Source organism: Cobetia sp. Ld8 (assembly GCF_045066615.1).
Classification (GTDB): Bacteria; Pseudomonadota; Gammaproteobacteria; order Pseudomonadales; family Halomonadaceae; genus Cobetia; species Cobetia amphilecti.
Genome location: NZ_JBISHF010000006.1, coordinates 573,608 through 688,950 on the forward strand (window position 1 = coordinate 573,608; position 115,343 = coordinate 688,950).

91 protein-coding genes and 9 tRNA genes (2 of these 100 running past the window's edge) are annotated in these 115,343 nt (G+C 61.7%); 55 read left to right on the forward strand and 45 right to left on the reverse strand.

Annotation, left to right across the window (positions count from 1 at the left end; all coding sequences use genetic code 11):
- Positions 1–308 carry the 5' end (the start) of a proline--tRNA ligase gene (locus tag ACJJV2_RS04145; RefSeq protein WP_043331364.1) on the reverse strand. Its footprint begins 1,423 nt before the window's first position, so 308 of the gene's 1,731 nt are visible here — the first part of the coding sequence; the start codon lies at positions 306–308; its stop codon lies off the left edge, out of view.
- A gap of 265 nt (positions 309–573) precedes the next feature.
- On the opposite strand from ACJJV2_RS04145, the gene ACJJV2_RS04150 reads away from it, so the two are divergent.
- Entirely contained in the window at positions 574–2,007 is a 1,434-nt protein-coding gene (locus tag ACJJV2_RS04150; RefSeq protein WP_405278470.1) for a hypothetical protein, read from the forward strand.
- A gap of 44 nt (positions 2,008–2,051) precedes the next feature.
- On the opposite strand, the gene ACJJV2_RS04155 is transcribed toward ACJJV2_RS04150, so the two are convergent.
- The 7 genes from ACJJV2_RS04155 to uvrY all read right to left on the reverse strand — a co-directional run bounded on the left by ACJJV2_RS04155 (position 2,052) and on the right by uvrY (position 7,605).
- Positions 2,052–2,504, reverse strand: coding sequence for an STAS/SEC14 domain-containing protein (locus tag ACJJV2_RS04155; RefSeq protein WP_348471486.1), 453 nt, complete (start codon positions 2,502–2,504; stop codon positions 2,052–2,054).
- Between the two features lie 327 nt (positions 2,505–2,831).
- Positions 2,832–2,916 (reverse strand) — tRNA-Leu (locus tag ACJJV2_RS04160).
- 486 nt (positions 2,917–3,402) lie between these two features.
- Positions 3,403–3,476 (reverse strand) — tRNA-Cys (locus tag ACJJV2_RS04165).
- Positions 3,477–3,588: 112 nt separating this feature from the next.
- A tRNA-Gly gene (locus ACJJV2_RS04170) sits at positions 3,589–3,663 on the reverse strand.
- A 156-nt stretch (positions 3,664–3,819) separates the two neighbouring features.
- Positions 3,820–4,368: a CDP-diacylglycerol--glycerol-3-phosphate 3-phosphatidyltransferase gene (gene pgsA, locus ACJJV2_RS04175; RefSeq protein ID WP_043331361.1), complete on the reverse strand. Its 549-nt coding sequence runs from the start codon at positions 4,366–4,368 to the stop codon at positions 3,820–3,822.
- A 270-nt stretch (positions 4,369–4,638) separates the two neighbouring features.
- Positions 4,639–6,672, reverse strand: a complete 2,034-nt coding sequence (gene uvrC / locus ACJJV2_RS04180) for an excinuclease ABC subunit UvrC (RefSeq protein ID WP_283248888.1) — start codon at positions 6,670–6,672, stop codon at positions 4,639–4,641.
- Positions 6,673–6,942: 270 nt separating this feature from the next.
- A complete protein-coding gene (uvrY, locus tag ACJJV2_RS04185; protein WP_043331360.1) occupies positions 6,943–7,605 on the reverse strand; it encodes a UvrY/SirA/GacA family response regulator transcription factor in 663 nt (220 codons plus the stop codon).
- A 300-nt stretch (positions 7,606–7,905) separates the two neighbouring features.
- Between uvrY and ACJJV2_RS04190 the strand changes: the two genes are divergently transcribed.
- The 3 genes from ACJJV2_RS04190 to ACJJV2_RS04200 all read left to right on the forward strand — a co-directional run bounded on the left by ACJJV2_RS04190 (position 7,906) and on the right by ACJJV2_RS04200 (position 9,252).
- A tRNA-Ala gene (locus ACJJV2_RS04190) sits at positions 7,906–7,981 on the forward strand.
- A gap of 74 nt (positions 7,982–8,055) precedes the next feature.
- Positions 8,056–8,131 (forward strand) — tRNA-Ala (locus ACJJV2_RS04195).
- A gap of 248 nt (positions 8,132–8,379) precedes the next feature.
- Positions 8,380–9,252, forward strand: coding sequence for an AraC family transcriptional regulator (locus ACJJV2_RS04200; RefSeq protein ID WP_213114204.1), 873 nt, complete (start codon positions 8,380–8,382; stop codon positions 9,250–9,252).
- Positions 9,253–9,338: 86 nt separating this feature from the next.
- On the opposite strand, the gene ACJJV2_RS04205 is transcribed toward ACJJV2_RS04200, so the two are convergent.
- Together ACJJV2_RS04205 and argF are read right to left on the reverse strand one after the other, a co-directional pair.
- Complete coding sequence (locus tag ACJJV2_RS04205) at positions 9,339–10,418, reverse strand: ABC transporter ATP-binding protein (protein WP_405278474.1); 1,080 nt, start codon at positions 10,416–10,418, stop codon at positions 9,339–9,341.
- A 199-nt stretch (positions 10,419–10,617) separates the two neighbouring features.
- A complete protein-coding gene (gene argF / locus ACJJV2_RS04210; protein ID WP_043331358.1) occupies positions 10,618–11,535 on the reverse strand; it encodes an ornithine carbamoyltransferase in 918 nt (305 codons plus the stop codon).
- Between the two features lie 316 nt (positions 11,536–11,851).
- Between argF and grxD the strand changes: the two genes are divergently transcribed.
- The gene (grxD, locus tag ACJJV2_RS04215; RefSeq protein WP_043331357.1) at positions 11,852–12,184 is read left to right on the forward strand and encodes a Grx4 family monothiol glutaredoxin; all 333 of its coding nucleotides are present in this window, start codon (positions 11,852–11,854) and stop codon (positions 12,182–12,184) included.
- Between the two features lie 153 nt (positions 12,185–12,337).
- On the opposite strand, the gene rnt is transcribed toward grxD, so the two are convergent.
- On the reverse strand, positions 12,338–13,033 hold the full coding sequence (rnt, locus tag ACJJV2_RS04220) for a ribonuclease T (RefSeq protein WP_054555724.1): 696 nt from the start codon (positions 13,031–13,033) through the stop codon (positions 12,338–12,340).
- Positions 13,034–13,226: 193 nt separating this feature from the next.
- Between rnt and ACJJV2_RS04225 the strand changes: the two genes are divergently transcribed.
- The 5 genes from ACJJV2_RS04225 (at position 13,227) to ACJJV2_RS04245 (ending at position 19,816) form a co-directional block, all read left to right on the forward strand.
- Entirely contained in the window at positions 13,227–14,567 is a 1,341-nt protein-coding gene (locus tag ACJJV2_RS04225) for an argininosuccinate synthase (protein WP_405278477.1), read from the forward strand.
- A 350-nt stretch (positions 14,568–14,917) separates the two neighbouring features.
- Entirely contained in the window at positions 14,918–15,205 is a 288-nt protein-coding gene (locus ACJJV2_RS04230) for an HlyU family transcriptional regulator (protein ID WP_306424366.1), read from the forward strand.
- Positions 15,206–15,257: 52 nt separating this feature from the next.
- Complete coding sequence (locus tag ACJJV2_RS04235; RefSeq protein ID WP_405278479.1) at positions 15,258–15,962, forward strand: glutathione S-transferase; 705 nt, start codon at positions 15,258–15,260, stop codon at positions 15,960–15,962.
- Positions 15,963–16,361: 399 nt separating this feature from the next.
- Positions 16,362–17,564 carry a diguanylate cyclase domain-containing protein gene (locus ACJJV2_RS04240; RefSeq protein WP_405278481.1) on the forward strand — a complete coding sequence of 401 codons (1,203 nt, stop codon included), beginning with the start codon at positions 16,362–16,364 and terminating at the stop codon, positions 17,562–17,564.
- Positions 17,565–17,878: 314 nt separating this feature from the next.
- On the forward strand, positions 17,879–19,816 hold the full coding sequence (locus ACJJV2_RS04245; protein WP_405278483.1) for a dihydroxyacetone kinase subunit DhaK: 1,938 nt from the start codon (positions 17,879–17,881) through the stop codon (positions 19,814–19,816).
- 160 nt (positions 19,817–19,976) lie between these two features.
- On the opposite strand, the gene ACJJV2_RS04250 is transcribed toward ACJJV2_RS04245, so the two are convergent.
- On the reverse strand, positions 19,977–20,861 hold the full coding sequence (locus tag ACJJV2_RS04250; RefSeq protein ID WP_131432527.1) for a DMT family transporter: 885 nt from the start codon (positions 20,859–20,861) through the stop codon (positions 19,977–19,979).
- 127 nt (positions 20,862–20,988) lie between these two features.
- The gene (locus ACJJV2_RS04255) at positions 20,989–21,840 is read right to left on the reverse strand and encodes an IclR family transcriptional regulator (RefSeq protein WP_082388278.1); all 852 of its coding nucleotides are present in this window, start codon (positions 21,838–21,840) and stop codon (positions 20,989–20,991) included.
- 253 nt (positions 21,841–22,093) lie between these two features.
- Here ACJJV2_RS04255 and xsc point away from each other — a divergent pair, with 253 nt between their 5' ends.
- The 3 genes from xsc (at position 22,094) to ACJJV2_RS04270 (ending at position 27,167) form a co-directional block, all read left to right on the forward strand.
- Positions 22,094–23,914 carry a sulfoacetaldehyde acetyltransferase gene (gene xsc, locus ACJJV2_RS04260; RefSeq protein WP_225347080.1) on the forward strand — a complete coding sequence of 607 codons (1,821 nt, stop codon included), beginning with the start codon at positions 22,094–22,096 and terminating at the stop codon, positions 23,912–23,914.
- A gap of 171 nt (positions 23,915–24,085) precedes the next feature.
- Positions 24,086–25,105, forward strand: a complete 1,020-nt coding sequence (gene pta, locus ACJJV2_RS04265; protein ID WP_405278486.1) for a phosphate acetyltransferase — start codon at positions 24,086–24,088, stop codon at positions 25,103–25,105.
- Positions 25,106–25,346: 241 nt separating this feature from the next.
- On the forward strand, positions 25,347–27,167 hold the full coding sequence (locus tag ACJJV2_RS04270; protein ID WP_405278488.1) for an AAA family ATPase: 1,821 nt from the start codon (positions 25,347–25,349) through the stop codon (positions 27,165–27,167).
- 52 nt (positions 27,168–27,219) lie between these two features.
- Here the strand turns inward: ACJJV2_RS04270 and ACJJV2_RS04275 are convergent, their stop codons facing one another.
- Positions 27,220–27,561 (reverse strand): hypothetical protein, encoded by a 342-nt coding sequence (locus ACJJV2_RS04275; RefSeq protein ID WP_405278490.1) that lies wholly within the window; start codon positions 27,559–27,561, stop codon positions 27,220–27,222.
- Positions 27,562–27,706: 145 nt separating this feature from the next.
- Between ACJJV2_RS04275 and ACJJV2_RS04280 the strand changes: the two genes are divergently transcribed.
- A complete protein-coding gene (locus tag ACJJV2_RS04280; RefSeq protein WP_405278492.1) occupies positions 27,707–28,705 on the forward strand; it encodes a hypothetical protein in 999 nt (332 codons plus the stop codon).
- Here ACJJV2_RS04280 and ACJJV2_RS04285 read toward each other — a convergent pair.
- A complete protein-coding gene (locus ACJJV2_RS04285; RefSeq protein WP_405278494.1) occupies positions 28,689–29,591 on the reverse strand; it encodes a LysR family transcriptional regulator in 903 nt (300 codons plus the stop codon). The genes ACJJV2_RS04280 and ACJJV2_RS04285 overlap by 17 nt on opposite strands.
- Before the next feature lie 142 nt (positions 29,592–29,733).
- Between ACJJV2_RS04285 and aceE the strand changes: the two genes are divergently transcribed.
- Complete coding sequence (gene aceE / locus ACJJV2_RS04290; RefSeq protein WP_405278496.1) at positions 29,734–32,412, forward strand: pyruvate dehydrogenase (acetyl-transferring), homodimeric type; 2,679 nt, start codon at positions 29,734–29,736, stop codon at positions 32,410–32,412.
- 113 nt (positions 32,413–32,525) lie between these two features.
- Here the strand turns inward: aceE and ACJJV2_RS04295 are convergent, their stop codons facing one another.
- Both ACJJV2_RS04295 and ACJJV2_RS04300 read right to left on the reverse strand, forming a co-directional pair.
- Entirely contained in the window at positions 32,526–34,274 is a 1,749-nt protein-coding gene (locus tag ACJJV2_RS04295) for a cobalamin biosynthesis protein CobT (RefSeq protein WP_405278498.1), read from the reverse strand.
- Positions 34,271–35,386 (reverse strand): AAA family ATPase, encoded by a 1,116-nt coding sequence (locus ACJJV2_RS04300; protein WP_405278500.1) that lies wholly within the window; start codon positions 35,384–35,386, stop codon positions 34,271–34,273. The genes ACJJV2_RS04295 and ACJJV2_RS04300 overlap by 4 nt, the downstream gene beginning before the upstream one ends.
- Positions 35,387–35,557: 171 nt before the next feature.
- Between ACJJV2_RS04300 and thiO the strand changes: the two genes are divergently transcribed.
- The 3 genes from thiO (at position 35,558) to ACJJV2_RS04315 (ending at position 38,859) form a co-directional block, all read left to right on the forward strand.
- Positions 35,558–36,697 carry a glycine oxidase ThiO gene (thiO, locus tag ACJJV2_RS04305; RefSeq protein ID WP_405278502.1) on the forward strand — a complete coding sequence of 380 codons (1,140 nt, stop codon included), beginning with the start codon at positions 35,558–35,560 and terminating at the stop codon, positions 36,695–36,697.
- A gap of 195 nt (positions 36,698–36,892) precedes the next feature.
- Complete coding sequence (locus ACJJV2_RS04310) at positions 36,893–37,279, forward strand: nuclear transport factor 2 family protein (RefSeq protein WP_054555520.1); 387 nt, start codon at positions 36,893–36,895, stop codon at positions 37,277–37,279.
- Between the two features lie 116 nt (positions 37,280–37,395).
- The gene (locus ACJJV2_RS04315) at positions 37,396–38,859 is read left to right on the forward strand and encodes an FAD-binding oxidoreductase (RefSeq protein WP_197738684.1); all 1,464 of its coding nucleotides are present in this window, start codon (positions 37,396–37,398) and stop codon (positions 38,857–38,859) included.
- Positions 38,860–39,078: 219 nt separating this feature from the next.
- On the opposite strand, the gene ACJJV2_RS04320 is transcribed toward ACJJV2_RS04315, so the two are convergent.
- On the reverse strand, positions 39,079–40,698 hold the full coding sequence (locus tag ACJJV2_RS04320; protein WP_405278505.1) for a PLP-dependent aminotransferase family protein: 1,620 nt from the start codon (positions 40,696–40,698) through the stop codon (positions 39,079–39,081).
- Between the two features lie 487 nt (positions 40,699–41,185).
- On the opposite strand from ACJJV2_RS04320, the gene ACJJV2_RS04325 reads away from it, so the two are divergent.
- The 4 genes from ACJJV2_RS04325 to ACJJV2_RS04340 all read left to right on the forward strand — a co-directional run bounded on the left by ACJJV2_RS04325 (position 41,186) and on the right by ACJJV2_RS04340 (position 44,879).
- Entirely contained in the window at positions 41,186–42,277 is a 1,092-nt protein-coding gene (locus tag ACJJV2_RS04325; RefSeq protein WP_405278507.1) for a TRAP transporter substrate-binding protein, read from the forward strand.
- A gap of 161 nt (positions 42,278–42,438) precedes the next feature.
- Complete coding sequence (locus tag ACJJV2_RS04330; protein ID WP_405278509.1) at positions 42,439–43,017, forward strand: TRAP transporter small permease; 579 nt, start codon at positions 42,439–42,441, stop codon at positions 43,015–43,017.
- Positions 43,014–44,357 (forward strand): TRAP transporter large permease, encoded by a 1,344-nt coding sequence (locus ACJJV2_RS04335; protein ID WP_405278511.1) that lies wholly within the window; start codon positions 43,014–43,016, stop codon positions 44,355–44,357. The genes ACJJV2_RS04330 and ACJJV2_RS04335 overlap by 4 nt, the downstream gene beginning before the upstream one ends.
- Positions 44,358–44,402: 45 nt before the next feature.
- Positions 44,403–44,879 (forward strand): universal stress protein, encoded by a 477-nt coding sequence (locus ACJJV2_RS04340; RefSeq protein WP_216059931.1) that lies wholly within the window; start codon positions 44,403–44,405, stop codon positions 44,877–44,879.
- A 213-nt stretch (positions 44,880–45,092) separates the two neighbouring features.
- On the opposite strand, the gene ACJJV2_RS04345 is transcribed toward ACJJV2_RS04340, so the two are convergent.
- From ACJJV2_RS04345 to ACJJV2_RS04360, 4 genes are all read right to left on the reverse strand, one after another.
- Positions 45,093–45,851, reverse strand: a complete 759-nt coding sequence (locus tag ACJJV2_RS04345) for an IclR family transcriptional regulator (protein ID WP_405278514.1) — start codon at positions 45,849–45,851, stop codon at positions 45,093–45,095.
- Between the two features lie 171 nt (positions 45,852–46,022).
- Positions 46,023–47,300: a TRAP transporter large permease gene (locus ACJJV2_RS04350; RefSeq protein ID WP_054555518.1), complete on the reverse strand. Its 1,278-nt coding sequence runs from the start codon at positions 47,298–47,300 to the stop codon at positions 46,023–46,025.
- Between the two features lie 10 nt (positions 47,301–47,310).
- Positions 47,311–47,892, reverse strand: coding sequence for a TRAP transporter small permease (locus tag ACJJV2_RS04355; protein ID WP_284726579.1), 582 nt, complete (start codon positions 47,890–47,892; stop codon positions 47,311–47,313).
- On the reverse strand, positions 47,892–49,118 hold the full coding sequence (locus ACJJV2_RS04360; RefSeq protein ID WP_215823259.1) for a TRAP transporter substrate-binding protein: 1,227 nt from the start codon (positions 49,116–49,118) through the stop codon (positions 47,892–47,894). The genes ACJJV2_RS04355 and ACJJV2_RS04360 overlap by 1 nt, the downstream gene beginning before the upstream one ends.
- A 663-nt stretch (positions 49,119–49,781) precedes the next feature.
- Here ACJJV2_RS04360 and ACJJV2_RS04365 point away from each other — a divergent pair.
- The 3 genes from ACJJV2_RS04365 to trxC all read left to right on the forward strand — a co-directional run bounded on the left by ACJJV2_RS04365 (position 49,782) and on the right by trxC (position 53,226).
- Entirely contained in the window at positions 49,782–51,425 is a 1,644-nt protein-coding gene (locus ACJJV2_RS04365) for a GMC family oxidoreductase (RefSeq protein WP_405278517.1), read from the forward strand.
- Between the two features lie 79 nt (positions 51,426–51,504).
- On the forward strand, positions 51,505–52,572 hold the full coding sequence (locus tag ACJJV2_RS04370) for a YeiH family protein (RefSeq protein ID WP_225347067.1): 1,068 nt from the start codon (positions 51,505–51,507) through the stop codon (positions 52,570–52,572).
- Between the two features lie 216 nt (positions 52,573–52,788).
- A complete protein-coding gene (trxC, locus tag ACJJV2_RS04375; RefSeq protein ID WP_213113945.1) occupies positions 52,789–53,226 on the forward strand; it encodes a thioredoxin TrxC in 438 nt (145 codons plus the stop codon).
- Between the two features lie 213 nt (positions 53,227–53,439).
- Here the strand turns inward: trxC and ACJJV2_RS04380 are convergent, their stop codons facing one another.
- Entirely contained in the window at positions 53,440–54,294 is an 855-nt protein-coding gene (locus tag ACJJV2_RS04380) for an SDR family oxidoreductase (RefSeq protein WP_405278520.1), read from the reverse strand.
- A gap of 469 nt (positions 54,295–54,763) precedes the next feature.
- On the opposite strand from ACJJV2_RS04380, the gene ACJJV2_RS04385 reads away from it, so the two are divergent.
- Positions 54,764–55,132, forward strand: a complete 369-nt coding sequence (locus tag ACJJV2_RS04385; RefSeq protein WP_405278522.1) for a hypothetical protein — start codon at positions 54,764–54,766, stop codon at positions 55,130–55,132.
- Positions 55,133–55,319: 187 nt separating this feature from the next.
- Here ACJJV2_RS04385 and ACJJV2_RS04390 read toward each other — a convergent pair whose 3' ends face one another.
- From ACJJV2_RS04390 to ACJJV2_RS04415, 6 genes are all read right to left on the reverse strand, one after another.
- Positions 55,320–55,655, reverse strand: coding sequence for a zinc ribbon domain-containing protein YjdM (locus tag ACJJV2_RS04390; RefSeq protein ID WP_107336248.1), 336 nt, complete (start codon positions 55,653–55,655; stop codon positions 55,320–55,322).
- Positions 55,656–55,875: 220 nt separating this feature from the next.
- Positions 55,876–56,802, reverse strand: coding sequence for a hydroxymethylglutaryl-CoA lyase (locus tag ACJJV2_RS04395; protein WP_405278524.1), 927 nt, complete (start codon positions 56,800–56,802; stop codon positions 55,876–55,878).
- A 5-nt stretch (positions 56,803–56,807) separates the two neighbouring features.
- On the reverse strand, positions 56,808–59,105 hold the full coding sequence (locus tag ACJJV2_RS04400; RefSeq protein ID WP_405278526.1) for an acetyl/propionyl/methylcrotonyl-CoA carboxylase subunit alpha: 2,298 nt from the start codon (positions 59,103–59,105) through the stop codon (positions 56,808–56,810).
- Between the two features lie 153 nt (positions 59,106–59,258).
- Positions 59,259–60,098, reverse strand: coding sequence for an enoyl-CoA hydratase-related protein (locus ACJJV2_RS04405; protein ID WP_405278528.1), 840 nt, complete (start codon positions 60,096–60,098; stop codon positions 59,259–59,261).
- An 83-nt stretch (positions 60,099–60,181) separates the two neighbouring features.
- Positions 60,182–61,789, reverse strand: a complete 1,608-nt coding sequence (locus tag ACJJV2_RS04410; protein ID WP_054555514.1) for a carboxyl transferase domain-containing protein — start codon at positions 61,787–61,789, stop codon at positions 60,182–60,184.
- Positions 61,790–61,845: 56 nt separating this feature from the next.
- Positions 61,846–63,015, reverse strand: a complete 1,170-nt coding sequence (locus ACJJV2_RS04415) for an isovaleryl-CoA dehydrogenase (protein WP_043331338.1) — start codon at positions 63,013–63,015, stop codon at positions 61,846–61,848.
- 534 nt (positions 63,016–63,549) lie between these two features.
- Here ACJJV2_RS04415 and ACJJV2_RS04420 point away from each other — a divergent pair.
- From ACJJV2_RS04420 to ACJJV2_RS04430, 3 genes are all read left to right on the forward strand, one after another.
- Complete coding sequence (locus ACJJV2_RS04420; RefSeq protein WP_405278531.1) at positions 63,550–64,290, forward strand: ATP-binding cassette domain-containing protein; 741 nt, start codon at positions 63,550–63,552, stop codon at positions 64,288–64,290.
- 8 nt (positions 64,291–64,298) lie between these two features.
- Positions 64,299–65,864: a glycine betaine ABC transporter substrate-binding protein gene (locus ACJJV2_RS04425; RefSeq protein ID WP_405278533.1), complete on the forward strand. Its 1,566-nt coding sequence runs from the start codon at positions 64,299–64,301 to the stop codon at positions 65,862–65,864.
- A gap of 238 nt (positions 65,865–66,102) precedes the next feature.
- On the forward strand, positions 66,103–66,276 hold the full coding sequence (locus ACJJV2_RS04430) for a hypothetical protein (RefSeq protein ID WP_165873989.1): 174 nt from the start codon (positions 66,103–66,105) through the stop codon (positions 66,274–66,276).
- Positions 66,277–66,662: 386 nt separating this feature from the next.
- On the opposite strand, the gene ACJJV2_RS04435 is transcribed toward ACJJV2_RS04430, so the two are convergent.
- The 5 genes from ACJJV2_RS04435 to ACJJV2_RS04455 all read right to left on the reverse strand — a co-directional run bounded on the left by ACJJV2_RS04435 (position 66,663) and on the right by ACJJV2_RS04455 (position 71,515).
- The gene (locus ACJJV2_RS04435; RefSeq protein ID WP_043331336.1) at positions 66,663–67,967 is read right to left on the reverse strand and encodes a TRAP transporter large permease; all 1,305 of its coding nucleotides are present in this window, start codon (positions 67,965–67,967) and stop codon (positions 66,663–66,665) included.
- Between the two features lies 1 nt (position 67,968).
- Positions 67,969–68,526 carry a TRAP transporter small permease gene (locus ACJJV2_RS04440; protein WP_043331335.1) on the reverse strand — a complete coding sequence of 186 codons (558 nt, stop codon included), beginning with the start codon at positions 68,524–68,526 and terminating at the stop codon, positions 67,969–67,971.
- Positions 68,527–68,786: 260 nt separating this feature from the next.
- A complete protein-coding gene (locus tag ACJJV2_RS04445; RefSeq protein ID WP_405278537.1) occupies positions 68,787–69,806 on the reverse strand; it encodes a TRAP transporter substrate-binding protein in 1,020 nt (339 codons plus the stop codon).
- A 224-nt stretch (positions 69,807–70,030) separates the two neighbouring features.
- Complete coding sequence (locus ACJJV2_RS04450; RefSeq protein WP_279832505.1) at positions 70,031–70,942, reverse strand: LysR family transcriptional regulator; 912 nt, start codon at positions 70,940–70,942, stop codon at positions 70,031–70,033.
- Between the two features lie 132 nt (positions 70,943–71,074).
- Positions 71,075–71,515: a VOC family protein gene (locus ACJJV2_RS04455; RefSeq protein WP_054555510.1), complete on the reverse strand. Its 441-nt coding sequence runs from the start codon at positions 71,513–71,515 to the stop codon at positions 71,075–71,077.
- A 283-nt stretch (positions 71,516–71,798) separates the two neighbouring features.
- On the opposite strand from ACJJV2_RS04455, the gene ACJJV2_RS04460 reads away from it, so the two are divergent.
- The 3 genes from ACJJV2_RS04460 to ACJJV2_RS04470 are packed head-to-tail and all read left to right on the forward strand — an operon-like array spanning position 71,799 to position 74,271.
- Complete coding sequence (locus ACJJV2_RS04460; protein ID WP_153636297.1) at positions 71,799–72,566, forward strand: 5-oxoprolinase subunit PxpA; 768 nt, start codon at positions 71,799–71,801, stop codon at positions 72,564–72,566.
- Positions 72,566–73,312: an allophanate hydrolase subunit 1 gene (locus ACJJV2_RS04465; protein WP_054555508.1), complete on the forward strand. Its 747-nt coding sequence runs from the start codon at positions 72,566–72,568 to the stop codon at positions 73,310–73,312. The genes ACJJV2_RS04460 and ACJJV2_RS04465 overlap by 1 nt, the downstream gene beginning before the upstream one ends.
- A complete protein-coding gene (locus tag ACJJV2_RS04470) occupies positions 73,309–74,271 on the forward strand; it encodes a biotin-dependent carboxyltransferase family protein (RefSeq protein ID WP_405278541.1) in 963 nt (320 codons plus the stop codon). Before ACJJV2_RS04465 ends, ACJJV2_RS04470 begins: the two co-directional genes overlap by 4 nt.
- Positions 74,272–74,697: 426 nt before the next feature.
- On the opposite strand, the gene ACJJV2_RS04475 is transcribed toward ACJJV2_RS04470, so the two are convergent.
- The 3 genes from ACJJV2_RS04475 to ACJJV2_RS04485 form a co-directional block, all read right to left on the reverse strand.
- Positions 74,698–75,693: an SAM-dependent methyltransferase gene (locus ACJJV2_RS04475; RefSeq protein ID WP_405278543.1), complete on the reverse strand. Its 996-nt coding sequence runs from the start codon at positions 75,691–75,693 to the stop codon at positions 74,698–74,700.
- Positions 75,690–77,387: an AMP-binding protein gene (locus ACJJV2_RS04480; protein ID WP_405278663.1), complete on the reverse strand. Its 1,698-nt coding sequence runs from the start codon at positions 77,385–77,387 to the stop codon at positions 75,690–75,692. The genes ACJJV2_RS04475 and ACJJV2_RS04480 overlap by 4 nt, the downstream gene beginning before the upstream one ends.
- A gap of 355 nt (positions 77,388–77,742) precedes the next feature.
- On the reverse strand, positions 77,743–78,264 hold the full coding sequence (locus ACJJV2_RS04485) for a MerR family DNA-binding transcriptional regulator (protein WP_349496626.1): 522 nt from the start codon (positions 78,262–78,264) through the stop codon (positions 77,743–77,745).
- A 314-nt stretch (positions 78,265–78,578) separates the two neighbouring features.
- On the opposite strand from ACJJV2_RS04485, the gene ACJJV2_RS04490 reads away from it, so the two are divergent.
- The 7 genes from ACJJV2_RS04490 to ACJJV2_RS04520 all read left to right on the forward strand — a co-directional run bounded on the left by ACJJV2_RS04490 (position 78,579) and on the right by ACJJV2_RS04520 (position 86,524).
- On the forward strand, positions 78,579–80,174 hold the full coding sequence (locus tag ACJJV2_RS04490) for a CoA-acylating methylmalonate-semialdehyde dehydrogenase (protein ID WP_405278545.1): 1,596 nt from the start codon (positions 78,579–78,581) through the stop codon (positions 80,172–80,174).
- Positions 80,175–80,327: 153 nt separating this feature from the next.
- Positions 80,328–81,494 (forward strand): acyl-CoA dehydrogenase family protein, encoded by a 1,167-nt coding sequence (locus ACJJV2_RS04495; RefSeq protein ID WP_284892868.1) that lies wholly within the window; start codon positions 80,328–80,330, stop codon positions 81,492–81,494.
- A gap of 53 nt (positions 81,495–81,547) precedes the next feature.
- Entirely contained in the window at positions 81,548–82,366 is an 819-nt protein-coding gene (locus tag ACJJV2_RS04500; protein ID WP_054555504.1) for an enoyl-CoA hydratase, read from the forward strand.
- Complete coding sequence (locus ACJJV2_RS04505; RefSeq protein ID WP_405278548.1) at positions 82,363–83,547, forward strand: enoyl-CoA hydratase/isomerase family protein; 1,185 nt, start codon at positions 82,363–82,365, stop codon at positions 83,545–83,547. The genes ACJJV2_RS04500 and ACJJV2_RS04505 overlap by 4 nt, the downstream gene beginning before the upstream one ends.
- Positions 83,548–83,632: 85 nt before the next feature.
- Positions 83,633–84,547 (forward strand): 3-hydroxyisobutyrate dehydrogenase, encoded by a 915-nt coding sequence (mmsB, locus tag ACJJV2_RS04510; protein ID WP_405278550.1) that lies wholly within the window; start codon positions 83,633–83,635, stop codon positions 84,545–84,547.
- Positions 84,548–84,610: 63 nt separating this feature from the next.
- Positions 84,611–85,024 (forward strand): rhodanese-like domain-containing protein, encoded by a 414-nt coding sequence (locus tag ACJJV2_RS04515; RefSeq protein ID WP_107336265.1) that lies wholly within the window; start codon positions 84,611–84,613, stop codon positions 85,022–85,024.
- A 120-nt stretch (positions 85,025–85,144) separates the two neighbouring features.
- A complete protein-coding gene (locus tag ACJJV2_RS04520) occupies positions 85,145–86,524 on the forward strand; it encodes an MATE family efflux transporter (protein WP_405278552.1) in 1,380 nt (459 codons plus the stop codon).
- 183 nt (positions 86,525–86,707) lie between these two features.
- Here the strand turns inward: ACJJV2_RS04520 and ACJJV2_RS04525 are convergent, their stop codons facing one another.
- Both ACJJV2_RS04525 and ACJJV2_RS04530 read right to left on the reverse strand, forming a co-directional pair.
- Entirely contained in the window at positions 86,708–86,995 is a 288-nt protein-coding gene (locus tag ACJJV2_RS04525) for a pyrimidine/purine nucleoside phosphorylase (protein WP_043331318.1), read from the reverse strand.
- Positions 86,996–87,097: 102 nt separating this feature from the next.
- A complete protein-coding gene (locus ACJJV2_RS04530) occupies positions 87,098–87,931 on the reverse strand; it encodes a pyruvate, water dikinase regulatory protein (protein WP_043331317.1) in 834 nt (277 codons plus the stop codon).
- Positions 87,932–88,326: 395 nt separating this feature from the next.
- On the opposite strand from ACJJV2_RS04530, the gene ppsA reads away from it, so the two are divergent.
- On the forward strand, positions 88,327–90,714 hold the full coding sequence (ppsA, locus tag ACJJV2_RS04535; RefSeq protein WP_043331316.1) for a phosphoenolpyruvate synthase: 2,388 nt from the start codon (positions 88,327–88,329) through the stop codon (positions 90,712–90,714).
- 400 nt (positions 90,715–91,114) lie between these two features.
- Positions 91,115–92,407 carry a dicarboxylate/amino acid:cation symporter gene (locus ACJJV2_RS04540; protein ID WP_405278555.1) on the forward strand — a complete coding sequence of 431 codons (1,293 nt, stop codon included), beginning with the start codon at positions 91,115–91,117 and terminating at the stop codon, positions 92,405–92,407.
- 91 nt (positions 92,408–92,498) lie between these two features.
- Here ACJJV2_RS04540 and rraA read toward each other — a convergent pair whose 3' ends face one another.
- Positions 92,499–92,999: a ribonuclease E activity regulator RraA gene (rraA, locus tag ACJJV2_RS04545; RefSeq protein WP_043331314.1), complete on the reverse strand. Its 501-nt coding sequence runs from the start codon at positions 92,997–92,999 to the stop codon at positions 92,499–92,501.
- A gap of 347 nt (positions 93,000–93,346) precedes the next feature.
- Between rraA and ACJJV2_RS04550 the strand changes: the two genes are divergently transcribed.
- Positions 93,347–93,967, forward strand: a complete 621-nt coding sequence (locus ACJJV2_RS04550; protein WP_405278557.1) for a porin family protein — start codon at positions 93,347–93,349, stop codon at positions 93,965–93,967.
- A 159-nt stretch (positions 93,968–94,126) separates the two neighbouring features.
- Here ACJJV2_RS04550 and acnB read toward each other — a convergent pair whose 3' ends face one another.
- Positions 94,127–96,730 (reverse strand): bifunctional aconitate hydratase 2/2-methylisocitrate dehydratase, encoded by a 2,604-nt coding sequence (gene acnB, locus ACJJV2_RS04555; RefSeq protein ID WP_405278665.1) that lies wholly within the window; start codon positions 96,728–96,730, stop codon positions 94,127–94,129.
- A 420-nt stretch (positions 96,731–97,150) separates the two neighbouring features.
- On the opposite strand from acnB, the gene ACJJV2_RS04560 reads away from it, so the two are divergent.
- The 3 genes from ACJJV2_RS04560 to ACJJV2_RS04570 all read left to right on the forward strand — a co-directional run bounded on the left by ACJJV2_RS04560 (position 97,151) and on the right by ACJJV2_RS04570 (position 102,467).
- Entirely contained in the window at positions 97,151–97,645 is a 495-nt protein-coding gene (locus ACJJV2_RS04560) for a DUF1289 domain-containing protein (RefSeq protein WP_192837576.1), read from the forward strand.
- A 16-nt stretch (positions 97,646–97,661) separates the two neighbouring features.
- Complete coding sequence (locus ACJJV2_RS04565) at positions 97,662–98,474, forward strand: tRNA-(ms[2]io[6]A)-hydroxylase (protein ID WP_405278560.1); 813 nt, start codon at positions 97,662–97,664, stop codon at positions 98,472–98,474.
- Between the two features lie 78 nt (positions 98,475–98,552).
- Positions 98,553–102,467 (forward strand): AAA family ATPase, encoded by a 3,915-nt coding sequence (locus ACJJV2_RS04570; RefSeq protein WP_405278562.1) that lies wholly within the window; start codon positions 98,553–98,555, stop codon positions 102,465–102,467.
- A gap of 101 nt (positions 102,468–102,568) precedes the next feature.
- On the opposite strand, the gene ACJJV2_RS04575 is transcribed toward ACJJV2_RS04570, so the two are convergent.
- Positions 102,569–103,342 (reverse strand): UDP-2,3-diacylglucosamine diphosphatase, encoded by a 774-nt coding sequence (locus ACJJV2_RS04575; RefSeq protein WP_405278564.1) that lies wholly within the window; start codon positions 103,340–103,342, stop codon positions 102,569–102,571.
- Positions 103,343–103,494: 152 nt separating this feature from the next.
- The gene (locus tag ACJJV2_RS04580) at positions 103,495–103,989 is read right to left on the reverse strand and encodes a peptidylprolyl isomerase (protein ID WP_043331309.1); all 495 of its coding nucleotides are present in this window, start codon (positions 103,987–103,989) and stop codon (positions 103,495–103,497) included.
- Between the two features lie 238 nt (positions 103,990–104,227).
- On the opposite strand from ACJJV2_RS04580, the gene ACJJV2_RS04585 reads away from it, so the two are divergent.
- Both ACJJV2_RS04585 and cysS read left to right on the forward strand, forming a co-directional pair.
- Entirely contained in the window at positions 104,228–105,907 is a 1,680-nt protein-coding gene (locus tag ACJJV2_RS04585; protein WP_405278567.1) for a glutamine--tRNA ligase/YqeY domain fusion protein, read from the forward strand.
- A 202-nt stretch (positions 105,908–106,109) separates the two neighbouring features.
- Positions 106,110–107,492 carry a cysteine--tRNA ligase gene (gene cysS / locus ACJJV2_RS04590; RefSeq protein WP_405278667.1) on the forward strand — a complete coding sequence of 461 codons (1,383 nt, stop codon included), beginning with the start codon at positions 106,110–106,112 and terminating at the stop codon, positions 107,490–107,492.
- Between the two features lie 106 nt (positions 107,493–107,598).
- On the opposite strand, the gene mtnN is transcribed toward cysS, so the two are convergent.
- Both mtnN and folD read right to left on the reverse strand, forming a co-directional pair.
- On the reverse strand, positions 107,599–108,309 hold the full coding sequence (gene mtnN, locus ACJJV2_RS04595; protein WP_405278569.1) for a 5'-methylthioadenosine/S-adenosylhomocysteine nucleosidase: 711 nt from the start codon (positions 108,307–108,309) through the stop codon (positions 107,599–107,601).
- A gap of 85 nt (positions 108,310–108,394) precedes the next feature.
- A complete protein-coding gene (folD, locus tag ACJJV2_RS04600; protein WP_054555494.1) occupies positions 108,395–109,264 on the reverse strand; it encodes a bifunctional methylenetetrahydrofolate dehydrogenase/methenyltetrahydrofolate cyclohydrolase FolD in 870 nt (289 codons plus the stop codon).
- 605 nt (positions 109,265–109,869) lie between these two features.
- Here folD and ACJJV2_RS04605 point away from each other — a divergent pair.
- The 8 genes from ACJJV2_RS04605 to lon all read left to right on the forward strand — a co-directional run.
- A tRNA-Pro gene (locus ACJJV2_RS04605) sits at positions 109,870–109,946 on the forward strand.
- 86 nt (positions 109,947–110,032) lie between these two features.
- A tRNA-Arg gene (locus tag ACJJV2_RS04610) sits at positions 110,033–110,109 on the forward strand.
- Between the two features lie 93 nt (positions 110,110–110,202).
- Positions 110,203–110,277 (forward strand) — tRNA-His (locus ACJJV2_RS04615).
- A gap of 68 nt (positions 110,278–110,345) precedes the next feature.
- A tRNA-His gene (locus tag ACJJV2_RS04620) sits at positions 110,346–110,420 on the forward strand.
- Positions 110,421–110,735: 315 nt separating this feature from the next.
- A complete protein-coding gene (gene tig / locus ACJJV2_RS04625) occupies positions 110,736–112,088 on the forward strand; it encodes a trigger factor (RefSeq protein WP_043331301.1) in 1,353 nt (450 codons plus the stop codon).
- 122 nt (positions 112,089–112,210) lie between these two features.
- On the forward strand, positions 112,211–112,831 hold the full coding sequence (gene clpP, locus ACJJV2_RS04630) for an ATP-dependent Clp endopeptidase proteolytic subunit ClpP (RefSeq protein WP_043331300.1): 621 nt from the start codon (positions 112,211–112,213) through the stop codon (positions 112,829–112,831).
- 84 nt (positions 112,832–112,915) lie between these two features.
- On the forward strand, positions 112,916–114,205 hold the full coding sequence (gene clpX / locus ACJJV2_RS04635; RefSeq protein WP_043331299.1) for an ATP-dependent Clp protease ATP-binding subunit ClpX: 1,290 nt from the start codon (positions 112,916–112,918) through the stop codon (positions 114,203–114,205).
- 232 nt (positions 114,206–114,437) lie between these two features.
- Positions 114,438–115,343 carry the start of an endopeptidase La gene (lon, locus tag ACJJV2_RS04640; RefSeq protein WP_043331298.1) on the forward strand. Its footprint extends 1,503 nt past the window's final position, so only the first 906 of its 2,409 coding nucleotides appear in the window; its start codon is at positions 114,438–114,440; its stop codon lies beyond the right edge, outside the window.

Consider the following 115,343-nt stretch of genomic DNA (forward strand, 5'->3'; position numbering starts at 1 on the left):
TCGCGCTGGTGACGGTCAACCACGCGCAGCAGCTCGGGGCCGTACTGCTCCCAGCGACCGGATTCCTGCCACAGCTCGGCTGGCTGCACGGCTGGCATCAGCAGTTCCTGGGCGCCGGAGCGGTCCATCTCTTCACGCACGATGCGCTCGACCTTGCGCAGTGTGCGCAGGCCCAGTGGCATCCAGGTGTAGAGGCCGGAGGTCAGGCGACGGATGAAACCGGCCCGCAGCATCAGCTGGTGGCTGACGACTTCGGCGTCGGACGGGGTTTCCTTGAGAGTGGAAATCAGCAGTTGACTGGCACGCATGGGCTCAGCGATCCCTCGACTTGTCGCTTTGATCGGTACGCTTCGCAGTCGCGAAGCATGAACAGGCAGGTCTTCGGCACGCCTTTTACAGGCGTATCAGCGAAGCAGACTGAGCGCATTGTACTGCCGCGAGCCTTGGAGGGGCAAAGTGCATGGCCAGACTGGAAAAATCCGCGCCGGCCTGCCGATACTGGTGACACGGGATTTCCCTTTGGAGAGGGCCGTGAACGGCTTTCTCGGGGAGGTCTGACAAGGAGACAAGGATATGTCGTCACTCGATCAGCGCATGGGATATGCGCGCGGCAGACATCACTGGCCCTTGAAGGTGGGGCTTGTGTTGCTCGCACTGGGGGCGTGCCTGAGCGTCTCTCTGTGGCTGGTGAGCCTTCGCCTGCCGATCCCTTTCGTCGATGAGGGAGTGCATTTCGCGCAGATTCGCCAGTTTCTCGCCGGTGACTGGAGCCAGCACCCCAAGCTGACCACCCTGACGCTGTATCACGCCACCATGGCGGTGGTGCTTATGACGCTTCAGACGTTGGGGGAGTGGCTCAATCTTCCTCTCGCGGCTGACACCCTGGCCGGGCGTTGGCCTGAAATGCCCTCGGTGAACTGGGTGCGGGGCCTGTCGCTGCTCGGCTTCAGTGTCATGGCGTGCATGGTCTGGCGGGCGCTGCCGAGCGTCTATCGGCGCCTGGACCCCATGCTCGATGAGAGCGGCGCCCAGCAACAGGCGAATCGTCAGAGCTGGCAGTGGCTATGGCTGCCGATCATCTTCCCCTATCTGGCGCTGGTGTATACCGACCCGTGGATCATCGTGCTGGTCGCGCTGCAGCTCGTCGCGCTCGTGCGTGAGCGGCGTCTGCTGTTGCTGGTGCTGATCCTGGCCGGTCTCGGCTTGCGACAGGACAGCATCGTGCTGCTCGGGTTATGGGGCGGTCTGTTGCTGTTCATGACGCATGCGCAGGCAGGGGCTCGGTCGCTGGCTGTCGGCATGGCACCACCGCTGAGCTCGCCGCTATCCCAGCTTTCCGTCTGGTGGGGGCTGATCGTGCGCTGGTGGTGGATGGCCGTGATTCCGGTGGCCGCCTTCATCGGATTTGTCGTCTGGAACGACGGCATTGCCATGGGCGATACCACGCGTCATCAGGCCGGTTGGCACACCGGCAATCTCGGCTATTACCTGGGCGTGATCGGCGTGGTGTTTCTGCCGTTGTGGTTGGCCGACTTGCCGCGTCAGTGGCATCTGCTGTGGCGTCTGTGCACCCGGGGTACCTGGCCATGGCGGGGTATTCTGCTGCTGGGGGCGCTGGCGGGTGTGTGGGTCATGCTGGTGATGAGCTTTGAGGTGACGCATGACTACAATTTCCAGCGCTGGACGATCCGCAATAGCTGGCTGTTATGGCTCAATGAGCACCCGGTGGGGCTGTGGGTGACCATGCTGTTGACCACCAGCATGGCGCTCTGGTGGCTGAGGGCACCGCTGCGGCTGGGGCATGGTGGTTTGCTGTTGGTGATGCTCGCCTTGATGATCTGCACGCGGGAGCTGATCGAGACGCGCTACATGCTGCCCTTGATCACGGTCTTCCAGCTGCTGCGCTGTGCAGAGCGAGCGGAAGTGGAGCGCGCAATGACGCTCTGGGCGGTGGCAATGGGGGCGCTGCTGCTGGCGGGATTGGTGCTGACGCGCACCCTGCCATGAGGCGGTGGCAGGGCGCTTTGGAGGCTCATTCGATGGCGGGTGCTTCAGGCCTGTTGGCGTTTCGCCGCTGGGGTCTGGGCATCACGGCCGGCGGGGGCTTTGTCGGCGCCAGCACCGAGACCAGAACCGCCACGCGGTGGCTCGGCGACCCAGGCATAGGCAGCCTCGCGCTCGTCGGGCGAGAAGTGGCGCACCTCGATGGAACGCACCAGATGCTTGCTGAACTCGGTGACATGGCGCAGCCAGTCGGCCTTGCTGATGATGGCTTCGCGCTCGAAGTCTCCCAGGTGGCGCAGGGCATAGCCGATGTCATTGAGCAGGGCGGCGGGTGTGATCAGGCCAAAGCGCTCGATTTCCACCAGCAACGAGATTCGCTCATGGCGGGCCAGGCGTTCGTCGCATTCCTTGATGATGGGGGCGAGCGAGGCCTGATCGATATGTCCTGCGAGATGCAGGGCGACAACGTGATCGGCGGGACTCTTGAGCAGTGTCAGCATGTTTGGCTCCTGCACTGATGCATGTTGGCTGGGCGAGCCGTGCTGGAAGCCAGCGCTGGCGTCGCTACCTCTTCAGTGTAGTCGCATGTAAGCAGCTTGCTGGCGTCTGGCCAGGTGATTGTCGGTACTGTTCCTGTCGAGGAGCTGCCAGCAACGGTTACCTCTCTCGACGTCTGGCCGCGCGAGGCATGACGAGCGGAGTAGTGTTCAGGTTTGAAAAGTGACAGGCTCGAAATTTATCAGACATGAAAAGTGACAGGCATGAAAAAGCGCCGCCCCTCGTGAGAGGAGCGGCGCTCTTGAATTCAGTATGGCTCTTGCTTGATCTGGTACGGCCAGCCGGACTCGAACCGGCACGCCCGAAGGCAGGAGATTTTAAGTCTCCGGTGTCTACCGATTCCACCATGGCCGCGCAGACTGGCGCATAACTTATCATATTTCAGATCAAGGTCAACTTTAATGGCGGCGACACCTTGCTGAATGTGTGATTTAACTGACTGTTATGCAATGAAATTGCGAGGCTAAATGACCATCGTGAGCGGTGACATTGATACAGGAAAGCAAAACGCTTTTCGCCCGGCATGATCGCGGCAAGCGACGCGAAATGGCGCGCGGTGGAGAAGGGCAAGTAAACAGATAGCCAGTGCCAGGCGCGAAGATGTAAAGGGGAAGTCACTGACGGGGCCGGAACACTGTCAGAATCACTGGACAGATGAAAACAGAGAAATGATGTGGCAAGGCAGTGACTTGGCAAGGCGTAGAGCAGACGATAGCCAAGCGAAAAAGCATCAGGGTTGCAGCAATGTAAAGCGAAACAAGCAAGGGAGTGTGACGACCCGAAGGGGATGGGTGTCATATCCATTCCAGAAGGAAACAGGGGATGTTTCGGTATCTGAAATGGAGGCTGGAGTCGGAATCGAACCGGCGTACACGGAGTTGCAGTCCGCTGCATGACCACTCTGCCATCCAGCCTCAATGATCGAGATGTCAGTCGAAACTGATGTCTGATCCGAGGAGTATCTACTGATGCTGCTGCAGATACATGAGTCAGTAAATCAGGTGAATGTTGCGCTACCTGTGTTACTGGAGCGGGAAACGAGATTCGAACTCGCGACCCCAACCTTGGCAAGGTTGTGCTCTACCACTGAGCTATTCCCGCTGAACTCGAGGTCGAATTATACGGATAATTCCCATGCTGTCAAACAGTTAATGAAAAATTGTCTCGCGAGTCAGGTCACTGGAAACGAAAACGCCCACCGGCCATAGGGGCGGTGGGCGTTGAGGCATTCGCAGCATCTCGTGGCTGAACGGGGTGTCAGACCGAGCGCACCAGTTCCGGCCAGGCGGCACGCAGGTAGCTGATCATCGACCACAGCGTCAGCGCTGCCGAGATATACAGCAGGGCCAGGCCGGCATCCCCCCCGACACTGCCCGGAGCGAAGAACAGCAGCATGAACAGGGCCAGCATCTGGGCAGCCGTCTTTAGCTTGCCGACCCAGGACACCGCGACGCTGCCGCGCTTGCCGATCTCGGCCATCCACTCACGCAGCGCCGAGATGACGATCTCGCGACCGATGATGACCAGGCTCGGGATGGTCATCCACAGGCTGTCGTAGCGTTCGATCAGCAGGCCCAGTGCCACCGCGACCATCAGCTTGTCGGCGACGGGGTCCAGGAAGGCGCCGAAGGGCGTGGTCTGATTCCACAGGCGGGCCAGATAGCCATCGAACCAGTCGGTGATGGCGGCCAGTGCGAAGAGCAGCGCCGTCAGCGGCAGGCTCCATGCATAAGGCAGATAGAAACATACCACCAGCAGCGGAATGAACAGGATGCGGATCAGAGTCAGGATATTGGGGATGCTCATCGTGACGGCACGAGTCCTTGCATGAAGCGTAGGTGGCTGGGCGCAATCGAGGGCGAGTCGAGACCCTGAAGAAAGCCGATCGATTGGCGCCGCACAAGTCGTCTATTCTAGCCTGCCGGCGGCGCATTCAGCCATGCCAAACGGCAGGTTATTCAAGCCAACGCTCTGTCACTCTTCCTTGAGCGTTGAGTCGATGGTGCCAGAGGCAGCCATGTCGTGCACGGTGGCAGCCATGTCGTGCACGGGGGCAGCCATGCAGCGTCTGGTGGATCAGCCATGCAGCGCCTGATGGATCAGCTCGGCGAGCGATTCGCTGATGCCGGGCACGCGCGCCAGTTCCGGCTTGGAGGCCTGCTTCACCCCCTGCAGGCCGCCGAAGAACTTGAGCAGCTCGCGGCGCCGCTTGGGGCCGACTCCCGCGATGCCCTCCAGGCTTGAGGTGCGCCGCGCCTTGTCACGCTTGGCGCGGTGACCGGCGATGGCGAAGCGGTGCGATTCATCGCGCACATGCTGGATCAAGTGCAGCGCCGGCGAGTGGCTGTCGAGGTCCAGGGTGTCATGCACCGTCTCGATGAACAGCGTCTCGAGCCCTGCCTTGCGCGTGGTGCCCTTGGCCACCCCGAGCAGGATGATGTCGGTCACGCCGAGTGACTCGAACACCCCGCGCGCCATGTTGAGCTGCCCCTTGCCGCCATCGACCAGCAGGATGTCCGGGCGCTTGCCTTCGCCTTCCTGCAGGCGCTTGAAGCGCCGCGTCAGTGCCTGTTGCATGGCGGCGTAGTCATCGCCCGCCGTCACGCCTTCGATATTGAAGCGCCGGTAATCCGACTTGATCGGCCCGTCATGATCGAAGACCACGCAGCTGGCCACGGTCGCCTCGCCATGACTGTGGGAAATGTCGAAGCATTCCAGGCGCTTGGGCACCTCATCGAGTCCCAGCGCATCGCGAAGCGACAGGAAGCGGTTGGACAGCTGCTGGCGGCTGGCCAGCTGGGTGGCCAGATGTTGCTCGGCGTTGGTCTGCGCCAGTGTCAGCCACTGGGCGCGATGGCCACGCACCTGATGCGCGACCCGTACCCGACGTTCGGCCTTCTCGCTCAGGGCGCCTTCCAGCAGGTTGGCGTCATCGAGGGCCAGCGAGGTCAGCACCTCATCGGGCATCTCCCTGTCCTGGCCGAGATAGTACTGGCTGACGAAGCTGGTCAGCAGCTCGCTACTGGTCAGGTCCAGGCCATTGCCGGGCGAGAAGTGGCGCGCACCGAGCATGCGACCCTGACGGACCGAGACCACGCTGATGCAGAGCCCGCCGGGGCGCTCGGCCAGCGCCAGGATGTCGGCGTTGCCGGTGCCGGTGTCGACGTATTGCTTCTCCTGCATGCGGCGCAGCTGGGCGACCTGATCACGCAGGCGAGCCGCTTCCTCGAATTCCAGCCGCATGGCCGCGTCTTCCATCGCCTGGCTGAGCTCGTCGGTGACCTTGTCACTCTGGCCGTTCAGGCACATCACCGCATGTTCCATGTCGCGGCGATAATCCTGCTTGCTGATGTAGTCGACACACGGCGCGGTGCAGCGGTTGATCTGATATTGCAGGCACGGGCGCTCGCGGTGGGCGAACACCGAATCCTCGCAATTGCGCAGGCGGAAGATCTTCTGCATCAGGGTCAGTGATTCGCGTACCGCGACGCTGCTCGGGTAGGGGCCGAAGTAGCGTCCATCGTTGCGCTTGTGGCGCACGCGCTTGAACTCCAGCGCCGGATAGTCGTGATGCTGGCTGATGAAGACGTAAGGGTAGGATTTGTCGTCGCGCAGCAGGATGTTGTAGGGCGGGCGCAGCTCCTTGATCAGGGTCTGCTCCAGCAGCAGGGCCTCGGTCTCGCTGCGCGTGATGGTGACCTGCACATCGGCGATGCGCCCGACCAGCGCCTGGGTCTTGGCATTCAGGCCGGTATTGCGAAAATAGCTGGAGAGGCGCGCCTTGAGGCGCTTGGCCTTGCCCACGTACAGCACGTCACCGGCGCTATCCAGCATGCGATAGATGCCGGGCGCGTCGCTGACATGCTTGAGGAAATGGCGGGCGTCGAAGCCGGTCGCCTCGCTGCCCTGCAGCAGATCACTGCTCGCGTCGCTGGTGATCAGGCGGCTGGAGACACGCGCGGCGTCACTGCGTGCGCGGCTGTCAGCCTGCGCACTCGCTGAGGAGGCTTGCTGGGCATCAGGCTGGCTGGCGGTGTCTGCCGGCTCCTCATTCTCGGGCGACTGAGAAGTGGTGTCCGTCATCGTGGGATCAGTGTGCTGCTTGGCCATGAGGTTCCTCGTCCAGAGATGCCTCGAGTCTATCAAACAAGGGCGATTGCTCGCAGGCATGGGGGCAACAGGGCCATGCTGCAATGCCTGCTGTCATGACCGGCGCCTGTCAGGACGTGCCATTCACGAACGTCTCAGACAGAAACGCCTCATACAACAACGCCACCCGGGGAAGGTGGCGTTGTTGTATGAGGCGTTGTCGGCGCTGCTCGGGAGTGTCACGAGCAGCGCGGGCCTGCAGTGTGTGACGGGCTGGCAAGGTGTGCTTGTTCAGGCCTCGTCAGGACGGTCCAGCACGTAGTCATCCAGCAATTGGTGACGCATGGCCAGATGCGTCATCTCCACGTCGCTGGTCACGCCAAGCTTGTCGAAGATGCGGTAACGGTAGGTGTTGACCGTCTTCGGGCTCAGGTGCAGGCGGTCCGAGATCTCGCTGACGCGATGGCAATTGACGATCATCGTCGCCACCTGCAGTTCTCGGCTCGACAGCTGGTCGAAGGGATTGCTGCGCTGGGTGTCCATGCCCGAGAACACCAGGCGCTGGGCGATTTCCGGGGACAGATAGCGTTCGCCAGCGGCCACCTGATGGATGGCGCGAATCATCTCGTCAAAGGGCGTGCCCTTGGAAATGAAGCCGAAGGCTCCCGCTTCCAGCAGGCGTTTGGCGAAGGACTCTTCCAGATAGGCGGTCAGCACGATGACTCTGACGTCGGGCAGGCTGCGCACGATCTTCTGTGTGGCTTCCAGGCCATCGACGCCGGGCATGCGAATGTCCATGAGCACGATATCCGGGCTGTGCTCACGGCAGAGTTTGATCGCGGTTTCGCCATCCGAGGCTTCTGCAATCACCTTGAGCCCATCCTCTAGCTCAATGGTACGGACGATGCTGGTACGCACCAGGTGGTGGTCGTCAGCGACAAGAACCTTGATCAAGGCGGCTCCAGTAAAGATGTCAATAAGCAGTGAAGTGAATGCGGGATCCAATGTACCCATTGGACAAGGGCTTGTCGATGCCCTGTTATCCAGTGCGTCGCGTTCAGGATAACCACTACTGATATAGTGCTAGCGTGATTCCTGCTCTTTGTCGTCGGCCGTGGGTCCGTGAGCGAGCCCCTGCGGGAAACCGTGCCTCGCGATGCGACCCGCAGACTTCGCGCACTCCACAAAGCGCAGCAAAAATAAGAGGTTGACGACGTATTCGTCGCTCTGTAACATGCGCTCCATCGTGAAGACGGGGCCTTAGCTCAGCTGGGAGAGCGCAACACTGGCAGTGTTGAGGTCAGCGGTTCGATCCCGCTAGGCTCCACCATGATTCACGACAAGTCTGTCCAGATTTCATGTGCCTCTTGCCTGCAAGTGACATGCGAAATGACAGTCTGATTCGGGGCCTTAGCTCAGCTGGGAGAGCGCAACACTGGCAGTGTTGAGGTCAGCGGTTCGATCCCGCTAGGCTCCACCAGAATTCTTGAAAAAGCGGTCATCCTTCGGGGTGGCCGCTTTTTTTGTGCCCGGCTTTCAGCTCGCCCCTGTCAGCAGCTCGACCCTGTCTGCTTCACATATATAGCCGCCAGTGCCCGGGTCTGCCAATACTGAGAGGGATGGACGATAAATCTCACTCAGGCTCGAGATCGGCTGAAATTGCCGTCAATCGTTGCCTGATCGTCTCAAGTTGTTGATGAGAGGCAGGCATGGCGCTAGATTGGCGACATGAGCAGACAAGAGATCACACGACTCGTGGCGAGCCTCGCCCATGAGGAAGGCATTCGAGAGACCGCAGTGAAGGGTGTGCAGCTCTTTCGCATGACGGAGCCCGTGCGTTGCGCGCCGGCTATCTATGAACCCGCCGTGGTGGTGATCGTCAGCGGTGCCAAGGAGGCGATACTGGACGGCGAGCGGCATGTCTATGACAGCCGTCAGTATCTGTGCTGTCCCATCTCGATGCCGGTCGAGGCGGGCGCCCCCACGGCCTCGCCAGAGACACCGCTGCTGGGCGTCTACCTCTCGCTGGATACCCGGGTGATGACGGAGCTTGCCATCGAGATGGAAAGCGCCGCGGGGCTCGTGCGCAAGCCGGGCAGCGGCCCGCTGCCGCCGGGGCTTGCCCTGGCACATTGGGACGCCGCCTTCAGCGATGCCTTGTTGCGACTGCTGCAGGTGGCACAGAGCCCCGCCGATGCGGCGATATTGGGAGAAGGGCGGCTGCGGGAGCTTTATTACGCCGTCCTGAAGGGCGAGGCGGGGGAGTCGGCGCGACGTGCCTTCGGTGTGGGCAATGAGATCGCGCGGACAATCGATTACCTCTCCAGCCGACTGGATGAGCCGGTCAGCATTGAAGACATGGCCGGGCGGGTCGGCATGAGTCGCGCCGTCTTCCACCGCAAGTTCAAGCAGGCGACCACGATGTCGCCGATCCAGTTCGTGAAGTCCATGCGCCTCAACACCGCCGCCATGCAGATCGCCAATGGCAAGACCGTCAGCGAGGCGGCCATGGCCGTGGGCTATGTCAGCTCCTCGCAATTCAGTCGCGAATTCAAGCGTCTGTACGGGCAGTCGCCCAAGCAATGGAGTCAGTTCAAATAGCGACACGCCACCAGCGGGGCAAGAAAAAACGGCCATCCGAAAGGAGGCCGTTTTTTCATGGTTGGCGATCATCCTGCGCGTAGGCGCTAGAGCACCGCTTCACTCTCCTCGACACGCTCGAAGAGGATCAGGTGATCGGCCTGGATACGCAGCATGACCTGCTCACCGGGCTGGTAGTCGTGATGACTGTTGAAGGCCGCCTCGACTTCCCGCCCGGAAGGTAGCGCCAGCCGGTAGAGGGTGCTGGTGCCGGCGAAGGTCGCGCTGAGCACGCGCGCCTTGAGGTCGGTGGCTTCCGAATCCCCTTCGGCCAGCACCAGGTCATCCGGGCGCAGCAGCACATCCACCGGCGTGCCGGGTGCATACGGATAGGCACGGTTGCCGCGAATCACGCCCAGCTCCGTGCTCACGCATTCGTTGTCCTTCAGCGTGCCGGGGATGAAATAGCCCTGGCCGATGAAGTTGGCGACGAAGCGCGTGGCGGGTTCGTGATACAGGTTGAACGGCGTGTCCCACTGCTGCAGATGGCCGCCGTGGATCACGCCGATCTGGTCGGCCATCGCGAAGGCCTCATTCTGATCATGCGTGACCAGTACCGCGCTGATGCCGAGGTGCTTGAGAATCCGCCGCACCTCCTGACTCAGCTGACGACGCAGCTCCACGTCCAGATTCGAGAACGGCTCATCGAGCAGCAGAATGCGCGGCTCCGGCGCCAGCGCGCGGGCCAGGGCCACGCGCTGCTGCTGGCCACCGGACAGCTCATGCGGGAAACGCTCACCGAGATGGGCGAGGCCGACCAGCGTCAGCAGCTCCGTCACCTTGTCATTGCGCGCTTCACGCGTCATGCGGCGCACGCCGAAGGCCACGTTGTCCGCCACGCTCAGGTGGGGGAACAGTGCGTAATCCTGAAAGACCATGCCGACATGGCGCTGCTCCGGCGCAGTCAGATGAGTCGCGCTGGACAGCACCTCGCCTTCGAGACGAATCTCGCCCACCGCTACCGGTTCGAAGCCGGCAATCGCGCGCAGCAGCGTGGTCTTGCCGCAGCCGGAGGGGCCGAGCAGGCAGGCAATGTCACCCTTGTTGAGGGAGAAATTGATGTCACGGGTCACGACGGTGGTGTCGTAGCGACATTCCAGCGAATCGATCTGAAGGAGCGGTTGCATGATGGCAGGTCAGTCCGGATGGCGATGAAGGCAGCGGAGCAGGGGAGTGTCCGTCTCGCTTGAGCATACGCGAGCGCCGCCTGCGTGGATGCAGGCGGCGGCAGGGCACCCCTTCGGCTTGCTGGGCGGCGGCTTAGCCTTGAGGCTCAGTCCTGAAAGACAGTTCTGAAAGACAGTCCTGAGCTTCCGTGCTGATGGCTCAGTCCTGGCGACCCAGCATCAGGAACTCGAGCAGTGCCTTCTGGGCGTGTAGGCGATTACCCGCTTCCTGCCAGACGACGGCGCGCGGGTCATCCAGCAGACCCATGCTGATCTCTTCGCCGCGGTGTGCCGGCAGGCAGTGCAGGAAGATGACGTCGTCGGCGGCCTTGTCGAGCATGGCTTCATCGACCTGGAAACCGGCGAAGTCGGCTTCACGCTTGAGCTGCTCTTCTTCCTGGCCCATGGAGGCCCAGACATCGGTGGTCACCAGGTCCGCGCCCTGCACGGCTTGCTGCGGATCACGATGGATGCTGACGCGCTGGCCAGCCGCCGCGACGATCTCGCTGTCCGGCTCGTAGCCTTCCGGGCAGCAGATGCGCAGATTGAAATCGAACTGACGCGCGGCGTTGATCCAGGAATGGCACATGTTGTTGCCATCGCCGATCCAGACCGCTGTCTTGCCCTTCACGGAGCCACGGCATTCGGTCCAGGTCATCACGTCGGCCAGCAGCTGGCACGGATGATAGTCGTCGGTCAGCGCATTGATGACCGGCACGCTGGAGGCGTCGGCGAAGGCTTCGATGTCGGAGTGGGCGAAGGTGCGGATCATCACGCCATCGACCATCTCGGACAGCACGCGGGCGGTGTCGCCGATCGGCTCGCCACGGCCCAGCTGGGTGTCGCGCGGCGACAGGAACAGCGCATGGCCACCGAATTGCGCCATGGCCGTCTCGAAGGACACGCGGGTACGCGTGGAGGACTTCTCGAAGATCATCGCCAGGGTGCGGTTGGCGAACGGCGTATAGACCGGACCTTCCTTCTTCAGCCCATCCTTGATGGTGATGGCGCGCTGGATGAGGTAGTCGAGTTCTTCCGGAGAAAGGTCAAGCAGGGTCAGAAAGTGCCGGGTGGCCATCGAGCGGGCTCCTGTCAGGGTCTCGGGCAGCACCATCGAAAAGGGCGCCATGCGTCGGAGGGAAGGAAGTCGCCGACGATCACGGCGCCCGGATGGCGCTGCCTGTCAAAAGAGCCATCCTAGCCAGCTCGGCTCGAGCGTGCAACGCTCACGCCGTTATCAGCGCGGTCATGACGCGCGCTGCAGGGCTGATGCGCGCTGCTGCAGACAGCAATCCACAACTCGGGCACTATCGGGGGCTGAATTCATGGCTTACCCCCAGTAGAATGAGGGAATGACACTCACGGGCCTTGCGCCCACCGTCCGAGGATTGCACATGAGCACTACCATCGAATCGATCGAAAAGCAGATTGGCGAGAACCCGATCCTCCTGTACATGAAGGGCACCCCGCAGCTGCCGCAGTGTGGTTTCTCTGCGCAGACCGTGCAGGCCGTCATGTCCTGCGGCGAGCGTTTCGCCTTCGTCAACATTCTCGACAACCCGGACATCCGCGCCGAGCTGCCGAAATACGCCAACTGGCCGACCTTCCCGCAGCTGTGGGTCAACGGCGAGTTGGTCGGCGGTTGCGACATCGTGGTCGAGATGTATCAGAGCGGCGAACTGGAGCCGCTGATCAAGCAGGCCGCTCAGGAAGCGTCTGCCGAGTGATCGGCATCTTCTGATAGGACTCGCTCTGATCGGGCTCGCCTTGACCCGAGCAGTGCCGAGCAGAAAAAACGCCCCCGCAGCCTGGCTGCGGGGGCGTTTTCATGTCTGGCTCTCAGAGAGTCTGTCAGCCGGAGGGGGCAAAAGCTCTGCCAGTCAGGGCGCGGGCGCGTCGAGCGAGGCCGGCACCTCGTCATTCATGCCCTGTTCCTTCATCGCCAGGTCCCAGCCGCCCAGGTCCTTGAAGCGGTTGACCATCGCGCAGAACAGCTCCGCGGTGCGTTCGGTGTCATAACGCGCCGAGTGGGCGGAGGCGTTGTCGAACTCGATGCCGGCGGCGCGGCAGGCGCGCGCCAGTACCGTCTGGCCATAGACCAGACCCGCAAGCGAAGCGGTATCGAAGCACGAGAACGGGTGGAACGGATTGCGCTTGATACCGCAACGCTCGACCGCCGCGTTCAGGAAGCCCTGATCGAAGGCCGCATTGTGGCCGACCAGCACCGCACGCGTGCAGCCGTGCGCCTTGATGGCCTTGCGCACCGGGCTGAAGATCTCGCCCAGCGCCTGATTCTCGGCCACCGCGACTTGCTTGCGCACCGGGTTGTCGAGATCGATACCGGTGAAATCCAGTGCCGACTGTTCGATGTTGGCGCCCTCGAAGGGGGCCACGTGGAAGGCATAGGTCGCATCCGGCACCATATTGCCATCGTCGTCCATGGTCAGCGTGACGGCAGCGATCTCGAGCAGTGCATCACCGGCGGCATTGAAACCACCCGTCTCGAGGTCGACCACCACTGGCAGAAAGCCACGGAAGCGCTGTGCCATCTGCGTGCGCTCGCTCGCCTGGGTCATCAAGATCTCCAATCCCGTCATAGCATCTCGTGCTGCGTCGTGCGTATTGCCGACGCTCAAGGTGGCCAATTGTAGCAGGGCGAAAAGGGCGCGTCGCGGCGCTGGCCGCGTGCCGGGGTGTCTCTGGCCCTCCTGGCAGTATCGGTGAGGTGCCAGCCTCGCTATAATCGGCGTCACATCGTGATTCGGGTAGATGAGCGGCAGCGCTTGCGCGGCCTTCGCTCGTCTGGACCGGGCGATCCAACCCCCACCTGCGGCCACGGCGTTCATCAGTGGTACGCGGGAACTACAAGCATCAACTCAGGAGTCAAGCATGTCCGACGTGCAAAAGGTCGTTCTCGCCTACTCCGGCGGCCTGGACACTTCAGTCATCGTCAAGTGGCTGCAGGAAACCTACAACTGTGAAGTCGTGACTTTCACAGCTGACCTCGGTCAGGGCGAGGAAGTCGAGCCGGCGCGTGCCAAGGCAGAAGCCCTCGGCGTGAAGGAGATCTACATCGAAGACCTGCGCGAGACCTTCGTCCGCGACTACGTCTTCCCGATGTTCCGTGCCAACGCCATCTATGAAGGCGAGTACCTGCTGGGCACCTCCATCGCACGTCCGCTGATCGCGCGTCGTCTGGTCGAGATCGCCAACGAGACCGGCGCCGACGCCATCTCTCACGGTGCGACCGGCAAGGGCAACGACCAGGTGCGTTTCGAGCTGGGCGCCTACGCGCTGAAGCCGGGCATCCAGGTCATCGCGCCGTGGCGTGAGTGGGACCTGAACTCCCGCGAGAAGTTGATGGAATACTGCGAGCAGCACGGTATCGAAGTCGACTACGCCAAGAACAAGAAGAAGTCTCCGTACTCCATGGACGCGAACCTTCTGCACATCTCCTATGAAGGTGGCGTGCTGGAAGACCCGTGGACCGAGTGCGAAGAAGAGATGTGGCGCTGGAGCGTCAGCCCGGAGCAGGCGCCGAATGACGCGACCTACATCGATCTGACCTACACCAAGGGCGACATCACTGCCATCGACGGCAAGGAAATGGCCGCTCACGAAGTGCTCGAGTACCTGAACAAGGTCGGCGGCGCCAACGGCATCGGCCGTCTCGACATCGTCGAGAACCGTTACGTCGGCATGAAGTCGCGTGGCTGCTACGAAACACCGGGCGGCACCATCATGATGCGTGCTCACCGTGCCATCGAATCCATCACTCTGGACCGCGAAGCGGCCCACCTGAAGGATGAGATGATGCCCAAGTACGCCGAGCTGGTGTACAACGGCTACTGGTGGAGCCCGGAGCGTCGCATGCTGCAGGCGGCCATCGATGAGTCCCAGAAGGTCGTCAACGGCGTCGTGCGTCTCAAGCTCTACAAGGGCAACGTGATCGTCGTCGGTCGTCAGTCCGAAGACTCGCTGTTCGATGCGTCCATCGCGACCTTCGAAGACGATGCTGGCGCCTACGACCAGAAAGATGCTGCCGGCTTCATCAAGCTGAACTCCCTGCGCCTGCGTATCGCGGCCAGCAAGGGACGTGGCATCGAGTAATCTCTGATCCGATAGCCTGATCTCGGAACACCATGACGCCGGCCCCTGCTGCAGCCATTCGCTGCCATAGGGGTCGGCGTCGTGCTATCCGGCTGTCAGTGCCACGTTATCCGGCTGTCGTATCGCGCTTTAGGCGGCTAGAGTCAGTCGCGCTGTCGGCTACCAGAGCAGGGCGCGCTTTCGCCTGATGAGGTGCTGCTCATCCAGGGCACGCATGGCGCTCAGGGGCGTTGCTGAGCGCTTTTCTCCCCCGTGGGTGCATGCGATGCTGACAGAAGCCTCTTTTCATTGTCATTTCTGCACGTAGATTGCCGGCGACCGTCATGGCGGCCGGCCAAGGAAGATATCTCATGCTGGGTATGCTGAAGAAACTGTTTGCCGCAGGCGAGCCTGCGCCGGTCAAGGAACCGGAAGCCACCGAATACAAGGGCTATCTGATCGTGGCGATGCCGCAGAAGCACGATGGTCAATACCGGGTGTCGGGCGTGATCCGCAAGCCGGTGGAAGGCGGCGAGATGCTGGAGCACCGTTTCGAGCGCTCCGACACCGTGCCGGGCGAAGAGGGCGCCGTGGAGCTGACCCTGCTCAAGGCGAAGCGCACCATCGATGACCTGGGTGACAGCATCTTCGAGCGCTGATCGCCCCGGAGCTGACCGCTGCGCACTCGCCCCCACCTTCAGGAGCACGCCCATGATCACGGTTCACCATCTGGAAAACTCGCGCTCGCAGCGCATCCTGTGGCTGCTGGAAGAGTTGAATCTTGAATACCGCCTGCAGACCTATGCCCGCGACAGCAACAGCATGCGTGCGCCCAAGGCGCTGAAGGAGATTCACCCGCTGGGCAAGGCGCCGATCATCACCGACACCACGCTGGCGGGGGAGAATGCCGAGCCGGTGGTGGTCGCCGAGTCCGGCGCGATCATCGAATACCTGATCGATCTGTACGCTGGCCAGGGCAGCGGCAGCGCTGCCCATCTGCGCCCGCCCGCCGGCAGCCAGGCCGAGCGTGACTACCGCTTCTGGCTGCACTTCGCCGAGGGTTCGGCGATGCTGCCGCTGATGCTCAGATTGGTGTTCTCGCGCCTCGACAAGCCGCCGGTGCCGTGGCTGGTGCGCCCGATCGCGCGCAAGCTGGCCAAGGGTGTGAATGACAGCTTCATCAGCCCGGAGATCAAGGCGCATCTCGCCTACATGGATACCTGTCTCGAGCATCGCCAGTGGCTTGCCGGCGACTCGCTGACCGGTGCCGATATCCAGATGAGCTTCCCGATCCAGGCGCTCGATGCGCGCCAGGGGCTCAAGAATCACCCGAATATCCAGGAATGGCTGGCCCGCATCCGTCAGCGCGAAGCCTTTCAGCGTGCCGTGGCCAAGGGCGGCGAGCTGGCGCTCTGAGGTGCTGATGTCCTGATGCCTGGGTGCTATGCGCAAACATCATATGGCTTGCGCATTTTTGCGCTATTGATGTGATTGAGACTTTCGTCGGGATTCTTTCGGCATTCGGGCTGTCACATCTGGACGTTATATCGATAGGTTCTGTTTTAGGTATCTAAGCTACAGTTAGTGCTTATTTACCTCGCGCGGGTGACAGCCGCCCAGCCACCAGGCTGGGCAGCGAAGAGTCATAGACGCCAGGCACAACAGGCGAAAAAGCACCGCAAGACAGAGCGTCAAGACAGAGCGACAAGACAGAACACAAGACCGTGAGCGATGCATCGGCAAGCGAGTGGGGAGTCCGCCGTGGCGCCGATGGATAAACAGGATGCAGGACAAGGAGTCGACCGGGGGCCTGGCATGGCACGCAAGAGTCTGCGTGAACAATCACTGGAACAAGCACTCCAGCAGATGGAACGCGACAAGGCTCGCCTTGAACGCCGACTAGCGGGGCTGGAAGAGAAACTGTCGACGACGCTCGACGGTACCGGCCTGCGCCTCTGGCAGCTCGAAGTGCCCAGCGGCAAGCTCACCATCTTCAACTATCGCTGGGGGCGCATGCTGGGCTATCAGCCCGGCGAGCTGAACGCCCATTTCGATGTCTGGCGTGAGCACCTGCACCCGGAAGACCGCGACGAAGTGCTCGCCAATCTCAATGATCATCTTGAGGGGCGCACCGAGGTCTATCAGGTCGTGCATCGCATGCTGGCCCGCGACGGCAGCATCACCTGGGTCGCCGACCGCGGGCGGGTGGTCGAACGCGATGAGCACGGCAATGCCCTGCGCCTGCTGGGCACGCATACCGACATCAGTCATGAGAAGGACTACGAATCGCGCCTCAATGCGCTGGCCAGCACCGATGCCCTGACCGGGCTTGCCAATCGCCAGGCCATCAACAGCTGGCATCAGCGACCGCTGGCCGATGACAGTGCCTTGATCTTCATCGACCTCGACGGCTTCAAGCAGGTCAATGACCAGTTCGGCCATCGTGCCGGCGACGAAGTGCTGGTGCTGGTCGCGCATGGCCTGAACGATGAGCTGCATCGGCTGGGCATCCACCATCATCTCTCGGCGCGTTTCGGCGGCGATGAATTCCTCTTTCAGCTGCCCCGCATGTCACTGCCGCGTGTCGAACATGTCGCCCGTCGCTGGCTGGAGCGCTTCGCGCACCCCCTCGAGATCAGCGGTGGCCTCGGCCGCATCGGTCTGAGCATCGGCATCTGTTTCGGGTGCGATGCCGACAATCGCTTCGGGCTGGCGCTGGAACGGGCCGATCAGGCGATGTACCGGGTCAAGCACCACGGCAAGCACGGCTTCAGGGTGCACACGCCGGTGGAGTACTCTTCCTGCGAATACCAGGCCGGCGATTTACAGGGCTCGAATCTGGAAGCCTCGGCCAGTCGCCTGCCTTCCTGGCTGCACCCACAGTCCGCGCCGGTATCACAGCAGGCAGCTTCTGCCGGTACTGAGTCTGCTGGTACCGATCCTGTCGATACCGAGCGTGGCGATAGCGTGTCTGCTGATTCCGAGTCTGCCGATGCCAGGGCCAAGGAGGAAAGGTGACTCGCATGACAAGCAAGCCCGCTCCCCGCTGGCTCCCGACATTCCAAGCCCCCCGCACGCGCAGGCGTCGGGGGGCTTTTGTCTTTCAGACCACTCGACTGATGGGCGTGGCGCAACGCTGCAGCGCGAATGCCATCATTTTCTGATATGACTATTGCATCCGGCAAAGTCGCGAACGACGCTGGGGGGAACGGCAAGGCAGGATGAGTCGAGGCCCCCGGGCGTCAGGGAAGCGTCGTGGCACGAGACAGGCATGAACGGCGGCCTCAAGTGCCGCCTTTATCAGCAGGGCGAGTGTCCTCAAGGAGAGAAGGATGAGTAGCAGCGAGTCTGGCCGACAGTTCATCAATCAGCCACGCCAGGTCGTCGGTGAGGCGCTGGAAGGCTGCGCACGACTGCGCCACCCGGATGGCAGTGGCGTGCGGCTGTCAGACCCCGCCAGTGGCATGCGCCTGGTGGTACGCGATGACTGGGCGCGTGATCAGGTCGCGCTGATTTCCGGTGGTGGCTCCGGGCATGAGCCCGCGCATGCAGGTTTCGTCGGCGCGGGCATGCTGACGGCTGCCGTGTGTGGTGAGCTGTTTGCCTCGCCGACGGTGGACGCCGTGCTGGCGGCGATCCGCGAAGTGACCGGTGAGGCCGGGGCCTTGCTGATCGTCAAGAACTACACCGGGGATCGCCTCAACTTCGGGCTGGCCGCCGAGCGGGCGCGTCAGGAAGGCTTCAAGGTCGAGATGGTCATCGTCGCCGATGATGTGGCGCTGCCCGACAACCCGCAGCCGCGCGGGCTGGCCGGCACACTGCTGGTGCACAAGGTCACCGGTGCGCTGGCGGCACGCGGGGCGGGCCTCAAGGAAATCACCGCCGTCGCACGGCGCGTCGCCGACAGCTGTTCGACCCTGGGCGTGGCCTTCAATGTCGGCCGCCATCCCGGCAAGCCGCGTGAGCAGCGCGCACCGGAACTGGGGCTGGGCATTCACGGCGAGCCGGGCGCCATGGCGCTGGAGCTTGGCAGCGACTCGGACACCCACGGCGTGCATGCGGTCATGGATACCGTGGTCACGGCGCTGGTGCAGGGTCATGCGCGCAAGGATGTCGGCGGCGACCTGCCGGCCAGCGGCCATCTGCTGTTGATCAATGATCTGGGCGGTTGCTCGGCGCTGGAGCGCAGCCTGCTGCTGGAAGAAGCGCTGACACATCCGTCGCTGCAGGCGCTGGGCATCCATGCCGTGGTCGGCCCGCAACCGCTGATGACCTCGCTGGACATGCACGGCTTCTCGCTGACGCTACTGCCGCTGGATAGCCTGCTGGAAGAGGCGCTGAGTGCCAGCTGCGCGCCGGTGGCCTGGCCGGGCGTGCAGCCGGTGACGCCACTGGCGCACTTCTCGCCGAGTCAGGACGCCGTCAGAACGGCCAGTGATGAGGCCTCGGATGCCAGACGTGCCCAGGCCAAGGCCGACTGCCAGGAGCGTGCCGCCCGTGGCGTGAAATCGCGTGCCGGCCTGCCGGGCGATCCGCAGGTCGAGCAACGCCTGCGCGCGGCACTGGAAATCCTGCTCGCCAGCGAGGCGGATCTTGACCGTCTTGATGCCATCAGCGGTGACGGCGATACCGGCAGCACCTTCGCCAGCGGTGCGCGCGCGGTGATCGAGGCGCTGGAAGACTGCGAGCTGGCGTGTGGCGATTCCGGTGAGCTGATGATCACCATCGGCAAGCAGCTGGCCCACGGCATGGGCGGCTCCAGTGGTGTGCTGCTCTCGACGCTGTTTACCGCCGCCGCCACCCGCTGGAAGGAGCAGTCGGACGCGCATGGTCAGGCACCGCTGGGCCAGCGCTGGCACGACGCCCTGAGTCATGGCGTCGCCCGCATGCAGCACTACGGTGGCGCCTCACGCGGCGACCGCAGCCTGCTGGATGCGCTGCTGCCGGCATTGGAGGCACTGCAGGAATCGGTGCAGTCTGAAAAGAAAGCGTCGGTGCAGTCTGAAAAGCAGGAATCGGTGCAGGGTGATCAGTCAGCCTCGCCGGTCGAGAGCAAGCAGGAGATGCGCGCCGGGCGGGTCGACTGGGCCGCGATGGCACGCGCCGCCCGTCAGGGTGCGGATGCCACCGCCGAGATGGCCAAGGCACGGGCCGGACGCTCCGCCTACGTGCCTTCCGCCCATCTGGTCGGCAACAGCGACCCGGGTGCGGAAGCCGTGGCGCGTGTCTTCGAAGCGCTGGCCGATGCCGCCGAGGAAGCGGCGGGTTGATTCATGCTTCGATTGACCGGCTGAGCTGGTTGACCCGAATGACTGGCGCCTGAGCGCTCAAGCCCCAAAAAGCTCTAAAACCAAAGCCCCATAAAGCAAAAGGCCCGCCCCATGAACCTCGTGTTCAGGGGCGGGCCTTTTTGCATCATGCGGCAAGCGGTCAGGCGACTTTCTGACGTGTCGGCAGGCGAATCAGACGGGTGGCGATGGCGGTGCCCAGCAGGGTGATGCCCATGCCGGTGAGGATGCGCGCATCGATCACCTCATCGAGCAGCATGTTGCCCCAAAGCAACGCGCTGACCGGTACCAGGAAGGTCACCGAGGTGGTCGCGGTGGCGCCGGCACTGGCCAGCAGGCGGAAGAAGATCAGGAAGGCGAGGCTGGTGCTGAGCACCGCCAGCGCGATCGCGCTGCCCCAGGCTTCCAGGCTGACGCTGGTCGTCGGCCACATCCACAGGCCCGGAATCAGCAACAGCAGGGACGACATCAGCGAGCTGCCCGCGGCCAGCACCGGCGCGGGCAGGTGATTCAGGCGCTGGCGCGAGAAGTTGGAGGCGAAGCCGTAGCAGAAGGTCGCGCCGAGGGCGGCGAGGATGAACCAGCCGTCGCCGCCGAGCTGGAAGTCGAGACGATCACTCGACAGCACATAGACGCCGCTGAAGGCCACGGCCAGGCCGAGATACTGCTGCTTCTGGATCGGCGTGGCGAACAGCGCCATGCCCAGCAGCGCGGTGAACAGCGGCGTGGTGGCATTGATCAGCGAGGTGAAACCGGCCTCCAGCTGGGTGGTGGCCAGCGCCAGCAGGCAGAAGGGCAGCGCCTGACTGGTCAGCCCCAGCACCGCAAGCGGGCCCTTGTGCTCCCACAGCATCCTCAGGCGTCCCGCGCCCAGCAGCAGCGGGGCGAGTACCAGCGCACCGATGCCCATGCGCAGCAGTATCAGCGTGGTCGGGCCGAATTCCGGCGCGGCCACGCGCATGAAGATGAAAGACATGCCCCACAGGGTGGACAGCAGGACAAGACGCAAGGCATCGCTGGCGGACATGGTGTTCTCGACGTGGCGTGTGAAAGGCAGTCCGCTAGGCTAGCCCCTCATGCGCGTCACGGGAAGCACGACCTTGTGCCTGTCGCTCTGCTTTCCCAGATCCAGATCCAGCTCCAGCTCGCTGGCCTCAGGCGGAGGGTATCGCGCCGCGCTGGATGGCGGCGATATCGCGGGCGGCGCGCTCGAGTGCCGGCAGATGCTTGAGCATGTCCTCTCGCGACTGGCGCATCACCGGTGCCTGGATCGCCACGCCGATGTTGGAAGGCCCATCGGGATTGGGTGCCAGCACCGCGATGCACACCAGGCCGGGCAGGAATTCCTCATCATCCAGCGCGAAGCCCTGCTGGCGGACCTGCTCGATCTCGGCCTCGACGGACTCGATGTCGGTCAGGGTATTGCGCGTCATCGCGTTCAGCGGCGTGCCGGTCAGCAGGCGGCGGCGCTGGGCGGGCGGCATCTGGGCCAGAAACAACTTGCCGCTGGCGGAGCAATGCACCGGCACCCGTGAACCGGGGTGCAGATAGAAGCGCAGCGGGGCCTGGGTCTCGACGCGGTCCAGATACAGCACCTCGCTGCCGGACAGCGCCGTGATGTTGCAGCTCTCGCCGACCTCTTCCATCAGCCGGTTGAGCACGCCGTGGCGAGCACCCTGCACGGTGTCGTTGAGCAGCAGGTTTTCCGCCAGACGGCGCAGGCGGCTGCCCTTGCTGTAATGGCGGTTGTCCGCCTCGCGCTGCAGCATGCCGCTGCCTTCCAGCTGCTGCAGCATGCGGTGCAGCGTCGGCTTGGGCAGACCGGTCTCTTCCACCAGTCCCTGCAGGGTGAAGAACTGGTCCTTGGCGGCGATCACTTCCAGCAGCGCCAGCAGGCGCTGGGCGGGCGTATCGCCTTCTATCTTGCTGCCTTCCTTGCTGGTGTCCCTGTCAGCGTCCTTGCGATCACGCGGCAGGCTCGCCTGGGGCTGGGTGGCACTGTTCATGGGCTATTCCCTCCTTCAATCCGTGCGCTGGGCAGTGTGGCGCCGAAACGCTCGGCCCGTCAGTGCCTTGCGTTGCTGTGCCTACTTTAACAGTACTCCATTTATCGGAAGAAGTTTCTAAAAAAGGAGTGTTTTTGATCATTTTCCGAAATCGGGCTTGACGGACCGCGCGGCGAGGGCTAATTTTGGTAACATGTTTCGGTAATCGGAACTAAATGTATCAATAAACATAAAATTTAGAGTTGGAGACGCCATGAGCACTCAAGACAGCGCAGACAATCGCAAGGTCGTGCAGGGCAAGCAGAAGATGACCCCTTCCGAGGCCTTCGTGGAAACCATGGTCGCCAATGGCGTCACCGACATGTTCGGCATCATGGGCTCCGCCTTCATGGATGCGATGGACATCTTCGCCCCGGCCGGCATTCGCCTCATTCCGGTGGTGCATGAGCAGGGCGCTGCCCACATGGCCGATGGCTATGCTCGCGTCTCCGGCCGTCACGGCATGGTCATCGGCCAGAACGGCCCGGGCATCTCCAACTGCGTCACCGGCATCGCGGCCGCTTACTGGGCGCACAGCCCGGTGGTCATCGTCACGCCGGAAGCCGGCACCACCGGCATCGGCCTGGGCGGCTTCCAGGAATGCAAGCAGCTGCCGATGTTCCAGGAATTCACCAAGTACCAGGGTCACGTGACGCACCCGTCGCGCATGGCGGAATACACCGGTCGCTGCTTCGACCGCGCCATGTCCGAAATGGGCCCGACTCAGCTCAACATTCCACGTGACTACTTCTACGGCGAGATCGAGTGCGAGATTCCGCTGCCGGCACGTGTCGACCGCGGCCCTGGTGGCAGCAAGAGTCTGGATGAGGCAGCCGAGCTGCTGGCCAGCGCCAAGTTCCCGGTCATCGTTTCCGGTGGCGGTGTGGTGATGGCCGATGGCGTCGAGGAGTGCAAGGCACTGGCAGAGCGTCTCGGCGCGCCGGTGGTCAACAGCTACCAGCACAACGATTCCTTCCCGGCCAGCCACCCGCTGTGGTGTGGTCCGCTCGGTTATCAGGGCTCCAAGGCGGGCATGAAGCTGATCTCCCAGGCCGATGTCGTCATCGCGCTGGGCACGCGCCTCGGGCCGTTCGGTACCCTGCCGCAGCACGGCATGGACTACTGGCCGAAGGACGCGAAGATCATCCAGATCGACGCCGACCACAAGATGCTGGGTCTGGTGAAGAAGATCTCCGTCGGCATCTGCGGCGATGCGCGTGAAGCGGCCATCGCCCTGACCGAGCGTCTGTCCGGTCGCAATCTGGAATGCGATGCCTCCAAGGATTCGCGTCTGACCCAGATTCGTGAAGAGAAGGCCGCCTGGGAAGCCGAGCTGGATGCCTGGACCCACGAGAAGGACGCCTTCAGTCTCGACGCCATCGACGAAGCCAAGGACGAGAAGCCGTTCTCCGGCGGCGAATACCTGCACCCGCGTCAGGTACTGCGCGAGCTGGAAAAGGCCATGCCGGAAGATGTCATGGTCTCCACCGACATCGGCAACATCAATTCCGTGGCCCACAGCTACCTGCGTTTCGATCGTCCGCGCAGCTTCTTCGCCCCGATGAGCTTCGGCAACTGCGGCTACGCGCTACCGACCATCATGGGTGCCAAGACTGCCGCACCGGAACGTCCGGCCATCGCCTACGCCGGTGACGGCGCCTGGGGCATGAGTCTGATGGAAATCATGACCGCCGTGCGTCACGACATTCCGGTCACGGCCGTCGTCTTCCACAACCGTCAGTGGGGCGCCGAGAAGAAGAACCAGGTCGAGTTCTACAACCGTCGCTTCGTCGCCGGTGAGCTGGACAACGAGAGCTTCGCCGAGATCGCGCGCTCCATGGGTGCCGAAGGCATCACCGTCGACCGTCTGGAAGACGTGGGCCCGGCCCTCAAGAAGGCCATCGACATGCAGATGAACGAAGGCAAGACCTGCGTCATCGAGGTGATGTGTACTCGCGAACTGGGCGACCCGTTCCGCCGCGATGCCCTCAAGAAGCCGGTGCGTCTGCTCGAGAAGTATCAGGATTACGTGTAACGCCCATCGCCCATCGCTGATCGCGCTGTGCAGGTCATGGATGGCAGCGCGATGAAGCGGGTGTAGCGCGACGCGCAAGCAGGACTGGAACTCTCCCTTGCCTCGGCCATTTCAGATGTCCGGGGCTTTTTGGATGTGTCGGCTGCCTGCAAGGGCAGCGAGGAGACAGACATGAAGGCACTCAACAACATTCTGGCGCGGGCCAAGGCAGACCCGCGCCGTATCGTGCTCTGCGAAGGGCAGGACATGCGGGTGGTGCAGGCGGCGGTGAGCGCGGCGGAGCAGGGCCTGGCGCAGGTGATGGTGGTGGGCGACCCCATCATCATCGCCGCCACCGCCAGAGAAGCCGGGCTCGAGGATCAGGCGCTGGCACGGCTCGAGCTGATCGATCCCGCCACCTCCGAGCACACCGCCAGGCTTGCCGAGGCGCTGCACGCGCATCGCGCGGCCAAGGGCATGACGGCGGAGCAGGCCGCCGAGAAGATTCGTGATCCGCTGACATTCGCCAACATGCTGGTGCGCGAAGGGCTGGCGGATGGCTCGGTGGCCGGTGCCGTGCTCACCACTGCCGATGTGGTGCGCACCGCCATTCAACTGCTGGGGCTGGCGCCGGGCAGCAAGCTGGTCTCCAGCTTCTTTCTGATGATGCTGTGCAAGCCGTTCCACAACCTGAAGGGCGGCATGATCTTCTCGGACTGCGGGCTGGTGATCGACCCCAACGCCGAGGAGCTGTCGCAGATCGCGCTGGCCGCCGCCGACAGCGCCCAGGCCCTGCTCGGGGAAGACCCGCGGGTGGCGATGCTGTCGTTCTCCACCAATGGCAGCGCGCATCACGCCTCGGTGGACAAGGTGGTACAGGCCGCGCATCGGGTACGCGAGCAGCGCCCGGATATCGCCATCGATGAAGACGTGCAGCTCGACGCCGCCATCGTGGCGGAAATCGCCGAGCGCAAGCTGCCCGCCTCACGCGTCAAAGGCACCTCCAACGTGCTGGTGTTCCCCAATCTGGAAGCCGGCAACATCGGCTACAAGCTCGCCGAGCGCATCGGTGGCGCAGAAGCCATCGGCCCGCTGCTCCAGGGCCTCGCCAAACCCGCCAACGACCTCTCACGCGGCTGCTCCACCGCCGACATCCTCAATGTCATTGCGGTCACTGTCGTTCAGGCGCAGCAGCGCACCCCGCAAGACTGATTTCTCCTTCTTTTCCTTCTGTTAGCCGCCCACGGCGGATAGGGCAGGCGAAAGCCTGCCTGACTTTTTAAAAAAATTACGTGTACAGACAATAGGGGATATATCACTTTAGATTGCCTAATAATAAAGTGCTACCTGCCTAATTTTCGTGGGTTTCACGTTGATTGTTATATTTGATTGTTCTTCATGACAAATCTCGAATTTTGTATTACGTTAAAATTTCATTGGAACAGGGGGATTTATGAGATTACATGAAGTGCATATTAAAAATTTCAGAAAACTTAAAGACTGTAAAATAAAATTTAGAGATACTACCTTTCTGATAGGTCCTAACAATGCTGGAAAGTCTAGTGTTTTTTGCGCCATTGATTATTTACATAAGAACGTTAATTTAGATCGCGAGGACTATTCTAAAAAGTATGATCAAGACAATGATCAAGAAATATACGAGCAAGAGGTTGAAATAATAGCTAAATATTACAATCTTCCTGATGAAGCTAAGAGTTGGACAGGATTTAAAGGTAGAGTGATTCAAGTTGATGACCCACTAGATGGCGAAACACAAAATTCTATATGTTATAAAAAAGTATGGCGCTTAGATAGTAGTAAACCGAAGTTTTATATGATGGAGCACCCTAGGTCTGTAAAGGCACTATACTCGCATTGTCAAAAGGTAAGTGATCTAGTAGGTGCTGATTACTCAGAACAGTATTTAATAGATTTTTTTGGAGCATCAAACTTTAATAAAAGTATTAACACTGCACCTATAAAAAGTAAACTTTTGGATTTATCTGAATACTGGGATGTGGATATAACTGCAGAGCCTAAATGGATCGAAAATCCAGGCGGTATCCCGGGGATTGTTTTAAAGAAACTACCAAAAGTTGTTGTTATACCAGCTGAATCATGCATTTCAGTGCTGACGAGCACTAATGGGGCTCTTCTATCATTACTAAATGAGCTATTCGACAAGGTGAGAAGCGGGTCTGATAATTATGTTCAAGCTCAAGGCTTTCTAAGTAAGCTTGCACAAGAGTTGGATCCTAACGATTTAGATACAGATTTTGGTAAATTAATAAGCGATCTCAATGGTGTCGTCGATAATTTATTCCCTGATTCATCAGTACATGTAAATGCTGATCTAGACGTTCCTGAGAAATCAATAAAGCCACAGTTTAATGTTGAAATGCGCAGCAATGTTAAAACTGCGGTGGGCTATCAAGGCCATGGCATGATAAGAGCAACGGCTTTTCAGTTGCTTAGATTTGTTCAGGACTTTGTCAATAGAGGGCAAGAAATTCCTCGAGCAACCATGTTCTGCTTTGAAGAGCCAGAAATATATCTTCATCCATCTGCTGCAAATCAGATGAGAGACTTGCTTTATGATTTAGCAGGCCCTAACTGCCAAATTGTTGCTACTACTCATTCACCCTATATGGTTAATTTAGGGTCTGAAAAGAGCATGAGTTTAACCAAGTTCTTTTATACTGGAAAAGAATTCTCAACCACTAGCTCCTTTAATTTAGAAGACGCGTTTATCGATCTTACTCAAGATGAGAAGCATAATTTAAAAATGCTTCTTAAAGTTGATGACTATATAGCACGTATGTTCTTCTCAAAAAAATCTATTTTTGTAGAAGGTGATACAGAAGAAGTAGTAGTCCGAGAAACTATTAAAAGACTCTCTAAAGAGGATAGGTCAAAGGTTATAGGAAATTGCGAGTTCCTAAGAGCTAGAGGGAAAGCTGTATTAATATCTATAGCGAAGTATCTGAATGCGCTAGATATTAACTATATTTTCATGCATGACAAAGATACTGGTACCGAAAGAGCAGCAGCTATGAATGCTCCGATACTGGCGCAGACAGGCGAACAACGTAGAATCATGATAGAAGAGTGTATAGAGGATGTATTAGGGTATGAAGCTCCATCGAGTGAAAAACCGTATAGAGCTCACAAGCATATCCAAGAAAACTGGGGTGATGAATTTTTAGAGATACCCGAATGCTGGAGAAATATCTTCATTGATTTATGTGCGCCCTACTTGAATCATTTGAGATGAATTAATGGTACAGGTAGAGCCGGCTAATCGGATAAATGAAATTTATCCGATTTCACATCCCCTGATGCCGACACGCCAGCGCCATGTGATAGACGATTTCATCGGCGAGGGCGTTGTCGAGGGTGCGTTCGAGGTCGATGATCAGCTGGTTGGGGTAGTAGGCGCTGAGGTCCAGCCCGACGCCGAGGCCGAGGATGGCCTGGCGGCCGGAGCGGGTCTGTTGCGCGACCACCTGCTTGAGGTGGCTGTCGAGGTACTGTTCGTCATTGGCCATGTTGGTGGCGCTGTCACAGGCGCTGTCACAGGGGCTGCCATCGGAGATGACGACGAGCAGACGGCGCGCGCCTTCGTCGGCAGTAGTGTTATCGGCGAGTCGTGAGCAGGCCCATTGCACGGTTTGACGGTAAGCAGGACACCACTCCAGTGACGGGAAAATAAATAAAAATATATGCATAAATGGGAAACATATTCTCATTACATGTAATGCAAGAGTGTTGACTAATGCTTTATAATGTCTGATTATTTGATGAAATTCTTTAGTGAGTAATATTGAAATGTTTAGTCTAGATAAGATGAGTAGCGATAAAAATCCATCGGACACTGTCGATTCAATTGTTGGAGAATTAAATCATTTGAAAGAATCGCCACCGTTTATAGTAATTTCAGAGACTGTAGATAAATATAGCAAGTTTGTAATGCCTACGTTATGGAGCAATTACTTTTCTAGCGATAGTGTCCAATATGACATCATATATGAAGCAAGATTCGATGATTTAATAAAAATAGAGAGTGCTAAAGATACCTTACATAATATTTCCGTAGTGATTAACAAGGGCCCTATCCAGAAAAATAGGAAAACAGAAATCCTGAGACATTATCTACCAATAGAAATTTCTTCCAATGCTCGTATTCTACCTTATGATCCAGCAAATTCTTTTGAGTTGCTTACTATAATTAGCATGGCTTTAAAAGTCAATAATAATAGTTGTATAATATATGCAAGTGCTCACGACGATATTGAAAAGATTCCCAAGTCAAATGTTGTAGTTTGTGAAGATGATGTAATGAATGGATTATACCTATATAGAAGGGCAGAAAGTAATATGAAAACTGGGCGGATTCTGGCAGGTGGGAGATCACTATTATTCGCTATAAAAATGTCTGAATGGCTTAAAGATAATATAGGACTATTATTTGAAGTATGGAGTTGCCCAAGCTATACGATAGTATCAAGAGAAGTAGAGATGACTGAACAGAAAAATATCTATAGCGAGGGAGGAGAGGTAGGGAATCCACATGTCATTAAATCATTGAACGATGGATTAATTACTATAGCCATGACTCAATATGATTCACTAATTAGTGAACAGATATCAAAAAATTTCTACAATGGATTCTTAGCACTTGGGTTCGTAAAGTCATGGGAAGGAAAAGAAAAGAATGAGGTGATAAGTAGAATATTATATCACCTCATGAGAAATGAATTCTTGTCTAAAGAAGCCTTTAGAAAAGCAATGATTTCTATTGAAATAAAATAGTGCTTTCAAGGGTTTCTTTTATTTCATCAACTAGTTTTCTTGTTCTAGTGCTTATGATTCGATTGGGGAAAATAGCCGCTAAATGAAGTGGCGCAGGTTCCATATCAAGCTCTATTTTAACCAACTTTCCTTGATCAATTAATTTTTGGCAGAAGGGCTGTGGAATAATGGCAAAGCCGACACCCTCAGCGGCTGCTGAGATGAGTAGATTGCTACTATCTACTCGGTAGTTACAATCGACTTTTTGAGAGTGATGATTTTTATGATGATCGATAAAATGCCAAGGATTTGCTCTTAAAGCATATAATGTCGAAATACAAGGAACACTGCTCATATCTGAAACCTGAGTCGGCAGACCATATTTTTGTATTAATTCTTTTGATCCCACTACAACACTAGGAATGCTCACCAAGTTCTTCATTATGAGGGAGCTATCGTCTGGAATTCCACGGTGGTAGATAATAGAAACATCCATATCTTCTCGCATAGGGTTCACCGATACCATCGATGTACTGCAGTCGAGAGAAATCATTGGATGTCGTTTTGCAAATTTGGCGATGCAGCTTGATAGCCAGATAGTACCAAACTCATTGGGAATCGAAATATTTATCTTACCACTCAGGCCATTTTTTCGATAGAGAGTATCGTTCTCTATTTCATTTATATGATCTATTAAATGTGCAGTTTTCTCGAATAGCTCTTTGCCATCCTCTGTCAGACTCAAGTGTCGTGTATTACGAGAAATCAAACGTACGTCTAATTCTTTTTCTAACTGAGAAAGTTGTCGACCAATTGTTGAATTAGGAATGCCCAAGGACCTTGAAGCACCTAGCATTGAACCTTGTCTAGCAATCTCAATAAAAACCTTAAGATAATTTAAGTTCATATTCTCATATCTGGGTAAGTGTTTCTAATTGATAACCCTTGTACAGGGTTAATGTCAATACTAGCCTAGTGGGAAATAAAAATTACGTAATTGCAACCGTGTATTTGAAATAATCGCCACTGTTAATTTCTAAAGGTGCTATATGAATGATATCGTGAATGAAGTAGATTCAATAGAGACTAAAGAATGGCTAGATGCTCTTGAGTCGATGGTTCGTGTTGAAGGTGTATCAAGAGCAGAATTTATTTTAAGACAGCTTTTAGAAAGCGAGAGTGCAAATAAAATAAATAAAGCAGTTTTGATAAATAGCCCTCACACAAACACAATTAAGAAAAATGAAGAGCCAGGATATCCAGGCGATCTATATATTGAGAAGAAATTACGATCAGCTATCCGTTGGAATGGAATTGCAATGGTAGTGCGAGCAAATGCTATAGATAAAAGCCTTGGAGGGCACTTAGCTAGCTATATGTCGAGTGCTACCCTATACGAGGTAGGGTTTAACCACTATTTTAAAGCTCCATCGGAATCAGATCACGGAGATTTAATATTCTTTCAAGGACATATATCGCCAGGAATATATGCACGTTCATTCTTGGAAGGCAGATTGACTGAAAAACAACTAAATAATTTTCGGCAGGAAGTAGGGAGGCAGGGTATACCATCATATCCACATCCCTATCTTATGCCCGAATATTGGCAGTTCTCTACCGTCTCTATGGGATTGGGCCCAATTCAAGCAATTTATCAGGCTCGACTGATGAAGTATTTAGAGAATCGTGAGCTAATCGAGAACAGCAAAAGAAATGTTTGGGCTTTTCTTGGTGATGGTGAATGCGATGAAGTTGAAGCTCTCGGTGCTTTGAATTTAGCAAGTCGAGAAAAGTTAGATAATCTCATTTTTGTGATTAATTGTAATCTTCAGAGGTTAGATGGTCCAGTGAGAGGTAATTCACGTATTATGGATGAATTGGAATCTAGTTTTGTAGGTGCGGGTTGGAACGTTATTAAAGTGGTATGGGGAAGTGGTTGGGATCGTTTGTTTGAGAAAGATAAATCAGAGTTGCTTCAGAAATGTATGAACGAAACAGTTGATGGAGAATATCAAAATTTCAAATCACAAGGTGGAAAGTATACAAGAGAGAATTTCTTTGGTAAATATCCGGAGTTGCTTGATCTAGTATCAGATATGAGTGATGAAGAAATATATGCTTTGAGAAGGGGGGGGCATGATCCTTTAAAGATTAATAGTGCGTACTCTCATGCAGTCAATAAAAAGAATGGCTATCCCACTGTTATATTGGCACACAGTGTCAAGGGATATGCAATGGGGAGTGATCATGGTGAAGCTGATATGGAAGCACATAATATAAAAACAATGAATCATGAGGCACTGAAACAGCTTAGAGATCGTCTTGACTTACCGATACAAGATGAACATCTTGAAAATAGTATGCCTTATTATCGCTTTGAAAAAGACTCCAGTGAACTCCGTTATCTTCACGAAAAAAGAGGCTATCTTGGAGGCTATCTTCCTCAGCGGAAGATTGTGGACGAATCTATAGTTATCCCGGAACTGGATGACAAGGCGTTTAAGTCTCAGATGAAAGGGAGTGGTGGTAGATCCATGTCTAGCACCATGGCATTCGTTAGGATTTTAAGTGGTTTGGCAAAAAACAAGGAATTAGGCAAGAAAATTGTTCCTATCGTTCCAGATGAGGCTCGTACTTTCGGAATGGAGGGTATGTTCAGACAGTTAGGTATTTATGCAGCCGACGGGCAAAAATATGAGCCTACGGATGCTGGGCAAATCATGTACTACAAAGAGGATAAGAAAGGGCAAATACTGGAAGAGGGAATTACAGAAGCAGGCGCCATGTCTTCCTGGATTGCAGCTGGTACCTCTTATGCAAATCATGGAATTACGCTTATTCCATTCTATGTCTTTTATGCTATGTTTGGATTGCAGAGAGTAGGAGATCTTGTATGGGCAGCAGGTGATATGCTTGCTAAAGGGTTTCTTATTGCAGGTACCGCTGGGCGAACGACAATTAATGGTGAAGGCCTTCAACACCAAGATGGAAGTAGTCATATCCAGGCGGCTCAAATACCAAACTGTACGTCTTATGATCCTTCTTTTGGATATGAGTTGGCTGTTATAATCCAACATGGCTTGAAAGAGATGTATGAGAAAAATATAAATAAATTCTACTATATTACAGTAATGAATGAAGGGTATGAGCATCCGAATATGCCCGTGGGCTGTGAGCAGGGAATTATTAGAGGGATGTATCGCCTTGTCGATAATAAAATTAGTGGTTCTGAATTAAAAGCTAATTTACTTAGCAGTGGGGCCATTATTAATGAAGCTATAGCAGCATCAAAGATTTTGAAAGACGATTTTAATGTCAATGCAGATGTCTGGAGTGTGACAAGTTTTAATGAGTTACGTCGTGAGGCTCAAGAATACGAAAGAAGTATCATCCGTAACCCGAAAAACGAATCAAAAGAGCCTTGGTTGATTCATTCTTTCAAAGATAGCTCTGGTCCATTTGTTGCTGCTACTGACTACACGAAAATGTATGTCGATCAGATAAGAAAGTGGGTGCCAGATGATTACTATATCCTCGGGACAGATGGATTTGGTCGGTCAGATCGCCGAGAAATGCTGAGAAGCTTTTTCGAGGTAGATCGTTATCATATCGCTGCGACTGCTCTTTATGGACTTTATAAGAAAGATAAGATAACTAGAGATAGACTTTTAGATGCATATCATTTATTAGGCATTGATATTGAGAAAGAGTCTCCTGTCAATTCTTGACTTTGTTTAGTATACAAGCCGGATATAGAAGGTAGAGATCTTTCTCTACCTTCTAATCGTAAGGATGATTTATATATAATGAGGCTAATTATTATTGTACAGTTAGCACCTCATCACATTCCCTGTTGTCGACACGCCAGCGCCATGTGATAGACGATTTCATCGGCGAGGGCGTTGTCGAGGGTGCGTTCAAGATCGATGATCAGCTGGTTGGGGTAGTAGGCACTGAGGTCCAGCCCGACGCCGAGGCCGAGGATGGCCTGGCGGCCGGAGCGGGTCTGTTGTGCGACGACCTGCTTGAGGTGGCTGTCGAGGTACTGTTCGTCATTGGCCATGTTGGTGGCGCTGTCACAGGGGCTGCCATCGGAGATGACGACCAGCAGACGGCGCGCGCCTTCGTCGGCAGGAGTGTTGTCCGCGAGCCGTGAGCAGGCCCATTGCACGGCTTCGCCATCCACGCCTTCGCGGTAGAGATCGGCCTTGAGCAGGGCGCCGAAGTTGCGGCGCGCACGGCGCCACGCCAGTGAGGCGGGCTTGAAGACCAGATACTGCACTTCATTCAGGCGGCCCGGACGTGCGGGCTTGCCGGCACGTCGCCAGTCCTTCAGGGCGCGGCCGCCATTCCAGGCGCCAGTGGTAAAGCCGAGCACCTCGGTGGGCACACCGGCCATGTCGAGCGCGCGGGTGAGTATCTCGATCAGCATCGCCACCGCCTCGCCATGCACCTTCATCGAACCGGAGCAGTCGATCAGGAAACTGACCTGCGCACTGGCCTCGGGCACCCAGCGCTCGCGCTGGAAGACCCGCCGCTCGGCTGGCGAGGAAATCACCTGGCTCAGCCGCCGCCCATCGATGATTCCTTCCTCCTCCCCGAAGTGCCATCCCTCACGCTGCGGCGAGCTGAAATGGCGCGCCAGCTGACGTGCCAGGCGCCGCACGTTGATCTTCTGCTCCGCCAGACGCGTATCCAGCGCCTGACGATACTCATCGAGCAGGGCTGCGCGCATGCGCCTGGCCGGTTCCAGCTCGCGATCATAGGCAGTGGTGAACACCTGATAGGGCAGCAATTCCTCCGGCGCACCACGCCGATGACTCGGCAGCTGCGATGCCGCCTGCTCCTCGAGCAGACTCGCTTCCTCATCCTCGTTTTCCAGAAACAGCGCGAAGCGCTGGCTGGCCTCTGACTCGTCATTTTCCTCGCCGTCCTGCTCCTCCAGTGATTCGGCCAGTTCCTGCTCCAACCATAGGCTGATGCTCAGCGCATGCTGCTGATAGGCCGCCTGATCGAAACGCGTGCGTCTCAGTCCCGCCATGTCAGCGCCCAGCGCCTGATAGAAGGAGGCGCGCGTCGTCTCGATGTAATCCTCCGTCTCGTGGATCACCGCACAGGCCATCAGGCGCGACCAGCACGACTGGATGACGCTGTAGATGAGGATGCCGCTGCTCGTCTCGGTCAGGCCCGCGTGATAGAAGGCCAGGCACCAGTCGGTGAAGCGCCGCGCCAGATTCTCCTTCACGCCGGGCATGTCAGGGTCGACCAGCGCCTCGACGCGCAGCTGCTCCAGCAGGTCATAGATCAGGCGGGTTTCCGGCAACGCCGGACGCGCCGCCAGATGCAGCGCCTCGTCGGTGTGGATCAAGCGCAGCGCGATGGCATCGCTGACCGCGCGATAGTTGTCGAGCGTGCAGTCATCTTCCTCAAGGCGCAGATGCGGGGTGCGCAATGGCAGCGCCCGAGCATGCCGACTCAGACGCCGCCCCCGATAGGCCCAGCCGGCCTGACCGCTGAGTGCCCCGAGACTCGCAGCCGAGAGCTCCTCGAGATACTGCTGACGACGGCGTACCTGCTGGGCCGCACTCATGCCCGGGCTCCCTTGTCGCTGTCCTGTTCATGCATCAGGTCGCTCTCCATCAGCGCCGCGGATTCCTCCAGTTCCTTGGCGAAACAACGCTGATAGAACTCGGCGACCAGCGGGCGCTCATGCTCATCGCACTTGTTGAGGTAGGAGAGGCGGAAGGCCAGCGCCGGATTGCGGAAGATCTCGCAGTTCTCCGCCCAGGTGATCACGGTGCGCGGCGACATCAGGCTCGACAGGTCGCCATTGGCGAAGCCCTTGCGGGTGAGGTCGGCCACCGCGACCATCGCGCGAATCAGGGCACGGCCACGCTCGTTGTCCTTGGCGGGCACACGCGCCAGCACGATCTTCACCTCTTCTTCACGCGGCAGGTAATCCAGCTTGGCGACGATGTTCCAGCGGTCGATCTGCGCATGGTTGAGCAGCTGGGTGCCGTGATAGAGCCCATCCTGATTGCCAAGCCCGACGGTGTTGGCGGTGGCGAACAGCCGGAACTGCGGATGCGGGCGAATCACGCGGTTCTGATCGAGCAGCGTGAAGTGGCCGTCGCGTTCCAGAATGCGCTGGATGACGAACATCACGTCCGGACGGCCGGCATCGTACTCATCGAAGATCAGCGCGATGGGGCGGGTCAACGACCAGGGCACGATGCCTTCCTGGAACTCGGTGACCTGCACGCCGTCGCGAATCACGATGGCGTCCTTGCCGACCAGATCCAGCCGGCTGACATGGCCATCGAGATTGACGCGCAGGCACGGCCAGTTGAGGCGTGCGGCGATCTGCTCGATATGGGTCGATTTGCCGGTACCGTGCAGGCCCTGAACCATCACGCGGCGGTTGTTGGTGAAGCCGGCGAGGATGGCGAGGGTGACATCGGGATTGAAGCGATAGGCGTGGTCGATTTCCGGCACGTGGGCGTCTCGCTCCAGAAATACCGGCACCTTGAGATCACTGTCGATGCCGAACAGCTCGCGCACGCCGCGCAGCTCAGTGGGCTGCAACTGGCCGGCGGGCAGCGGCTGCTCGGCAGAGGCGGCGGGGCCTGCATCGCTGACAGGGCTTGCATCATTGGCAGAGCTTTCATCACTGCTGGAAGGCGTCAAGGTGGCGTCGCTCACGGGGTGTCTCCCTCGTCATTCTTGTTGGTGGCTGCCCGGTGGACCTGTCTCGGGGAGACAGGCAAAACGGGCGGCGGCAATGCTATGAATATAGCTTTGTTTCTAAAAATAATGCAAATCGTATCGAAATATGAGATTTGTGATTATTCATTCCCCGCAGGAGCAAGGCAGATGAGCGATACCCTGATCATTGGTGGCGGCGTGATGGGCATGATGATGGCGTGGCAGCTGGCCGAGGCCGGCCAGACGGTCACGCTGCTGGAGCGCGGCCAGTGCGGACGCGAGGCATCGTGGGCCGGTGGCGGCATCGTCTCGCCGCTGTATCCGTGGCGCTATTCGAGCGCCATCTCGTCACTGTCACGCTGGTCAGAAGGCGAATACCCCAGACTTGCCGAGGCGCTCAAGGACGCCACCGGCATCGACCCCGAATACCGTCAGAAGGGCCTGATCTACCTGCGGGTCGAGGACGAGGCGCTGGCGCTGGATTGGGCGCGCACCCAGCACAAGCCGCTGGAGGTGATCGAGCGTGAGGGGCTCTACGCGCGCGAGCCGCATCTGGCCAGTGGCCATCAGCAGGCGCTGTGGATGCCGACGCTCGGCAGCATCCGCAATCCGCGACTCGGTCAGGCGCTGCGTGCGCGTCTGCTGGCGCATCCGCGTATCCGGGTGCGTGAAGAATGCGAGGTCACCCAGCTGGTGTTTGCCACGCCATCGCGTGTCACGGGCGTCCGGCTTGTTGATGAGACCGTCAGCGCAGACAACGTCGTGGTATGTGGCGGCGCCTGGAGTGGCAAGCTGCTCGCCGCCGCCGGCGTACTGCTGCCGGTGCGCCCGGTGAAGGGTCAGATGATGGTATTCAATCCGGTGACGGCGGGGCTTTGCAGTGAGGATGCGCCGCTGCTGTCGCGGGTGGTGCTGTGCGATGGCCGCTACGTGATTCCGCGCGCCGATGGGCGGATTCTGATCGGTTCGACCCTGGAGCATCAGGATTTCGACAAGTCCACCACCGCGCAGGCACGTGAGTCGCTGCATGCCAGCGCCGCGAGCATTCTGCCGGCGTTGGGTGAGCTGGCGCCGGAGCATCACTGGGCCGGCCTGCGTCCGGGCACGCCGGATGGCACGCCCTTCATCGGCGCGGTGCCGGGGCTTGATGGCCTCTACGTGAATGCCGGTCACTACCGCAATGGCCTGGTGCTGGCGCCCGCCGCCACGCGCCTGCTAAGTGACATCCTGCTCGGGCGCGAGAGCTTCATGTCAGCGGAGGCCTTCACGCCACCTGGCGTGGCAGCGCCTGAGGCCCTTGCAGGTTGAGTCGTCCCAAGGCGGCGCGATGGGACCAGTTGGCGCCAGGGCAGCCCCGCTGGTGCCAACTGGCCCAATCGGTGGCATCCAACTGGTGCTAAAGGGCGGTGCAAGTGTCGGCGTAGTCTCGGGTCATGGCGCAGCGCTTGCTGCCGCTCATCTGCTTAACAACAAGCCCAACAACAAGACTGCGGAGCCCGACCCATGACTCACCAAGCCACCATCGAACTGCTGACCGCCTTCTGTGATGCCCTCAACCGTCACGACATCGACGACTGCCTGTCGATGATGACCGATGACTGCGAATTCCTCGCCATCGCCGGGCCGGAACTCGAAGGCAAGACCTTCGCCGGTCAGGACGCCGTGCGTGCAGGCCTCTCCGCTGCCTGGCAGAACGCGCCGGATGCCCAGTGGATCGACGCGGAAATCTTCGCCGATGGCGAGCGAGGCTTCGTCATCAGCACCTACACCGGCACCACCGCCGATGGCGCGCGCAGCGAAGCGCGCATGATCGACGCCTTCACGCTGCGTGACGGCAAGATCGCGATCAAGAACGCCTTCCGCAAGAACCGTCCGCCCGTCAACGTCTGAGCGCCAGCGGCGCACCGATCAGGGAAGAGGTTTCTGAAGCTGTCTTTGCCTCGGGGGAAGCACGTCATGGCGTCAGGTCATGGCGTGCGCCCCGTGGGTGAGAGGAGGTGTTCGAGATGGAAACTATCGTGCAGCACGGCGCCCGGCCGTCGGACATGGGCAACGAATCAGAGCAGCGCCCGGCCACTCAGGCCTCGCGGCCCTATGACCCGGCCTACGACCCGCTGGTGAGCGCCACCCCCGGCGAAGGGCGTGACTACGCGCCGACCTACTGGGTCGCCACCGCCGGCGAGCCGCCGGCAGACGACGGCCCGGTGATGGGTGATATCGACGCCGATGTGGTGATCGTCGGCTCCGGCTTCACGGGGCTGACCGCCGCCATCGTGCTGGCCGAGAAGTACGGCATCAAGGCCACCGTGCTGGAGGCCAACCGGGTCAGCTGGGGCTGTTCGACCCGCAATGGCGGTCAGGCGCAGTGCGCCACCGGCCGCCTCAAGCGCTCGCAGTGGATCGAGCGTTACGGCCTCGAGGCCGCCCACGGCCTGCACCGCGAGTGCGTCGAGGGCATGGAGAATTTCAAGGAGCTGATCAAGGACATCGACTGCGATCCGCAGCCGGGCGGCCATCTGTATATCGCCCACCGCGAGCGCATGATGCCGGGGCTGGAGAAGGAAGCGCGCCTGTTGCGCGAGACCTTCAATTACGATGCCCGCATCATCGATGGCGCCACGGTGCGCAATGAGTGGGTCGGTGATGAAGAGGCCTGCGGCGCGATGCACGAGCCGGAAGGCATCGGCGTGCACCCGGGCAAGTTGGCCTTCGGCTATCTGCGCAAGGCGCGCCGCCTGGGCGTCAAGGTGCACCCGGCAAGCCCGGTGGAGAGCTGGGAGACCCGCGATGGCGTGCACTATCTGACGACGCCGGGTGGCGTGGTCAAGGCGCGCTCGGTGGGCATGGCCACCGGCGGCTACACCTCCGGTAAGCTGCATCCGGAGCTCGACAAGCGTCTGATGCCGGTGCTCTCCAATTCGCTGGTGACGCGCCCGCTGACGGCTCAGGAAATCGAGGCGACCCGCTTCCATACCCATCAGGTGCTCACCGACACCCGCGTGCTGCGCCACTACTATCGCCTGCTGCCGGACAACCGCCTGCAGATCGGCAGCCGCAGTGCCGTCTCGGGGCGTGACGCGCCCAAGGCGCAGTACGAGCAGCTGCTGATCGCCGACATGCACCGCAAGTTCCCCGCGCTGAGCGGCATCGAGGTCGATTACTCCTGGTGGGGCTGGGTGGATGTCAGCCACGACATGATGCCGCGCATCCATCAGCCGGACCCCAAGCAGAGCATCTATTACGCCATGGGCTATGGCGGCAACGGCGTGATGTATTCCGCCCAGGCGGGCAAGCGCCTCGCTCAGTGGATCGCCAGGGACGCGGCGGATCTGGTGCTGCCGATCTTCCAGTCACGCCTGCCGTATCCCAATGTGCTCAACAAGGTCGAATCCCCGCTGTTTGCGCCGTTCCGTCGCACCGGTCAGCGTTGCCTGTATCGCTGGTACGCGATGAAGGATGAAGCGCAATAGGTGTGACTCGCCCCTGATGCCACGATGACCCGAATGCTCCCGCATTGATCGATTTTATGATCAGTGCGGGAGCATCTTTGTTATCTAGAAGATAATGATCAGGGTATTTGTTGCTTGGGGGATGAGTAGGGTTTGCCTCAGCCATGGTCGATACGGCGGCTCGCCTTTCATCTCCTCACCTTTCATCTCCTTGCCTTTCATCTCCTCGCAAGGATCAGGCTAGCTGGCGCGCTGCCGACGTGATGCGCCGTGGGGAGTGGGCAGGGCGGGCTGAGGGGGTAACGGCTGTGCTTGTGTTTCCGGTGCGTCCGTCTTCGTTGCGTCCATCTCTGTTGCTTCTGTCTCTGCGCCCGCAACTGACGGCGCCTCGTCCATCGCCAGCGGCACCAGCGCGGCCAGCTTGAGGATGCCGGCTTCGATGCGTGCTTCCGGAATCGCCGAGAAGCCAAGGCGGAAGTAGTGGCGATGGCTGCCGCGATCACAGAAGAAGTGCAGGTCACCGACCTCGATCAGGATGCTCTGCTCGCGGGCGAGGGCGGCCAGGCGGTGGGCATTCAGGCTCTTCGGGCCGTGCATCCAGAAGCAGGAGCCGCCGTAGGTGGCCGGCGTGCTCATCATCGGCAGATGGCGCTGGATGGCGTCACGCATCAGCAGGAAGCGACGCTGCATCACCTGGTGCATCTGATTGATCAGGCTGTCGTGATAGCCACGCGCGATGAAAAGCCCCACCGCACGCTGATTGTTGGTCGGCGGATGGCGCAGCATCAGGCGGCGCAGGGCGCGGGCCTCTCGAATCAGGGTCGGGTGCGCGACCATGTAGCCCAGGCGCAGACCGGGAGCGAGGGTCTTGGAGAGGCTGCCGACATAGATGACGCGCTTGTGGCGGTCGAGGCTCTTGAGCGCGGGTGTCGGGTTGTCGGCGTAGTTGCTCTCGCTCTCGTAGTCGTCCTCGATGATCAGGAAGTTGCCGGTCTCGGCCATGTCCAGCAGCTGGCGGCGGCGCTCCAGCGGCAGGGTGATGGTCGTCGGCGACTGATGGCTGGGCGTGACATACACCAGGCGGCAGTCCTTGAGCGATTCCAGCGGCTGCATGCCCTTGTCGTCGATGGGCAGCAGCTGGATGTCATCGGTGAAGGTGCTGGCGATGTTGTACATGTCGACGTAGCCGGGGTTCTCCATCGCGAAGCGCTGGCCCTGCTTGAGCAGCAGCATGCAGCTGATCCACAGCGCCTGCTGCGTGCCCACCGTGATCAGGATTTCCTCCGGGCTTGCCCAGACACCGCGACGCGGCAGCAGCCGCTGGTGGATCTGCTCGATCAGCAGCGGGTCGTCATTGTTGAGGTGGTCCACCGACCAGCTGCGAATCGACGGCACGCTCATCGAGTCGCGGCTGCATTCGCGCCAGTGCTGGGTGGGGAAGAATTCCGGGTCCAGCTGGCCATAGAGGAAGGGGTAGTCGTATTGGTGCCAGTCGCCGGGCTTCTCGATGGCGCGCTGCACAGAAGGCTTGAAGGCCAGCCGCTCGTCCCAGTCGAGGCTGTCGGCCTCGATGTCATTGAGGCGCACCGGCGTGTCGGCGCGACCCTTGAGAATCTCGGGATTGATGAAGTAACCGCTGCGCTCGCGGGCGATCAGAAAGCCGTCTTCCAGCAGCTGTTCGTAGGCCAGCATCACGGTATTGCGCGCGACATTCAGCTCGCGGGCCAGCTTGCGACTGGAGGGCAGCGCGACATCACGTGGCAGATGGCCTTCGAGAATCGCCTGGGAAATCTGCTCGCGAATCTGGAATTGCAGGCTTTCCTTGCGCGAGGAATCGAGGTGAAACAGCGGATGGCTCATGCGTGTTCTCTATTGTTTTCGCGAGCGTGTCGTCACGAGGACTTTCCAGCGGAAGTGCCCGTTTTATATGCATTTTCTGTACCTGATTGCCCTGCGGTGCGCCGTCAGTGAGTGGCGCGCGGGGCGCTGCCTGCCCTGAGGTGGCAGCCACCGGTATGGCTTCATTGAGGCAGACCCCTGTCGGGAGAGCAATAGCCAGCCGGGACTGGCCCCATCGATGCCGACGGACTGGTTCTATCGAGGAATGGCGCACGGGGAGAAAGTGATCTGGCAGGTACAACGAAAGCACAGTTCAAGCACGACGCGACTTCACACTCCCTTTCCTGGGGCTGTAGATGAGCAGGTGATGGCAATCGTGAATGACATGAGGCGCTGCAAGATAGTGGTGCAGACGCGAAGTCATTGGCGATATGAGGTGCAGTACCCCGCTCGCTATCACGCGCAGCCGTCAGGAGCCCGCAACAACAATAACGACGGGACAGACAAGATGATCGACTCGACACAGACCCTTTCAGACCTCCGCTTGCTGACTCGCACTGGCGTATCTCGCACCAGCGTATCTCGCACCAGCGCCTTCAAGTCCTCGCTGGCCATCGCGGTGACTGCCGCGAGCCTGGGCATGGCCGCTGGCGCCAATGCCGCGACCTGGAAGATGGCCCTCGGCGATGCCGCCGGCGGCACCCAGTATGAACTGGGCAAGACCTTCGCAAGCCTGGTGGAAGAGAAATCCGGCGGCGACATCAAGGTGGACCTGTTCCCCAACGGCCAGCTGGGCAGCGAGCAGGATACCGTCAACAACGCCAGCATGGGCCTCGTTGACCTGTCCGTGGTGGCGATCAACAACCTGACGCCATTCTCGCCGACCGTCGGCGTGCTGACCCTGCCGTATGTCATCCACGGCCCGGACGATGCCAAGGCGCTGACGCAAGGCAAGATCGGCGATGAGCTGCGCGAGAACACCCTGCGCGATTCCGGTATCCGCATTCTGGGCTGGGCCTATTCCGGCTGCCGCCGTCTGACCAATTCCAAGCAGGCGGTCGCCTCACCGGAAGACCTGGAAGGCATGGTCATTCGCGTGCCCAAGAACGAGATCATGATCTCCTCCTACCAGTCCTGGGGCGTCAACCCCAACCCGCTGGCGTGGTCCGAGACCTTCACTGCCCTGCAACAGGGTGTCGTCGATGGCCAGGACAATCCCTACATCACCATCGATGCCATGAAGTTCTATGAGGTGCAGAACCACGTCACCGACAGCTGTTACGTGTTCTCGATGGAACCGCTGATCATGGGCGAAGGCACCTTCCAGAGCCTCAGCGAAGAGAACCAGCAACTGGTGCTGGCGGCCGGTGAAGAGGCGACGTCGCACAGCTACGACTACCTGCTGGCCACCGAGGATTCCATCAAGAAATCACTGGTGGAAGAGCACGGCATGACCATCACCCAGCCCGCCAATGACGAGAAGGAATGGATCGCCAAGGCCTCCAGCATCTGGCCGGACTTCTATGACAGCATCGGCGGCCGCGACAAGCTGGTCGAGGTGCTCGAGACCCTCGGACATGATCCGTCCACGGCGCCCTGAAGACCTCCTGAACGGCTGAGGCTTTCAAGGCCCGCCCGGATTCCCCTGCCTGCCGGCAGCTGTCATGAGCATGCCAAGAGCATGTCGTCGACATGTGATCGCTGGCAGGGGAGACGTGGCGTCAAGTGGTCATCGCTGGCGATGTCGGGGGATGTGTATCCATGCGGGTATTGTTGAAGTTTCTGGATAATATCGAGAACTATCTCTGCCAGTTACTGCTGGTGGTGTTCGTCATCATTCTCTTTACGCAGATCATGCTGCGTAACCTTTTCAGCTACTCGATTCCCTGGGGAGACGAGTTGGCGACCTATGCCTTCGTGTGGTTTGCCTATCTAGGCGCCGTCTACGCCACACGCATGTCGGCGCATAACCGCGTGACCTTCCAGTTTCGATTCCTGCCGCGTTGGGTGGAAACCCTCTGCGGTGTTCTGACCGATATCATCTGGATCGCCTTCAATGCGGTGTTCATCTATTACAGCTACGACTTCGTGTTCAACAAGATGAATCTGTTCTGGAAGTCACAGACGCTGGGTGTGCCGATGAAGTACTTCTATCTGATTCTGCCGCTGGCCTTTACCGCCATGACGGTGCGCATCATCCAGACCAATTATCTCAAGTTCGTGCGCAAGGAAGACATCGTGGACCCGGATTCCCAGGCAATGGAGGAATTGAAGCAGGGCGGTGACGGCCAGGCCACTGATCCACAGCCCAGTGACAGACAGGAGGGCGGCAAGTCATGATCGATTCCATCATCATCTACATCCTGTTTGGCGTCTTCTTCCTGCTGCTGGTACTGGGTGCACCGATCACCGTCTCGCTGGGTGTCGCGGCGCTGGCGACCTATCTGAGCATCGATGAAAACCCGATGGCGTTCGTGCAGATCGCCTTTACCTCGGTGGGTTCCTTCCCGCTGATGGCCTTGCCGGCCTTCATTCTGGCCGGGGCGCTGATGGAGGCCGCCGGCATCTCGCGACGGCTGGTCGATATCGCCGAGGCCTTCGCCGGGCCGGTGACGGGCGGACTTGCCGCCGCTACGGTATTTGCCTGCATGTTCTTCGGTGCGATTTCCGGCTCGGGACCGGCCACCACGGCGGCGGTCGGCATGCTGATGATTCCGGCGATGGCCAAGCGCGGCTATGATCGTGGCTATGCCTCGGCCATCACGGCCTCTTCCGGTGGGCTGGGGGTGGTGATTCCGCCGTCGATCCCGATGGTGATCTTCGGGATTTCCGGCATGGGCCTGCAGCCGCCGCCCGAAGCGGTGGCCATGCACGGTGACTTCCAGACACTGTCGATCCCGAAACTGTTCATCGCTGGCGTCATGCCCGGCGTGGTGATCGCCGGCTTCCTGCTGCTGATCAACTACGTGATCTCGAAGAAACGCGGCTATCGCGGGCTGACCAACAGCTGGTCGTGGCCCCATATTCGCGCCACCTTGAAGAAGGGCGTCTGGTCGATGCTGGCGCCCTTCATCATCCTGGGCGGCATCTACAGCGGCCTCTTCACGCCGACCGAATCCGCCATCGTCGCCATCGTCTACACCCTGATCGTCGGCATCTTCCTGCACAAGGAACTCAAGTGGAAGCCGACGCTGCGCACCCTGGAGACCACCACCTGGATCACCGGTCGCGTGCTGCTGATCCTGTTCACGGCGACGGTCTTCGGGCGGCTGCTGGTCGAGCAACGCGTGCCGGCCCATATCGCCGAAGGCATGCTGGCGATGACCGACAACCTCTACCTCATCTGGGCGATGATCATCTTCTTCCTGCTGTTCGTCGGCATGTTCATGGAGACGCTGGCCGCGATCATGATTCTCACCCCGGTGCTGCTGCCGATCATGTACATGCTGGGGATGGACCCGGTGCACGTCGGCATCGTGGTGGTCTGTGCACTGGCCATCGGCTTCCAGACGCCGCCATTGGGGGAGAACCTCTTCGTGGCCTCGGGGATAGGCGGGGCCTCCATCGAGGAGATTTCCCTGAAGGCATTGCCGTTCGCGGCGGGCTCGGTGGCGGCCATCTTCCTGATCGCCTATGTGCCTGAAATCTCGCTGTGGCTACCCAGGGTGATGGGTTACTGAAGCGCCATCTGAACGCTAGCCCTGCAATGAACGAGGAGAAGGACGATGCCGGCAGTCAAACGAATTCTGTGTTGTGTAGGCCTGCGCGGAGACTGTGAGCGGGTACTGGCGCGCTCGGTGTGGTTGGCGGGCGCGACCGGCGCCGAGCTGCATGTGCTGCATACCGTCAAGTCATTGTCGGATGACGTGATGAACACCCTCAAGGTCAACATCCGCCACAAGCCGACGCTGGAGGGCCTGATGCAGCAGCGGCTCGATCAGGCGAAAGAGAGCCTGGAAAAGATGCTGGAGGACTTCTGGAGCACCCATGACGACGGCGACCCGCGCCCGGTGATCGCCGGACTGAATGTGGTGGAGGGCTATCCGGCCTCGGAGATCATCCGCTACGCCACGCGCCATGACTGCGACATGATCATCATGGCCACCAACAAGCGCGGCTTCGTGGCCTCCTATGCGGGCAAGGTCACCAAGGGGGTGATCAAGCGCGCCAGCATTCCGGTGGTGGTGGTACCGACGCCCTGAGCTCCTGAGCTGCAGGAGAGAGATGCCTCGGGATAGGCGGAGTCAGCAAGGGGGCAGATGAAAAAAGCTCGCTGAAAAACGCTCGCCCCCGCAGACAATCACTGTCTGCGGGGGCGAGCGTTTTGGATCATGGCCCATCGTCAGCGTGGCTCAGGTGTCACTCGGGGCTGGATGGGATCACTTCATGAGTCATGTGCGCACAAGGTGCACGCATCAAAGTGTGCCTTCCAGCTCAGTGGCGATCTGGCGCATCAACGGCGCCCACTCCAATAGGGAGTCGATGGAGTGGCGCAGGCGCGGCGCGTGGATCGCCAATGTCGCCTGGATCTGGCCGACCTCATCGAAGACCGGCACCGCGATGGCGACCATGCCCTGGATGAACTCCTCATCATCGGTGCTCAGCTGATTGCGCGCCACGGTGTCGAGTGCCTCTTCCAGCGTGGCCCGCGAGGTCAGGGTGCAGGGCGTGTGCGCTTCCAGCGCCAGATGGGCGAGCAGGGCGCGGCGGCGATGCAGCGGCATCAGCGCCAGAAACAGCTTGCCGCTCGCGGTGCAGTGCAGCGGCAGGCGTGAGCCGGGCGCCAGCTGGATGCGCACCGGCCAGTTGGTTTCCACGCGGTCGTAATACATTACCTCGTGGCCATCGAGCAGCGTCAGGTTGCAGGTCTCGCCGACTTCATTCGCCAGCCGTTCCAGCAGGACACGGCGCGGCACCTTGAGGCCCTCATTGGCCAGAGCGCCCAGCGACATGCGCCGAAAGCGCGGGCCGGGCAGCAGGTGACGGCCATCCAGATCACGACTGATCAGCTGCTGTTCTTCCAGCTGCTTGAGCAGGCGATGGACAGTCGGCTTGGGGATGTCGAAGCGCTTCTCGAGGTCGGCAGCGCTGACGGCGTGCTGGGTGGTGACGATTTCTTCCAGCAGGCCGAGTGCGCGAAAGAGCGTCGAATTGGTGGGCGTGTCTTTGCTCATCTAGTGTCCTCATCCTGCTGTCGGGCACATGTCACTCGGGGTGACCGGGGCCGACAGGGGCAGGGTGGCAAGGCGTCAGTGCATCGATTCATCACGGCAGTGGGCCCCTTGGCGAAGGCTGCCCTGATGAGACGAAGACAGCCCCTCGCGGGGCTGTCGATGAGGCTAGTGTTACAGGTTTACCAGGAACAGGGAAAGGGAAGGCACCAGGCAGATGGCCAGCCAGCAGGCGATCAGCGCGATGAAGTAGGGAATCACGTACTTGACCAGTCTGACGTAGGAAATGCCGGTGATGCTGCTGGCCACGTACAGGTTGAGCCCGAAGGGTGGCGTGACGAAGCCGATGGCGGCACCGACCAGGAAGATGACCGAGAAGTGGATCGGGTCGACCCCGGCCTGCTGGGCGATGGGCGCGAGAATCGGCGCCAGGATGATCGTCACCGGCAGGCTTTCCAGAATCATGCCCGCCAGCAGGATGATCAGCATGCAGGTGCCCAGCGTCAGGTAGTAGTTGTCGATGCCGCTGAGCATCTCACTCAGCGCCTGACCGGCACCCAACACCGACAGCAGCTGCTGCATGACCACCGAGATGGCGATCAGCGGCGCCAGCATGCCGGCGATCTGACCTGAGCGCAGCATGATGGTCGGCAGCTTCCTGAGGCTGATCTCGCGGGTGATCAACAGCCCCGCGATCATGGTGAAGCCCACGGTGATGGCGGCGGCTTCTGTTGGCGAGAACTTGCCCGAGTAGATGCCGTAGACCACCACGCCGATGGTCGCGAAGCCCAGATAGGCCTTGCGCGCCAGCCTGGCGCTGACACCGGCCTTGAAGGGCTGCAGCTGGCCCCAGCCATTCTTGCGCGCCACCAGATAGCAGGCCCCCATCATCGCGACCACCATCAGCGCGCCCGGCACCATGCCGGCGATGAACAGGTCACTGATCGACAGGTTCATCATGAAGCCGTAGACGATGAAGATGATGCTGGGCGGAATGATGATGCCCACGGTGCCGCCGGAGGCCGCCGTGGCGGCGGCGAAGCGTTCGTCATAGCCGTTCTTGACCATCTCGGGCTGCATGATCGAACCGATGGTGGCGGTGGTACCGGCGTTGGAGCCGGAAATCGCCGCGAACAGCCCGCAGGCGCCGAGGGTCGACATGCCCATCCCGCCGCGCATCCAGCTCAGCGTCGAGTAGGCGAAGTCGGAGAGTCGCTTGGCGATGCCCGCCGCGTTGATCAGGTCCCCCGTGAGGATGAACAGCGGCAACGCCAGCAGGCCGAAGAAGCTCAGACCCTGGAAGAGGGTGACGCCGACATTGGCCAGCGTGAAGTCGATCACCAGGCTGGTGCCGACCACCCACAGGCCGATGACGAGGAAGATGGGCACGCCGAGCAGGAAGAAGGCGGTCACGCCCGCCGTGATCAGGGAGATCCAGATACCGTCTGTCATGCTGACCTCCTCAGTCCATGATGGACGGTTGCAGGTTGAAGGAATCGCCGCGGCGATAGCGCGCCCAGTCGGCGTAGAGGTTCTGCAGTACGCGATAGATGATCATCACCCACGCCAGCGGCGTGGCGAGGTAGAACCACCACTGCATGACGTTGTCGGTGCCCGGCACGATGGCGTAGTTGTCATAGGCCAGCGTCACCTGGGTGGTGGTGAAGTAGATCACCATCAGCCCGAAGCCGATCCACAGCACGGCATCGAGGATCAGACAGGCGAACTGGCCGCCGCGCGGCAGCTTCATGCGTATCTCGTTGAGGCTCAGATGGGTGCGCTTCTTGACGTTGAGAGAGGCGCCGAACCAAGTCAGCCACAGAAACAGCAGCACGGGAATGCTGGTGCTCCAGGGGGCCTGCAGGCCGAAGAAGAAGCGCCGGATGACTTCGACGAAGATGATGCCGGCCATGCCGGAATAGGCGATCAGGATGACGACCTGTTCCAGATGGGCGTCCAGCCACAGGAAGGGACGCGCCCAGGGCGCGACCTTCTTGAGGGCAGGTTTCTTGGTCGGTTGGCTGAAGATGGTGGTATCGCCCATTACCCCCTCCACCAGCGCTGCGGCTTGACATTGACGGCGGCGACATCACGCGGAATCTCGCGCGCGACATCATGGATTTCCTGATAGATATCGAGACCGCCGGACCACTTGTTGAGGCGTTCGCGCCACTGCTCCCACGGTTCGGGATTGAATTCCGGCGAGCACATCTGCTCGGCGCGTGAGCGTTCGGCGTCCGACAGCGGCGCCACGCGCACGTTGTTCTCGGCGAAGACGGTGCCGGCGGCGGGGTGCTCGGTGGCACCGACGATCTCGAAGCGCCCGGCCTCGTTCATGCCCTGGGTGAAGATCTGCGCGCAGTAGGCGGACTCCATCACCTGGTCCTGCAGCTCGGAACCGAGGCTGTCGAACTTGGGCAGGCTCATGCCTGTGTGTTCGGTGCCGGCGAAGAAGCGCAGATCGACCGCCTGGGACACCACCGGTGCCATGCCGGCGTAGGCCACGGCGCTCATCCAGGTCTCGGCGCCATCCAGCAGGCCCTGACGCAGGCCATCGAGGGTCTCTTCCCAGGCGACCGGCACCGGGTTCAGGCCCAGCTGCTCCATCGCGATGCGGCCCATCTGGGTGCCGGTGACGCGGTTCTTGGTGCCCTTGAGATCATCGATGCTGGTGACTAGCGGTTTGTCCTGCCACTTGAGGCCGAGCATGATGCCGCGCAGGTCACAGTGGGTGAACAGGAACTGCAGGTTGTGGCGCTGGCGCAGCGGTTCGCGCAGCAGCTGCTCACTCTTCTTGTGATAGAAGAAGTGGAACATCGAGGCGACGGTGGGGAACATGTAGGCGAAATCGAGCACGTTCAGATACGGCGCGCTGCCCGAGGAATTCTGGGTGGAGGCCGAGTAGATATCGACGATGCCCTGCTGGGTCTTGCCGACGCAGTCCAGCTGGTTGCAGACCTCGTTGCTGCCCATGAACTCGACGCGAATCGCGCCGTTGGTGCGCTCTTCCAGGTCACGCGCGAAGAACAGCTGGCCGGATTTCTGGATATCGAGATTGCGCTCATTGAAGCCCGAGGCACCGAAGCGCAGCTGGAACTTGGGCGCTGTCTTGTAGCGTTTCTGCTGCTCCTGGTCGGCGGCGCGCGCCAGCGTGGACGCGGTGAGACCTGCGCCGAGGCCGGTGGCGGCCAGCAGGGTCGAGGTCAGACCGAAGCGACCCGAGATGTCGAGGAAGTCACGGCGTGACAGCTTGCTGAGTGGCGATGGCATGGTAGTGCTCCCGGTATTGTGTTTGCTTTTGTGGTGGGATGCAGGCCTGGCGGCCGGGAAGTGATGTCGTATCACTCGCCCTGTGTTGGCGTTGTTATGGATCTTGCGGTGCGGGGCTTGCTTCCGCTGTTTGTCTGGCAAGCCGTTCGTTGATCACTTCTTTAGCCAAGTGCTTGTTTATCCGTCCTTATTTGCTGTCCTGATTTGCCCGTCTTTATTTGCCCGTCTTTATTTGCCCGTCTTTATTTGTCAGGCGTTTTCGCAGTGTCTGTTCAGAGCGTGTCTCTTCAGAGAGTGCTGGAGAGCTTGTCAGACATATCTGCTATTTCTTCAAAGCCTCTCCAAACCACTCCAAAGTCTCTTCAGAGTCTCCTCAAGCCCTCTTCAGGCTCTCCTCAAGCATGTCTCCAGAGCCCATGAGCCCTGCTTCTGGCCTCTCTGGTGACTGCCATTGATGGCGGTCTGTGTCGTTCTCGCTAGTTCGTCTTACATAGTTGGTCGTATAACGAGACGAAAAGTACCGTTACCGGCGTTTCAAATCTCAATGTAGGGCACTTTTTCAGCTTTGGCAAAGATATTGAGACAATACGTTTCGTATTTGACGAATCCCAATTTTGATACCATGATTATGAGACAATATGTCTCGATATGGTATATAAAATAATGAAAACAACACGTTACGCCAATGCCGACGCATCAGCCGCCTATGACTACATCGTGATCGGAGCGGGGTCAGCCGGTTGCGTGCTAGCTAATCGTCTAACCGAAGACCCTTCCATCAAGGTCTTGCTGCTGGAAGCCGGCGGCTCGGACTGGAATCCGTGGATTCATGTGCCGGTGGGCTATTTCAAGACGATGCATAACCCGGCCACCGACTGGTGCTATCTCACCGACCCTGACAAGGGCATCAATGGTCGTCGGCTGCAGTGGCCGCGGGGCAAGGTGCTGGGCGGTTCCAGCTCGCTCAATGGGCTGCTGTATATCCGTGGCCAGCACGAGGACTACGACGACTGGGCGGCCGCGGGCAATCAGGGCTGGGACTACGCGTCAGTGCTGCCGTACTTCCGCAAGTCGGAGTGTCAGGCGCGTGGCGCCAACCAATGGCACGGCACCGATGGGCCGCTGTATGTCTCTGACCTGCGCCTCAAGCGCGAGATCGCGGAGCGCTTCATCGAGGCGGCGGTGGAGGCGGGGATTCCGCTCAACCAGGACGTCAATGGCGAGCGCCAGGAAGGGGTCGGCTATTTCCAGCAGACCACCTACAAGGGCCTGCGCTGCAGCACGGCCAGGGCTTTCCTGCGTCCGGCGCTCACGCGCAGCAATCTGACACTGGTCAAGCATGCGCACTGTCGCCGCGTGTTGCTGGAAGGCAAGCGTGCGGTAGGAGTGGAATACGAGGTGAAGGGCACGATCCACACGGCGCGCGCCGAGCGCGAGGTGCTGCTGTCCAGCGGCGCCATCGGCAGCCCGCAGATTCTGCAGTGCTCCGGTATCGGTGAGCCCGAGCATCTGGCCAGTGTCGGCGTCGAATGCCTGCACGCGCTGCCGGGAGTCGGGGAAAACCTGCAGGACCACCTGCAGGTACGGCTGGTCTTCAAGACCCAGTGCCGCACCCTCAATGACGAGGTACGTCATCCGCTCAAGAAGCTGGCGGTCGGCACCCAGTACCTCTTCACGCGTACCGGCCCGCTGACGCTGGCGGCCAGTCAGGTGTGCGCCTTTACCCAGTCGCGCGAGGGGCTGACGCGCCCCGATATCCAGTTCCACATGCAGCCGTTGAGTGCCGACAAGCCCGCCGATGGCGTGCATCCGTTCTCGGCGTTCACGTCCTCGGTGTGTCAGCTGCGCCCGCACAGTCGCGGCCAGGTGCGCATCACCAGCGCCGACGCCAGCATCTATCCTTCCATCCAGCCCAACTATCTGAGCGCCGAGGAAGACCGCCGCGTGGTGGTCGATGCCATCAAGGTGGCGCGGCGTATCGCCCAGGCAGCGCCGCTGGCTTCGGTGATCAGCGAGGAGTACGTGCCGGGCGCGCACTACCAGAGTGATGAGGAGTTGCTGGAAGCCGCGCGTCAGTTCAGCCAGACCATCTATCACCCGGCGGGCACCTGCAAGATGGGCCACGATGCGCTGGCGGTGGTGGATGACGAGCTGCGTGTCCATGGCTTACACGGCTTGCGCGTGGTGGATGCCTCGATCATGCCGGTGATCGTGTCCGGCAATACCAATGCGCCGACCATCATGATCGCCGAGAAGGCCGCCGACATGATCAAGGCCGCCCAGGTGAACATGGCCCAGGCCAGCTAGCAGGCCTTCGTGCCTGAACGACACATCGCGGCGGGGCAGCTTGCCCGTCACAGCTTGCTGGTCTTCAAGAGGAATCCGCGTGGCCACTGACAACAGTTCATCACTGCACGACACACCCACCCCGCCCACCAGCCTGTGGCGGACCCTGGAAGGGCGCGTGCGCACCATCATGCCGGGCCTGTTGATCTGCATCATCATCGCGCTGGCGACCACCTTCATCGCCGATCACTACGGCGGCCCGACGCTGCTCTATGCGCTGCTGTTCGGCATGTCGCTGCACTTTCTCTCCGAGGAGGGGCCGTGCAAGGCGGGCATCGAGTTCGCCTCCAAGACAGTATTGCGCCTCGGCGTGGCTCTGCTGGGCGTGCGCATCACGCTGGAGCAGGTCGCGAGTCTCGGTCTCGGCCCGGTGATCACGGTGGTGCTCGGGGTGGTGGCGACCATCCTGTTCGGCGCGCTGCTGGCCCGCGTGATGGGGCTGGACCGCGACATGGGGCTGCTGACAGGTGGCTCGGTGGCCATCTGCGGTGCCTCGGCGGCTCTGGCGCTGTCGGCGGTGATGCCGCGCAACGCCACCAGCGAGCGTCACACCATCATGACCGTGGTCGGGGTGACGACCCTCTCGACCGTGGCGATGATCACCTATCCGCTGATCGTCAGGCTGCTAGGGCTGGATGATGCCGAGGCCGGCATCTTCCTCGGCGGCACCATCCATGACGTGGCTCAGGTGGTGGGCGCGGGCTACATCATTTCCGAGCACACCGGGGATGTCTCGACCTTCGTCAAGCTGCTGCGGGTGGCGATGCTGGTGCCGGCGGTGATGGTCTTCATGCTGCTGTTCCGCAGTGCGCGCCAGGCCAATGGCGATGAGGGCGGCAAGGTGCCGATGTTCCCCACCTTCCTGATCGCCTTCGTGGCACTGGTGTTGATCAACAGCCTCGGCTGGGTGCCGAGTGTCGCCGTGGAAGGCTTCACCGACCTGTCGCGCTGGTGTCTGGTGGCGGCGATTGCCGCGCTGGGCGTCAAGACGTCATTCCAGAAGCTGGCGGTGGTGGGCTGGAAGCCGGTGATCCTGATGGTGGTGGAAACCCTCTTCCTGCTGGTGCTGGTGACGCTGTGCATCAAGTTCGGGCTGGCCAGCATCTGACCGACGCTTGGGTGTGCTCAACCTGAAGGGCAGGGGGGGCGTTCATTTCGTTCAGTTCGTTCAGATCAGGCGGGCTCATACAGCCAGCCAATCAGGGCGATAAGGTGGCTCAATTGCTTCCTGGCCCACGAGTCGTATGATCTGCGCTTATCGGTACGCACCTGACGGTTGACCGTCACGTGGCGCGCCGCATCCCCATTTCTCTGGAGTCCGATCATGTCTGAATCCCTCGTGCTGGCCTGTCCGCAATGTCTCGCTCTCAATCGTGTGGCCACCGCGCGTCTGGATGACAACCCCAGCTGCGGCAAGTGCAGCGCCGCCGTACTGCCCCAGGAGCCGCTGGAACTGACCAGCGACAACTTCGAGGCTCTGGTGGTGCGCAGTGAAATGCCGGTGGTCATCGACTTCTGGGCCAGCTGGTGTGGCCCGTGCAAGATGATGGGGCCGATCTTCAATGAAGTCGCCGCGCAGATGGGCACCCGTGTGCGTTTCGCCAAGATCGACACCGAAGCCCAGCAGGCGCTGGCCGGTCGTTTCGGCATCCGCAGCATTCCGACGCTGCTGGTGATGAAGCAGGGCAAGGAGCTGGCGCGCGAATCAGGCGTGATGCAGGCCGGTCAGCTCAAGCAGTGGCTGGCACCGCACGCGGTGTGACCACGGCCCGCTCAAGACAAGCCCGCAGTTGAGCGTTCAGGGAAACCCGGACGCAGCTCAAGAACTGACAACGCCTGACGTGCAATCGCGTCAGGCGTTGTCGTCTCAGTTGGCCATGTCGTCTCAGTCGGCGTTGTCGTCTCAGTTGGCCATGTCGTCTCAGTCGGCGTTGTCGTATCAGTCGGCCTTGTCGTCTCGGTCGGCGTTGTCGTATCAGTCGACGTAAACCATCTTGCGCGTCATCCCGCCATCGACGACATGATTCTGGCCGGTGATGAAGCCGGCCTTGTCCGAGATCAGGAAGGCCACCAGCGCGGCGATGTCATCGACATGGCCGACGCGCCCGACGGGGTGCTGGGCGTGGTCTTCGTCACTCAGCGACTCGGCCTCGCCGCTTTTCTGCAGAGCGCTGACGTCGATCCAGCCCGGGCTGACCGCATTGACGCGAATCTCCGGCCCGAGGCTCATCGCCATGGCGTGGGTGAGGGCGACGATGCCGCCCTTGCTGGCGGCGTAGGCTTCGCTGTGCGGCTCGGACTGCAGCGCGCGGCTGGAGGCCAGATTGACGATGCTGCCGCCAGTCTCGCGCAGATGACGCGCCGCATGCTTGGCGGTCAGGAAGCTGCTGGTCAGGCTGGTGTCGAGTACCTGATGCCAGCGCTCGAGTGACAGCTCCTCAAGCTTGCCCTGGAAGGGATCGGCGATCGCGGCATTGTTGATCACCGCGTCCAGCCGCCCGAAGGCCTCGCAGGTAGCCGCGAGGCTGGCGGCCACGGATTTCTCGTCACGCACATCCAGCGTGAAGACGCGCAGGCGCTCGCCGATGTCCTCTGCGGGCTGCTCACCAGGCGGCGCTGCCGAGCGTTGTGCAAGTTCCCCCGACGGCGCTGCAGACTCCTCAGCGAGCCCGCGCGCCTGTCGCTTCTTCATCTCTCGATATTGCTGGCCTGCCTCGGCATCGATATCCGCCACGGCCACGCGCCAGCCGTGGGCGAGCAGGTAGTCGCTGATGCCGCGGCCGATGCCTTGAGCACCGCCGGTGATATAGGCCACCTTGGCTGTCTTCATGTGATTCTCCTGATGAGGTGCCGGCAGGGCGATATGACGAAGCGTTTCATTCACGTCTCGTCGATGGCGCGGTGTGCCCCTGTGGGGCAATGATATAGGTGCGGCGGGCGCGCGAGACAAGGGCGGTACCCGCAGACACCGCTGACGGCGACCATGCCTCAGCATGACAGGCCTCAGAGTCGTGATGGGGCCGGCGGGTAGCGCGGCGCCTCACGGCCTGCGTTGAGGACTGATCCTGATGGCTGATTCTATTGGTCAGGGAGTTATCGCCTCGCGTGGCAGCTGTCAGACTGTGCATGAGTCCACGTCAGGCGTCAGGTGCGTCTGGGTGACCACGAGATATCGCCATTCGACGCGAGGGGCGAGGAACTCGACTGCCGGGCCGTTGCCCGAGTCCCCTCAAGCCGCAAGCGAGTGAATGAGCGAGCGGGTAGCCCCCGATGAAGTATCAGTCGCGCGAGGAATGAAGATGAACAAGGGGATGCAACACTGGCTGGCGATGGTGGCCGTGGCGGTGATGCTGATAGCCACAACGGGATGCGATGGTGTCAATGGCCCACGCCCTACCAGCGTGGCGACGCTGCTGGAACACTCCGAGGCCTGGCAGGGCGAGCAGGTGGCCGTGCAGGGCAGGGTGCGCAGCGAAGACGTGCCCAACCGCTACTGGCTGGAAGGCGAAGGACAGCAGCGCCTGGAACTGCTGCCACCGGAGCGCATCGGTGCCTATATCGGGCGCGAGGTCCAGGTGAGTGGCCGCTTTGAATTCGAGGTCGGCGGTCAGCGCCGCATACGCCTGTCCAAGGTCACGCCGCTCGACAAGACGTCGCCTGAGGAGTGAGTGAGCACTTGCTGGGGTGGTGGGCTGGAGCGGGCCAGGGCTGGCCAGCCCGGGCTGAGCAAGGCGCCTCGGCAAGCCGGAAATGACGGGCTGGAAACGACAGTCCACAAACGACAGTCCACAAACGACGATGCCCCGTCGCGCACAGAGCGCAGGCGGGGCATCGTCGTGTCAGGCGGCAGAGCGATCAGGCTTTCTTGACGAAGATCGATTTCAGCTTCATCGGGCCGACGCCATCGATCTTGCAGTCGATGTCGTGATCGCCTTCCACCAGGCGGATGTTCTTGACCTTGGTGCCGACCTTGACGACGGAGGAGGTGCCCTTGATCTTCAGGTCCTTGATGACGGTGACGGTATCGCCATCGACCAGCTCGTTGCCGTTGGCATCGCGGAATACCGGGCCGGCTTCCTCGACGGCGGCTTCCTTGGACCACTCATGGGCACATTCAGGGCAGACGTACTGCATGCCGTCGTCGTAGGTGAATTCGGAATTGCAGGCCGGGCAGTTCGGGAGGGCGCTCATCACGGTGTCCTGAAAGCTGTCTCGCGCTTCACCCGTTAAGAAGTCGGGCGAAGATTCAGGCCGAGACATGGTGTTGGAAGGCGCGCATCGGGCTCAAGCGGTGCGCGAACGGCGGCAAGCCTACACCGATTCCATGACAGCGACCATCCAGTGCGGCCCTTGGTCGCAATCAGAGCGCGCCACTGCGGCCTCTCTTGGCAGCGCCTCAAGCCACTCGCCCTCAGCCGCTGGCCATCAGCGCCTGACCGACGCGTGAACTATTCGGCCGCCCAAGCGTGCGGCTGATCCAGTCGCCGGTGCGGGCCAGTGCTGCCAGATCCACCCCCGTCTCGATGCCCATGCCCTCAAGCAGATAGAGCACGTCTTCACTGGCGACATTGCCCGAGGCGCCCTTGGCGTAGGGGCAGCCGCCCAGACCCGCCACCGAACTGTCGATCACCGCGATGCCCTCTTCCAGCACGGCGTAGAGATTGGCGAGCGCCTGGCCGTAGGTGTCGTGGAAGTGGGCGGCGAGCTGCGTGATCGGCACCTCGCGACTGACCTGCTCCAGCATGTGCTTGGCCTTGAGCGGCGTGCCGACGCCGATGGTGTCGCCAAGCGAGACTTCGTAGCAGCCCATGGCCTTGAGTTCGCGAGCGACGGCAGCCACCTCGGCGGGGGCTATCTGGCCTTCATAGGGGCAGCCGAGCACGCAGGACACATAGCCGCGCACACGCACACCGGCCTTGAGGGCGTGTTCCATCACCGGCGCAAAGCGCTCAAGCGATTCGGCGATCGAGCAGTTGATGTTGCGCTGCGAGAAGGACTCGCTGGCCGAGCCGAACACGGCCACCTCACGCACACCGCACTCAAGCGCCGCCTCAAGCCCCTTCATGTTGGGGGTGAGAGCGGAGTAAGTGGTCGCTGACTTGGCAGTTGTTGAATTGGCGTGGCCGTCGCGCAGCGCCAGCATGATCTCGCGGTGATCGGCCATCTGCGGCACCCACCTGGGCGAGACGAAACTGGCGGCCTCGACATGCGCAAGACCGCTGTCGCTCAGACGCCGGATCAACTCAAGCTTGGTGGCAGTCGCGACGGGCACCGACTCGTTCTGCAGTCCGTCGCGTGCCCCCACCTCGACGATGCGTACCTTGCGGGGAAAGTGCATGCTGACTACTCCTTGTCCGTCTCGTCCTTGCTCGACTCGTTGTTGTCCGCCTCGGCCTGCGCGGCCGTGAACTCGAGCAGCACATCGCCCTGGATCACGCTGTCACCGGCCGAGAAGTGGAACTGGGCGACCTCGCCATCGGCGGGGGCATTGAGGGTGTGCTCCATCTTCATCGCCTCCATCACCATCAAGGGCGTGCCCTGCGGGACATGGCTGCCCGGCGCGACCAGCTGGGCGACCACGGTGCCATTCATCGGCGCATTCAGGGTCGCCTGGGTCTCGTGGCGCGCGTGGTCCACGGCATCGGCACGCCGCCACAGCAGGCGTGATTCCCCCTGTGGAGTGCTGCCGGACTGGCTGTGCTGCGCTGACGACAGCACCAGCACTTCACCGCCGCGGGCCGACGCGTGACTGGCCTGGAAGCGGCGACGATAGCCATCCAGCGTCACGGCGATGGCGTTACCTTCAAGGCGGGTGAGTCGGCCGAGATGGATTGTGGTCTGTCTTTTATCGCCGCAGTGAGTGGTCACTTCAAGCTGCCAGTCGCCGCGCGAATCGCTCATCGATGACGTATTTGAGGTGTGCGTATTCACCAGGGAGGCATGCGTTACGGGGCGGCGCGCGATGATATGCGCCACCTTGTCGCTGCGCTCATCGGCATCGGCGTCAGCGGGCAGACACAGCGCCAGGCGTACCTGGTGTGGCAGGCCATTGCGCCAGCCATCGCGGCGCTCCCACGGGCTGGCGCAGGGCTGGCGTGAATGTGATGTGCGGCTCGAATGTGATGCGTGGCTGGCTTGCTCATTCAGGCGCGAGAGCGCCAGCAAGGCACTGGCCGCGAGGCTGTCATGATCCAGTGTCGCGCTGGGGAACAGGCTGTCGTGATGGCGCTCGATGAAACGGGTATCCAGCTCGGCGGCGCGGAAGTCAGCATGGCCCGCCAGACGGGACAGGAAGGCGCGATTGGTAGTGACGCCGCGCACTTCCAGCGCTGCCAGCGCGCGCAGCAGCGTTTCGAGCGCCTGTTCGCGTGTCGGCCCGTAGCTGATCAGCTTGGCCAGCATCGGGTCGTAATGCATCGAGACTTCATCGCCCTCGGCGACGCCGCTGTCCAGGCGTACCTGCCGGGTGGTCAGCCCGCCCCCTGCCAGATCCAGCCGGAAGCGTTCCAGCACACCGGTGGCGGGCAGGAAGTCGTTGTCCGGGTCTTCGGCGTAGAGACGCGCCTCGAAGCTGTGGCCGGTCAACGTCAGCTCATCCTGCTGGCGCGGCAGGCGTTCGCCCCGCGCGATGCGCAGTTGCCATTCTACGAGGTCTTCGCCGGTGATCATCTCGGTGACCGGGTGCTCGACCTGCAGGCGAGTATTCATCTCCATGAAGTAGAAGGCGCCGTGGCTTTCGCTGCCCGGTTGCGGTGCGTCGAGCAGAAACTCGATGGTGCCGGCGCCGACATAACCGATCTCGCGCGCTGCCCGCACGGCGGCCTCGCCCATCTCACGGCGCAGCGACGGCGTCAGCCCCGGCGCGGGCGCCTCTTCCAGCACCTTCTGGTGGCGACGCTGGACACTGCAATCGCGCTCGAACAGATAGACACCGCTGCCGTAGCTGTCGCAGAACACCTGGACTTCGACATGGCGCGGCTGGGTCAGGTATTTCTCGATCAGCATGCGCTCATCGCCGAAGGCGGCGCGGGATTCACGGCGACAGCTGGCCAGTGCCGCCGCAAATTCCCGCGCGCTCTCGACCACGCGCATGCCCTTGCCGCCACCGCCGGCGCAGGCCTTGATCAGCACCGGATAGCCCATGCGGTCCGCTTCGGCCTGCAGCAGCTCATCTTGCTGATCATCGCCATGGTAGCCGGGCACCAGCGGCACATTGGCCGCCTGCATGCGCATCTTGGCGGCGGACTTGTCGCCCATGTCGGCGATCGCGCTCTGGGGCGGGCCGACGAAGATGATGCCGGCCTCGGCCAGCGCGCTGACGAAGGCGGCGTTCTCGGACAGGAAGCCATAGCCGGGATGCACGGCATCGGCACCGCTTTTGCGTGCGGCAGCGATCACCTTTTTGATATCCAGATAGCTTTCGCGGGCGCTGGCGGGGCCGAGACGCACGGCCTCGTCGGCCTCGCGCACATGCAGGGCATCGGCGTCGGCATCGGAGTAGACCGCCACTGTCTGGATGCCCATCGCGCGAGCGGTGCGCATCACGCGTACGGCGATCTCACCCCGGTTGGCGACCAGCAGCTTGCGGATCTCGCCGCAACCGGCGGGGAGGGTCTGGTCTGTCTCGCGGTTGGCGTTCATGGCAAGCGTCCTGTGGCGAAGGTGGCTAGGGAAATCAGGAAGAGAAAAGCTCGTAAGAAAAAATCCGGCAGGCATGGCCGAGGTGGATGGCCGAGAGTGATGATCAGCGCCGAGAGGGTCGACATGCCGTCAGCGGCTTCAGGCCTCTGGTGTTCACGAGGACTTCGACGTCTGGGGTGTTTGGTTCTCGGTCGGCACCCAGGGCGCTGGCGTGCCGGCGAAGAAGGCGGCCAGACCGGCCTGGCCCTGTTCGCTGACGCGCAGTTGGCTGATCACCTCGCAGCAGCGTTCACGGGTCGCGGCGCTGGCAGGTGCCTGAGCCACCTCGCTGAGCAGCGCCTTGGTGGCGCGACTGGCGGCAGGCGAGGTGGCCAGCAGGGTCTGCACCATCTCCGTGACGCGCGCCTCCAGCAGCTCATCGGGGCAGGTCTCGTGGACCAGGCCGATGCGCTGCGCGGTGGCGCTGTCGATCACCTCGGCGCTGAGGGCATAACGGCGCATCTGGCGTGAGCCGATGGCGCGCTGCACGTAGGGACTGATGGCAGCCGGCGCCAGGCCGATGCGCACTTCGGAGAGACAGAAGCGCGCCCGCTCGGCGGCAATCACGATGTCGCAGCAGGCCGCCAGGCCGACGGCACCGCCGAAGGTGGCGCCCTGGACACGACACACGCTGGGGCAGGGCAGCTCATCGAGCAGCTGCATCAGTCGCGCAAGCTCGCGTGAATCGGCGAGGTTATCCTCCAGCGAATACTCGACCATGCGCTGCATCCACTTGAGATCGGCGCCGGCCGAGAAGCTCTTGCCCTCGGAGGCCAGCACCACCACACGCACCTCGTCGCGGCTCGCCCTGGCGTGCAGGCTCTCCAGGTGCTGATTCAGCTCTGCAATCAGCAGGTCATCGAAGGCGTTGTGCACCTCGGGGCGCAGCAGAGTGAGGCGGGCGACGCCGTGTTGATCTATCTCGAGTCGACTCGATTGGCGCGGCTCTGTCATCGTGATTTCTTCCATTCTGTTAGCTTGAAGATGACTATCGGTATTCGATGCAGGCCACAAGGATTGTTGTGGCGCTTGACGGGTTACATGCGCAGCACACCGAAGCGACTGTCCTCGATCTCGGCATTCATGGCCGCGGCCAGTGACAGACCCAGGATGTCGCGGGTCTGCAGCGGGTCGATCACACCGTCATCCCACAGGCGCGCACTGGCGTAGGTCGGATGGCCCTGACGCTCATACTGCTCGCGCACCGGCGCCTTGAAGGCCTCCTCTTCCTCGGCGGGCCACTCGCGCCCCTCGCGGGCATGCTGGTCGCGCTTGACCTGTGCCAGTACGTTGGCGGCCTGCTCGCCGCCCATCACCGAGATGCGTGAGTTGGGCCACATGAACAGCAGGTTGGGGTCATAGGCGCGCCCGCACATGCCGTAGTTGCCCGCACCGAAACTGCCACCGATCAGCACCGTGAACTTGGGTACCCTGGCGCAGGCCACCGCCGCCACCAGCTTGGCGCCATGCTTGGCGATGCCTTCGTGCTCGTAGCGCGAGCCGACCATGAAGCCGGTGATGTTCTGCAGAAAGATCAGCGGAATCCGGCGCTGGGTGCACAGCTCGATGAAGTGCGCGCCCTTGAGGGCGCTTTCCGAGAACAGCACGCCATTGTTGGCGAGGATGCCGACCGGATGGCCATGCAGATGCGCGAAGCCGGTGACCAGCGTCTCGCCGTATTCGCGCTTGAACTCGTCGAAGTCCGAGTCATCCACCAGGCGGCCGATCACCTCGCGCACGTCGTAGGGTTTCTTGAGATCGGTGCCGACGATGCCGTAGAGCTCCTGCGGGTCCAGGCGTGGCGGACGCGATTCGCGCAGCGCGAGCTGGCCCTTGCGTTGCCAGTTGAGGCGCGACACGGCGCGGCGAGCCAGCTGCAGGGCATGGGCGTCGTTGTCGGCCAGATGGTCGGCCACGCCGCTGATCTTGCAGTGCACCTCGGCGCCGCCCAGCGCCTCGGCGCTGATGTCCTCGCCGGTGGCGGCCTTCACCAGCGGCGGCCCCGCCAAGAAGATGGTGCCTTGCTCGCGCACGATGATGGATTCGTCCGCCATCGCCGGCACGTAGGCGCCGCCTGCGGTGCATGACCCCATCACCACGGCGATCTGCGGGATACCCTCGGCAGACAGCGTGGCCTGGTTGTAGAAGATGCGGCCGAAGTGGTCGCGGTCCGGGAAGACCTCGTCCTGGTGGGGCAGATGCGCGCCACCGGAATCGACCAGATAGAGACAAGGCAGGCGATGCTTGCGGGCGATTTCCTGGGCGCGCAGATGCTTCTTGGCCGTCATCGGGAAGTAGGTGCCGCCCTTGACGGTGGCGTCGTTGGCGACGATGACGCACTCCACGCCGCTGACGCGGCCGATGCCGGTGACCAGGCCTGCGCCGGGGACGGGGCTGTCGTAGACGTCGTGGGCCGCCAGCGCAGAAAGTTCGAGGAAGGGCGAGCCTTCATCGATCAGGTGGTCGATGCGTTCGCGCACGAACAGCTTGCCGCGCGACTCGTGACGTTCACGCGCCTTGTCGCCGCCACCGGCCGCGACGGTCTCCAGCAGCTGGTGCAGGCGATCGACCTCGGCCTGCATCGCCGCTTCATTGGCGCGGAACTGGTCACTGCGCGGGTTGATCAGGGAGGTCAGTATGGCCATCGAGCAAGCTCCAGCGGCGAAGGGATACGAAAAAGAGTAGGGGATGACGAGAGGTATCAGGCGCTCTCGTTGAACAGTTCACGCCCGATCAGCATGCGGCGAATCTCGCTGGTACCGGCGCCGATCTCGTAAAGCTTGGCGTCACGCAACAGGCGCCCGGTGGCGTACTCGTTGATGTAGCCGTTGCCGCCAAGCAGCTGGATGGCATCCAGCGCCATCTGGGTGGCCTTCTCGGCGCAGTAGAGAATGACGCCCGCGGCGTCCTTGCGTGAGGTCTGGCCGCGATCACAGGCATTGGCGACCGCATACAGATAGGCGCGACAGGCATTGAGCGTGGTGTACATGTCGGCGACCTTGCCCTGCACCAGCTGGAATTCACCGATGGCCTGGCCGAACTGACGACGCTCATGCAGGTAGGGCACCACGATATCCATGCAGGCCTGCATGATGCCGATGGGGCCGGCGGCCAGGACGGTGCGCTCGAAATCGAGCCCGCGCATCAGCACCTTGACGCCACGATTGACCTCACCCAGCACGTTCTCCACCGGTACCTGGCAATCCTGGAAGACCAGCTCGCAGGTGTTGGAGCCGCGCATGCCGAGCTTGTCGAGCTTCTGGGCGGTGGAGAAACCGGGGAAGTCACGCTCGATGATGAAGGCGGTGATGCCCTTGGAGCCGGCGTCCGGGTCGGTCTTCGCGTACACCACCAGGGTGTGGGCATCCGGGCCGTTGGTGATCCACATCTTGTTGCCGTTGAGCACGTAGTGATCGCCGCGCAGCTCGGCCTTGAGCTGCATCGAGACCACGTCAGAGCCGGCGCCGGGTTCGGACATCGCCAGCGCGCCGACATGCTCGCCGCTCATCAGTTTCGGCAGATAACGTGCCTTCTGCTCGGCAGTGCCGTTGAGCTTGATCTGGTTCACGCACAGGTTGGAATGCGCACCGTAGGAGAGTGCCACCGAGGCGCTGGCACGCGAGATCTCTTCCATCGCGATGCAGTGCGCCAGATAGCCCATGCCGCTGCCGCCGTCCTCGTCGGGCACGGTGATGCCGAGCAGGCCCATGTCGCCGAATTTCTGCCACAGGTCATCGGGGAAGGCATTGCTGGCATCGATCTCGGCGGCGCGCGGGGCGATCTCGTCGCGGGCAAAGGCGTTGACCTGCTCACGCAGCAGGGTGTGTGTCTCGTCGAGTCCGAAATCCAGCGGTGAATAGAGGCTGTGCATGATCTGGCATCCTGTAGATCGGTGAAGCGCGATGAGCAAGGCCCGCCAGGGGCTGTGATGACCTGATGGCGGACGGTCTGTCGCAAACGGACTGTCGCGAACGGTCTGTCGCGAAGGGTCTTTCACGTAGGGCTTATCAAGTGCGCGCGCCATGGGCCGCCTTGGCGTGTGATGGAAATTACTCTAGGTCAAAGTTGACGTTAACGTAAAGGTCATTATGCGGCGCTTTGACCAAGGTCGCAGGGCTTGCGGTAGACGGTCAGCAGGGAGACTCGGGAAGGGGAGTGTCAGGTAGAGAAACTCAAGTCGAGAAAATCAGCTCAGGAAACGAAATTCCTCCGGCATCGCCGGGCTGACTTGATAAGCTGAGACGCTGTAGTCACTGTTGATTGAGGAAGTCGTGAGGGCGTCAGTGGGGAGCATTCCCGTCCCCTGTCTGGTGTCACCGGCACTCTTTAGTGTGCAAGTGCGCTGACTCGCCAGCGCTTTCCACCATTCCAGACTCATGCTCACCTGCCTAGAAGGACCTACTCGATGAGTGATGACGCCGCCCCGGCAGTCCGCTTCAGCGGCCTGCACAAGGGCTTTGCCGGTCAGCGCCTGTTTGAAGGCATTGATCTTGAACTGCCGCGTGACCGTATCACCGCCCTGGTCGGTGCCAGCGGCTGTGGCAAATCGACCCTGCTGCAGCTGATCAACGGCTTGATCCGCCCGGATGAAGGCGAGGTGAAGGTGTTCGGCGCCGCCGTCGATTACGCCAACCTGCCAGTCATGCGTCGCCGCATCGGCTATGCCGTCCAGCAGATCGGCCTCTTTCCCCATCTCAGCGTACGCGACAACGTCGCCATTCTCGCTGACCGCGAAGGCTGGAACGCCGAGCGCGTCAAGGCACGCATCGCGCGCTTGTTCCAGATGATGGATCTCGACATGGCGCTGCTGACCCGCTATCCCCACGAGATTTCCGGCGGTCAGGCCCAGCGCGTCGGGCTGTGTCGCGCCATGATGCTGGAACCACCGTTGCTGCTGCTCGATGAGGCCTTCTCGGCCGTCGACCCGATCACGCGCATCGAGGTGCACGCCCAGTTCCAGCGCATGCAGCAGGAGGAGCCGCGCAGCGTGGTGATGGTCACCCACGACATGAACGAGGCGCTGAGCCTGTCTGATCACATGGTGGTGATGGCGCCCGGTGTGGTGCTGCAGGCCGCCAGCCCCGACACCATCACCACGGCGCCAGCGGATGAGCGCGTGGCCCGACTGCTGGAGGCACGCGCATGAAGACGCTGATGACGACTCCCGTCCTGCAACGCTCGCGCCGCAGGCTGTCTGGCGCGTTGATGGTCGCCGGCCTGGCGCTTGCCAGTCTGGGGGCGCTGGTGTCCAGCCCGCTTGCCAGCGCGGAAGAGCAAGCCGCGGCGTGGCCCGAGGACAAGGCGATCGTGGTCGGCTCCAAGGCTGACCGCGAAGGGCATCTGCTGGGCGAGATCTTCGCGCAGGTGCTGGAGGACGCCGGCTTCACGGTCGAGCGCCGTCTGGGGCTGGGACAGACCATCATCACCTATCAGGGACTGGCGGAAGGCGAGCTGGATGTCTATCCCGAATACACCGGCACCCTGGCCCACGCCATTCTCAAGCTGGATGACGTGCCTCCGCTTGAGAAGCTCGATGAGCTGAGTCGCGAGCAGGGCCTGCGCGTGCTCGAGCCGCTGGGCTTCAACAATACCTACGCCGTCAGCATGCGCCGCGATCAGGCCGAGTCGCTGGGCATCAGTACCATCGGCGATATGGCCGATCACCCGGATCTGTCCGTCGCGATGTCGCATGAGTTCATCAAGCGTCCGGATGGCTGGCCGGGACTGGCCGCGGAATACGGGCTTTCCCAGGTGCCGCGTGGCATCGAGCACGGCATCGCCTATCAGGCGCTGCGCGAGAGCAAGATCGACGCCACCGATGCCTATTCCACCGAGGGCGACATCAAGCGCTTCGACTTCGTGCTGCTCGACGATGACAAGGGCTACTTCCCCGAGTATCTGGCGGTGCCCTTCGTGAATGCCGCCTTGCCGGAAGATGCCGTCGCGGCGCTCAACCAGCTGGCGGGCAGCCTCGATGAAGACAGCATGCAGGCGCTCAACGCCCGCGTCTCCACCGACGAGCAGAGCTTCGCCCAGGTCGCCAGTCGCTTCATTCAGGAGCAGGGCATCACCACCGAGCAGCGTGAAGTCAGCGGCGCCAAGTGGGACAAGCTGGGCACCAATCTGATCGAGCACCTGCAGTTGACGCTGTCCGCGCTGCTGCTGGCGTGTCTGGTCGGCCTGCCGCTGTCACTGCTTGTCTATCGCAATCCGAAGGTCTCGCGGGTGGTGCTCTATGTCACCGGCCTGCTGCAGACCATCCCCTCCATCGCGCTGCTGGCGCTGATGATTCCGCTGTTCGGCATCGGGGTGGTACCGGCGGTGATCGCGCTGTTCGTCTATTCCTTGCTGCCGATCATCCGCGCGGCGATCACCGCGCTGCTGACGGTGGACCCGCTGCTGGTCAAGGTGGCACGTGGCATGGGCCTGACGCGTCGCGAGCAGTTGCGTCACGTCATCCTGCCGCTGGCGACGCCAAATCTGCTCACCGGCATCAAGACCGCTGCCATCATCAATATCGGCACCGCGACGCTGGCAGCCTTCATCGGCGCCGGTGGTCTGGGCGAGCCGATCGTCACCGGGCTTTCGCTCAATGACTATGATCTGGTGCTTTACGGGGCGATTCCCGCGGCATTGCTGGCCATCTGCGCCGAGCTGCTGTTCGAGCTGTTCGAGCGCCTGGTGATACCGGCGCATATGCGGGGCTTGAAGTCGCGCTGAGCCGGAAAAAACGGCGTAGTACATTACACGACAATCATGTCGCAACTCTTGTACAAGGCGTGCAGTAAAAAAGGAAGGCTACTGCGAAGGTTTAACGTTGGTCGTCGATCAGAGTAATGTGAAGGGGAAAGTAAGGGCTTGCTGACAGGGCTTGCAGATAGGGTTTGCAGACAGCGCCGGGCAATCTTGTACGGCTCGGTCCTGCAGCAGCCTCTACCCCCCTTTGAAGGAGAGATTCATGCGTATCAAAAATCTGTTTCCGATTGCACTGGTCGCGGCGACTCTGGCCCTGAGTGGTTGTGGTCTGTTCGGTCATGGCCACGGCCATGGTGGTCACGGCGGTGGCGGTGGTGGCAAAGGTCACGCGATGATCGATACCCCGGCCAGTGCACCGGCGGATCATCTGTCCTGATCTAGCCTCGCCTGTCGGTTGACGAAAAAGCCGCCCCTTTCTGCCTCACGGCAAGGAAGGGGCGGCTTTTTTGTGTCCGTGTCCATGTTCGTGTTCGTGTGCCGATCTGAGCTGGGCTGTGTGGGGCTGGGCCGTGTGTGTGCGAGGACGGTGCTTTCCGTCGCGATGCTTTGAATCGCGATGCTCTGCAAGCGGCGAGCGGCAAGCGCCGGGCAGGTGGCATAAAAAAGACCTCCCCGAGGGGAGGTCTGCAAGCACGTCACCGTATGTCTGCCGTGACGCTCGGTGCCCTTGAGGCAAGGGTCGACCGATAGAGGTGCCGACAGCTGCGGTTCCTGAGTCTGGAAGCGCTACCAGCTGCCATCCATGGCATCGGGGTCAGATGATCAGTTGTTCATGGCCTGCGGAAGATAGAGCACGATCTCCGGGAAGACGTGCATCAGCACGATGGAGAAGATCATCAGCAGGAAGAACGGCAGCGTCGCCTTGGTGATGGTGATGATGTCCTTGCCGGTCAGGCTCTGGATCACGAACAGGTTGAAGCCGACCGGCGGGGTGATCTGCGACATCTCGACCACGATGATCAGGTAGATACCGAACCAGATCAGGTCGAAACCGGCGGCTTCGATGACCGGCATGATGATGGAGGTCACCAGCAGGATCAGCGAGATGCCGTCGAGGAAGCAGCCCAGGATCAACAGGAACAGCGTCAGCACCACCAGCAGCATGGTCGGCGACAGACCCAGGGTGGCGATGCCTTCGGCCAGCTGCATCGGAATCTGGGTGAAGCTCATCGCGGAGGACAGGAAGGAGGCACCGGCGATGATGAAGGCGATCATGCACGAGGTGCGCAGCGCCGCGAACAGCGATTCCTTGAAGGTGGCGGCGGTCATGTGGCCGTTGAGGCGCGCGATGATCAGCGACAGTACCACGCCGACCGCGGCCGCTTCGGTGGGTGACGCCAGGCCACCGTAGATGCTGCCGAGGATGCCGCCGATCAGTGCCAGCAGCGGAATCAGCTGGGCGCTGTTGCGCAGCTTGGCCATGAAGCCCATGTGCGGCTCGTCATGGCCGGCGCGGCCCTGCGGCTCACCGACGACCTTCGACCAGATCGCCAGGTAGCCCATGAACAGGGCCAGCAGCAGCATGCCCGGCAGGACACCGGCGATGAACAGACGCGAGATGGACTGCTCCGTGACCACGCCATAGACGATCATCATGATCGACGGCGGAATCAGCAGGCCGAGGGTCGAGGCACTGGCGAGGGTACCGATGGCCAGGTTGCTGTCGTAGCCGCGACGTTCAAGCTCTGGCAGCGTCATCTTGCCGACGGTGGCACAGGTGGCGGCGGAGGAGCCGCACACGGCGGCGAACAGACCGCTGCCGATGATGTTGGAGTGCAGCAGACGGCCCGGCAGGCGATTGAGCCACGGTGCCAGCGCGCGGAACATGTTGTCGGCCAGCCCGGAGCGGAACAGGATCTCGCCCATCCACACGAACATCGGCAGGGCGGTCAGGTCCCAGCCGTAGCTGGCACCCCAGAAATCGGAGGCCAGGATCGGGCCGGTCTCGAAGGTGGAGAAGAAGGTCAGCACGATCCAGCCGGTGCCGATCAGCGAGAAGGCGACCCACACGCCGCTGCCGAGCAGCAAGGCGAGGGCCAGCAGAGTGACGAGGATGAGTGTCAGCATGTCATTCGGCTCCGTCTTCGGGCTCGGGCGCCACGTAGCTTGAGGGCGCGGTGAAGGCGGTGCGCAGCGTGGCGATCAGGGTCTCGAGAATCGCCAGGCACAGCAGGCCGGTACCGGCGACCAGCACGCTCTGCGGAATCCACAGCGGCAGCGCCAGCAGGCCGGAGGAGATGTCGTGGTACTCGAGGCTCTCGCCGACCAGCAGTACCAGTTCATGGGTGATCAATACGCTCAGGCCGAGTGCGATCAGCAGCGCGAGGCTTTCGATCCATACGCGCACGGCGGCCGGCAGGCGGTTGATGACCAGCGTCACGCGGATATGGGCGTGATGCGTGAAGGTGTAGGCGAGGCTCAGGAAGGTGGCGCCGACCAGCAGGAAGGCAGCCATTTCCGACACGCCGGAGATCTCGAAGCCGAGACGCTCGGCACCGAACATCACCATGATGGCGTCGATCAGGCGCAGGAAGACTTGCAGGCTGACGAGGGTGCAGATCAGCAGCATGCAGGCCGCCGCACCCCACGCACCGAGGCGATAGAGTCTGTCGAAGAAATAGGTCATGACGGGCGCTCACAGGGAAGGTGAGGGTGGCCACGCGATGCTGCGCACAGGCTTTTCCGTGGGTCACCTGCCGGCGGACGGCAGGTGTCGGAGTCTCGAGTGGCATATCGCGTGGCGGGATAGCAACGCTGCAGCTGGGGTCAGTCAGGACATCTGCAGCGCTCAGGCAATGCTCAGACGTTGCTCAGGCAGTGCACGGTCGATGCGCTCAGCCACGTGACCCGCGTTCAGCGCCGGGCAGTCGGGCTTGCGAGCGGATCTCAGGCATCCAGGTCTGCGCGGTAGCGCTCGAGCAGCTGCTGGCCTTCTTCACCGGCACGCGATTTCCAGTCCTGGAACAGCTTGTCACCGGCGGCCTTCAGATCTTCCGCCAGCTTGGCGTCAGGCTCGCTGATGGTGAAGCCATTCTCGGTCAGCACCTTGGCGCTCTCGTCGGCATCGGCCTTGCTGGCTTCCCAGCCGCGGGTTTCGGCGGCCTTGGCGGCATCGAGCACGGCTTGCTGGGTGCTCTCGTCGAGACGATCGAAGGCACGCTTGTTGACGAAGACGATGTTCTTCGGCAGCCACAGCTTGGCGTCGTTGTAGTGCTTGACGTAATCCCAGGCCGACATGGACTTGCCGGTGGAGCTGGAGGTGATCATCGCGTCGACACGGCCGGTGCTGAAGGCGGTGGGGATGTCGGCTTCTTCGGTCTCGGTGGGCTTGCCGCCGACGTTCTCGACGAAGCGCTGGGTGTTGATGTTGGGCGCGCGGATACGCAGCCCCTTGAGCTGGGAGACGTCGGTCAGATCGAAGTCGGTGTAGATGCCCTGGGCCGGCCAGGCGACCGCGTACAGCGGCATCAGACCTTCCTTGGCGAACAGCTCGGTGATGTCCGGCTTGGAGGCCTGCCAGAGGGCGAAGGCTTCTTCGTAGCTGGAGGCGACGCCCGGCAGGGTGTCCAGCTCGTAGACCGGCGATTCGTTGGAGAGAATCGACAGGAAGATCTCACCAGCCTGGACGGTGCCGCGACGCACGGAAGGCTTGATCTCGCCGTGGGAGATCAGGGAACCGCCGCTGTGCACGGTCACGGTCAGCTCGCTATCGGTGGCCTCGGTGACGTCCTCGGCGAACTGCTTGGTGTTCTTGGTGTGGAAGCTGGCATCGCCATACGGAGTGGCGAGGTTCCACTGTGCCGCGAGCGCCGAGCCACTGAAGGCCAGGGCACCCACTGTCGCCAGCCAGGCGAAGGACTTGACTGTCGGGGTCTTGCGAGTGAGGGAATCGTTGGGCTTACGCATGTCTTGTTCCTCATTATTATTGAATGTTGTCGGCAGACAATTTCATTCTTCAAGCGACGGGCCATCCCGTCCAATCGTTAATTCTGATGCGTAGTATCGATGAAATCTTTCACAGTGTCGTCGCATGAAAGCCTTTGACGATATTGTTAGACCTTGGTCTGACGCTGATCTGATGCAGGGCAGGGCGCGATCAACCCTGACTCAGCGCATGGCAGGCGGCCTGATCAGGGATCGGAATGCGCGTGTTGCTGCGAGTAGGTCTCGGCACACTGGCGGCCGAGGCGTGCCACGCTGGCACAGAAATCGGGATAGTTGGCATTGCGCCAGATGGCTTCATAGACCATTGGCGGCAATGGGGTCTTCAGTGGCAGGCGCACCAGTTCGCCGTGGCTGATGACATCCTCCACCGTGGCGACCGGCAGTACGCCGATGCCGAGCCCTTCGCTGCTCATGCGCAGGATGGTCATCAGGGTGCTGGTGCAGTGCACCTTGGGCTGGGTGATGCCCTGTTCCGACAGATAGCTGACCAGCTCGGTATAGGGGCGCGCCTGCTTGCTGAAGGAGATGAATGGCGTGGTGGCGAAGCGCTCGCCATCCTCGGCCAGCTGCCCGGCGAGGGTCGGCGAGGCGAACATGCCCATCTCGAAGGTGCACAGCGGAGTCTGGGTGGCGTAGGGCCCCATGGCGGCGCTGTCCATCGCGAACAGCATGTCGAGATCGTTGTCGGCCAGACGCTGATGCAGGGAGGGCGAGATATCGACGGTCATTTCCAGCGTCAGCTTGGGATAGCGTTCGGCCAGCTGGCGCATGAAGGCAGGGAACCAGCTGTTGGCGATGGTCTCGATCACGCCCAGACGCAGGGTGCCTGAGAAGGCGCCTTCTTCCTGAAACAGGCGCATGGCTTCGTCGCGGCCACTGAGCAGGCGCTCGGCGTGGGCGAAGAACTCTCGCCCGCGCAGGGTGGGCTGGATGGGGCGGGTGGCGCGTTCCAGCAGGGATTCGCCAACGGTGGCTTCCAGGCGGTTGATGCGGTCCGAGATGGAGGGCTGGGTCAGGTGAAGCTTGGTCGCGCCCTTGCGGAACGAGCCAAGCCGGACCACCCAGACGAAGGCCTCGAGTTCCTTGAAGTCGAACATGGCAGATGCCCCGTGATGAATCGTGAAGACCGCCCATCTTGCCGCATGCGGCGCGGGGCGTCAGCTTTCATCTCGGGGCATGGCCCGCGTCAGGCCGGGCGCGGGCTCATTCGCTTGCGCGGGTCGCTCACGTCATTTGCGAAACAGCTGGCTCTCGCGGTCCTTGAAGGCCTTGAATTCCAGTGCATTGCCGGTGGGGTCGAGGAAGAACATCGTTGCCTGTTCGCCGGGTTCGCCCTTGAAGCGGATATGGGGTTCGATCTCGAAGGTGACGCCCTCGGCGATGAGGCGGTCCGCCAGTGCCTGCCAGGCGTCCATCTCCAGCACCACGCCGAAGTGCGGCACCGGCACGCCATGGCCATCGACCGGATTGCGGTGCTGAGCGACGGCGCTTGCCGGGTCGGCCAGCGCCGGGTTCAGGTGGCAGACGAACTGGTGGCCATAGAGGTCGAAATCGACCCAGCTGTCGGACGAGCGGCCCTCGGGGCAGCCCAGAAACTCGCCATAGAAGCGGCGTGCCTCGGCGATATCGCGGACCTGGATGGCGAGGTGGAACGGGTCGCTGACGGCCATGGTGAAACTCCTGTTGTTGTTGGGGGATTCGGCTGAGCAAGGAATGACTTCAGACCAGCGGTGGGCGGGGTGACAGGCCCTGAAGTCACCGCTCGGCTCGCACAAGACAGAAGCATGACGCGCGCTGTCGGGCAAGCGATACACGGCCGGTGCTTTCATGGCGCAAGATGATGAAAGATTTCACCGATATGACGAATCATAAAATACGATTGGATACCAAGGCGGCCCCTTACATAGAGTGGAGGCATAACAACACACAAGATCTGACCTGTGAGGTTCCGCTATGTCCCGCTCTGCTCCCTCCCTCCCCCTGCTCAACTGCGATATGGGCGAAAGCTTCGGCAACTGGAAGATCGGTCTGGATGAAGAGGTCATGCCCTTCGTCGACTGCGCCAATATCGCCTGTGGTTTCCACGCCTCCGACCCCAGCATCATGCGCCGCACCGTGCGTCTGGCGGTCAAGCATGACGTGCGCATCGGTGCGCACCCGGCCTATCCGGACCTGCAAGGCTTCGGCCGTCGCTCGATGGCGTGTTCGCCTGCCGAGGTCGAGGACATGCTGCTCTACCAGATCGGCGCGCTCGATGGTATCTGTCGCGCCGAGGGCACTCGCGTCCAGTACGTGAAGCCGCATGGCGCGCTCTACAACGACATGGCCGCCGACCCGACGCTGCTGCGCGCCGTCATGCAGGCCGTGGTGCGCTATGACGCCAGCCTGCCGCTGATGGTGATGGCGACCGCCAACCCCGCGCCGATGCAGGCGCTGGCCGACGAGATGGGCATCACGCTGTGGTTCGAGGCCTTCGCCGACCGTGCCTATGACTCACGCGGCCACCTGGTGTCGCGCCGTGAGCCGGGTGCCGTGCATCACGACAGCGAGGTGATCATCGCCCAGTCCGTGACATTGGCGCGTGGTGAAGCACTGACCGACAGCAGCGGCGGTGACCTGGTGCTGTCCGCCGATACGCTGTGCGTGCACGGTGACAACGCCGAGTCCGTGGCCGCGGTGCGCGCTATCCGTGAAGCCTTCGATACGTTGGCGGGTGCCTGATGGCGGGGGCTGACAGCCACGGCCGTGGCACGTCACCGCAACTGCGCCTCGAGACCGTCGGCATGGACTCGCTGATCATCCGGCTGTTCGATCGCATCGAGGAATCCAACATGGCCTGGGTGCTGGCCGCCGACAGTGCGCTGCGTGAGGCCTTCGGCGCGGCGCTGGTCGATCTGGTGCCGTCCTACACCACGCTGCTGCTGCACTACGATGTGGCCGCGCTGGAAGAAGGCGAGGCGCGTGCCCGCATTCAGGCCGCGCTGGCGGACCTCGCCCCGGGCAGTGGCCAGCAGGGCCAGCTGCATGAAGTGCCCGTCTGGTATGACGACAGTGTCGGGCCGGAGCTGGCGCCGATCGCCGCGCGGCTGGGCATCAGCGTCGAGGCACTGATCGAGCGTCACGGGGCGCATGACTATTGCGTGTTCGCCCTCGGCTTCGCGCCCGGTTTCGCCTTCATGGGCGTGCTGGAAGAGGCGCTGACCACACCGCGCCTCAAGACGCCGCGCCAGAAGATCGCCCCCGGCAGCGTCGGCATCGCCGACCGTCAGGCCGCCATCTACCCGTCACGCTCACCCGGCGGCTGGAACATTCTGGGCCGTACGCCCATCACGCTGTTCGGGCGCAATGAGGCCGGTGAACCGTCCAGTCGTTTCATGCCCGGTGATCGTGTGCGCTTTGTCTCCGTGAGCCGAGAGGAATTCGTTCGCCTGGGCGGCGATGTCACCCCGCTGGAGGAACGCGCATGAGCGACGTGAAGACGAAGACGACGCTGCGCGTCGAACGCAGTGGTGCCCTGGCACTGGTACAGGACGCTGGCCGTCTGGGCGTGCGTCATCTGGGCGTGACCCAGGGCGGCGCGGCGGACTGGGTGTCGCTGGGTTGGGCCAACTGGCTGCTGGGCAACGCCCATGATGCGCCGGGGCTCGAGATCACCATGGGCGGTGGCTTGCTGCTCAAGGTCGAACAGGCCGGCACCCTGGCGCTGTGCGGCGCGGACCTGGCCGCGACCCTCGACGGCGAGGCGCTCGCGCCGGGTCAGGCCTTCGAGGTGACCAGCGGACAGCAGCTCAAGTTCGAGCGTCCCGTCGCCGGGCTGCGCGCCTATCTGGCCTTCCCCGGTGGCCTGGATGTCGCCCCGGTGCTGGGCAGTGCCGCCAGCACGGTGCGCGACGGCCTCGGCGGGCTGGATGGCGAAGGGCGAGCATTGGCCAGCGGTGATGTGCTGGCGGCTGCCAGCAATGAGCTGTCGCTGCGCGAGCTGCCGGTGTCGGCACAGGCATGGCAGCAGTCGCTGACCCCCTGGGAAGGCGAGGCGCTCGAGTTGCCGCTGGTCGTGGGAGCGCAGATCGCCGAGTTCAGTGGCGACAGCCTCTATCGCGCCTTCAACAGCGAATGGGCGGTGGATGGTCGCGCCGATCGCATGGGCGTGCGCCTGACCGGCCCGCGTCTCGAGCGTGAAGGAGCGGGCATGGTGTCCGAAGGCATCCCGCTGGGCGCCGTGCAGGTGCCGGCCGATGGCCAGCCCATCATATTGCTCAATGATCGCCAGACCATCGGCGGCTACCCGCGCCTTGGCGCGCTGACGCCACTGGCCTGCGCACAGCTCGGGCAATGTGTGCCGGGTACCCGGGTGCGACTGGCCGCCGTGACACCGGGCCAGGCACGTCGTGATCATCTCGAGGTGCTGGCCGGCTGGCAGTCGTGATGCGCCGCAGCGGAGCTGTCAGCTCGACGCCTGCAGGCCAGAGTGACTAGACCAAAGCGCGCAGACAAAAAAAGGGCCTCCAAGTGGAGGCCCTTTCGGTTTTCCCGTGAGGGAATCTTTGATGCTGTTGGGAGTGATTGATCAGATCACACCCTTGATGAACAGATTCCCGGAGAAACGTTGCGCGAGCATCGGGAAACGTTGCACTGACTCGTGGGTATCGATGAAACACGAAGCAATGCGGTCATCATGTCGGGCACATTACCCTCACATGCTGACGGGTAACGAACGGCTTATCCCCCGAACGGGACTGTACTGGCAAGAATAACGGTTGAGGCAGGCGGATGCCAGTCATTTGCGAGCGCTGTTTCCTAATTTTTTTCTCGCCGCATCCCTGCGGTGAGTTCTACTGATTCATCGCGCCCTTCACTGTTTGGCAGGACGCTTGCGCAGGCGCCACAGGTGAACCTCCAGCCAGCCGGCTTCCAGGGCCAGCATCAGGTTGCGTTGCATCTGGGAAAAGGCCGGGCCGAACACCAGTTCCGGCGTCAGGCCGCGAGCGGCCAGCATGGCCGGCGAGGGCGCAGGTGCGTCCTCGCGGTAGGCACTGGGCTGCTCGCTGGTGCTCTCGCGCATGCGGCGCGCCTGCCAGCTCAGCACCTGATCGGTCAGCTCGACATGGGCATCGACCTCGAAGCCACTGCTGGCCATCGCCTCATGCAACTCCTCGCAACTGGCCAGCTGATCGCCACGCGGTGACAGCGCCCACGGCAGTGGCAGGGCAGGGCGCTCGCCAAACGCCTGCGCCTGCACGCTGAGCACCGGCTCGTGCAGCAGGAGATAGCCATCCTGCTCGAGACAGTCATGCCACTGGGTGAGCGTGCTGACCTTGTCGCTCAGATGCACCAGCAGGTGCTGGCTGAAGAGGCGATCAAAGCGGCGGCCCGACAGTGCCGGGTGCAGCTCGGGGTAGCAGGCATCGCCCTCCAGCACGCGAATCGACTCGCGCAGTCCGGTGGCCCGGTTGAGGGCGATCGCCAGCTCGCAGAGGCTGCTCGAGAGATCCAGCGTGGTGATGTGGTGGTCCGCGCCGGTGTCGCGCGACTGGCTGGCAATATGGCGCGCCAGCCCGCCGAGGCCGGCGCCGAGTTCGAGCATCGCCAGCCCCCGCGACTGGGGTTCCAGCCGGGCGAGGGCCAGCAGCTCGCGGGTGCCTGTCACGCCACCCAGATGCAGTTGGTCCAGCCCGGCCAGTGCCATGATCGGCAGTTCGCCGCTCGGGTGGGCATTGATCAGCGTCTCGAGCGCCTCGTCGAGGGCCGCATGATGGTGGCTCGCCGCATAGTGGGCGACCTGCTGACGAGCGCTGCTCAGGTGGCGTGTGGCGGGGGCGTCATCCTCCTCCTCACGTGACGTGCTCACCTGGCCAGTCCCAGTTCTTGCGTCGCGGCCTCGCGCATCTTGAACTTCTGGATCTTGCCGGTCACGGTCATCGGGAATTCCTCCACGAACTTGATGTAGCGCGGCACCTTGAAGTGAGCGATACGTCCCTGGCAGAACGCCTTGAGCGCCGGTTCATCGAGCTGCTCGCCTTCCTTGAGCTTGACCCATGCCATCACTTCCTCGCCATACCGCTCATCGGGCACGCCGATCACCTGCACGTCCGACACCGCCGGGTGGGTGTAGAGGAAGTCCTCGATCTCGCGCGGATAGATGTTCTCGCCCCCGCGGATGATCATGTCCTTGATACGTCCCACGATCGTCACGTAGCCGTCTTCATCCAGCGTAGCGAGGTCGCCGGTATGCATCCAGCGGCCGGCATCGATGGCCTTGGCGGTGGCCTCCGGGTTGTTCCAGTAGCCCAGCATCACGCTGTAACCCCGCGTGCACAGCTCGCCCTTCTCGCCGAGCGGCACCACGCGTCCGCTGTCAGGGTCGATGATCTTGATCTCCAGATGCGGGTGCAGGGTGCCGACGGTGGAGACACGCTTGTCCAGCGGCGCCTCACGGGTGGTCTGCAGGCTGACCGGGCTGGTCTCGGTCATGCCGTAGGCGATGGTGACCTCGCGCATGTGCATGCGCTCGATGACCTGGCGCATCACCTCGATGGGGCAGATGGAGCCGGCCATGGTGCCGGTACGCAGGCTGGTGAGGTCGAATTCGGCGAAGCGCGGGTGTTCGAGTTCGGCGATGAACATCGTCGGCACGCCGAACATCGCGGTGGCGCTCTCCTCGCTGACCGCCTGCAGGGTGGCCAGCGGATCGAAGCCCGCTTCCGGATAGACGATGGCGGCGCCGTGGGTCAGGCAGCCCAGATTGCCCATCACCATGCCGAAGCAGTGATAGAGCGGTACCGGCATCACCAGTTTGTCGTGCTCGCTGAGATTCATGCGCTCGGCGACGAAGAAGCCGTTGTTGAGGATGTTGTGGTGCGAGAGGGTCGCGCCCTTGGGCGCACCGGTGGTGCCGGAGGTGTACTGGATATTGATCGGGTCATCGAAGGTCAGACTGGCCTGCAGCTCGCCGAGTGTCTCGACGGGGACGCTATCGGCACCGCTGAGCACATCCTGCCAGTTGAGCATGCCGGGCAGGGCATCTTCGGCCTCGAAGCAGATCAGGCGTCTGAGGTTCGGCAGCGCGGCATTGTGAATGCCATCACGGCCGCGGGCCTCCCTGGCCTCAGGGAACAGCTCCTCGAGGATCGCCACATAGTCGGACGCCTTGAAGCGAGACTGGAAGATCAGCGTCGCCGCGCCGGACTGCTTGAGGGCGTAGGCCAGTTCATGGCCACGATAGCTCGGGTTGAGATTGACCAGCACCACGCCGATCTTGGCGGTGGCGTACTGGATCAGCGTCCATTCGGCGCGATTGGGCGCCCAGATCCCGACGCGGTCGCCGCGCTCGATGCCCATCGCCAGCAGGCCGCGCGCCACGCGCTCGACCTCTGCGTGCAGTTCGGCCCAGGTGTAGCGCAGTCCCTGATGGCGACTGATCAGGGCGTCGCGCTCGGGCCAGCGCGCGCAGATGCGATCAAGGCAATCCCCGATGGTTTCTCCCATCAGTGGGGTGTCGGAGGTAGCGCTGAGATAGCTGGCTGACTGGCTTGCGTGTGCCATTTCGCTGGCAGGCTGGCGTGTGGCGATGGCGTCCTGTGACATGGTGCTTTCCTGTGTCCTTGGTTGTTATTGGTGAGGCAAGGCTTGTCAGGGGGAGCCGCCTCAGGGAGGCGGTGACGCAGTGTTGTCGTTCTTTTCGTTTTTGTCGTCTGGTCGTGCTGTCGTCTTGTCATGAGTCGCGTGATCAGCGGGCGACGCGCTGCTCTCCGGCAGTCTGCTGTCGCCCGCACTCGCGAGGCGCTGGTCAGTTTTCTACTGACGATTCTCTATAGACAGTCTAGTCGCTGTCACTTGTGTAGCCGGCAGTTATATAGCTGCTGCTGGCGCGAGTGGGTTCTGGTGTTGTGGACTCCAATCAGCCCTCGCTGTCGCCGGCCAGGCGGGCGAGGGCTTCGCGGGCACGTGTCTCGACGTCATCCAGCTCGCGTTGCATGGCGGTGAGATCGCGCAGCTGCCGTTCAAGGCCCTCGCGCTTTTCGCTCAGGATGCCAAGCAGGCGGGTGAGCTGCTTCTCGCCACCGCCGTCGGCGGCGTCGTAGAGGTCGACCACTTCACGAATCTCGGCCAGCGAGAAGCCCAGTCGCTTGCCGCGCAGGGTCAGTTTGAGACGCACGCGGTCCTTGTCGCGATAGACGCGCGTCTGACCGCGCCGCTCCGGGTGCAGCAGACCTTCCTGCTCGTAGAAGCGGATGGTGCGCGTGGTCACGTCGAAATGGCGTGCCAGCTCGCCGATGCTCCAGGTGCGCTGGGTCGGACGGATGGCGTCGCTGGTGCTGGTGGTGCTCAGCAGGGACTCCACACCGGCATCGTGCGTCGTGCCATCAGGCGTTGCCCGGGATTTGGGGTCAGGACTTGGGGTCATCATCGTATCTGTCATGGGCGCTGCCGCTCCGGATGCTGTGCGCGCCAAGGAGAGGGGAATGCTCCTTGGCGCAGTGGGTGCCAGCGGCGTCTGGCCGTGAATTTTCTACAGACTAGCATTGTTTACGTTAACGTAAAGGGTAATAGTATTTGCAGCCAACCAAGCAGATGCTAGGTTGAATCAGATCACAGTCTCGGCTTGCCGTTTTCTGCAGGACGGCCTGGTTCTGCAGGTCGTCTTCAGCTCTGCAAGGCGGCTCGCCTGACGACTTCGGCTCTGTTGACACACTGTCTTCCTTCCAATAACAACAGCCACAGGAATGCCACGCCATGTCTTCGACGTCTCTCACGCCCTCTACTGCCGCGTCCTCTACCGGTTCACTGGAGCTGCTGTCACGCCTGCGCGCCGTGGTCGCCGGTGACAGCGCGCCGCTGGTGCTGCCTCAGCTGATCAATGGTCAGTTTGTCGAAAGTCGCGCCGATCAGCACCTGAGCGTCACCAACCCGGCCACCAACGGCGAGATCGCTCGCGTGCCCCTGTCACCGCTGAGTGAGCTGGATGAAGCGCTGGACCACGCCGAACAGGCCTTCCAGCGCTGGCGCAACACGCCGGTGCCGACCCGCGCCCGCCTGATGCTCAGTTATCAGCATCTGCTCAAGCAGCATCATGACGAGCTGGCCGAGATCATCTCCCACGAGCTGGGCAAGACCTTCGAGGACGCCAAGGGCGATGTGTGGCGCGGCATCGAGGTGGTCGAGCACGCCGCCAACATTCCCAGCCTGCTGATGGGCGAGACGGTGGAGAACGTCGCCACCGGCATCGACAGCTATTCCGTGACCCAGTCGCTGGGTGTCTGCCTGGGCATCACGCCGTTCAACTTCCCCGCCATGATACCGCTGTGGATGTTCCCGCTGTCCATCGCCTGTGGCAATGCCTTCGTGATCAAGCCGTCCGAGCAGGTGCCGCTGACCACGCTGCGGCTGGCGGAGCTGTTCATGGAAGCAGGTGCCCCCGAGGGCATCCTGACCGTGATGCAGGGTGGGCGCGATCAGGTCAATCATCTGCTCGCCCACGAGATTCCGCGCACCGTCAGCTTCGTCGGCTCGGTACCGGTGGGTCAGCACATCTATCGCACCGCCACCGACAACCTCAAGCGCGCCCAGTGCTTCGCCGGCGCCAAGAACCACATGGTGATCATGCCGGACGCTCCGGCCGACCAGGTCGTCAACGCGCTGGTCGGTGCCAGTGTCGGCGCGGCGGGTCAGCGCTGCATGGCGATCTCGGTGGCGGTCTTCGTCGGTGATTCGAAGGCCTTGATCGAGCGGGTGCGCGATGCGCTGGCCGAGGTGCGCCCGGGCGCCTGGGATGACAAGGGCGCCAGCTACGGGCCGCTGATCTCGCCGCAGGCGCTGGAGCGCGTGACCGGCTGGATCCAGCAGGGCGAGCAGGAAGGCGCCGAGCTGCTGCTGGATGGTCGCGGCGTCTCGGTGGCGGGCTATCCCGACGGCAACTGGCTGGGGCCGTGCCTGTTCTCCAGGGTGACGCCGGAGATGGTGCTCTATCGCGAGGAAATCTTCGGGCCGGTGCTGTGCTGCATGGAGGCGGCGGACCTGTCCGAAGCCATCGAGCTGATCAACAACAACCCCTACGGCAACGGCACCTCCATCTTCACGCGCTCCGGCGGCGCGGCACGGCGCTTCCAGAACGAGATCGCGGTCGGTCAGGTCGGCATCAACGTGCCGATTCCGGTGCCGCTGCCGTTCTTCTCCTTCACCGGCTGGCGCGGCAGCTTCTTCGGTGATCTGCATGCCTATGGCAAGCAGGCGGTGCGCTTCTATACCGAGACCAAGACGGTGACGGCGCGCTGGTTCGACGATGCGCCGGCCGAGGGCAATCAGCCCAACTTCTCGATCCAGATGCGCTGAGGGCTCTCTTTACAACACCGCCGAGGGCTCTCTTCACAAGACCGCTGAGGGCTCTTCAGATGCGCTGATGGCTCCTCAGATGCGTTGAGCCGCTTTGACAGGCCCGAGCGATAGGCCCGGGCCGACAGAACAAGGACAACAGGAGGCAGCTGCATGAACTTTTCGCTGACCGATGACCAGCGTGCCCTCCAGGAGGGGGCGCGTGCCTTCGCGGATGCCGAGCTTGCCCCGCATGCCGCCGAGTGGGACGCCACGGCCCACTTCCCCATCGAGACACTTCGCAAGGCGGGCGAGGCCGGCTTCATGGGGCTTTACGTCCCCGAGGAGCACGGCGGCCTTGGCCTGCCGCGCCTCGACAGCTCCATCATTCTCGAGCAGCTGGCGACCGGCTGCATCTCGACCACTGCCTACATCACCATCCACAACATGGTGGGCTGGATGATCGCCAGTTTCGCCACGGGCAGCTGCCGCGAGCAGTGGGTGCCGGCGATGGTGGCGGGCGACAAGCTCGGTTCCTACTGCCTGACCGAGCCGGGCAGCGGCAGTGATGCTGCCAGTCTGCGTACCCGCGCCGAGCGCGAGGGCGATGACTACTATCTGAGTGGCTCCAAGATGTTCATCTCCGGTGCCGGCGCCACGGACGTGCTGGTGGTGATGGCGCGCACCGGCGAGCCGGACAGCGGCGCGGCGGGTATCTCGGCCTTCGTGGTGCCGGCTGACGCCGAGGGCATCAGCTACGGCAAGAAGGAAGACAAGATGGGCTGGAACAGCCAGCCGACCCGGCTGGTGAGCTTCGATCGCGTGCGGGTTGCGGCGGCCAATCGTCTGGGCGAGGAGGGCGAGGGCTTCCGCTTCGCGATGAAGGCGCTGGATGGCGGTCGCATCAACATCGCCACCTGCTCACTGGGCGCGGCCCAGAAGGCGCTGGAGCTGTCGCGGGATTATCTCGGCGAGCGCAAGCAGTTCGGGCGTGAGCTGGCCCAGTTCCAGGCCCTGCAGTTCAAGCTGGCCGACATGGCCACCGAACTGACCGCGGCGCGCACCCTGGTGCGGCTGGCGGCCTTCAAGCTCGATGAGGGTGACGCCGAGGCCAGCGCCCACTGTGCGATGGCCAAGCGCTTCGCCACCGACATGGGCTTCGAGGTCTGCAATCAGGCACTCCAGCTGCATGGCGGCTACGGTTATATCCGCGAGTACCCATTGGAGCGGCTGGTGCGTGACACCCGTGTGCACCAGATTCTGGAAGGCACCAACGAGATCATGCGTCTGATCATTGCGCGGCGTCTTCTGACGCCGGGCATGATCGAGTCGCTGGCGTAACGCCGCCTCCACTTCAATTCGTCATTGGTTACCATCTTTCAGGGAGTTACATGATGTCATCCAGTCAAGGGCCATGCCTCGTTCTCGAGAAGGATCGTCATATCGCCCGGGTCACCATCAATAACCCGCCGGCCAACACCTGGACGGAAGCGTCCTTGATCGAGCTGGAGCAGCTGCTCGACGAGCTGGAGGGCGATGGCAGCGTGAGTGCGGTGGTGATCACCGGTGAGGGCGACAAGTTCTTCTCCGCCGGCGCCGATCTCAAGACCTTCGCCGATGGTGACAAGGGCGTCGCCGCCACCATGGCGCGCCGCTTCGGGCTGGCCTTCGAGCGGCTGGCCAACTTCCCGGGCGTGACGATCGCCGCCGTCAACGGCTACGCGATGGGCGGCGGGCTCGAGTGCGCGCTGGCCTGTGACATGCGTATCGTCGAGCGGCAGGCCAGGCTGGCACTGCCGGAGGCCAAGGTGGGGCTGCTGCCGTGTGCGGGCGGCACCCAGCACCTGCCGTGGCTGGTCGGCGAAGGCTGGGCCAAGCGCATGATCCTGTGTGGTGAACAGGTAGACGCGGAGACCGCCGGTCGCATCGGGCTGGCGGAAGAGGTGGTCGAGACCGGCCAGAGCTTCGAGCGCGCGCTGGCGATCGCCGAGAGCGTCGCCAACCAGAGCCCGAGCGCGGTGGCGCGCTGCAAGGCGTTGATCATGTCGTCACGCCATCGCGGCATGAGCGATGGCCTGCGCATGGAGCGCGAGCTGTTCGTCGAGCTGTTCGATGACCCCAACCAGAAGGAAGGCGTGAGCGCCTTCCTCGAGAAGCGCGCCCCGCAGTGGGTCTCGCGTCAGGAAGAGGTGAAGGGAGGAGGGCGCTCATGAGCCAGATAGAAGGTGTCACCGCCAAGGCCGCGACCGATGTCGAGGCGCCCGTGGTGTTCGAGACGCGTCGCGCCCGCGACGGCAAGCAGCTGGGAATCGTGCGCCTGAACGCGCCGCGTTCGCTGAATGCGCTGTCGCTGGCCATGATCGAGCGCATCGAGGCGCAGCTGGATGCCTGGGAACTGGACAGCAGCATCGCCATGGTGTGGCTGGAAGGCGCCGGCGAGCGTGCGCTGTGTGCCGGTGGCGATATCGTGGCGCTCTATCAGGCGATGACCACGGCGCCTGCCAGCGAAGGCGCAGACCCCCTCGAGGCGCTGGATGATTTCTTCGCCACCCGCTACTTCACCGCCGAATACCGGCTCGATCACCGCCTGCATACCTTCCCCAAGCCGCTGCTGGTGTGGGGTGGCGGCATCGTGATGGGCGGCGGCATGGGGCTGTTCGCCGGCGGCTGTGAGCGTGTGGTCACCGAGAGTTCGCGACTGGCGATGCCGGAAGTCAGCATCGGTCTGTACCCGGATGTCGGTGCCAGCTGGTTGCTCAATCGCCTGCCGCGTGGCATCGGAGAATATCTCGGCGCGACCGGTGCGCAGCTGAATGCCCGCGATGCGCTGGATCTTGGCCTTGCGACACGCCTGATTCCCGATGAGCAGCGCGAATCGCTCAAGCAGGCGCTGTGCGAGGGTGAATTCGGCCGTCACCCGTCGCGTCATCTGAGCCAGGTGCTGAGCGAGTTCGAGCGCCGTGAACTGGCGCCGCCGGGGCAGGTGCTGCCGCTCTTCGATCATCTTCAGCAGCTGGTCGCCGGGCGCGAAGTGCAGCAGGCCTGCCAGCGGATCATCGATGACCCCCAGGCGCGCAGTGACTGCAATGCGTGGCTGAACGCCAACCGCGAGCGACTGCTGGCCGGCTGCCCCAGTTCACCGCATCTGGTATTTCGCATGCTGGGGCGCCATCGCCACTCCTCGCTGGCGGAGGCCTTCCGCGACGAGCTGACCCTGTCGGTGCGCTGCTGCATGGGTACCGAACTTGCCGAAGGGGTGCGCGCCCTGCTGATCGACAAGGACAAGCAGCCGCAGTGGGCCTATGCCTCGATCGCCCAGGTCTCCGAGGAATACATCGACGGCTTCTTCGCACCGCTGTGGGAAGAGAATGAGCATCCGCTGATGGACCTCTGAGCGCGCTTTTCAGCACCGGCGGCAGGCGCGGCCATGCCACCGGACGCCAATGACAACAAGAATCTGTTCACAAGGAAGCATTGCCATGACATCCATCGGTTTCATCGGACTCGGCAACATGGGCGGGCCCATGGCGCTCAATCTGGTCAAGGCTGGCCATGCGGTAAGGGTCTTCGATCTGGTCGAGTCGGCCATGAGCGAGCTGGTCGAGGCGGGCGCCACCCGCGCGGCATCTCCCGGAGAGGTCGTCGAGGGTGTCGAGGTGTTGATCAGCATGCTGCCGGCCGGTCAGCACGTGCGAAAGCTCTATCTCGGTGACAAGGAAGACGGTGCGGGTGGCCTCCTGGCCACGCTCGACCCCTCGGTACTGGTGATCGACGCCTCGACCATCGCGCCAGATGATGCCCGTCTGGTCGCGCGCCACGCCGCCGAGCGTGGCATCACCTTCATGGATGCCCCGGTGTCCGGCGGGGTCGGTGGTGCACGTGCCGGTACGCTGAGTTTCATCGTCGGCGGCGAGGCCGACGGCTATGCGCGTGCCGTGCCGCTGCTGGAAGTGATGGGCAAGAATCTGTTCCATGCCGGCCCGGCCGGCAGCGGTCAGGTCGCCAAGATCTGCAACAACATGCTGCTGGGCATCCTGATGAGCGGCACCGCCGAGGCGCTGGCGCTGGGGGTCAAGAACGGGCTGGACCCAGCCGTGCTCTCGGAGGTGATGAAGCAGTCATCCGGCGGCAACTGGGCGCTCAACGTCTACAATCCCTGGCCCGGCGTGATGGAAGCCGCGCCGGCCTCCAATGACTATCAGGGCGGTTTCCTGGTCGATCTGATGACCAAGGATCTTGGCCTTGCCTGGGAGATGGCGCTGGGCTCGAAATCGGCGGTGCCAATGGGCTCCCAGGCGCGTAATCTGTTCGTCCAGCATGCAGCCCAAGGCGCAGGACGCCTCGATTTTTCGAGCATCCAGCGCTTCTATCGCTGTGGCGAGGCGGATGCGTGAGCTGTCACGCAGTCAGCCGCTGACATGCACCCCGAGGACAACATCATCTGCAAGGAGCACCCCATGATTCGACCGGTCAGTGAGCTGGTGGCCGCCGCCGAGACGGAGATCGAGACCCTGTCGCCCCGCGAGCTACGCGAGGCGCTGGAAGAGGCCCGCGCCGGCGGCACGCCGCTGACGCTGGTGGATATCCGCGATGTGCGTGAGCTGGAGCGAGAAGGGCGTATTCCCGGCGCCATCCACGCGCCGCGCGGCATGCTGGAGTTCTGGGTCGACCCGGCCTCGCCCTATCACCGCGCCGACTTCGCGCGCGAAGGGCGCTATGTGCTGTTCTGTGCCGGCGGGCTGCGCTCGGCGCTGGCCACCAAGTCGCTCAAGGACATGGGGTTCGGGCCGGTGGCCCATCTGGGTGGCGGCTTCGCGGCCTGGCGTGAGGCGGGGGGAGAGGTCGTCTCGCCCTTCATGCAGGGCAACTGACGCAGCGCGGGATTGCTCGGCGCGATCCAGCGTTGCCCCTCACCTGACACGCTGATGCTTTACACTGTTCGGCCCCGCTGGCGCCTCGCCGGTCGGGGTCGTTTTCTGTCCGGAGCCTGTATGTCTGACCCTGATACCCCTGCCACCCCCAAACGTGCCTCGTCTCGGCGTGGCACGCGCGATCTGGTGCGTGACCCGATCGCCTCGACGCTGGCGCGCATGACGGGGCCGGTGATCGGCGGCATCGTCACCATGATGCTGTTCAACCTGGTGGATGCCTGGTTCATCGCCCAGCTGGGCACGCCGGAGCTGGCGGCGGTGACCATGACCTTCCCGGTCACCTTCGGCGTGATCAGCATCGCCATCGGGCTGTCCATCGGCACCACCGCCGTGGTGGGGCGCCGGCTGGGGCGAGGCGAGCTCGAGACCGTCAAGGCGCGTACTACGGATTCCAGTCTGCTGGGGCTGCTGCTGGGGCTGGTGATGCTGGTGCTGGGGCTTGCCAGCATCGAGCCGCTGTTCGGGCTGCTGGGAGCCGATGACACCCTGATGCCGCATATCCGCGACTACATGCAGGTGTGGTATTTCGGCGCGCCCTTCGTGTTGCTGCCGCGTGTGCTGGGCAGCGTGCTGCGCGCCGAGGGCAATACGCTGGTGCCCTCGCTGGTGATGGCGGCGGCGGGGGTGCTCAATGCGTTGCTCGACCCGCTGCTGATCTTCGGCATCGGTGACTGGCAGGGCATGGGCGTGGCGGGCGCGGCGCTGGCCACGGTGCTGTCATGGCTGGCGATGACGCTGGGCTTGCTGGCATTGCCACTGCTGCGCGCGCGGCTTGATTTTCGTCACCTGAGCGTGACGCGGTTGGTAACGTCATGGCGCGAGGTCGGGGCGATCGGCCTGCCTGCCGCGCTGACCAGCGTGATGACGCCGATTGCCACCGCGCTGGTCACGCGTATCGTCAGTCAGCATGGGCACGCGGCGGTGGCGGCTTACGGCATCGGCTCGCGCATCGAGTCGCTGGCGCTGATTCTGGTGCTGGCGCTGTCCATGACGCTGTCGCCCTTCATCAGCCAGAACGACGGTGCCGGGCAGCAGAAGCGTGTATGGCGCGCCATACACGGCGTGCTGGCCTTCATTCTCGTCTGGCAGCTGGTGGTCTGGTTGGGGCTCGGGCTGGGGGGAGAGTGGATCGCGGCGCGTTTCGCCGAGAGCCAGGAGGTCGCGGGGCTGGTCAGCACCTATCTGTGGCTGATACCCGCCGCCCTCGGGGCACAGGGCGTGATCATTCTCGCCAATTCCAGCCTCAATGCGCTGCACAAGCCGCGCCGCGCGATGATGCTCTCGCTGGTGCGTCTGTTCGCCTTGCTGGTGCCGCTGGCCTGGCTTGGCGGCGCCCTGTATGGCGTGATCGGTATTTTTGCCGGGGTGGCGACAAGTTATCTGTTGATGGGCGGCATCAGTTATCTGGCGCTGCGTTCGGTCCTTAGGCAGCGCGCCTGAGCCTGGTAGAGAGAGACCGCTGTCGTGACGAAAAAAAGCCGCCGTGACCCGAGAGGGGGCGGCGGCTTTTTCATGTCTGGCTTTCAGTGCCTTGGGCGGCTTATTCCCAGTGCCTTAGGCGGTTGTTTACCAGTGCCTCAGGCGGCTGTTTTTCAGTGCCTTAGGCGGCTGTTGCCCAGTGCCTTAGGCGTCTTCGTACTTGCACAGATAGGCGGATTCGACCGTGGTGCGCACCTCGAAGCTCTGGTTGGCTTCGACGATGAAGCTTTCACCGGCGGCGAGCTGATACCACTCTTCCGCGCCCGGCAGCAGTACCTGCATGTCGCCGCTGATCAGGGTCATGTATTCGCGTTGGCTGGTGGCGAACACGAATTCGCCGATGGCCATCACGCCGACCGTGGCAGGAAGGTCTGCACTCTGGAAGGCGATGGAGGCCACCTGGCCGTCGAAGTAGTGGTTGGTGTTGAACATGGGAGGATTTCCTGGGTGAGTAGCGCTGTTGTTGTGGTCGATGTCTGTCGTCGTGGTCGACGTGTGTTGTTGTGTTCGACTTGTGATGATCTGGCGTCGGGGTCAGCGCGGTGAGAAGCGGCGTGCCAGGCCGGTCTCGGCGATCATGCGTGTCGAGATCTCTTCGATCGAGAAACGCGTGGTATCGATGTAGGGCACCTTGGAGCGGCGGAAGAGTGCCTCGGTCTGCTCGACTTCCTGCAGACACTGGTCGATCGAGCAGTAGCGGCTGTTGGGGCGACGCTCGGTGCGGATGGCGGCCAGACGGCGCGGGTCGATGGTCAGCCCGAACAGCTTGTGACGATATTGCGCCAGTGAGGCGGGCATCTTGAGGGTGCCGGACTCGTCCAGATCATCCTCGGTCAGCGGGTAGTTGGCCGCGCGGATGCCGAACTGCAGCGCCAGATACAGCGAGGTCGGCGTCTTTCCGCAGCGTGAGACGCCGATGAGGATGACGTCGGCCTTGTCGTATTGATGCGTGCGCGCGCCATCATCGTTGTCGAGGGCGAAATGCACCGAATCGATGCGATTCATGTAGACGTCGTCCTGCCCGATGGAGTGGGTCTTGCCGACGCTGTAGGACGAGTGGGTGTCCAGTTCCTCTTCCAGCGGCTTGAGGAAGGTCGAGAAGATGTCGACCTTGAAGCCGGAGGATTCGGAGATGATGTCGCGGATGTTCTGGTCGACGATGGTGTCGATGATGATCGGGCGCTCGCCGTCATTGGCATGCGCGCTCTCGATGGCCTTGACCAGTGCCGTCGCCTTTTCAGCCGAATCGATGTAGGGCTTGGTCACCATGCGGATGTCGGTATTCTCGAACTGGGCGAGCAGACTGCGTCCCAGTGTCTCGGCGGTGATGCCGGTGCCATCGGAAATGAAGAAGGCGGTTCGGGTCATGACGGGCACTCGTGAAGAACGAATCGAAGACACCAGCCCGCTCAGGCTGTTGCCCCGTGAAGACCCCAAGTGTCGGTGTTCCCTGTCGAGCTTGCAATATCCGGTACAGGGCCAGTGGCGCGATATGAGAAATCCCGTGTTCCCGTCCTTTAAAAAAGCGCCTCATGACTACATTCCTGTAGCGGCCGTTCCTGGCTTGTCGACATGTTCGCCGACGATGGCGACATAACGTCTGAAACAGGCTCAGGGTTGTAGTCCTCCTCCACTGACTAGCCGGTTAGACCAATGGCTAATACTAGAGAGAGCTTGTTAGGGTGGCGTCATTGCTGAACGGAAGGCGGTTCATCGTCCTCCATCGATCATTCGTTTCCATCCATTGGTACCAGGGGGTTCCCTTGTCACAGCAAGCCACATCCGAATACGTCGTCGATTTCGATCAGCTCGGCATGAACGATGTTGATCGCGTTGGCGGCAAGAACGCCTCGCTCGGTGAGATGATCTCCAATCTGGCCGATGCCGGTGTCACCGTGCCCGGCGGCTTTGCGACTACCTCCTATGCCTATCGCGAGTTTCTGGCCCACGAAGGCCTCGACAAGCGTATCAATGCCGCCCTCGATGCCCTCGATGTGGACGACGTGGTCGAACTGGCGCGCGTCGGTGCCGAGATTCGTCAGTGGATCATCGACACGCCGCTGCCGCCGGCCTTCGAGGCCGAGATGGAACGTGCCTATGCCGAGCTTCAGGCCAGGCACCCGAACCTGAAGGTCGCCGTGCGCTCCTCCGCCACCGCGGAAGATCTGCCGGATGCCTCCTTCGCCGGTCAGCAGGAAACCTTCCTCAACATCGAAGGCTTCGACAACATCAAGCGTGCGGTTCACGAGGTGTTCGCGTCACTGTTCAACGACCGCGCCATTTCCTACCGCGTGCACAAGGGCTTCGATCACTCACTGGTCGCGCTGTCTGCCGGCGTACAGAAGATGGTGCGTTCCGAGACGGCCGCTTCTGGCGTGATGTTCACCCTGGACACCGAATCCGGCTACCGCGACGCCGTCTTCGTCACCGGCTCCTGGGGCCTGGGCGAGACCGTGGTGCAGGGCGCGGTCAATCCTGACGAGTTCTACGTCCACAAGACCACGCTGGCCGCTGGCCGCCCGGCGGTACTGCGCCGCAACCTGGGCTCCAAGCTGATCAAGATGGTCTACACCGACGACACCAGTGCGGGTCGCTCCGTCGAGACCGTCGACGTGCCGGTGCCGGACCGCCACCGTTTCTGCATCAGCGATGCCGATGTCGAGGCCCTGGCGCGCCAGGCCATGATCATCGAGAAGCACTACCAGCGTCCGATGGATATCGAATGGGCGCGTGATGGTGACGACGGCAAGCTCTACATCGTCCAGGCGCGTCCGGAAACGGTCGTCAGCCAGGAAGAGGGTGGCAACCTCGAGCGCTTCCAGCTGCGCGAGAAGGGCCGCACCCTGGTCACCGGGCGTGCCATCGGTCAGCGTATCGGCCAGGGCGCGGTGCGCGTGATCGACAACCCGGAACAGATGGACAAGGTGCAGGTCGGCGACGTGCTGGTCACCGACATGACCGATCCGGACTGGGAGCCAGTCATGAAGCGCGCCTCCGCCATCGTCACCAACCGTGGCGGACGTACCTGCCACGCGGCGATCATCGCGCGTGAGCTGGGAATTCCGGCCGTGGTCGGCTGTGGCGACGCGACCTCGGTGCTCGCCGAAGGCCGCGAAGTGACGGTCTCCTGCGCCGAAGGCGATACCGGTCATGTCTATGACGGTATCCTCAACTTCGATCGCACCGTCACCAGCGTCAACGAGATGCCGGAGATTCCGTTCAAGATCATGATGAACGTCGGCAACCCGGACCGCGCCTTCAGCTTCTCGCGTCTGCCGAATGCCGGTGTGGGCCTGGCGCGTCTCGAGTTCATCATCAACCGCATGATCGGCGTGCACCCCAAGGCGCTGCTCGACTACGCCACCCTGCCCATCGATCTGCAGCAGACCATCGATGCGCGCACCGCCGGCTACGCAAGCCCGGTCGACTTCTACGTCGACAAGCTGGTCGAGGGCATCTCCACCCTGGCGGCCGCCTTCCACCCGCAGAAGGTCATCGTGCGCATGTCGGACTTCAAGTCCAACGAGTACGAGAACCTGATCGGCGGCAAGATGTACGAGCCGGGCGAAGAGAACCCGATGCTGGGCTTCCGTGGTGCCTCGCGCTACGTGTCTGACACCTTCCGCGACTGCTTCGATCTGGAATGCCGTGCCCTCAAGCGCGTGCGTGACGAGATGGGGCTGACCAACGTCGAGATCATGGTGCCCTTCGTGCGTACCACCGGCGAGGCGGAGCAGGTCATCAAGCTGCTGGGCGAGAATGGTCTGGTACGTGGCGAGAACGGCCTGCGCGTCATCATGATGTGCGAGCTGCCGACCAACGCGCTGCTGGCGGATCAGTTCCTCGAGCACTTCGATGGCTTCTCCATCGGCTCCAACGACCTGACCCAGCTGACCCTGGGGCTGGATCGCGACTCCGGCATCGTCGCTCACCTCTTCGATGAGCGTAACCCGGCGGTCAAGCAGCTGATGTCGATGGCGATCCGTGCCTGCAAGGCGCAGGGCAAGTACGTCGGCATCTGTGGTCAGGGCCCGTCGGACCATCCGGAGCTGGCCAAGTGGCTGATGGAAGAGGGCATCGACAGCGTCTCCCTCAACCCGGATTCCGTGCTGGAAACCTGGTTCATGCTGGCGGACAAGGAGCTGGTGTAACCCAGGCTTCCCAGGATGGTGACCTGACGCGCTGAGGCGCAGACGGTCGTTGTCACCCAGGGCGCCCATCGCACTCAATGTGCGGTGGGCGTTTTTCGTTTCGTGCCTGAAACCTGAATGATTGGTCAGTTCAGGCATTAGACCAATGGGGGAGAAAGCAGCACAAAGACGTCAGTTAGTAACAAATAGCAACAAAATGATCTCGATTGCGCGACTAAATGATTATCTTTCTACCTTATGTAAAAAAGGCAGTCATTTATAATCCCAGTCACCCCGCTGACCACAATATCCATGGTGGCAATTAATCCATGGTGACTATGACGGCAGGCCTCACCGGTAGCCAGCACTGCGGTGGCACGCAACAACCGACCTTTCAGACACAATCCAAGGTAGTCGTAACGTGAAACAGTCTTTATGGAAAAACATCGGCGTCCAGGTAGTCATCGCCATGATCCTGGGTGCAGGTGTCGGGGCGTACATGGGCGAAGACGCCTCGATGTTCGCGCCACTGGGTGAGCTGTTCATTCACCTGATCAAGATGCTGGTCGTGCCGCTGATCGCGGTCTCCATCGTGTCGGGAGCCGCCAATCTGGGCGACAGTCCTTCTGCCGGCAAGATCGGCATCTCCACCTTCGCCTTCTTCATGCTGACCTCTGCCGTGGCCGTGATGCTGGCGCTGGTAATGGGGCATGTCTTCCAGCCGGGCAGCGGAGTGGACCTGGAAAGCGCCAAGGGCATGTTCTCCAATGCCTACGCTGACAAGGGCAGCGTGCCGGGCGTGATGGACACCATTCTGGGCATGGTGCCGACCAATATCTTCGGTGCACTCACCGATGCCAATATCCTGCAGATTCTGGTGTTCTGCCTGTTCCTCGGCATTGGCCTGTCCAAGACCGGCGAGCGTGGCAAGCCGCTGATCGAAGGCCTCAACACCATCATCGAAGCCTTCGTGTGGATGATCAACGTGGTGATGCTGATCGCGCCGATCGGCGTCTTCGGCCTGATGGCGGACGCCGTCGGCACCTTCGGCTTCGATGTACTGACGCTGGTGATGAAGCTGTTCCTCGTCTACATGGGCGCCATCCTCATCTACGGCTTCGTGTTCTACCCGCTGGTGGTCAAGTTCGGCTCTGACGTGCCGCTGGGTCGCTTCATGTCCGCGATGAAGAAGCCGCAGGCCGTCGCGCTGTCCACGGCGTCCTCCATGGCGACCCTGCCGGTCAACATGGAAGTCTGCGAGAAGGAGCTGGGCCTCAAGAACGCCACCTCTGCCTTTGTGCTGCCGCTGGGCGCGACCATCAACATGAGCGGCAATGCCATCTATTACGGGCTGGTGGCGATGTTCTTCGCCCAGGTCTTCAATGTCGACCTCGGCTTCTCCGCCTACGCCGCCATCGTGTTCACCGCGACTCTGGGTGCCATCGGTCAGGCCGGTGTGCCGGGGCCGTCGTTCCTGGTGGTCGCCGTGCTGCTGGCTGCCGGTATTCCCATCGAAGGTCTGCCGCTGCTGTTCGCGCTGGATCGTATCTTCGACATGACGCGCACCGCGCTCAATATCACCGGTGACGCTGCCTGCGCCGCCGTGGTGGACCGCTACGCGCGTGCCGATGATGCGGCTGCGGCCTCTCAGGCCAGTGCTCAAGCCGGTTCACAGACCGACTCATCCAACGCAGAGCCCGCCAGCACTCGCTGAGTCCGCGATTCTGAACGCGAAACGCCCCCGCAACCTGCCTGGTTGCGGGGGCGTTTTCATTGCGGCGTGCACCGCGGCGCGAGACGGCGACTCAGGGAGTCGGCTGGGTACGGATCAGCGCTTCCTTGGCGGTGATGACGCCATTGTTGTCGGCGTAGAGATAGTCGCCCGGCACGATGGTGACGCCGGCGAAGGTGACCGGGATATCGCGCTGGCCTTCGCCGCGCTTGATGCTGGGGCGCGGGTAGCAGCCCAATGCCTGCACGCCGAGATTGGTGGCGTGGATCTCATCCACATCGCGGATGCAGCCATACATGATCACGCCGGCCCAGCCGCTCTTGGCGGCCTGCTCGGCGAGCATGTCGCCCAGCATGGCGCAGCGCATCGAGCCGCCGGCATCGACGACCAGGACGCGGCCTGCGCCGGGTTCCGCGACGGCTTCCTTGACCAGCGAGTTGTCCTCGAAGCACTTGATGGTCACGACTTCGCCGCCGAAGGACTCGACGCCGCCGTAGTTGATGAACAGTGGCTCGAGCACCTGCACGTCGGGGAACTCATCGCAGAGGTCGGGGGTGGAGATGGGATGCGTCATGTCGGATTCCTTGTGCTGGGCGGCCGGGGCAGGCCGCTTGAGGGACGGAGCGCTTTGATTGCTGCAATGCCACAACTCCGAGAATGCCCGATACGCCAAGGCTTTGCATCTCTGCGAAGGGCTAAGCGGGCCTCGGGCACGCGCAAGCGGGGGGAGCGGGAAGGTCACGAGGACATGTTGCCGGCTTGCGACGTGACAAGTAGTCAAAACGCCACTCTTGAAACACTGTTCTATATCTACCACGATGCTCCTGCAACCCATGACAGGCGGGGTCTTGCCGTCAGTACCTGGCCGTCAGTACCTGGCCGGCAGCTGCCTGTGCCGCCCATTGGATCAAGGAGCAATACATGAGCAAGTCACGTCTTCTGGCCGCCCCGTTGGCTACCGTTTCCTTCGCCGCTCTCGCTCTGGCGCTCAGTGGTCATGCTCAGGCGGCTGGCAATGCCAGCGAAGGGCTCTACATCGGTGCCGGTACCGGCTTCTCCAGCCTTGAGAACGATGATTCCGATGAGGCCGGTGACTTCATCGAATCCGGCAGTGATGACTTCGATGTGGATGATGACGACAACGTCTACAAGGCCTTCGTGGGCTATCAGTACAATCCGTACTTCGCCACTGAGGCCTTCTACACCGACCTGGGGACTGTCCAGCTCAAGGGCAATGACTTCAGCAATACCGATCTCGAGTCCAAGGCCTACGGTGTCAACGTGGTGGGTATCCTGCCCATCGGTCAGTACTTCTCGCTGTTCGCCAAGGCGGGGGTGGCCAAGTGGGAAACCGATGTCGATGGCAATCTGGGCAATTCCAGCGTCGATCTGAAGGACAACGACGGCTTTGATCCGGTCTATGGTGCCGGTGCGCAGGTCAATCTGGACCCGTTCCTGATCCGTGCCGAGTACGAGCGCTATGACTTCGACAGCGATTATCAGGTAGATGCCTTCACCGCCTCGGTCGGCTACAAGTTCTGAGGCAGGGCGCTTGCGCCCACTGAGCTTGTCGCAGGCATGAAAAAACGGGCCGTCCCTTGAGGGGCGGCCCGTTTCGTTGTCTGGCATGACGCCAGTTGGCATGACGCCAATGCTGCTGTCAGAGGGGAGTCATGCAGTGGCGCATGACTCCCCGCCTGATCAGGCTTCCTGGGTGACCGGAATCACGTTGGAAGCGGCGTTCTGGAACTCTTCGATCTCATGGAAGTTCAGGTAGCGATAGATCTCGCCCGCCATGGCATCGAATTCGCCCATGTAGCCCTGATATTCCTCGACGGTCGGCAGACGACCGACCACGGCCGCGATGGCTGCAAGCTCGGCAGACGCCAGGAAGACGTTGGCGCCATCGCCCAGACGGTTCGGGAAGTTGCGCGTGGAGGTGGACACCACGGTGGACTTGGCAGCCACACGTGCCTGGTTACCCATGCACAGTGAGCAGCCCGGCATTTCCATGCGCGCGCCGGCACGGCCGTAGATGCCGTAGTAGCCTTCCTCGGTCAGCTGGTGCTGGTCCATCTTGGTCGGCGGTGCCAGCCACAGCTTGGTCTTCAGGCTACCGGCCGGCTGCTTCTCGAGCAGCTTGCCTGCGGCGCGGAAGTGACCGATGTTGGTCATGCACGAGCCGATGAAGACTTCGTCGATCTTCTGACCGGCGACGTCGGACAGCAGACGGGCATCGTCCGGGTCGTTCGGCGCACACAGTACCGGCTGGTCGATCTCGGCGAGGTCGATCTCGATGATCTCGGCGTATTCCGCGTCCTTGTCGGCACGCATCTGGCTCGGGTTGGCCAACCACTCTTCCATGCCCGCGATACGACGCTCGATGGTACGGGCATCGCCGTAACCGTTGGCGATCATCCACTTGAGCAGGGTGATGTTGGACTTCAGGTACTCGGTCACGCTCTCGTCGGACAGCGTGATGGTACAACCGGCGGCGGAACGCTCGGCAGAGGCGTCGGAGAGCTCGAATGCCTGTTCGGCCGTCAGATCTTCCAGACCTTCGATTTCCAGAATGCGGCCAGAGAAGGCGTTCTTCTTGTTGGCCTTGTCGACGGTCAGCAGGCCCTGCTTGATGGCGTACAGCGGGATGGCGTGGACCAGGTCACGCAGGGTGATGCCCGGACGACGTTCGCCCTTGAAGCGCACCAGGATGGATTCCGGCATGTCCAGCGGCATCACGCCAGTGGCGGCGGCGAAGGCCACCAGGCCAGAACCCGCCGGGAAGGAGATGCCCATCGGGAAGCGGGTGTGGGAATCACCACCGGTGCCGACGGTGTCCGGCAGCAGCATGCGGTTCAGCCACGAGTGGATGATGCCGTCGCCCGGACGCAGGGAGACGCCGCCGCGGTTCATGATGAAGTCGGGCAGGGTGTGGTGAGTCTCGACGTCGACCGGCTTCGGGTAGGCAGCGGTGTGGCAGAAGGACTGCATCACCAGGTCGGCCTGGAAGCCCAGACATGCCAGATCCTTCAGCTCGTCGCGGGTCATCGGGCCAGTGGTGTCCTGGGAGCCGACGGTGGTCATCTTCGGCTCGCAGTACATGCCCGGACGCACGCCTTCCAGGTTGCAGGCCTTGCCGACCATCTTCTGTGCGAGGGTGAAGCCCTTGCCGGTGTCCTTCGGCTGTTCCGGCAGGCGGAAGACGTCAGATGCCTCCAGACCCAGCTCGGTACGCGCCTTGTCGGTCAGACCGCGACCGATGATCAGCGGGATACGGCCGCCAGCACGCACTTCGTCCAGCAGGACCTGAGTCTTGAGGGAGAAGGTGGAGATGACTTCGTCGGTGTCGTGACGGCAGACCTTGCCTTCGTACGGGTAGATGTCGATGACATCGCCCATGGCCATCTTCTCGACGTCCATCTCGATGGGCAGGGCGCCGGCATCTTCCATGGTGTTGAAGAAGATCGGCGCGATCTTGTTGCCGATGCAGAAACCGCCGGCGCGCTTGTTGGGCACGAACGGGATGTCGTCGCCGAAGAACCACAGCACGGAGTTGGTGGCGGACTTGCGTGAGGAACCGGTACCGACCACGTCACCGACGTAGGCGACCGGGAAGCCCTTGGCCTTCACTTCCTCGATCTGGGCCAGCGGGCCGACGACGCCATCTTCCTGCGGGTTGATGCCTTCACGCGGGTTCTTGAGCATCGCGTTGGCGTGCAGCGGGATGTCCGGACGTGACCAGGCGTCAGGCGCCGGAGACAGGTCATCGGTGTTGGTCTCGCCCGGCACCTTGAAGACGGCCAGCGAGATCTTCTCGGCCAGCGCCGGCTTGGACAGGAACCATTCGGCGTCGGCCCAGGACTGCAGCACGGCCTGGGCGACGGCGTTGCCGGCCTTGGCGCGGTCAGCGACATCGTGGAAGGCGTCGAACATCAGCAGGGTGTGCTTGAGCTGTTCGCCGGCTTCCTTGGCCAGGCTTTCGTCGTCCAGCAGCTCGACCAGCGTGGCGATGTTGTAGCCGCCCTGCATGGTGCCGAGCAGCTTGACGGCATGAGTCTTGTCGATCAGCGGAGAAGCGGCTTCGCCACGTACGATGGCGGTCAGGAAGCCAGCCTTGACGTAAGCGGCTTCATCAACGCCCGGGGGAATGCGATTGGTGAACAGATCGAGGATGAACTCTTCTTCACCGGCCAGCGGATTCTTGAGCAGTTCGACCAGCTCGGCGGTCTGCTCGGCAGTCAGCGGCTTTGCCGGGATGCCCTGCTGGGCGCGTTCTTCAACCTGTTGACGGTAGGCTTCAAGCACGTGGGAGACCCTCATCTGTAATCGTGTCGAAATGCGCGGGCCAGTCGTCTTGAAGACGCAGGGCGGGGCACCTCGAGGCTTCTTGCGGGTAATTCAAGCGTCTTATTGCGAGCGAATCAGGCGCTACGGGGCGAATGCGAGTCTACTCAACTTTGTCGACAATGTTAAGGAGCGCCCAGTGGCGGGGGCTGAGACTTTGGTCGCCTATTGCGGCATAACATTCTGATATTTCATCTGATTGTCAGGAAATCACGCTGAGCAAACACTATGCGGCAACCCTGATGACGCGCTGATGACGCCCAGCGCGGTGCTGACGAGAGGCCCTTTGGGCACCGACGGCGCGATGCTGTCGGCTCTCAGGTACGCGCGGTATGATGGGGGTTACCCCGAATCACACTTTCCGCCTCCCCCGAGGGCAACATGAGCCGTATTCTTTCTCCTTGCGTAGGTGTCTGCTCCACTACGGTCGGCGATAGCGTCTGTCGCGGCTGCCAGCGTCATGATCATGAGATCCTGGCCTGGTTCGGCTATGACAGTGACCAGCGCGCCCAGCGCATGCTGGCACTGGACGAGCTGCGCAGTCAGGTCGCCGCCCGCTGGCTGCGCGTCGCCGATGACGCCATGCTGGCCGAGCAGCTGACCCGCCATCGCATCCGTTTTCGTGCCGATCAGTCGGCGCTGTCACGCGCCGTTGAGCTGCTGCGCGTCGGGCGCACCCGCATCAAGGACTTGTCGGCGTATGGCATCGCGCCACTGGCCCATGCGCGAGAACTTGAGCCCGAACAGCTTTTTGCCCATATAAACGATGAAATCATGGTGGAAGCGGCAAAGCGTGCCGATAATGATATGAACTCCGTCGTTGAGGTGTCTCCTGTCAGTCAGCAGCAGACGCAAGCGAGCGAGACAAAAGACTGACGTGATGATGAATTCAATGACCGACGTGACCGAGCGCAATGTGATTGCGCCTGAGCAGAGCAAGCAGCATGATGATACTCATGCTGGCCAGTATGGCGAGAGTGAGGCTGGGGCGCGCGTGATCGCAGCGTCGCAGGGGCCAAGCGATGAAGATACCGATGCCTTGCTGCCGGCGTCGCTGCTGGCCTTTCTGCCCTGCAGGACGCCCCTGAGCTGGGTCGAGGCGGCGCTTGAGAATCCGGAGCTGTTGCTGATCGACCATGCGCAGTGCGAGAAGAAAGCCGCCTCCACCGCCATGAGCCTGATGTACCGCTACGTGAACCGGCCACTGCTGTTGACCAAGATGTCACAGCTGGCGCGCGAAGAGCTGCTGCACTTCGAGCAGGTGGTCGGGCTGATGGAGAAGCGGGGCATCGTCTATCGGCATATCAAGGCCTCGCGCTATGCCGAAGCCCTGCGCCAGCAGGTCAGGGACGAAGACCCGCAACGCCTGGTGGACATCCTGCTGATCGGCGCCCTGATAGAGGCAAGGTCGTGTGAGCGCTTCGCGCGCCTCATCCCGTATCTGGAACCAGAGCTTGCAAAGTTCTATCGCACTTTGGTTAAGTCAGAAGGACGTCACTATGAGGATTACCTCATGTTGGCGGAGCAATACACCAATGAACCACTGGAACCCCGTCTCGCGGTGCTACGTGAAGTGGAACGAGAGCTGATCGAAACCCCCGACGCTGTCTTCCGCTTCCACAGTGGTCAGCCGAGCGCACGACGGGCAGCGCGCGCCTCGGCCAGGGTGGGTCGGGACGCGATGGATCAAGGCACGAGAGACTAAGGCAAGGATCAAGGACAGGGGATCACCGGCGCCGTGGCAGGGCTGGCGTTTCGTTCGCGACTTTGAAATGGATGACACATGACGCAGGAAACATCTGGTCAAGCTCAACTGGCACTGCTGGGACATTTCCAGCTGACGTTGGGTGATGACACGCTGACTCAGTTCAGCTACGACAAGGTCAAGGCGCTACTTCTGCATCTGCTGCTGCATGATCAGGCCGTCTCCCGTGCCGGGTTGGCGGAGTTGCTCTGGCCGGATCAGGGACTGTCCTCCGGACGGACCAACCTTCGCCACGCCTTGCACTGTCTGCGTCAGAGTCTCGGCGAAGAGGCCGACAACCTGTTGACGGTGTCGCGCCAGACCATCGCGCTCTCGCTGCCGGAACACTGGGAGCTTGATCTCGACGAGCTCAACGGCCTGCTGCTGGCACCGCCCTCCGTCGCCACCCTGGGGGAGATCCTCACCCTGTATCGTGGCGACCTGGTCGAGGAGCTCTCCTTGACTCAGTGCCCTGACTTCCAGCGCTGGATGATCAAGGTGCGTGGCGAGTGGCGTCAGCGCGTCATCCAGTTCGCCGAGCGGGTGCTGGCCACGGACGAGCCGCTGCCCGATGACGTGCTGCGCACGCTGGTCAGCCGCTTCTCCGGTTACGGCCCCTTCCATGAGCGTCTCGTGCGTCAGCTGGCCGAAGGCGGCCAGTCGGCCGCGGCCCATGAGCAGTTCAATGCCTTCCTGCAGCAGCTGGCGCTCTCCGGCCAGCAGCCGGACCCCGGCTTCCTGCAGCTGGCGCGCTACTGGTCCGATGGCAAGAGCGAGACCATGAGCGCCATGACGCCCCAGGGCGCCATCTCACGGACCCTGTCGCTGGACAGCGCGCCGCTGCGCGAAGAGGAAATCGATCACCGTCAGCTGTCGGTCATGGCCATTCGCCTGAGCGTCAAGGACAGTCATCGTGACCGCGTCTGGGCGCGTGCCTGCCTGACGCTGCAGATCGAACTGTTGCGCTGGCTGGAGCAGCAGTGTCATCACCTGGGCGGCTTCTGGCTGCCGGGCGCCACGGGTGGCGTGGGCCTGGCATGTTTCGGCACCCACGGCCCGGCGCATCAGCTCGCCGAGCTGGTCGCGCTCTATGAGCACTGCAGCAAGGCGATCCTCGACGAGATCGCCAAGCTGTGGGATGGCGAAGGCAAGCCGCCGGCCTTCTCGCTGTCGGCGGGCCTGCACTCCGGTCAGGTCATCTACCTGCCGGAGCGTCAGCTGGCCGACCCGCTGGGTCAGGTCACGCAATATTCCCTCGAGTTGATGACCGCCGCCGAAGGCAGCGAGCTGGTGATCTCCCAGGAAGCCAGTCAGCACATGCCGCCGGCACTGGACCTGCAGCCCCGCTTGACCTCGCGCCTGTTGGCCGCTGATGGTCGCGTGCGTCTGCGTGCGCTGGTGCTGGGCAGCAGTGTCGCCACTCGTGAATCCTCGCTGCCGACCTTGATCGGTCGCGAGGGCGAGCTGCGTCGTCTGCGCGATGCGCTGGCCCGCGCCAGCATCGGCCTGCGCCAGAGCGTGCTGGTCAGTGGCAACTCCGGCATGGGCAAGTCGGCCTTGATGGTCAATTTCCGTCAGCTGGAGCAGAGCCAGGATGTCGGGCTGTGCTGGATGCCGACCACGCGTCTCTCGCAGCTTGAGCCCTACAGTGTCGTGACGGCGCTGATTCGCTGGCGTCTGGACGGCAATATCGATCGCGAAAGCGTCGAGCAGCTGTTCGAGTCTTCCGAGGCGTTGCAGAGCATCAGCGAGGAAGTGCGTCGCTCCTTCCACGCGGTGCTCGGCACGGCGGAAGATACTGCCGAAGATGAAGTGCTGATCCAGTCCAGCGAGACGGTCGAACGCGTCGTGCGCGTGCTGCATCTGGTGATCGAGAAGTCAGCCAGCCTGCGTCCGTTGGTGATGATGATCGATGACCTGCAGTGGCTCGACGAGCCGTCGCTCAAGGTGCTGGCTGGCCTGCAGGCGCGTCTGCCGATCAACATCGGCTTCATGCTGGCCGCGAGCCACAACGGTCGCGACAGCCTGGCGGTCAAGCTCAACTGGGACCAGCACATCGCGTTGGGTCGCCTCGACCCGATGCAGGTCTCGCGCCTGCTGTCGCACCTGTCACGTCGCTATCGCCTGCACCTGAGTCCGCGCATGCGCAGCCAGCTCATCGAGCGCTGCGATGGCGTGCCGCTCTACCTGCAGGAAATCTGCCGTCGTCTCGACATGGACCGCCGCGAAGGGCGTCCGGTGCAGCTCGACGAGTTGCCCAAGGGCCTGATCGGTCTGCTCTCCAGTCGTATCGATCAGCTGGAAGAAGGGCGCGATGTCGCCCACGCCGCCGCCGTATTGGGGCGTGTCTTCAAGCTGAGCTTCGTGCGCCAGAGCTGTGAGTTCGAGGAGGGCCGCCTCAAGCGCGCCATCGAGAACATGCAGCGTCTGGAGATCATCGAGGCCTGCAGCAGCGACAGTGAATTCGACTACCAGTTTACCCATCAGCTGATCCAGGAAGCGGCCTACCTGTCGTGTCCGCGGGATGTGCGGCGCCGGATTCACCATCAGGTGGTCGCGCTGATCGAGGACAAGTATCCCGCCTGGATCAGTCGTCACCCCGGCTACTTCGCCGTTCACCTGCGCAAGTCGCAGAACTTCAGCCGTGCCGCGCGTTACTTCGAGCTCTCGGCGCGCGAGGCGCTCAAGATCAGCGCCAACCGCACCGCGCTCAAGATGGCGGACAACGGCCTGGCCTGCCTCAAGCATGTCGATGGTCAGGAAGAGCGCGAAGTCAGCCTGCTGACGGTACGTGGCCAGTCCGGCTTCGCGCTGGAAGGCCATGGCTCACGCATCGCCCACGAGAGCTTCGTGCAGGCACGCAACCTGCTCAGCAGCCCTGCGCTGGTCGAGGACGACGAGCCGGACCTCGAGCAGGCCTTCATCGTCAAATGGGGCCTGTGGGTCGGCTGCAGCGAGCGTCATGCCCACGCCGATGCCTTCGCGCTGGCCTCGGGCCTCAGCGAGCTGGCGGAAGAGCTTTCCGATGATCGCTATCGTCGCCTGGCTGACTATGCGCGTGCCCACTGCGAGTTCTGGGCCGGCCGCGTGCGTGTGGCGGGCGAGCACCTGGATGAGATCGATCCGGTCAACCATCCGATGGTGCTCGAATGGCTGCCGTTCAGCGATCACCCGCAGGTGGCGGCCTCCTGTCTGCAGAGCTGGACATCGTGCCTGCGCTGCGACTACGTGAAGGCCGAGCAGCAGGCCGAGGCGGCGATTCGCATGGCCGAGCAGATCGGTCAGCCCGGTTCGCTGGCGATGGCGTTGATGTTCTCCACCTCCCTGTATCGCCAGCTGGGCCACACCCATCTGGCGACCCAGCGCGCCGAGCGGGCCCTGGAAGTGACGCGTTCAGCGGACCTTCACCTGTGGCACATGGCCGCGCATGGTGTGCTGGGCTGGGCGCGAGCGATGAACGGCGACCGCGATGGCCTGTCCATGCTGCAGTCGAGCATGAACGAGTTCGCCGAGCTGACCGGACGCGAGCGTCATCAGCGCCCCAACCTGTGGTACATGGACGCCGTGATGGCGCTGGGCGAGCACGCTGCCGCTGAGGAATACATGGAGAAAGTGCTGCTGGTCGCCCAGGAGCGCAATTCCTTCTACCTGTCAGAAGTCAGCTATCTGGTCGCGAGCCTGCGCAGTGCTCAGGGCCTGCCGCTGGAGAAGGTGCGCTCCCTGATCGAGCAGGGGCTGTCCTACTCCATCGAGCAGGAAAATACCCATCATGAGGCCATGGGGCTTGCCACCTGGCTGCGTCTGGTCGATGCCCATGATGCCGAGCGGTGTCAGCGTCTGAAGGTGTTGCTGGAAGAGCTGCCGAGCGCCGATGCCCCTGCGGTGCTGGGCTGGCATCAGCTGGTGGAGATTGCCGAGGGGCGTGCGCGCCGCAAGGCGTCGTCACCGGCCTGAGCGAAGCGCCTGGCGCAGCGAAGCGCCTGATACTGTGAGAGCGTAAGAAAAAAGCCCCGCTGCCGTGATCGGCAGCGGGGCTTTTTGGTGTGTGCAAGCAATCAGCCGTGGGTGATCGCATCGACCAGCGGCAGCGCAAATTCACGCAGCTCCGGCCCCTGGCCACGGGCGATGATGTCGAAGGCCTGAGTCGGGCGCCAGTCGCCGAGCACGATGCGGCGCGCCGGCTGGCCATCGATCTCGAGTTCATGCACCGCCGGGCGATGCGTATGGCCATGGATCAGCGTGCGCACGTCGTGCTCACGCATCTCGCGCACCACTTCCTCGGGCGTGACGTCCATGATCGCCTCGTCCTTCTCGCTGTTGGTCTCGCCGGACTGCATGCGCAGTGACTGGGCCAGCGCCAGACGCTGCTCCAGCGGCATGGCCAGAATCTGCGCCTGCCACTGAGGGTCGCGGGTCATGGCGCGGAACTTCATGTAGGCCTCGTCGCGGGTGCACATGCTGTCGCCGTGCATCAGCAGCACGCGCTCGCCGTCCAGCTCGATCACGCTCGGGTCGGGCAGCAGCGTCACGCCGGCCTCGGCCGCGAAGGTCTCGCCGACCAGGAAGTCGCGATTGCCGTGCATGAAGAAGATCGCGGTGCCGCGCTCGGCGATGCGCTTGAGCGCAGCGCTCATGCTGTCGGTGAAGTCGTTGCGATAGTCATCGCCGACCCAGACCTCGAAGATGTCACCCAGCAGGAACAGACGCTCGACGGCAGGCTGGCAGATAGCCAGGCGTGCCAGATAGTCGAGGAAGCCCTGGGCGATCTCGGGCGTGTCGGGTTGCAGGTGCAGGTCGGAGATGAAGAGGGTGGTGGCAGTCGTGTTCATGGTCGGGGTCCGCGAAGGTGGGCGGTCAGCAGGGCATCGCAAGGGCGCACTGCCGTAGGAGTTCATAACGCAAACCGCCCAGCCTGACACTCGCGATCACGAGGCAAGGCCGGGCGGCAGGCACGCCTTGCGGCGTGATCAGGCGAAATCGCTTATTCGGTGATTTCAGCGCTGGTGATGATCACGTCTTCTGCCGGCACGTCGGCGTGGCCGTCGCGACGGGTGGTCTTGACCGCTTCGATCTTCTCGACCACGTCCATGCCTTCGACGACCTTGCCGAACACGCAGTAACCCCAGCCCTGGCTGGTCTTGCTGGTGAAGTTCAGGAAGTCGTTGTCATTAACGTTGATGAAGAACTGGGCGCTGGCGGAGTGCGGGTCCATGGTGCGAGCCATGGCCACGGTGCCGCGGTCGTTCTTGAGGCCGTTGTCGGCTTCGTTCTCGATCACGCCATTGGTCGGCTTCTGGTTGAAGTCGGTGTCAAAGCCACCGCCCTGAACCATGAAACCCGGAATGACGCGGTGGAAAAGGACGTTGCTGTAGTGGCCTTCACGCACGTACTGCTCGAAGTTGGCCGCGGTCTTCGGGGCCTTCTCGTGGTTGAGTTCGAGGGTGATATCGCCGTAGTTGGTGTGAAGAACGATCATTCGGGCTTCCCGGTCATCTGTCTTGCTCAAGTGTCAGGCAGGCGCGGCTTCATGGCATCGCCTGCGGGCGTCGCGCTATAATAGCGGCTTTGCATCCAGACACGAAAGCCTGAGCGGGCGGCAGGCGCGTGGATGCAGTCCCGATCATCCGTCTTGTTGTCCTTGCGCACGTTCGTTCAACCACATGACGACCCGCAATACGACGCCCAGGAACCACACAGAGGTGCAGCGAAACTTCATGAGTACCGAGACCCAGAGCGCCCCGAACTTCGTGCTTAACCAGATCCGCGAAGAACTCGAGGCCGGCCGTGCCGATAAGGTTGTCACGCGTTTCCCGCCGGAGCCCAATGGCTTCCTGCATATCGGGCACGCCAAGTCGATCTGTCTGAACTTCGGTCTGGCGCAGCAGCTCGGTGGCGATTGTCACCTGCGCTTCGATGACACCAACCCGGCCAAGGAAGAGCAGGCCTATATCGACGCCATCAAGGAAGACGTCGAATGGTTGGGCTTCGAGTGGGCCGGCAAGGTGCGCTTCGCTTCCGATTATTTCGACCAGCTCTATGCCTGGGCCCAGCACCTGGTGCGTGAAGGCAAGGCCTATGTCGATGACCTGTCGCCGGACGAGATTCGTGAATATCGTGGCACGTTGAAGGAGCCGGGTCGCCCGAGCCCTTACCGTGAGCGTAGCCCCGAGGAAAACCTCGATCTGCTCGAGCGCATGAAGAAGGGCGAATTCGGCGAGAGCGAGAAGGTGCTGCGTGCCCGCATCGACATGGCGGCGCCCAACATCAATCTGCGTGATCCGATTCTCTATCGTATCCGCCATGCCAGCCATCACCAGACCGGCGACAAGTGGAAGATCTACCCGTCCTACGATTTCACGCATGGTCAGTCCGATGCGCTGGAAGGCGTGACGCATTCCATCTGTACGCTGGAATTCGAGGACCATCGTCCGCTGTATGAGTGGTTCCTGGCCAACCTGCCGGTACCGGTCACGCCGCGTCAGATCGAGTTCGCGCGTCTGAACCTGGATTACACCGTCACCTCCAAGCGCAAGCTGAAGCTGCTGGTGGACGAAGGCGTCGTCGATGGCTGGGATGACCCGCGCATGCCGACCATCTCGGGCATGCGTCGTCGTGGCTACACGGCCGCTTCCATTCGCAAGTTCTGCGACATGATCGGCGTGAGCCGCGCGGATGGCGGCATGGTCGAGATCGGCATGCTGCACCACGCCATCCGTTCCGACCTGGAAGACAACGCGCTGCGGGCCATGTGCGTGCTCAATCCGCTCAAGGTGGTGCTGACCAACCTGCCGGAAGGTCATGAGGAAGTCTTCGAGGTGCCCGGTCATCCGGCACGTGACGACATGGGCACGCGCCAGATTCCGCTGACCCGTGAGCTGTGGATCGACGCCGATGACTTCATGGAAGACGCGCCGAAGAAGTTCTTCCGTCTCGCGCCCGAGAAGGAAGTGCGTCTGCGCAACGGTTACGTCATCCGCTGTGATGAAGTGATCAAGGATGAGGCCGGCGAGCTCGTCGAGCTGCGTTGCAGTGTCGACCTCGATACCCTCGGCAAGAACCCGGAAGGCCGCAAGGTCAAGGGTGTCATCCACTGGGTCAGCGCCGAGCACGCGGTGCCGGTCGAGGTGCGTCAGTACGAGAACCTGTTCCTGGAAGCCGAGCCGGACCGTGACAAGGATGTCGACTTCCTTGAGCACCTCAATCCGGACTCGCTGAGCATCGTCAAGGGCTTCGGTGAGCCGAGCCTGCGCAATGCCGCGCCGGAAACGCGTTACCAGTTCGAGCGTATCGGCTACTTCGTCGCCGACCGCCATGACTGTGTCGATGGCGCGCTGGTCTTCAACCGTACCGTCAGCCTGAAGGACGGTTGGGCCAAGGCCCAGAAGAAGGGTTGATGGCTGCCAGGCCTCCCGCGGGAGGTCTGCTGGCATGACTTTTGACCCGCTTCACGGCCCGCAGGCTGATCCTGTACCTTCGATGACGAAGCTGCATGACCGGCCTGCGGGCCGCTCCATTTCGCAAGGCTGGCAGAGTGCTGTCAGCAAAGTAGCCAAGGGCGATGACTGAATGATTTCACTCGAAGATGCCGCGAGCACACTGTCCATCTACAGTACCCTGAGCCGGACCAAGGCACCCTTCGTGCCATTGGAAGGCAACAAGGTGCGCATGTACGTCTGTGGCGTGACGGTCTATGACCTCTGTCACATCGGCCATGCGCGTGTGATGGTGGCCTTCGACATCATCACGCGTTACCTGCGTGCGCGTGGCTATGACGTCACCTATGTGCGCAACATCACCGATATCGACGATAAGATCCTCAAGCGTGCCGACGAGAATGGCGAAGCCTTCGAGGCGCTGACCGAGCGCATGATCCAGGCGATGCACGAAGACGAAGGGCGCCTGGGGATCCTGCGTCCTGATCGTGAGCCACGGGCGACCGCGCACATCGGCGATATCATCGCGATGACCGAGACGCTGATCGACAAGGGCTTTGCCTACGCGGCCAGCAACGGTGATGTCTACTACCGTGTGCGTCGTTTCGAGGGCTACGGCAAGCTCAACAACCGTCAGCTCGATGACATGCAGTCCGGCGCTCGCGTGGAAGTGGAAGAGGCCAAGGAAGACCCGCTCGACTTCGTGTTGTGGAAGGCCGCCAAGCCGGGCGAGGCCAGCTGGCCGTCCCCCTGGGGCGATGGTCGTCCGGGTTGGCATATCGAGTGCTCCGCGATGTCGACCTGCTGCCTGGGCAATACCTTCGATATTCACGGTGGCGGGCCGGACCTGACCTTCCCGCACCACGAGAACGAGATCGCCCAGTCCGAAGCCGCCACTGGCCAGCAGTATGCCAACGTGTGGATGCACGCCGGCGCGGTGCGTGTCGGGCAGGACAAGATGTCCAAGTCGCTGGGCAACTTCTTCACGATTCGTGATGTGCTGGAGCAGCACAACCCGGAAGTGGTGCATTACCTGCTGGTGGCCAGCCACTACCGCAGCGCGATCAGTTACGAGGCCAACTCGCTGGATGAAGCGCGTCGTTCGCTGGAGCGCTTCTACAATGCGCTGGAGAACGTCACGCCCGAACAAGGCGAGGTGTCCGGCGACTGGCGGGCACGCTTCGTGGCTGCCATGGATGACGACTTCAATACGGCCGGTGCGCTGTCGGTGTTGTTCGAGCTGGCTCGCGAGCTGAACCGTGCCAAGAAGGAGGCGCCGCAGCAGGCGCCGGCGCTGGCCTTCGAACTGACCTCGCTGGGCGGTCTTCTGGGGCTGTTCGGCCAGGACCCGGCGGTCTTCCTCAAGGGTGACACTGCGGCATTGGCGTTATCGGAAGACGAGATCCAGGCGCAGATCGAGGCGCGTGCTGCCGCCAAGAAGGCCAAGGATTTCGCGGGTGCTGACCGCATTCGTGACGAGCTGGCCGCTCAGGGCATCATCCTCAAGGATTCCCGCGAGGGGACGACCTGGGTGCTGGAAGGCTGATGCCGTTGGCGTGACGCATTGTCACCGCGAAAAAAAACCGCCGTCCCGAGAGGGGCGGCGGTTTTTCATGGCCAGTCGGGCGGGGTCGCCGTCGGGCAGCTGCTGATCAGCTGGCGAGGCGTTTGACCATGGCCTCGACCATGCGCGAGGACTGACGCGCGGCGACGTTCAGGAATTCCTCGAAGGACTGGCTGTTGTTGTCCTTGCCGGCGATGTCAGACAGCGCACGGATGACCACGAACGGCATCTCATAGACGAAGCAGGTCTGGGCGATGGCGGCGGCTTCCATCTCGGCGGCCAGCATGTCCGGGAAGCGCGAGCGTGTCAGTGCGACCAGTTCCGGGTCTGCCATGAAGATGTCGCCGGTGCAGATCAGGCCTTCACGCGCCTTGATCTCGCCCTGGGCTTCGACGCACTCACGCGCGATCTTCACCAGTGCCGGGTCTGACGGGTAGGCGGCCGGCATCTGCGGCACCTGGCCGTATTCGTAGCCGAACACCACGGCATCGACGTCGTGGTGACGCACTTCGCTGGAGATGACCACGTCGCCGATCTCCAGATCAGAGGCGAAGCCCCCGGCGGAACCGGTGTTGATGATGGCGTCCGGCTGATAGCGCTCGATCAGCTGGCAGGCGCCCACGGCGGCGTTGACCTTGCCGATGCCGGACTGCAGCAGCACGATCTTGAGGCCGTGCAGCTGGCCGACGTGGAAGGTGGAGCCGGCATGTTGAGTCGTGGTGCTGTCTTCCAGCAGCTCGGCGAGGATGGCGACTTCCTCGGCCATGGCGCCGATGATGCCAAGTGTCTTGAGGGACATGGTGAAATCCTGAAGCAGGGCCTGCGGGGCATCCTGTCATGCGATACCCCGCGGCCGGGGGAGGTGTCAGCGAGAGGGTGCGTGCTTACTTGCCGGCCAGCTGGGCATCGTGCAGCTCGGCGGCGAACAGGGTGTTCTCCAGCAGCGAGGCAACGGTCATCGGCCCTACGCCGCCCGGTACCGGCGTGATCCAGCCTGCACGCTCCGCCGCCGGGGCGAACTCCACGTCACCGACCAGCGAGCCGTTGTCGAGGCGGTTGATGCCCACATCGATGACGATGGCGCCTTCCTTGATCCACTCACCCTTGACCAGGCCCGGCTTGCCGACGCCGACCACGACGAGGTCTGCCTGGCGGACCTTGCTCTCCAGGTCCTTGGTGAAGCGGTGGCAGACGGTGGTGGTGCAGCCGGCCAGCATCAGCTCCAGTGACATCGGGCGACCGACGATGTTGGAGGCGCCCACGATGGTGGCGTCCATGCCGCGCACCTGCAGGCCGCTCTCGGACAGCAGCGTCATGATGCCCTTGGGGGTGCAGGGGCGCATTACCGGCAGGCGCTGCGCCAGACGACCGAGGTTGTAGGGGTGGAAGCCGTCCACGTCCTTGTCGGTGCGGATGCGCTCGAGAATCGGGCGTGAATCGAGATGCGCCGGTAGTGGCAGCTGCACCAGGATGCCGTCGATGCTGGTGTCGTCATTCAGCTGGTCGACCAGGGCTTCCAGTTCCTGCTGAGTGGTGTCAGCGGACAGGCGGTGCTGGGTGGAGAGGATGCCAGCCTTCTCGCAGGCGAGGTGCTTGTTGCGGACATAGACCTCGGACGCCGCGTCTTCACCGACCAGCACGACGGCAAGCCCCGGAATACGTTCACCGGCATCACGACGCGCATCGACCTGACGGCCTACCTGTTGGCGTACGCGTTCGGCAATGGCCTTGCCATCTATCAGTTGTGCTGACATCAGCGATCATTCCTTCTCGTGGGCGATAAATGCAGGAGGGACAACGATGGCCAATTTTCGCATGCCTTGCCCTCCAGTCAACGCCGAATGACGACCTTGGTCGAAAGCTGTCATGGCCGTCAGGTCTTTCACGGGCGCCCGATAGGCCAGAAGACGGCTCCAGGAGGCAGGCGAGAGTGGGGTCATGCCATGCGCTTATCGCCCTGATGCTCCCTCTGTAGAGGCGCAAGCAGAGGTAGAAGCAAAGGGAGAGACAAAGGGTGAAGCAGAGAGCGGAGTAAGGAGAAGGCTGGGGCAGATGGGAGAGGGCGGATGGCAGAGAGGCAGAAAGCGTGAAGACGATAGTCAGTCCACCGGCGGCGCTCAGCCGTCGCAAGTCATCACTGCGTCAGTGGCAGAAGCGATGACATGTAAGGCGTCTTGTATCAGCAGGGAGAGATGTTGGGGGCTGCAGGGATGAAAGCCCGCGACATGACATTGGCATGACAGCGCGAGGGGCAAACGATTCTTTTGGAAAGAATTCACGTAAGGGCTTGACCGCAGACGAAAGTTCGGTAGAATACGCCTCGCATCGACGGGGTTCGACGGTCGGTTGAAGACGGTTTCGGGATATAGCGCAGTCTGGTAGCGCGCCTGCTTTGGGAGCAGGATGTCGGGGGTTCGAATCCCTCTATCCCGACCACTTGAATACAACGTATCGCAAGGCTTCGGTCTTCTGGAACAGTATTCAGGGCTTTGTCCGGAGGTTGACTCGCAGCATTAGTTTCTGCGCCTATAGCTCAACCGGATAGAGCAACGGCCTTCTAAGCCGTAGGTTGCAGGTTCGAGTCCTGCTGGGCGTGCCATCGAGATGACGTTTGTTATCGAAGTGGATGTCGGAATGCTCTTCATTGAGCCTGATGACTGCGACCAGACGATGTGAAGATGTTCATGCAGTGGTGGGTGTAGCTCAGTGGTAGAGCCCCGGATTGTGACTCCGGTGGTCGTGGGTTCGAACCCCATCATCCACCCCATTGCATGTCAGCTTGAGCAGTATCAACGAGATGGAGACGGCAGGCTTTCTGTCCAACCTCCAGAAGTGGTGGGTGTAGCTCAGTGGTAGAGCCCCGGATTGTGACTCCGGTGGTCGTGGGTTCGAACCCCATCATCCACCCCACGTCTCGATGAATATCAGGATGCTGCCTGGCCCACTTGGGCGGGCGGCATGCCGCAAAAGGGGGAGAAGGCCAATGGCTTTCTCCTCCTTTTTTTTGGTTTTTTCGCACTGCTCCATGCATGACGATTCCGGGTTGCCGGGCGCTCCAGGTGCCTGTCTGGCGGGTAGGTGGAGCAGAAAATGGCCGGGGTCCTTGAATAACTTGGACCAAGGCACCATATGAAAGGGTCATATCCGCGCTTGCCAGCGCGTGGCGGGGTTTCTACAATCTTCGCCTTTATGATTCGAACGCCACCAGTGGGTAGAGGAACTTTCATGCAAGCTTCTGTCGCAACGACTTCTCCGATCGAGCGCACGGTCACCATCACGGTGCCGGCTTCTGAAGTCGACCAGGCCGTCAACGCCCGTCTTCTGGAAACCGCCAAGACCGTTCGTCTGAACGGCTTCCGCAAGGGCCACGTGCCGATGGCAGTGGTGCAACAGCGTTACGGCAAGGACGTGCGCAACGAAATCGTTGGCGAGATCATGCGCCAGCATTACGTGACCGCCGTCACCGAAAACGAACTGAACCCGGCTGGCTGGCCAAAGATCGACGCGACCGTCGATGAAGCCGGCAAGGATCTGGAGTTCGTCGCGACTCTGGAAATCTACCCGGAAATCGAACTGAAGCCGATCGAAGGCGCTGAAATCGAGCGCCCGCAGGCTGAAGTGACCGATGCCGACGTCGAAGAGATGATCGAGACCCTGCGCAAGCAGAACGCCTCCTGGACCGACGTCGAGCGCGCTGCCGCTGACGGCGACCAGGTCAAGATCGACTTTGAAGGCTTCCTCGGTGAAGAGGCCTTCGAAGGCGGCAAGGCAGAAGGTCACGAGCTGGTGCTGGGCTCCAACAGCTTCATCCCGGGCTTCGAAGAACAGCTGGTCGGCGCTGCTGCCGGCGACGACAAGGAAATCAAGGTTTCCTTCCCGGCTGACTACCAGGCCGAGCACCTCGCCGGTCAGGAAGCGACCTTCAAGGTCAAGGTCCACGCCGTCAAGGCTCAGGAACTGCCGGAAGTGAACGAAGAGTTCATCGCCCAGTTCGGCCTGGAAGCTGCCGATGTCGAAAGCTTCAAGGTGGAAGTGAAGAAGAACATGCAGCGTGAGCTGAAGAACGCGATCGAGAATCGCGTCAAGCAGCAGGTGCTGGCCGAACTGACCAAGGCCAACGACATTCTCGTGCCGCAGGCTCTGGCCGACCAGGAAATCGACGGTCTGAAGCGTCAGGCTGCACAGCAGTTCGGTCTGGGCGAAGATTTCGATGTCTCCCAGCTGCCGGGCGAGCTGTTCCAGGACCAGGCGGTCCAGCGCGTCAAGACTGGCCTGCTGCTCAGCGAAGTCGTCAGCAGCAACGAGATGGACGTCAGCGACGAAGAGCTGAATGCTCGCGTTGAAGAAATGGCTCAGCAGTACCAGGACCCGGCTCAGGTCACCGAGTACTATGGTTCCAACGAACAGGCTCGCAACCAGCTCAAGTCCGTGCTGCTTGAAGAGAAGGCCGTTGACAAGCTGCTGGCACAGGCTCAGGTTAAGGACGTTGCCATGTCCTACCAGGAAGCCCTGCAGGCTGCACAGCAGCAGGAAGAAGCTGAAGAAGAGGCTGCTGAAGCCGAAGGCGAGCAAGCCTGAAGCTTGGTTGACCCCTAGTGCTTGCTAGACCAGGACCCGGCTACGGCCGGGTCTCTGGTCAGTGGGCGGGGTAAAGTGGCATGCTCAATGGATATCAATGTCATCGGATGAAGGAAGCCCCCATGAACGACTTCGACATCAAGAATGCTGGCGGTCTGGTTCCGATGGTTGTCGAGCAGAATGCTCGCGGCGAACGGGCCTATGACATCTATTCCCGCCTGCTGAAGGAACGGGTGATCTTCCTTGTGGGTCCGGTTGAGGATTACATGGCCAATCTGGTCGTGGCTCAGCTGTTGTTCCTCGAGTCTGAAAACCCGGACAAGGACATCCATCTGTACATCAACTCGCCGGGTGGCTCCGTGACTGCAGGGATGGCGATCTACGACACCATGCAGTTCATCAAGCCCGACGTGTCCACCGTGTGCATCGGCCAGGCAGCCAGCATGGGTGCCTTGCTGCTGGCAGGCGGTGCCGCCGGCAAGCGCTACGCGCTGCCGAATTCCCGCGTCATGATCCACCAGCCGCTGGGCGGCTATCAGGGTCAGGCCACGGATATCGAGATTCACACCAAGGAAATCCTGACCATCCGTGAGAAGCTCAATCGCATTCTCGCGCACCACACTGGCCAGGACTTCGACACCATTGCCAATGATACCGACCGTGACAACTTCATGGCGGCCAATCAGGCAGTGGAGTACGGCCTGATCGATGCCGTGCTGGAACGCCGTCCCGACGTGGAGTGATCCGCGTAAACGGCTGACCTGACGTCGGCAAACATGCATTTCCGGCGGCTCCCCGGGGAGTCGCCGCCATTGAGAGGTACGCGAATGGCTGACGGCAAAGGCAAGGACGAGAACGGCAAACTGCTGTACTGCTCCTTCTGTGGCAAGAACCAGAATGAAGTGCGCAAGCTGATCGCGGGACCTTCCGTCTACATCTGCGACGAATGTGTCGATCTGTGCAATGACATCATTCGCGAAGAGGTCCTCGAAGCCGACGCCGAAGGTGATGATGATCGCCTGCCGGCGCCGCGTGAGATTCGTTCCACTCTCGACGATTACGTGATCGGCCAGGATCGCGCCAAGCGTGTGCTGTCCGTGGCGGTGTACAACCACTACAAGCGTCTGCGTGCCGGTCAGAAGGCCGCGGATGAAGTGGAACTGGGCAAGTCCAATATCCTGCTCATCGGCCCGACCGGTAGCGGCAAGACGCTGCTGGCCGAGACGCTGGCGCGCCTGTTGAACGTCCCGTTCACCATCGCGGATGCGACCACCCTGACCGAAGCGGGCTATGTCGGTGAGGACGTCGAGAACATCATCCAGAAGCTGCTGCAGAAATGCGATTACGATGTCGAGAAGGCCGAGCGTGGCATTGTCTACATCGATGAGATCGACAAGATCTCGCGCAAGTCCGACAACCCCTCCATCACGCGTGATGTCTCGGGTGAAGGCGTGCAGCAGGCACTGCTCAAGCTGATCGAGGGCACCACTGCCTCGGTGCCGCCGCAGGGCGGTCGCAAGCACCCTCAGCAGGAATTCCTGCAGGTGAATACCGGCAACATCCTGTTCATCGTCGGCGGTGCTTTCGCCGGGCTGGACAAGGTGATCCGCGAACGCGCCGAGAAGGGCGGCATCGGCTTCAATGCCGAGGTCAAGAGCAAGCAGGACGAGAAGACCGTGGGTCGCGTGCTGGCAGACGTCGAGCCGGGTGATCTGGTCAAGTTCGGTCTCATTCCCGAGTTCGTTGGCCGCCTGCCGGTCATCGCGACACTGACCGAGCTGGACGAAGATGCCCTGGTGCAGATTCTGACCGAGCCGAAGAACTCGCTGGTCAAGCAGTACTCGCGCCTGTTCGAGATGGAAGATGTCGAGCTGGACCTGCGTGAAGATGCGCTGCGTGCCGTGGCTCGCAAGGCCATCGAGCGTCGTACCGGCGCACGTGGTCTGCGCTCGATCCTCGAGTCCGTGCTGCTCGACACCATGTATGACATCCCGTCCGAGGAGAGTGTCAGCAAGGTGGTGGTGGATGAGTCGGTGATTGCCGGCGACAGCAAGCCGCTGCTGATCTACTCCAAGAACGAAGAGAGTCAGGGCAAGGTGGCCGGCAAGGACGGCTGAAACGTCCGGGCCTGAGTCGCACCAACGGGGGGCCGCAAGGCCCCCCGTTGCGTTTGCGCTCGCAAGCCATCCTTACTGTGATGCATTCGCGGGTCACGCACGGCTTCATTCAGCGTTGAGTTACCGCCAGGCGTGTCGGGATCATTGCAAAATCATGACCTTGCCCCCATGGTCTCAGTATCAAAGTGCCGTGTGAGGCGGCCCACCCACAGAATACCGAGGAACGTCTGCCATGGAGCAGAACGAAGATCAGACCCTGACACTTCCGCTGCTGCCGCTGCGGGATGTGGTGGTCTATCCCCAGATGGTGATTCCGCTGTTCGTCGGCCGGGAAAAGTCGATCCAGGCCCTCGAAGTGGCCATGGAAGGCGACAAGAAGATCCTGCTTGCGGCGCAGCGTGAAGCCAGCCAGGACGACCCGACGGCGGAAGACCTGTTCGCCATCGGCACCGTTGCCGACATCATGCAGCTGCTCAAACTCCCCGATGGCACCGTCAAGGTGCTGATCGAGGGCAGCTCGCGCGCCGATATCCAGGCGATTCGCCTGCACGACGACGGCCACAGCATCGCCGACGTCGCCCTGCGTGACAGCCAGCCGCTGTCCGAGCGAGAGCAGGAAACCTTGGTGCGCGTGCTGCTCAACCAGTTCGAGCAGTATGTGAAGCTTTCCAAGAAGGTGCCCAACGAAGTGCTGGGCAGCCTGCAGGGCATTGAAGACCCGAGCCGTCTGGTGGACACCATCAGCGCGCATCTGTCGCTGGGCATCAATGACAAGCAGGCGCTGCTTGAGATGGACAAGGTGCGTGACCGCATTGAGCACCTGATGACGCTGATCGAAGCGGAGATCGACCTGTTGCAGGTCGAGAAGCGCATTCGTACCCGCGTCAAGGAGCAGATGGAGAAGTCGCAGCGCGAGTACTACCTCAATGAGCAGATGAAGGCCATCCAGAAGGAAATGGGTGAGCTGGATGACGTGCCCAACGAGGTCGAGCAGTACGAGCGTCGCATCAAGGACGCCGGCATGCCGAAGGAGGCAGAGGAGAAGGCCACTCAGGAGCTCAACAAGCTCAAGATGATGGGGCCGACTTCCGCCGAGGCGACCGTGGTGCGCACCTATCTGGACTGGCTGTGCGACGTG

Coding starts and splice junctions, on each gene's coding strand:
- ACJJV2_RS04150 (WP_405278470.1), top strand. CDS start 574: ATGTCGTCACTCGATCAGCGCATGGGATATGCGCGCGGCAGACATCAC.
- ACJJV2_RS04155 (WP_348471486.1), bottom strand. CDS start 2,504: ATGCTGACACTGCTCAAGAGTCCCGCCGATCACGTTGTCGCCCTGCAT.
- pgsA (WP_043331361.1), bottom strand. CDS start 4,368: ATGAGCATCCCCAATATCCTGACTCTGATCCGCATCCTGTTCATTCCG.
- uvrC (WP_283248888.1), bottom strand. CDS start 6,672: ATGGCCAAGCAGCACACTGATCCCACGATGACGGACACCACTTCTCAG.
- ACJJV2_RS04200 (WP_213114204.1), top strand. CDS start 8,380: ATGAGCAGACAAGAGATCACACGACTCGTGGCGAGCCTCGCCCATGAG.
- ACJJV2_RS04205 (WP_405278474.1), bottom strand. CDS start 10,418: ATGCAACCGCTCCTTCAGATCGATTCGCTGGAATGTCGCTACGACACC.
- argF (WP_043331358.1), bottom strand. CDS start 11,535: ATGGCCACCCGGCACTTTCTGACCCTGCTTGACCTTTCTCCGGAAGAA.
- grxD (WP_043331357.1), top strand. CDS start 11,852: ATGAGCACTACCATCGAATCGATCGAAAAGCAGATTGGCGAGAACCCG.
- rnt (WP_054555724.1), bottom strand. CDS start 13,033: ATGACCCAGGCGAGCGAGCGCACGCAGATGGCACAGCGCTTCCGTGGC.
- ACJJV2_RS04225 (WP_405278477.1), top strand. CDS start 13,227: ATGAGCGGCAGCGCTTGCGCGGCCTTCGCTCGTCTGGACCGGGCGATC.
- ACJJV2_RS04230 (WP_306424366.1), top strand. CDS start 14,918: ATGCTGGGTATGCTGAAGAAACTGTTTGCCGCAGGCGAGCCTGCGCCG.
- ACJJV2_RS04235 (WP_405278479.1), top strand. CDS start 15,258: ATGATCACGGTTCACCATCTGGAAAACTCGCGCTCGCAGCGCATCCTG.
- ACJJV2_RS04240 (WP_405278481.1), top strand. CDS start 16,362: ATGGCACGCAAGAGTCTGCGTGAACAATCACTGGAACAAGCACTCCAG.
- ACJJV2_RS04245 (WP_405278483.1), top strand. CDS start 17,879: ATGAGTAGCAGCGAGTCTGGCCGACAGTTCATCAATCAGCCACGCCAG.
- ACJJV2_RS04250 (WP_131432527.1), bottom strand. CDS start 20,861: ATGTCCGCCAGCGATGCCTTGCGTCTTGTCCTGCTGTCCACCCTGTGG.
- ACJJV2_RS04255 (WP_082388278.1), bottom strand. CDS start 21,840: ATGAACAGTGCCACCCAGCCCCAGGCGAGCCTGCCGCGTGATCGCAAG.
- xsc (WP_225347080.1), top strand. CDS start 22,094: ATGAGCACTCAAGACAGCGCAGACAATCGCAAGGTCGTGCAGGGCAAG.
- pta (WP_405278486.1), top strand. CDS start 24,086: ATGAAGGCACTCAACAACATTCTGGCGCGGGCCAAGGCAGACCCGCGC.
- ACJJV2_RS04270 (WP_405278488.1), top strand. CDS start 25,347: ATGAGATTACATGAAGTGCATATTAAAAATTTCAGAAAACTTAAAGAC.
- ACJJV2_RS04285 (WP_405278494.1), bottom strand. CDS start 29,591: ATGAACTTAAATTATCTTAAGGTTTTTATTGAGATTGCTAGACAAGGT.
- aceE (WP_405278496.1), top strand. CDS start 29,734: ATGAATGATATCGTGAATGAAGTAGATTCAATAGAGACTAAAGAATGG.
- ACJJV2_RS04295 (WP_405278498.1), bottom strand. CDS start 34,274: ATGAGTGCGGCCCAGCAGGTACGCCGTCGTCAGCAGTATCTCGAGGAG.
- thiO (WP_405278502.1), top strand. CDS start 35,558: ATGAGCGATACCCTGATCATTGGTGGCGGCGTGATGGGCATGATGATG.
- ACJJV2_RS04310 (WP_054555520.1), top strand. CDS start 36,893: ATGACTCACCAAGCCACCATCGAACTGCTGACCGCCTTCTGTGATGCC.
- ACJJV2_RS04315 (WP_197738684.1), top strand. CDS start 37,396: ATGGAAACTATCGTGCAGCACGGCGCCCGGCCGTCGGACATGGGCAAC.
- ACJJV2_RS04320 (WP_405278505.1), bottom strand. CDS start 40,698: ATGAGCCATCCGCTGTTTCACCTCGATTCCTCGCGCAAGGAAAGCCTG.
- ACJJV2_RS04325 (WP_405278507.1), top strand. CDS start 41,186: ATGATCGACTCGACACAGACCCTTTCAGACCTCCGCTTGCTGACTCGC.
- ACJJV2_RS04330 (WP_405278509.1), top strand. CDS start 42,439: ATGCGGGTATTGTTGAAGTTTCTGGATAATATCGAGAACTATCTCTGC.
- ACJJV2_RS04335 (WP_405278511.1), top strand. CDS start 43,014: ATGATCGATTCCATCATCATCTACATCCTGTTTGGCGTCTTCTTCCTG.
- ACJJV2_RS04340 (WP_216059931.1), top strand. CDS start 44,403: ATGCCGGCAGTCAAACGAATTCTGTGTTGTGTAGGCCTGCGCGGAGAC.
- ACJJV2_RS04345 (WP_405278514.1), bottom strand. CDS start 45,851: ATGAGCAAAGACACGCCCACCAATTCGACGCTCTTTCGCGCACTCGGC.
- ACJJV2_RS04350 (WP_054555518.1), bottom strand. CDS start 47,300: ATGACAGACGGTATCTGGATCTCCCTGATCACGGCGGGCGTGACCGCC.
- ACJJV2_RS04355 (WP_284726579.1), bottom strand. CDS start 47,892: ATGGGCGATACCACCATCTTCAGCCAACCGACCAAGAAACCTGCCCTC.
- ACJJV2_RS04360 (WP_215823259.1), bottom strand. CDS start 49,118: ATGCCATCGCCACTCAGCAAGCTGTCACGCCGTGACTTCCTCGACATC.
- ACJJV2_RS04365 (WP_405278517.1), top strand. CDS start 49,782: ATGAAAACAACACGTTACGCCAATGCCGACGCATCAGCCGCCTATGAC.
- trxC (WP_213113945.1), top strand. CDS start 52,789: ATGTCTGAATCCCTCGTGCTGGCCTGTCCGCAATGTCTCGCTCTCAAT.
- ACJJV2_RS04380 (WP_405278520.1), bottom strand. CDS start 54,294: ATGAAGACAGCCAAGGTGGCCTATATCACCGGCGGTGCTCAAGGCATC.
- ACJJV2_RS04385 (WP_405278522.1), top strand. CDS start 54,764: ATGAACAAGGGGATGCAACACTGGCTGGCGATGGTGGCCGTGGCGGTG.
- ACJJV2_RS04390 (WP_107336248.1), bottom strand. CDS start 55,655: ATGAGCGCCCTCCCGAACTGCCCGGCCTGCAATTCCGAATTCACCTAC.
- ACJJV2_RS04395 (WP_405278524.1), bottom strand. CDS start 56,802: ATGCACTTTCCCCGCAAGGTACGCATCGTCGAGGTGGGGGCACGCGAC.
- ACJJV2_RS04400 (WP_405278526.1), bottom strand. CDS start 59,105: ATGAACGCCAACCGCGAGACAGACCAGACCCTCCCCGCCGGTTGCGGC.
- ACJJV2_RS04405 (WP_405278528.1), bottom strand. CDS start 60,098: ATGACAGAGCCGCGCCAATCGAGTCGACTCGAGATAGATCAACACGGC.
- ACJJV2_RS04410 (WP_054555514.1), bottom strand. CDS start 61,789: ATGGCCATACTGACCTCCCTGATCAACCCGCGCAGTGACCAGTTCCGC.
- ACJJV2_RS04415 (WP_043331338.1), bottom strand. CDS start 63,015: ATGCACAGCCTCTATTCACCGCTGGATTTCGGACTCGACGAGACACAC.
- ACJJV2_RS04420 (WP_405278531.1), top strand. CDS start 63,550: ATGAGTGATGACGCCGCCCCGGCAGTCCGCTTCAGCGGCCTGCACAAG.
- ACJJV2_RS04425 (WP_405278533.1), top strand. CDS start 64,299: ATGACGACTCCCGTCCTGCAACGCTCGCGCCGCAGGCTGTCTGGCGCG.
- ACJJV2_RS04430 (WP_165873989.1), top strand. CDS start 66,103: ATGCGTATCAAAAATCTGTTTCCGATTGCACTGGTCGCGGCGACTCTG.
- ACJJV2_RS04435 (WP_043331336.1), bottom strand. CDS start 67,967: ATGCTGACACTCATCCTCGTCACTCTGCTGGCCCTCGCCTTGCTGCTC.
- ACJJV2_RS04440 (WP_043331335.1), bottom strand. CDS start 68,526: ATGACCTATTTCTTCGACAGACTCTATCGCCTCGGTGCGTGGGGTGCG.
- ACJJV2_RS04445 (WP_405278537.1), bottom strand. CDS start 69,806: ATGCGTAAGCCCAACGATTCCCTCACTCGCAAGACCCCGACAGTCAAG.
- ACJJV2_RS04450 (WP_279832505.1), bottom strand. CDS start 70,942: ATGTTCGACTTCAAGGAACTCGAGGCCTTCGTCTGGGTGGTCCGGCTT.
- ACJJV2_RS04455 (WP_054555510.1), bottom strand. CDS start 71,515: ATGGCCGTCAGCGACCCGTTCCACCTCGCCATCCAGGTCCGCGATATC.
- ACJJV2_RS04460 (WP_153636297.1), top strand. CDS start 71,799: ATGTCCCGCTCTGCTCCCTCCCTCCCCCTGCTCAACTGCGATATGGGC.
- ACJJV2_RS04465 (WP_054555508.1), top strand. CDS start 72,566: ATGGCGGGGGCTGACAGCCACGGCCGTGGCACGTCACCGCAACTGCGC.
- ACJJV2_RS04470 (WP_405278541.1), top strand. CDS start 73,309: ATGAGCGACGTGAAGACGAAGACGACGCTGCGCGTCGAACGCAGTGGT.
- ACJJV2_RS04480 (WP_405278663.1), bottom strand. CDS start 77,387: ATGGCACACGCAAGCCAGTCAGCCAGCTATCTCAGCGCTACCTCCGAC.
- ACJJV2_RS04485 (WP_349496626.1), bottom strand. CDS start 78,264: ATGACAGATACGATGATGACCCCAAGTCCTGACCCCAAATCCCGGGCA.
- ACJJV2_RS04490 (WP_405278545.1), top strand. CDS start 78,579: ATGTCTTCGACGTCTCTCACGCCCTCTACTGCCGCGTCCTCTACCGGT.
- ACJJV2_RS04495 (WP_284892868.1), top strand. CDS start 80,328: ATGAACTTTTCGCTGACCGATGACCAGCGTGCCCTCCAGGAGGGGGCG.
- ACJJV2_RS04500 (WP_054555504.1), top strand. CDS start 81,548: ATGTCATCCAGTCAAGGGCCATGCCTCGTTCTCGAGAAGGATCGTCAT.
- ACJJV2_RS04505 (WP_405278548.1), top strand. CDS start 82,363: ATGAGCCAGATAGAAGGTGTCACCGCCAAGGCCGCGACCGATGTCGAG.
- mmsB (WP_405278550.1), top strand. CDS start 83,633: ATGACATCCATCGGTTTCATCGGACTCGGCAACATGGGCGGGCCCATG.
- ACJJV2_RS04515 (WP_107336265.1), top strand. CDS start 84,611: ATGATTCGACCGGTCAGTGAGCTGGTGGCCGCCGCCGAGACGGAGATC.
- ACJJV2_RS04520 (WP_405278552.1), top strand. CDS start 85,145: ATGTCTGACCCTGATACCCCTGCCACCCCCAAACGTGCCTCGTCTCGG.
- ACJJV2_RS04525 (WP_043331318.1), bottom strand. CDS start 86,995: ATGTTCAACACCAACCACTACTTCGACGGCCAGGTGGCCTCCATCGCC.
- ACJJV2_RS04530 (WP_043331317.1), bottom strand. CDS start 87,931: ATGACCCGAACCGCCTTCTTCATTTCCGATGGCACCGGCATCACCGCC.
- rraA (WP_043331314.1), bottom strand. CDS start 92,999: ATGACGCATCCCATCTCCACCCCCGACCTCTGCGATGAGTTCCCCGAC.
- ACJJV2_RS04550 (WP_405278557.1), top strand. CDS start 93,347: ATGAGCAAGTCACGTCTTCTGGCCGCCCCGTTGGCTACCGTTTCCTTC.
- ACJJV2_RS04560 (WP_192837576.1), top strand. CDS start 97,151: ATGAGCCGTATTCTTTCTCCTTGCGTAGGTGTCTGCTCCACTACGGTC.
- ACJJV2_RS04565 (WP_405278560.1), top strand. CDS start 97,662: ATGACCGACGTGACCGAGCGCAATGTGATTGCGCCTGAGCAGAGCAAG.
- ACJJV2_RS04570 (WP_405278562.1), top strand. CDS start 98,553: ATGACGCAGGAAACATCTGGTCAAGCTCAACTGGCACTGCTGGGACAT.
- ACJJV2_RS04575 (WP_405278564.1), bottom strand. CDS start 103,342: ATGAACACGACTGCCACCACCCTCTTCATCTCCGACCTGCACCTGCAA.
- ACJJV2_RS04580 (WP_043331309.1), bottom strand. CDS start 103,989: ATGATCGTTCTTCACACCAACTACGGCGATATCACCCTCGAACTCAAC.
- ACJJV2_RS04585 (WP_405278567.1), top strand. CDS start 104,228: ATGAGTACCGAGACCCAGAGCGCCCCGAACTTCGTGCTTAACCAGATC.
- mtnN (WP_405278569.1), bottom strand. CDS start 108,309: ATGTCCCTCAAGACACTTGGCATCATCGGCGCCATGGCCGAGGAAGTC.
- folD (WP_054555494.1), bottom strand. CDS start 109,264: ATGTCAGCACAACTGATAGATGGCAAGGCCATTGCCGAACGCGTACGC.
- tig (WP_043331301.1), top strand. CDS start 110,736: ATGCAAGCTTCTGTCGCAACGACTTCTCCGATCGAGCGCACGGTCACC.
- clpP (WP_043331300.1), top strand. CDS start 112,211: ATGAACGACTTCGACATCAAGAATGCTGGCGGTCTGGTTCCGATGGTT.
- clpX (WP_043331299.1), top strand. CDS start 112,916: ATGGCTGACGGCAAAGGCAAGGACGAGAACGGCAAACTGCTGTACTGC.